This window comes from Micromonospora ferruginea (genome assembly GCF_013694245.2).
In the GTDB taxonomy this organism is placed as follows: Bacteria; Actinomycetota; Actinomycetes; order Mycobacteriales; family Micromonosporaceae; genus Micromonospora; species Micromonospora robiginosa.
In genome coordinates this window covers 4,466,050-4,581,392 of the sequence record NZ_CP059322.2, presented here as the reverse complement: position 1 = coordinate 4,581,392, position 115,343 = coordinate 4,466,050, and the positions used below count along the sequence as shown (strand labels likewise).

The window sequence follows — 115,343 nt, the reverse complement described above, 5'->3', positions numbered from 1 at the left end:
CGGCCACCGGTCGCGGCGGCCGGGGGAGGGCGGCGAGCTGGCCGGGGTACGCGTCTTCGCGCCCGGGGACCGGCTGCGCCGCATCGACTGGCGGGTGTCGCTGCGGGCCCGTCAACTGCACGTCGCGGCCACCCTCTCCGACCGGGACGCCGAGGTCGTGGTGCTGCTGGACGTGCTGGCCGAGGCGGGCCGCTCCGGCGGCGTACGCGGGCCGGCGTCGGTGCTCGACACCACGGTCCGGGCCGCCGCCGCGATCGCCGAGCACTACCTGCACCGGGGCGACCGGGTGGCGCTGCTGGAGTACGGCCCGTCGGCCCGACGGTTGCGCCCGGCGACCGGCCGCCGGCAGTACGTCACCGTGCTGGAGTGGCTGCTGGACGTGCACGCCGACTCCTCCCCGCACGAGCCGTACGACCAGGTGTTCGGTCCGCAGGTGCTCTCCTCGGACGCGCTGGTGGTGGTGCTCACCCCGCTGCTCGACGAGCGGTCGGCGCAGATGCTGGCCCGGCTGGCCCGCGGCGGGCGGTTCGTGGTCGCGGTGGACACGCTGCCGGCCGAGCTGCCGGTGCCGAAGGACCGGGGCTGGGCCGAGGTGGCGTACCGGCTGTGGCGGCTGGACCGGGACACGATGATCGGCCAGCTCCGGGAGCACGGGGTGCCGGTGGTGCGCTGGGCCGGCGCGGGCAGCCTGGACGAGGTGCTGCGGGACGTGTCGAGGCTGGCGACCGCCCCGAGGGTGGGAGCCCGATGAACGCGATCGTCGAACGGGTCCGTGCGGTGCGCTATCGGGCCGCGCGGGTGAGCGCGCTGCCGCTGCTGGTGCGCGGCGGCATCTTCCTGGTCGTGCTGGCCGGCTTCCTGCTCGCGTACCCGGTGCAGATGCTCGCCCCGCGGTCGCTGCTGGCCCTGGCGGTGGCCGCGGTGCTGCCGGCGGTCGGGCCGCGCCGGCTCTGGCCGACCTTCGCCGCGCTGGTGACGGTCGGCGGCTGGCTGCTGGCCACGCTCGGCTACGACCGGCCGCCGGCGCTGTGGCGGCTGCTCGCCGTGGCGACGCTGCTCTACCTGGGGCACACGCTCTGCGCGCTGGCCGCGCTGCTGCCCTACGACGGGCTGATCGACCCGGACCTGGTGCTGCGGTGGCTGGCGCGGGCCGGCGGGGTGGTGCTGGCCAGCGCCGTGCTCGGCGTCGTGCTGGCCTGGCTCGGCGGGATCGGCGACGTCGGCGCCTCGCAGGCGGCGACCGTGGCCGGGCTGCTGGTCGCGGTGGGCCTGAGCGCGCTGCTGGGGTGGCTCCTGCGTCGCAGATGACGGGACGCGGCGGGGCGTTGCGCAGGTCACACCGGTTGTGCTCCGTCACAGAAGGGGGTCTCGCGCGGTATTACCGGAGCCGCCCGGGGAAAGATGGATGGCGTGAATCCGAAGCGGATCCTTGTCGTGGGTGCCGGGCACGTTGGCCTGTACGCCGCTCTGCGCCTGTCCAAGAAGCTGAGCTCCCGTGAGGCCGAGGTCGTCGTCGTCGACCCGCAGCCGCACATGACGTACCAGCCGTTCCTCCCGGAGGCTTCGGCCGGCAACATCTCCCCGCGGCACGCTGTGGTGCCGCTGCGGCGGGAGTTGCGCAAGTGCACGGTGGTGGCCGGCACGGTCACCCGGATCGACCACGAGCGGAAGACCGCCGTGGTGCAGCCGATCAGCGGCCCGGCCCGGGAGATCCCGTACGACCACGTGGTGGTCGCCCCCGGCTCGGTGTCCCGCACCCTGCCGATTCCCGGCCTGCACGAGAACGGCATCGGGTTCAAGACCATCGGCGAGGCGATCTTCCTGCGCAACCACGTGCTGGACCGGCTCGACGTGGCGGCCGCCACGACCGACCCGGAGGTCCGTAGCCGGGCGCTGACGTTCACCTTCGTCGGTGGTGGCTACGCCGGCATCGAGGCGCTCGCCGAGATGGAGGACATGGCCCGCGACGCGCTGCGCTACTACCCCGAGCTGAAGCCGGAGGAGATGCGCTGGGTGCTGGTCGAGGCGACCCAGCGGGTGCTGCCCGAGGTCGACCGGGACATGGGCGCCTACACCGTCCAGCAGTTGCTGAAGCGGAACATGGACATCCGGCTGGACACCCGCCTGGAGTCCTGCGTCGACGGGGTGGTCAAGCTCTCCGACGGCGACAGCTTCCCGTCCGACACCATCGTCTGGACCGCCGGCGTGAAGCCGTCGCCGATGCTTGACGCCACCGACTTCCCGCGCGACGAGCGGCGTCGGGTGACCTGCCGGCCCACGCTGCAGATCGTGGACGGCGACCGGGTGATCGAGGGCGCCTGGAGCGCCGGCGACTGCGCGGCCGTGCCGGACCTCACTAAGGAGCCGGGCAACTTCTGCTCGCCGAGCGCCCAGCACGCGGTGCGGCAGGCGGCCCGGATGGCCGACAACATCGCCAACGTGGTCCGCGGGCGCGAGCCGGTCGACTACAAGCACAAGCACGTCGGCAGCGTGGCCAGCCTCGGCCTGCACAAGGGCGTGGCGCAGGTCTACGGCGTCAAGATGACCGGCTGGCCGGCGTGGTTCATGCACCGGACGTACCACATGTCGCGGATCCCCTCGTTCAACCGCAAGGTCCGGGTGGTGGTCGACTGGTCGCTGGCGTTCTTCCTCAAGCGTGAGGTGGTCGCCCTGGGCCAGTTGCACGACCCGCGCGAGGAGTTCTCCGAGGCGTCCGCCCCGCCGGTCGGCGCGGCGCGCGTCTGAGTCGTCGCGAAAGGGCCCGTCCCGTCCGGGACGGGCCCTTCGCCGTGTCCGCGGTCAGAAGCGCCAGGTCCACGCGTCGGCGGTCCGGGTGCCCGGACCGAAGAGCGCCTCCAGGGTCTGCCGCAGCGCCGGCGCGTGCGGGGCGTCGTCGGTCAGCGCGACGCAGGACGCGCCCCAGGCGTCGACGTCGCGGACGGCCTGGCGGCGCTGCCGGTCGCCGACCGCCGGCGTCACACCCCGCCGGGCCACGTCGGCGAGCAGGGCCGAGGTGGGGCGCTGCCAGGTGCCCATGGTGGCCGAGCCGTCGCGCCCGTACGGGCCGATGAAGAAGCCCTCCGGCATGCCGAATCCGACGCCGGCGGCGGTGGCCCAGCGCATCGGTCCGGGCTGCTGCGGGGTGGCCGTGGGCACCGGCACCAGCACCCCGCCCGGGTGGACGCACTGCCGCCAGTGCCCGCCGGTGACGAACTCGGGCAGCGGCGGCCGGTCGACGGTGGGCAGCGGCGTGGGGAAGACGCTGAGCAGCGCCGCGCCGACCGCGAACGGCACCAGCTTCCGGGCCGGGCCCGGCTCGTGCAGCGCCCGGTGCACGGCGAGCGTGAGCACGGTGCCGACCAGCGGCAGCACCGCCAGGGCGAAGCGGGTGGGCAGCGCGCCGTCCACCACCGGCAGCCCCTCCAGCAGCGCGTACGGGCCGGGCACGCCGGTGCGCTCCCCACCGGCCACGACCTCCGGGCCGAGTGCGAGCGCGGCCATGACGAGCGCCCCGGCCACGGTGGCGAGCACCAGCGGTCGCCGCCCCGACCAGACCGCGCACCCGGCCGCCACCAGCAGCAGCGGCCAGCCCAGGAACGTGGTGAACTCGGCCGGGCCGGTGGTCAGCCGGACCGCGTCCGGGCGGCCGAGCACCGTCAGCGCGGAGAGCCGGGTCCAGCCGGCCAGGTCGGCGGAGAAGTAGGTCGCCGGGAACATCCCGTCCGCGACGCCCTGCGGGCCGGCGAACTGCACCCAGAGCGGGTACGCCAGCACCAGCAGCGCCAGCCCGGCGGCGCAGAGCACCCCGCCGGCGAAACCGGGCAGGGCCCGTCGCGCCAGGTCCCGGTCGGCCAGCCCGTACGCGACGGCCATCACGGCCAGGGTGAGCGCGGTGAGGAACAGCACCTCCTCGCCGACGAAGACGCCGACGATGACGGTGAGCGCCAGCGCGACCGCCGACGAGGCCATCCGGCGGCGGTCCGGGCCGTCCGTCCGGCCGGCCGGGTCGGCGGCGCGCAGCAGTCGCACCACCAGCCAGACCAGGACCGGGACCAGCCACTGCGCGGTCATGTGCAGGTGACCGTTGCTCTGCGAGACCATGCCCGGCCCGAAGCCGCAGAGCGCCGCGCCGAGCCCGGCGGCGAGCCGGTGGGCGCGCAGCGCCCGGGTGAACAGCAGGTACCAGGCGACCGCGGTGCCGGCCAGGTTACCGGCGACCAGCAGCGCGAACGTGACCGGTGCGCCGAACGCCCACGTGACCGGGGCGAGCAGCACGCCGAGCGCGAGGACCGAGGTGTTGGCCATCAGGTTGACGCCGTCGGGCGCGTTGAGCCGGTCGGTGACCAGGGTGATCTCGCCGTGCAGGGCCCGCGCGTCGAGGGCCAGGAACCACTCGTAGAGGGTCTGGTCGGCGGGGTTGAGGGCGAGCATCCGGGTGCCCGGCGCCGGCCACAGGCCCTGGGTGAGCCAGCCGGCGAACGCCACGAACAGCAGCCCGACCAGCAGGTCGGCCCGGTGCCGGCGGGCGGCGGCCCGCAGCCGGGCCGCCCGCCCGGTGGCGACCGCCGGCGCGGTGCGGACCTCCTCGTCACGGTCGGGCCCGGAGGCCGCGCGGGCGGCGCTGGTCACGGCCCCGACCCTATCGACCGCACCCGCCGGGGTACGCCGACGCGCGGCGCAGCCGCTACGGTGAGATCTGCACCCGCGCGTGTCGGCGCGCCGGTGTCACCCGCCCGGGTGGTGGAACGGCAGACACGGCCGCCTTAAAAGCGGCTGCCGCAAGGCGTGCGGGTTCGACCCCCGCCCCGGGCACGGACCAACTCTCAGCTTTCCCACAGCTTGGCGCGACGCGCCGTGTCACGGTCCCGTCTACCCTTTAAGGCGCACGTCTACGTGCGATCGACCTCTGAGGGAGGCCTGAGAAGTGAAGACCTCGAACCCGGTGCTCGCCCGGCTCGGCCAGGCGGCCGAGCGTGAGCGGGCGGCCGGGTACGCCCAGCCCGGGCCGTACGGTCAGCCCGGATACCCCCAGCAGTACCCGCCGCAGCAGCCCTACCCGGGTGGCTACGGCCAGCCGGTGGCGCCGCCCGCGGTGACCCCGATGACCCTCGACGACGTGGTCGTCAAGACGGTCCTCATGCTCGCCATCCTCGGCGCCTCGGCCGCCGCGGCCTGGGTGCTCGTGCCGGACGCCCTGGTCGGCGTCGCCTGGATCGGCGCCGCGGTGGTCGGCCTGGTGCTCGGCCTGATCATCTCGTTCTCCCGGATGGCCAACCCGGCGCTCGTGGTGACGTACTCGATCGTCGAGGGCGTCTTCGTCGGCATGGTCAGCAAGGCGTTCAACTCGCTCTACGACGGCATCGTGCTCCAGGCGGTGGCGGCCACCTTCGGCGTCTTCTTCCTGATGGCCATGATCTACAAGGCGCGGATCATCCGGGCCACCCCGAAGTTCGCCCGGATCATGGTGGCGATCATCGCCGGCCTGTTCGGTGTGATGCTGGTCAACCTGGTGCTGTCGCTGTTCGGTGTGAACACGCACCTGCGTGACGGCAGCCCGCTGGCGATCGGCTTCAGCCTGGTCTGCATCGTGGTGGCGTCGCTGAGCTTCGTGCTCAACTTCGCCGACATCGAGGAGGGGGTCCGGATGGGCCTCCCGCAGCGCTACTCCTGGACCGCCGCGTTCGGCATCGTGGTCGGCCTGGTCTGGCTCTACATCGAGATCCTGCGGCTGCTCAGCTACTTCCAGGGCGACGACTGACCCGCCCGCTGCGCTCATCACCCTCGTAGACTCGGCGGTGATGAGCGCAGCGGAACTGGACCGGGCGGTGACCCTGCTGGTCCGACAGGTCGGGCACTGGCAGCAGCCGCGCTGGTCGGCAACGGCCGAGGGCGGCAACGTGTCCCGGGCCGACCTGGTGCACAAGCTGGTGCAGGAGATCGCCAACCTGGCCGCCGACGCGGCCGGTGAGCCGCGCCGGGAGGTGCCCCGGCTGCCCAGCGACCTGGCCCTGCCCGACCAGCTCCGGGTCGTCGCCGCCGACCTGACCCTGGCCGCCCCGCCGGAGCCGGTGCTGGCCGGAGCCGTCGACGCGGTGACCCGCACCCGCGCCGCCCTCTAGCTCTGGTGGATCACCGGCCGCGAACGGGTGGGACAGCACGCTTGAGGGTGGGCGGTCGGCCGCGCTGCCCCAGGATGGGACCGCACGCTTGTCGATGGGCGGCCGGTTGCGCCGCCCCGACATACCTGCACGGGTGCCTGTCGAGCTGATATCGGCAACGACTCACCCCGCCGGGCGTCGTGGGGCGCGGGCGCACGGCCGTGCGCCCACGGCGGTCACGATGTGAGTCGTTTCTGCCATCAGCTCGACAGGCGGGGAGAAACACACCGTCGGGGCGAGGCGGAGGCCGTCGCAGACGCCCGGCAGCCGGTCAGCGGCTCAGCCAGCGGCGTACCGCGCGTCGCCGGGTCCGGTCCCGGGCCCGCAGCACCGCCGGCCGGTCGTGCCCGGCCGCCTCGGCCTGGCGGGCGTGCAACAGACCGTAGGTGAACGTGTTCTCGCCCTCGGCGTACGCCCGCAGCGCGTGGCGGCGCAGCACCTCCCGGGTCACCACCGAGTCCTGGTGCGTGCCGAGCAGGTCCTGCAACGCCTTGAACCGCTTCACCAGCCGGGCGGCCGGCCGGCCCACGGCGGCCTTCCGGACCTCGACCGCGTACCGGGCGGCCTTGTACTTCTTGCGCGCCTCGTGCAGGGCGTCGTCGCCGGCCGGCCCGTCGACGGCGAGCGCCGCGTCCAGCCGGGAGTCGGCCCGGCGCACCGCGCGTCGGATCCGGCGGTCCACCCAGCGGCGGTCGACCTCGCGCGTCGGGCCGTCGAGCAGCCGGTCCAGGCGGGTCAGCAGGTCGGGGTGACGATCGTCGTCCAGGGCCGCCCGCAGCGCGACGGTCGACTCGGCCAGATCGGCGGCGAACCGCTCGCCGAGCCGGGCGGCGACCGGGCCGAGCACCAGCTCGTCCGGCAGGCCGTGCACCGCCCTGTCGAGCCGGACGGCCATCACCTGGATGTCGCGCACCCGGCCCAGTTCCCCGCCGAGCCGTCGCAGCTCGGCGCGGACCGCCTCGCTCTCGCGCCGGTCCCACAGGCCACGGAACGTGCGCAGGGTCGCCCGCAGCCGGCGGGATGCGACGCGCATGTCGTGGACCGCGTCCTCGTCCCCCTGGTACGCCGCCGCGTGGTTGCCGACAATCGCGTCCCGCTGCTTCCGGGCGTACCCGACGACAGGCCCGGCCGTGCCGGTGGGCGGGCGGTCGTCGAACCCGGCCAGGCGCGCGGCGACCGCGCGGTGGGACTTGCTGACCGGCACCTCGCGGGCGCCGGCGGCGGCCAGCCGGGCGGCCACCGCGTCGAGCAGCTCCTCGTCGCCGTCGACCAGCTCGACCTCGACCTCGTGCCAGGTCCGGGTGGTGCCGTCGACCAGGTCCTCGGAGCGGACGTCGTCCTCGGCCACCTCGGCCAGCACCCGGCCGTCCGCGTCCAACAGCCGCCGCTCCCGGCGGTGGTTGACGATCCGGGTCGCCGGCGCCACCGGCCGGCCCCGGGACGCGCCGCGGATCAACGCGGCCAGCTCGGGCGGCGGGCCGGCGTCGGCGGCCCCGGCCGGGAACCGGTGCTCGACCCGGGCGCCGCCGACCGCGCCCACCTTCAGGTGCCAGCCCGCGTCGTGCCCGCCGGTACGCCGCCGCAGCGCGTGCCCGCTGCGCAGCAGGCGCAGGTCCCCGGTGTCCCAGTAGACGGCGTCCAGATCCGAGGCGGTGGCGTCGGACACCGTCACGACGCCACCGCACCCGGTCAGGTCGGGCAGCCGGAAACCCTCGTCGCCGGCGTACTTGCGCTCGCGCTCCACGACGGTGGCCATGCGGCCTCCCGTACCCGGCCCGCGCGCGGGTGAACCGGGCTCAGCCCAGTCGTTCGAGCACCATGGCCATGCCCTGGCCGCCGCCGACGCACATGGTCTCCAGACCGATGGTCTTGTCGTGCCACTCCAACGCGTTGAGCAGCGTGCCGGTGATCCGGGCGCCGGTCATGCCGAACGGGTGGCCGACCGCGATCGCGCCGCCCGCCACGTTCAGCTTCTCCTCCGGGATGCCGAGCTGCCGGTACGACGGGATCACCTGGGCGGCGAACGCCTCGTTGATCTCCACCAGGTCGACGTCGTCGATGGTCATGCCGGCCCGCTTCAGCGCCTGCCTCGACGCCTCGACCGGGCCGAGGCCCATGATCTCCGGGGAGAGCGCGGTGACGCCGGTGGAGACGATCCGGGCCAGCGGGGTCAGCCCCAGCTCGGCCGCCCGCTCGGCGCTCATGATCACCACGGCGGCCGCGCCGTCGTTCAGCGGGCAGCAGTTGCCGGCGGTGATCCGGCCGTCCGGGCGGAATACCGGCTTGAGACCGGACACCGCCTCCAGAGTCACCCCCGGACGCGGGCCGTCGTCCGCGCCGACCACCGTGCCGTCCGGCGTGGTGACCGGGGTGATCTCGCGGGCCCAGAAGCCGTCCGCGATCGCCTTCTCGGCGAGGTTCTGGCTGCGGACGCCGAACGCGTCCATGTCCTCGCGGGTGACGTCGTACACCTGGGCCAGGTTCTCCGCGGTCTGCCCCATGGCGAGGTAGACGTCCGGCAGCGCGCCGGCCTCCCGCGGATCGGTCCACACCTCGGCGCCGCCCTGCGCGCGGGCCTTCGACCGCTCGTGCGCCTCGGCGAAGCGCGGGTTCTCCCAGCCGCCGCCGACCAGCGCCTTCGCCTCCGCCGGCAGGGTGTCCGAGTTGCCCCGGGCGTACCGGGAGACCATCTCCACGCCGGCGGAGACGAACACGTCGCCCTCGCCGGCCCGGATCGCGTGCATCGCCATCCGGGTGGTCTGCAGCGAGGACGCGCAGTAGCGGGTCAGCGTGGCCCCGGGCAGCCCGTCCAGGCCCATCAGCGTGGCGACCACCCGGGCCATGTTGAAGCCCTGCTCACCGCCGGGCAGCCCGCACCCGAGGTAGAGGTCGTCGATGGTGGTCGGATCGAGCGCCGGGACCTTGTCGAGCGCGGCCTGGACGATGGTGGCGGCGAGGTCGTCCGGGCGGACCTCGCGCAGGGAACCCTTGAACGCCCGGCCGATGGGGGACCGGGCGGTGGCGACGATGACGGCGTCGCGGGGCGACTCAATCGGCATGAACCAACGTTAACCCGCGGGTAACTTGCCGTGGAAGCCGCGCACCGGGCGGGAAATGTCACCCCGCCGGCGGCCGCCGGTGATGCCGGAACGCGACCGCGGCGGCCGCCTCGACCGCCGGGAGCAGGGCGTGCGCCCAGACCCGGTAGCCGTCCGCGGACGGGTGGAAGCCGTCGTGGCAGAGCGTGCCGGCGTCGGCCCGGAACACCGGGCCGGTCTCGGTGCCCAGGTCGACCACCGTGCCCCCGGCGTCGAGCACGGCCACCGTCTGGGCCCGCGCCATCCGCCGCCCGGACCAGCCGAGCACCTGGCGCAGCGGGGCGGCGACCGCGCGTACCGCGCCGAGGTCGGGGCAGGTGCCCACGACCACCTCGACGTGGGCCTCGCGCAGCCGGCGCACCGCCGAGCCGAGGTAGGCCGCCGCGTCGGCCGGGCGGCTCAGCGCGGTGGCGTCGTTCGCCCCGATCAGCACCACCGCCACGTCGGGCCGCTCGCCGAGCAGCGCCCGGGCCACCTGGGTGGCCAGGTCGGTGGCGCGGGACCCGGAGACGCCGACGCTGGACAGGTGCACCCGCCGGCCGGTCGGACCCTCGGCGAGCAGGTGGGCGAGCTGGCCGCCGATGGTCTCCTCGAAGCGGTCGACGCCCACCCCGAGCGCCGACGAGTCGCCGAGCAGCACCAGCCGCAGCGGCGGCGCGGCGGCCCGGCCCACCGTGGCCCGCAGCACGAGCCCCAGCTCGGGTTGCGCGTACTCCCGGCTGCGGGCGGCGATGGCCTGGCCGGCGAGGACCGCCGCGCCCCCCACGGTGCCGGCCAGCAGCGACAGGGCCGCGGCCCGGCCCCACCGGGCCGCCTCACTCGATCCGCTCATGCCGCCACTCCGCTTCGCTCCGTGCCGCCATGAGGCACCATCGCGCTGAGCCTGCCGATTCGCTCGCTGCACTCGCTCATGCCGTTCCCTCCAGCGTGGCCGAGTCGGCGGCGGTGCCGGTCGGGGGCACCGCGCCGACGCCGAAGAAGGCCCGCCGGCGCAGCTGGGCCCACCGCCCGCCGGGCCCGCGGTCGCGACCCCGGAGCTGGGCGCCGCTCACCTCCGTGCCGGCGTGCCGGGCCGCCTCGTGGGCGGCCTCCGGGAGCGACCGTACGCCTTCCAGGCCGACGAGCGAAGGCCTGCGCTCGGGCACCGCCCCCAGCGCGGAGAGCACGGTGGGCAGCAGCGCCGCCGCGGCCATGGCGTAGCCCTCCGCGGACGGGTGGAAGCGGTCCCAGGCGAACATCCGGCCCGGCTCGGCGGCGAACCGCGGCCCCAGCAGGTCGCCCAGGGAGACCGTCCGGCCGCCCGCCTCCACCACGGCCACCGTCTGGGCGGCGGCGAGCTGGCGGCTCCAGCGTCGGGCCAGCCACCGCAGCGGCGGCTGGATCGGCCGGATCGTGCCCAGGTCGGGGCAGGTGCCGACGATCACCTCGCAGCCGGCGGCGCGCAGGGTGCGGACCGCGTCGACCAGATAGCGCACGGCCACCGCCGGCGGGGTGCGGTTGGTGACGTCGTTGCCGCCGACCAGCACCACGGCGACGTCCGGCGCGACCTCCAACGCGGACTCGACCTGCGGCTTCAGGCCGGCGGACAGGGCGCCCACCACGGCGAACCGGTGCAGCCGGACCGGCCGGTGCAGGCGGCGGGACAACCCGGTGGCCAGCAGCGAGCCGGGCGTCTCGCGTCGCCGGTGCACGCCGTAGCCGGCGGCGGAGGAGTCACCCAGCACGACCATGGTCAGCGGCCGGCCGGGGAAGCGCGCGCCGTAGACGCCGTCGCAGCGGGGCGGTGGCGCCTCGGCCATCGGGATGGTGCGGCGGGCCTGCCGGGCCTGGCCGAGCAGCACCCCTCCGGTGGCGGCCGTGGCCGCCACCGTGGCGCCCGTGCCGATCGCCGCGAGGCGGGCGATCCGCCGGGCGTGCTGCCAGCGGACCGGCGCGACGGAACGAGCGTCCCCCATGAGCCGACAGTATCGCGCCGGCACGACCGTCGCTGTCCTTGATCGGGTGGCTGGCGGATGGCCGTTCTGGGTACCTGTGGGGTGGGCTTGCCCCGGGGGCGCACCCTGGTCGGCGGAGAAGGGCGGAATCATGGGGAAGACGTTGAAGCGCAGCGCCGCGTTCGCCGCGCTGGCCCGGGCACTGGCGGCCGGGGCGCGCGGCGGGCCGTCGCTCGGCGCCCGGTTGGCGGCGCTGCCCCGGATGATCCGGGCCACCAGCCGCGGAGAGTACGACGGCGGGCTGCGGCTGGCGCTGATGGCCGGCGCGGCAGCGTACGTCGTCTCCCCGATCGACCTGTTGCCGGAGATCCCGCTGGCGATCTTCGGGCTGGCCGACGACGCGGTGATGGTCACCTGGCTGGCCGGCAGCGTGCTCGCCGAGACCGAACGGTTCCTGGAGTGGGAGGCGCGTCGCAGCTCCGTCATCCCGGGGCATGTGGCGCCCTGACGACACGTACGCTGGGCGGCGACACCGGCTGACCGGCCGCCGCGGAAGCCGGCGGCGCGACGAAGGGCACAACGAGGTGCAGTACTACGACAACGTCGTCGAGCTGATCGGCAACACCCCGCTGGTCCGCCTGCGCAACGTCACCGAGGGCATCCAGGCGACCGTGCTGGCGAAGGTGGAATACGTCAACCCGGGCGGCTCGGTCAAGGACCGGATCGCGCTGCGCATGGTGGAGGACGCCGAGAAGGCGGGCATCCTTGGTCCGGGCGGCACGATCGTGGAGCCCACCAGCGGCAACACCGGCGTCGGGCTGGCCCTGGTGGCCCAGCTCAAGGGCTACCGCTGCGTCTTCGTCTGCCCCGACAAGGTCAGCCAGGACAAGCAGGACGTGCTGCGGGCGTACGGCGCCGAGGTGGTGGTCTGCCCGACCGCCGTGGCGCCGGAGGACCCGCGCTCCTACTACAACGTCTCCGACCGGCTGGCCCGGGAGATCCCCGGCGCGTGGAAGCCCGACCAGTACAGCAACCCGGCCAACCCGCGCTCGCACTACGAGACCACCGGCCCGGAGCTGTGGCGACAGACCGAGGGGAAGATCACCCACTTCGTCACCGGTGTCGGCACCGGCGGCACCATCTCCGGCATCGGCCGCTACCTCAAGGAGGCGTCCGAGGGGCGGGTCAAGGTCGTCGGGGCGGACCCGGAGGGCTCGGTCTACTCCGGCGGCACCGGCCGGCCCTACCTGGTCGAGGGCGTCGGTGAGGACTTCTGGCCGACGACGTACGACCGCTCGGTCGCCGACGAGATCGTCGAGGTGTCCGACAAGCAGTCCTTCGAGATGACCCGCCGGCTGGCCCGCGAGGAGGGGCTGCTGGTCGGCGGCTCCTGCGGCATGGCCGTGGTGGGCGCGCTGGAGGTGGCCCGCAAGGCCGGCCCGGACGACGTGATCGTGGTGCTGCTGCCGGACGGCGGCCGGGGCTACCTGTCGAAGATCTTCAACGACAAGTGGATGGCCCGCTACGGCTTCCTGGACGACTCGGGCACCGAGCCGACCGTGGCCGACGCGCTCGCCGGCAAGCCGGGCGGCCTGCCCGAGCTGGTGCACGTCCACCCGACCGAGACGGTCCGCGACGCCATCGACTACATGCGCGAATACGGCGTCTCGCAGCTCCCGGTGCTCAAGGCCGAGCCGCCGGTGGTGACCGGCGAGGTGGCCGGTTCGATCGCCGAGCGGGACCTGCTCGACGCGCTCTTCACCGGCCAGGCGCACCTGCACGACACGATCGAGCGGCACATGGGCGAGCCGCTGCCGATGATCGGTGGCGGGCAGCCGGTCAGCGAGGCGGTCGGGCTGCTGGAGAAGGCCGACGCGGCGCTGGTGCTGGTCGACGGCAAGCCGAAGGGCGTGCTGACCCGCCAGGACCTGCTCGCCCACCTCGGCGCCCACTGAGATGTAAGGCGGGGCCCCTTCTTAACGCCTGGCGTATAGGAAGGGGCCCCTTTTAACACCCCTCACCGGGTGCCCAGCTCGGTGGGGACCGCCACCACGTCGACGTACGCCCCCTTGCGCAGCAGGGTGACCGGCAGCCGGACGCCGATGGCCGGTCCGAGCATGAGCCGTTGCAGGCTCTGCCCGTCCTGCACCGGTCGCCCGCCCGCCGAGACGATCACGTCGCCGAGGTAGATACCGGCCACCCCGGCCGGGCTGCCCGGCACCACCTCGACCACCCGCAGCCCGCGCCGCTGGCCGGTCCGCGCGGTCACCTCCGGCGGCAGCGGCACCGGCGCGCCGGCCACCCCCAGCCAGGCCCGACGCACCCGCCCCTGCGCGGTCAGGTCGGCGACGATCTGCCGGGTGGTCCGGTTGACCGGCACGGCCAGCCCCAGCCCGTACCCGGCGACCGCGGTGTTCACGCCCACGACGCGGCCGGCGGAGTCGGCGAGCGCCCCGCCCGAGTTGCCCGGGTTGAGCGCGGCGTCGGTCTGGATGACGTCCTCGATCAGCCGGACCAGCCGCCCGTCGCGGGCGGGCAGCGACCGGCCCAGCCCGGAGACCACGCCGGCGGTGACCGACCCGGCGAGCCCCATCGGGTTGCCGACCGCGACCACCAGTTGCCCGATCCGCAGCCGGTCGGCGTCGCCCAGCTCGACCGGCGGCACGCCGGCCTCCTCGGCGCGCAGCACGGCCAGGTCCGACAGCGGGTCCGCACCGACCACCCGGAACCGGGTCTCGGTGCCGTCGCCGAAGGCGGCCACGCCGCCGCTCGCGCCCTGCACGACGTGTGCACTGGTCAGCAGCAACCCGTCCGGGTCGATCACCACCGCCGACCCGGCGCCCGCGCCGCGCGGCGTCCGCACCGCCAGGGCCGCGACCGCGGGCAGCACCTTCGCCGCCACGCCGGTCACCACCCGGGAGTACGCGTCGAGCGCGGCGTCGTCGGCCCGCCCGGTGTCCTCGGTGTCCATGTCGCCCGCAACGCGGAACCGGCGGACGGTCATGCCCGCATCCGCTGAGAGCGAACGGCGGAGGTGTTAAGCGGGGGCCCCTCCTCTACCGAATGCGTTAAAAGGGGGCCCCTCCTTACACGCCACGCGTGTAGCGGAGCTGGTGGACGCGGACGGTGCCGATGCGGTCGGTGCGGCGCAGCCCGGTCGCCTGCCAGCCGCCGCGCTCGTAGAAGCGCCGCCCGGCGGCGTTGTCCCGCAGCACCCACAGCGCCGCCCGGGTCCAGCCCCGGTCCCGCATCGCGGCCAGCGCGTCCACCATCAACGCCCGGCCGGTGCCCCGACCCCGCTCGTCCGGCTCCAGGTGGATGGCGTTGAGCAGGCCGGTCGCCGGGTCGCCCTCGTCGTCCGGCCCGAGATAGCTGAAGCCGACCAGCCGCCCGTCCCGCTCGGCCACCGTCATCCGGTGGTCGGCGGCCTCCCAGGTCAGCCGCTCCACCCAGTAGCGGCCCATCGCCTCTTCGTTGGGGTCGGCCAGCGCCTCCGGCGGCAGGAACGACGAGTACGCCGCCACCCGGGAACGCTGGTGCAGGGCGCCGACCGCCATCAGGTCGGACTCGGTCGCGGGGCGTAGGGAGACGGTCACTCCGGCGACGGTACCCGCCGGGGCGGCACCGGCACCGTCTGGAGATCCTCGGCGATCACCAGTTCGCCGGTGAAGTGTTCCCGGGCCTCGTCGTGGAACCGGCGCGGGTCGGCGTACCGCTGGGAGAAGTGGGTGAGCACGAGCGTGCGTACCCCCGACTCGGCCGCCACCCGCGCGGCCTGGCCGGCGGTGAGGTGGCCGACCTCGGCGGCGAGCGCGGCCTCCGACGCCAGGAACGTCGACTCGATGACGAGCAGGTCGGCGTGGTCGGCCAGCGCGTACACGCCGTCGCAGAGCCCGGTGTCCATCACGAAGGCGAACCGCTGCCCCGGTCGGACGACGCTCACCTCGTCGGAGTCGACGCGGCGCCCGTCGAGGTCCAGGTGGCCCTCGCGGAGCAGCCGCCCCACCGCCGGACCGGCGATGCCGTACGCGGACAGCCGCTCCGGGAGCAGCCGGCGGCCGTCCGGCTCGACGAGCCGGTAGCCGTACGTCTCGACGGGGTGCCGCAGCCGGCGGGCCTCCAGCGTGCCGACGCCAAGCGTGATCCGCTGCCCGTCGGCGTCGATCGGCTTGACGGTCAGCTCGGCGGTCTCGTAGAAGCTGGAGGCGTGGCGCAGCCGGGCGAAGTATTCGGCGCCGCCGGCGGGGAAGTGCACGGCCACCGGGTGCGGCACCCGGTCCAGGGAGAGCCGCTGGATCATGCCGGGCAGCCCGAGGCAGTGGTCGCCGTGGAAGTGGGTGACGCAGATCCGGGTCAGGTCGGTGGCGGTCACGCCGGTGTGCAGCATCTGGCGCTGGCTGCCCTCGCCCGGGTCGAAGAGGATCACCTCGTCGTCCCAGCGCAGCAGGTAGCCGTTGTGGTTGCGCGCCCGGGTCGGGGCCTGGCTGGCCGTACCGAGCACGACGAGCTCCCGCATCGACACGGTGTCCTCGCTCCCGGAAAAGGGTCGACCCCCGGGGCTTCCGCGCTCGCGCGCGGGCCGGCTGGACTGGGCCGGCACCCCGGGGGTCGGGTGGCTGTCGTGGTTTCGCCGCACCGCTGCCACACGGTCTCGACGATCATGCTGTGCCCGCCTCGCGGCGGACGAGTTTTCACTGTCGAGGACAGCGGCTAGCGGACAGCCACCTCACGAGTCCGATTGCTATACAAGTCTGGACCACCTCCTTTCCCGTGTACCGCCACGCTATCCACTTCCCGGCGGCATCGGCAACGGATTTCGATCACAGACGTTCAGTCCAGCCCGATCGGGCCCTCGCGCGGGCCGTCCTCGTGGGCCGGCTGCACCGCCAGCGACGGGAAGTCGGCCAGGTCGCCCTCCGGCTCGGCGTCCCACTCGGGGAAGACCAGCGGGCTCTGCAGATAGAGGCAGAGCAGTTGGGTGAGCTGGTGCAGGCCGTCCAGGTGGGTGCGCTCGTGGCCGTGGGTGGCGTCCACGCCGAAGCCGAGCAGCGCCACCCGGGCGTGCGCCCCGGCCTCGACCGCCGACGCCGCGTCCGAGCGGTAGTAGTCGAACACGTCCCGGACCAGGTCGACGCCGTGTTCCTTGGCGATCGCGGCCAGGTTGCGGGTCAGGTGGTAGTCGAACGGGCCGACGCCGTCGCCCATGGCCAGCGTGGCCGCGTTCTCCCGGGACTGCTGGCCGGGCGCGACCACCGCCGCGTCCACCGAGACGATCTCCGCCACGTCCGGGTCGAGCCCGTGGCTGGCGCCGTGGCCGATCTCCTCGGTGACGGTGACCAGCAGGTGCGCGGTGACCGCCGGGGTGACGCCGGCGTCGACCATGGCCTTGAACGCGGTCAGCACGGCGGCCACGCCGGCCTTGTCGTCCAGGTGCCGGGACTTCACGTACCCGCTGGGGGTGATCGACGGGTTGGGCAGCAGCGCGACGAAGTCGCCGGCGTCGATGCCGAGTGCCCGCAGGCCGGCCTCGTCGGTCACCGGCTCGTCGACCCGGACCTCGACCAGCTCCCAGCCGACGCCCTGGAGGTCGACCGCCTCGTTGTAGCGGTGCCCGCTCGCCTTCAGCGGCAGCACCTGGCCGGTGACCACCCGGTCCAGGTCGTCGGTGAAGATCCGCACGTGGGCGCCCTCGGCGAAGCGGGCGCTGTGCGTGCCGATCGGGTTGATCTCCAGCCGGCCGTTCTCCTTGAGCCGCTTCACCATGCCGCCGATGGTGTCGGTGTGCACCACGACCGCGCGGTCCGCGCCGGTGGCCCGGGGCCCGGGCAGGCTGGCGCTCAGCGCCCCGCGCCGGGTCAGCGTGGAGCTGATCCCGAGCGCGGAGAGCCGTTCGCCCACGTACTGCTGGATGTGGTCGGTACGCCCGGACGGGCTGGGGATCTCCAGCAGTTCCACCAGCACCTGGCGCAGGTATTCGAGGTCGAGCTTGAGCGGTTCGGGTTTCCGTGCGGTCATGCCCCAGAGCCTGCCGCACCGGCCGGCGACCAGAGTCGCTGCGGTGCCCGCGTGCCCGGGAAGAGCAGGTCGACGAACCGTTCGGCGGTCGGCTGCGGCTCGTGGTTGGCCAGGCCCGGCCGTTCGTTCGCCTCGATGAACACGTGCTCCGGCGCGTCCGGGGCGGGCACCAGCAGGTCCAGCCCGGTGACCGGGATGTCCAGCGCCCGGCTGGCCGTCACGCACGCCTCGGCGATCGCCGGGTGCAGCTCGGCGGTCACGTCGTGGATGGTGCCGCCGGTGTGCAGGTTGGCCGTCCGCCGGACCGCCAGCACCTGCCCCTCCGGCAGCACGTCGTGCATCTGGTAGCCGGCCTCGGCCACCACCTCGCGGGTCATGTCGTCGACCGGGATCCGGGACTCGCCGCCGGTGGCGGCGGCCCGGCGGCGGCTCTGCCGGTCGATCAGCTCGGTGACGTCGTGCACCCCGTCACCGGTGATCTGCGCCGGCCGGCGCACCGCGGCGGCCACCACCTCGTGGTCGATCACCACCACCCGCAGGTCCTCGCCGGCGCGCAGCTCCTCGATCAGCACGTCCGGGCAGAACCGCCGGGCCAGCTCGACGGCGGCGGTCAGCGCCTCCGGCGTCCGCACCCCGACGGTGATGCCGTTGCCCTGCTCGCCCCGCGCCGGCTTGACCACCACCGGGCCCACGTCGGCCAGGAACGCCAGGTCGTCGGGCTCGCCGGTGGCGGTGCGCCCGCGCGGCACGGACAGCCCGGCCTCGGTGAGGATGCGCCGGGTGACCCGCTTGTCGTCGCAGCGGCTCATCGCCACCGCCGAGGTCAGCTCGGACAGCGACTCGCGGGTGTGGATGGTCCGGCCGCCGCTGGTCAGCTTCAGCTCACCCCAGTGCGGGTCGGTCACCTCCACCCGGATGCCGCGCCGCATCGCCTCGTCCGCGACGATCTTGGCGTACGGGTTCAGCTCGTCGTACCCCTCCGGCATGGCCGGCAGGAACAGCCGCTCGTTGATCGGGTTCTTCCGCTTCACGCAGAGCGTGCCGGTGCGGTGGAAGCCGAGCCGCTCGTAGAGCCGGATCGCGCCCGAGTTCTCCGCCAGCACGGACAGGTCCACGTACGCCCGGCCGCGCGCGTCGAGCTGGTCGGCGAGCGCGGTGAGCAGCGCCTGACCGGTGCCGGGCGGCGCGGTGTTGAAGTCCACCGTCAGGCACCAGAGGCTGGCGCCGCTCTCCGGGTCGTCGAAGACCGCGACGTGGTCCACGCCGGTGATGGTGCCGACCACCTCGCCGGCCGCGTCCTCGGCGACCAGGTGCAGGAACCGGTCGGTGGCGGCGTTGTCCACCAGCACGTCGACCGGGGCGGTGACCATGCCGTTGCGGGCGTAGATCCGGTTCACCGCGTCCGCGTCGTCGGCGTCGCGCAGCGCCCGGATGCTCAGCCCGGGGATCTCGCCGCCCTCGGTGGCGGCCGGCCGGCGCTCGCCCAGCGGCAGCCGGTAGGTCAGCGACGGGTCGATGAACAGCTCGTCGGGCAGCCGGGAGACCAGCACGTGCGGGTCACGCAGGTAGATGCAGATGTCCCGGGCGCCGTTCGCCTCGGAGCGCAGCACGTCGGCCACGTGCACCTGGTCGGTGAAGGTCTGGCCGAAGACCAGCCGGCCCCAGCCGCAGTCCAGCACCACGCCGGAGGCGTCGGTGGCCACGGCGGTGGACGGCAGCGCCGGCTCCGGCGTACCGGGGGCGACCGGGTCACCGCCCGGGCCGACGCGTTCCCGGCGCCGGCCCAGCACCCGTTCCCGGTCGGTACGCGCCGTGCCGGTGGCGAGGGTGTCCGTCATGGTCAGTCGATTCCGTGGCTCTGGAGCCACATTTCCAGGAGTCCCAGTTGCCACAGCTTGTTTCCGTTCAACGGGGTCAGTTCGGCGTTCGGGTCGGCGAGCAGCGCGTCGACGTAGTCGGCGCGGAACAGGTCACGGCGGCGCGCCTCCGGGGCGCTGAGCGCGTCGCGTACCCGGTCGAGGAGCTTGCCCTCCAGGTGGGTGAGGCCCGGCACCGGGAAGTAGCCCTTCGGCCGGTCGATGACCTCGTGCGGCAGCACCCGCCGGCCGATCTCCTTGAGCACGCCCTTGCCGCCCTGGGCCAGCTTCAGCTCCGGCGGGCAGCTCGCGGCCAGCTCGACGAACTCGTGGTCGAGGAACGGCACCCGGGCCTCCAGCCCGTGTGCCATGGTCATGTTGTCGACCCGCTTCACCGGGTCGTCGGTCAGCATGACCTGGGTGTCGATCCGCAGGCCGGCGTCGACCGCGGTCTGCGCGCCGGCCCGGCCCAGGTGCGCGGCCACGAACTCGCGCGCCGGGTCGCCGTCGGCCAGCCAGTCGGGGTTGAGCACCCGGGCCAGTCCGGCCGCGTCGCGGTCGAAGAACGCCTTCGCGTACGTCTCCAGCGCCTGCTCCCGGTCCACCCCGGCCAGCGGCGGGTACCAGTGGTAGCCGCCCAGGATCTCGTCCGCGCCCTGACCCGACTGGACCACCTTCACGTGCCGGGCGACCTCCTGGCTGAGCAGCCAGAACGCCACGCAGTCGTGGCTGACCATGGGTTCGCTCATGGCCGCGACGGCGGCCTCCAGCGGCGGCAGCAGGTCGCCGGTGGGCACCCGGATCTGGTGGTGGTCGGTGCCGAACGTCTTCGCCACCAGGTCGGAGTAGACGAACTCGTCGCCCTCCCGGCCGCCCACCGCGTCGAAGCCGATGGAGAACGTGGCCAGGCCGGAACGGGCCTGCCCCTCGCCGGCCAGCAGCGCGACCACCAGGCTGGAGTCGAGGCCGCCGGAGAGCAGCACACCCACCGGCACGTCGGCCACCATCCGGCGGCGCACCGCGGTGGTCAGCGAGTCGAGCAGCGCGTCCTGCCAGTCCCGCTCGGACCAGCCGGCCCGCTCGTCGGCCCGGCCGAACGCCGGGTCCCAGTAGACCCGGTCGCGGGTGGTGCCGTCCGCCTCGTACACCCGGACCGTGGCCGGCGGCAGCTTGGTGACGCCGGCGAGGATGGTCCGCGGCGGCGGCACGATGCTGTGGAAGCTCAGGTAGTGGGCGAGCGCCACCCGGTCGATGGTGGTGTCCACGCCGCCGCCGGCCAGCAGCGCCGGCAGGGTCGAGGCGAAGCGCACCACGCCGGGGGTCTCGGCGAGGTAGAGCGGCTTGATGCCGAGGCGGTCCCGGGCCAGCACCAGCCGGCCGGTGTCCCGCTCGCTGATCGCCACCGCGAACATGCCGATCAGGTGGTCGACGAAGTCGAGCCCCCACTCGGCGTACGCCTTGACCACGACCTCGCTGTCCCCGGCGGAGAAGAAGCGGTGGCCCTTGGCCTGGAGCTCGGCGCGCAGTTCCCGGTAGTTGTAGATGCAGCCGTTGAAGACTCCGGTGAGGCCCGCGGCGGCATCGACGATCGGTTGGCCGCTGGCGGCGGACAAGTCGATGATTTTGAGGCGTCGGTGTCCCAACGCGGTCGGGCCCTGCGACCAGATGCCGCTGTCGTCGGGCCCTCGGTCACTCATCGTGGCCGCCATCCGCTCCACGGCCGAGACGTCGGCGCGTGAACCGTCACGGCGGAACTCTCCCGCAAGTCCGCACATACGAGCCAATGCTGCCAGAGCTTGTTGCAGTTCGCCTGTTGAGACGATGACGAACGTGTGACACCTTGCTACAGTGCGCCGTCACCCAGGGTGGTCGTCCGTCACGCCTTCGGTTCCTGCCCGCCCGGTGGCCGATGTCGGAAATGTGCCGGGCCCGCGGTGTGACGAACACCGCAGGCCCGGACGCTGTCGGCCTAGCTTCCGGTACGGGCGACGCCGACCGGGCAGCTCAGCCCGTTGGGGCCGTGGTTGCAGTAGCCGTTCGGGTTCTTCGTCGGGGCGAGGTACTGCTGGTGGTAGTCCTCGGCAAAGAAATAGTCGCCGAGCGGGGCGATCTCCGTGGTGATCTCACCCTTGCCGGCGCGCGCCACGATCGGCGCGAACGCGTCCCGCGAGGCCACCGCCGCCGCACGCTGCTCGTCGGTGGTGGTGTAGATCGCCGAGCGGTACTGGGTGCCCACGTCGTTGCCCTGGCGCATGCCCTGGGTCGGGTCGTGGTTCTCCCAGAAGACCTTGAGCAGGTCCTCGTAGGCGATCTTCGACGGGTCGTAGACCACCTGGACCACCTCGGCGTGCCCGGTCATGCCGGAGCACACCTCCTCGTACGTCGGGTTGGTGGTGTAGCCGCCCGCGTAACCGGCGGACGTGGTGAGCACGCCGGGGAGGGTCCAGAACAGGCGCTCGGCGCCCCAGAAACAGCCCATGCCGAAGACGGCGACCTGCGCGCCCTCGGGGAAGGGGCCCTTCAGCGCCGACGGCAGCACCTCGTGCCGGTCGGCGACCGGCATGGCGAGCGGGCGGCCCGGCAGGGCCTGGTCAGGAGAGATCATCTCGGCCTTCATGCGGCGGAGGAACACGGTGGGACTCCTCTCGTGGCTTTCCCAGCCTGTGCAACAGCGCCGGTCCCCGGTTCCTTACCCGCCCGTCCCGACCTCAGGCCAGCGCGGCGGAGATCCGCTCGGCGAAGCCTTTCGCCTCGTCGTCGTCGGCGTAGCGGGTGCGCGGCCAGAAGAAGCCGCGCAGCCCGTCGCCCTTGGTGCGGGGCACCACGTGGGTGTGCAGGTGCGGGACGGACTGGGACACGGTGTTGTTCATCGCCACGAACGTCCCACCGGACCCCAGACCGGACTGCACCGCCACCGCGATCCGCCGCACCAGCCGGAAGTAGCCCGGCAGCGTTTCGGCGGGCAGGTCGGCGATCGTCACCAGGTGCGTGCGCGGCACCACCAGCACGTGGCCTTTGAACACCGGCCGGGTGTCGAGGAACGCCACCCCGTCCGGCTCGTCGGTCACGGTGAAGGCCGGCACCTCGCCGGCCACGATCCCGCAGAACACGCACCCGCTCATCAACGCAGCCTAGGCCCGAACTGGCCGACCCACCCGTCCCACCCTGCCCGCCTGAACTCCTTTGATCATGAAGTTGGCGGCATCTTTGATCTCTACGAATACCGCCAACTTCATGATCAAAGCTTGTCCAGAGGGGTGGAGATCCGGTCGATCGCGCCGAGCAGGCGGGACGGCAGTGCTTCGGTCGAACTCGCCGGCCCGGTATGGTCGACCGGACCGACGCGCCCGGGTTGGCGGCACCGCGACGGACCGGCCGACTAACGTCTCGGGCATGAGCCACGGCTTCGAGACACTCGCCATCCACGCCGGCCAGGACCCCGAGGCCCGCACCGGCGCGGTGATCCCACCGATCTACCAGACCAGCACCTACGCCCAGGACGCCGTCGGCGCGCCCCGCGAGGGCTACGAGTACAGCCGTTCCGGCAACCCCACCCGGGACGCGTTGCAGGAGTGCCTGGCCGCGCTGGAGGGCGGTCCGGTGGCGCTCGCCTTCGCCAGCGGCCTGGCCGCCGAGGACACGCTGCTGCGGACCGTCTGCAAGCCGGGCGACCACGTGGTGATCCCGGACGACGCGTACGGCGGCACCTACCGGCTGTTCGCGAAGGTGGCCGAGCGCTGGGGCCTCGACTACACCCCGGCGAAGGTCTCCGACCCGGACGCGGTGCGCGCCGCGATCCGGCCCGGCGCCACCCGGATCGTCTGGGTGGAGACGCCGACCAATCCGCTGCTCGGCATCGCCGACATCGCCGCGCTGGCCGCCGTGGCGCACGACGCCGGCGCCCTGCTGGTGGTCGACAACACGTTCGCCTCGCCGTACCTCCAGCAACCGATCGCGTTCGGCGCGGACGTGGTGGTGCACTCCACCACCAAGTACGTCGGCGGACACTCCGACGTGGTCGGTGGCGCGCTGGTCGCCGCGGACCGCACGCTCGGCGAGGAGCTGCGCTACCACCAGAACGCGATGGGCGCGATCAACGGCCCGTTCGACGCCTGGCTCACCCTGCGCGGCATCAAGACCCTCGGGGTACGGATGGACCGGCACTGCGACAACGCCGAGCGGATCGCCGCCTTCCTGGACGGCAACGCGAAGGTCGCCCAGGTCATCTACCCGGGCCTGTCCTCGCACCCGGGGCACGAGGTGGCCGCCAAGCAGATGCGCCGGTTCGGCGGCATGATCTCGTTCCGGGCGGCCGGCGGCGAGGAGCACGCGGTCGAGATCTGCAACCGGGCCCGGCTGTTCGTGCTCGCCGAGTCGCTCGGCGGCGTCGAGTCCCTGATCGAGCACCCGGGACGGATGACACACGCGAGCGCTGCCGGCTCGCCGCTTGAAGTTCCCGGTGATCTCGTGCGACTGTCTGTCGGCATCGAGACGGTCGACGACCTGCTCGCCGATCTGGAGCAGGCACTGGGCTGACCGCTGGACGACGGAGGGTGGCAGTGCCGGACATCTTGCCGACGACCTGGGTCGGCGCGACCGCGAAACAGATCGCCCGCGCGGTGCGCCGTGGCGACGTCTCCGCCACCCAGGTGGTGGCCGACCACCTCGACCACGTGTCCCGGGTCGACGCCGAGCTGGCCGCGTTCCGCACGGTACGCGGCGGCGAGGCGATCACCGAGGCGGAGAAGGTCGACGAGCAGGAGGAGTTGGCCGACCTGCCGCTGGCCGGGGTGCCGGTGGCGGTCAAGGAGAACACGCCCGTCGCCGGGCTGCCCACCTGGAACGGGTCCGCCGCGATGCGTACCCCGGTGGCCGAGGCCGACCACGAGGTGGTCCGCCGGTTGCGCGGCGCGGGCGCGGTGATCCTCGGCGTGACCCGGATGCCGGAGCTGGGCCTGTGGGCCCTCACCGACGACGACACCGGGGTGACCCGCAACCCCTGGGATCCGGCGCGTACCCCCGGTGGCTCCTCCGGCGGCGCGGCCGCCGCGGTGGCCGCCGGGATGGTGCCGATGGCCCACGGCAACGACGGCCTCGGCTCGATCCGCATCCCGGCGGCCTGCTGCGGCCTGGTCGGGCTCAAGCCCGGCCGGGGCGTGGTGCCCTGCCAGCTCGGCGCGGACGACTGGTTCGGGCTCACCGAGCACGGCGTGCTGACCGGCACGGTGGCCGACGCGGTGGTCGGCTTCTCGGTGCTGGCCGGTCGCCGGCCGGACAAGCTGGTCCCGCCGCCCCGGCTGCGGGTGGGCGTGTCGCTGCGCTCCCCGGTGAAGGGCGTCTCCCCGGACGCGCCGAACCGGGACGCGGTCACCGCCGCCGGTCGGCTGCTCGCCGCCGCCGGGCACGACACCGTGCCCACCGACCCGGTCTACCCGACCCGGCTCGGCCTGCAGGGCATCGCCACCTGGTTCGCGGCCGCCGCCGCCGACGTGCGCGCCGCCGGGGTGGCGCCGCGCCAGCTCCAGCGGCGCAGCCGCCGGCACGTCGCGCTCGGCGAGTGGGCGCAGCGCCGGGGGTACGTCCGGGAGGCCGACCGGGCCGCCTGGCGCGAGCGGTCGGTGCACTTCTTCGACGACCACTCGGTCGACCTGCTGCTCACCCCGGCGCTGGCCGGGCCGCCGCCGGAGGCCGCCGGCTGGTCGGGCCGGTCCTGGCTGGCGAACATGCGGACGAACATCCGGTACGCCCCGTACGCCGCGCCGTGGAACATCGCCGGCCTGCCGTCGATCGTGGTGCCGGTGGGTCGCCGCCCGGACGGGTTGCCGGTCGGCGTGCAGTTCGTCGGCCCGCCCGGCTCCGAGCTGCTGCTGCTCGGGGTGGCCGGCCAGTTCGAGATGCAGGCGCCGTGGACCCGGCACGCGCCCGGCTATCCCCGGGTCGGCACGGGGTCACCCGCCGCCACCTGACCGTCGGTGACGTCGCCGCAGCTTCCGCCGGGGGTGGGTGGCACGATCGGGGCATGACGGAGATGGTCGGTCTCGCCGACGTACAGGCCGCGCGGGAACTGCTCGCCGGCGTCACCCGCACCACCCCGCTGGAGCCCTCCCGGCCGCTCAGCGCCGCGCTCGGCGGCCCGGTCTGGCTCAAGTGCGAGAACGTGCAGCGCGCCGGGTCGTACAAGGTGCGCGGCGCGTACGTGCGGATCTCCCGGCTCTCCGCCGAGGAGCGGGCGCGCGGCGTGGTCGCGGCGAGCGCCGGCAACCACGCCCAGGGGGTGGCGCTCGCCGCCGGCCTGGTCGGCGCGCAGGCCACCGTCTTCATGCCGGTGAACGCGCCGCTGCCGAAGGTCGCCGCCACCAAGGGGTACGGCGCCCGGATCGAGCTGGTCGGCAACACGGTGGACGAGTCGCTGGTCGCGGCGCAGACCTTCGCGGAGCGTACCGGCGCGGTGTTCATCCACCCGTTCGACCACCCGGACGTCATCGCCGGACAGGGCACGGTGGCGCTGGAGATCCTCGAACAGTGCCCGGACGTGCGCACCATCGTGACCGGGGTCGGTGGTGGCGGGCTCGTCTCGGGGATGGCGGTGGCGGCCAAGGCGCTGCGTCCCGACGTACGCGTGATCGGGGTGCAGGCGGCGAGCGCCGCGGCCTTCCCGCCCTCGCTGCGGGCCGGCGAACCGGTCCGGCTGCCGTCCTTCGCGACGATCGCCGACGGCATCGCCGTGGGCCGGCCCGGCGAGCTGACCTTCACCCACGTCCGCAAGCTGGTCGACGACGTCGTCACGGTCTCCGAGGAGGACATCTCCCGGGCGTTGCTGATGCTGTTGGAGCGCGGCAAGCAGGTGGTGGAGCCGGCCGGCGCGGTGGGCGTGGCGGCGTTGATGGCCGGCGCGGTGGAGGTGACCACGCCGACGGTGGCGGTGCTCTCCGGCGGCAACATCGACCCGCTGCTGATGCTCCGGGTGATCGAGCACGGCCTGGCGGCGGCCGGGCGTTTCCTGCGCGTCACGGTGCGCTGCACCGACCGGCCCGGCCAGCTCGCCTCGCTGCTCAGCGAGATCGCCGAGCACCGGGCGAACGTGGTGGACGTGGTGCACCAGCGGGCCAATCCGCACCTGCGCCTCGGCGAGGTGGAGGTGGCGCTGTCCGTGGAGACCCGCGGGGTGGAGCACTCGGACACGCTTATCAGCGCGTTGCGCGCGAGCGGCTACCAGGTGGTCTTCGCGGGCGAGGGGTGAGCCCGTCCGGAATGCCGAACGCCCCGGCCGGATGATCCGGTCGGGGCGTTCCGGGATGTGCGGCTCGGGGCCGAGGAGCCTGTCAGCCTCGGTCGGGTCGGACCCGAGCCGTCCGGCGCGGGTCCGGAGGGGTCAGCCCGAGTAGGGCTCGAACGACACCACGGTCACCTTGATGTCGGCGCCGCTCGGGGCGGTGTAGGTGCAGGTCTGGCCCGCCTTGCCGCCGAGGATGGCCCGGCCGAGCGCGGACTCGGGGCTGTAGACGGTGAGGTCGGTGGTGGAGGCGATCTCGCGGGAGCCGAGCAGGAACGTCTCGGTGTCGTCGGCGTCGTCGTCGAAGTAGATCGTCACGACCATGCCGGGCGACACCGCGTCGGCATCCGGCGCCTCACCGACCTTGGCGGTGCGCAGCAGCTCCTTGAGGTAGAGGATGCGCCCCTCGGCCTTGCCCTGCTCCTCGCGGGCGGCGTGGTAGCCACCGTTCTCCCGCAGGTCGCCCTCCTCGCGCCGGGCGTTGATCTCGGCGGCGATGACCGGCCGGTTGGCGATCATCTCGTCGAGCTCGGCCTGGAGCCGGTCGTAAGCGTCCTGGGACAGCCAGGTGGCGGGCGCCTCGTTTCCGTTGGTGGACACAGGCGATCTCCTCGATTGGTGCGGGCTGGCTGACAGGTGAACTACCAAGCTACCAGTGTCGTACCCGTCGGAGTGTGGTCGATCACCCCGGGTGCCGGTGGTGGGACCTGGGGTGCGTGTCCGGAAGCTCCCCGGACGTCCGGCTCAGCCGGTCGGTCGGCAGCGCAACACCTCGCCGATGAACGGCCGCGCGCTGGTCGGCACCTCCCGGGTGGTCCGGACGTGGCGCTGGCCGGGTGCGGCGGTCACGGTGGCCTCGACGTGGCCCACCTCGGCGCCGTCGTGCGAGCGGGCCCGCAGCAGGCAGACGGCGGAGCCGCCCGGCGGGACGGTGACCCGGAAGTCGACCACCACCCGGGAGTCGGTGATCCCGGTGTAGCTGATCATCTCGCCCTGGTACTCGGGGTCGCCGTACTGGCTGTAGAGCTTCGCGGCGCCCAGCCCGAGGAGGACCAGCACGACCGCCACCACCAGGGCGAGCAGGAGCGGCCGGCGCCGCCCCGGCTCCCGGCGGCGGCCGTATCGGCCGGGCGGGAAGACCGGCGGGCCCGGTGTGACTGTGGTGTGCGTCTCGCTCACCGGCGGGTATCTCCTGGCGTTGTTGTCGTCGGCATCGGCAAGAATGGCAGGGTCCATCTTCCCAGCCCGGCGCTGAGCCAAGGATGGCAGGTCGGCCGCGACCGGCCAGGGTGGTTCCGACCACTCCGGCGACCGCCCGACCGGCCAGCACGGGGGCTTTCGCGGGCGCGGGGGGAGATTCCGGCAGGTCAGCCGGTCGGTCCGGGTGGGCCGGTCGACGGGCACAGACGAGGAGCGCCGAAGGTGGCAGAGCAACTGCGTCTCATGGCGGTGCACGCCCATCCCGACGACGAGTCGAGCAAGGGCGCCGCCACCATGGCGAAATACGTCGCCGAGGGGGTCGACGTCCTGGTCGTCACCTGCACCGGCGGTGAGCGGGGCAGCGTGTTGAACCCCAAGATGGACCGGCCGGACGTGTGGGCCAACATCGGCGACATCCGCCGGGCCGAGATGGACGCCGCGCGCGCCATCCTCGGCGTCGAGCAGGCCTGGCTCGGCTTCGTCGACTCCGGGCTGCCCGAGGGCGACCCGCTGCCGCCGCTGCCGGCGGGCTGCTTCGCGTTGCAGGAGGTGGAGGTCGCCGCCGCGCCGCTGGTGCGGCTGATGCGCCAGTTCCGCCCGCACGTCGTCACGACGTACGACGAGGAGGGCGGCTACCCGCACCCGGACCACATCATGACCCACCAGGTCACCGTGGCGGCGTTCGAGGCGGCCGGCGACCCGGAGCGTCACCCGGAGCTGGGCGAGCCGTGGCAGCCGCTGAAGCTCTACTACGACGTGGGCTTCTCCCGCGCCAAGATCATGAGCCTGCACGAGGCGATGCTCGCCGCCGGCCACGAGTCGCCGTACGGCGAGTGGATGAAGCGCTGGGAGGACCGCCCCGACAAGGGTGAGCGGATCACCACCCGGGTCGACTGCGCCGCCTACTTCCCGGTCCGCGACGACGCGCTGCGCGCCCACGCCACCCAGATCGACCCGGACGGATTCTGGTTCCAGGTGCCGATGGACCTGCAACGGCGCGCCTGGCCGACGGAGGACTTCCAACTCGCCCGCTCGCTGGTGGACAGCCCGCTGCCCGAGTCCGACCTCTTCGCAGGGGTGCGGGAGACGTGCCGTGCCCGCTGACGTCCGCGGGAGCTACCCTGGTCGTCAGCCGCACATCGGAGGAACACCATGCTGACCACCGCCCAGGTGCTCGCGGAGAACAACTTCGGTGACACCCGCACGGGTGGTCTGGCCGGGCCGATGGGCCTCTTCCTCATCATCGCGCTGGCCACCGTCACCGTCCTGCTCATCCGCAACATGAACGCCCGGCTGCGCCGCCTGCCGGACCGCTTCCCGCACCCGGGCGAGCCGGGCCGGGTCGACGCGGCAGTCGTCGATCCGACAGACGGGTCCGTCGAGCAGGATTCACCGACGAATGCTCCCAACGGCTCCCAGCAGCGCCGCAACGGCTGAACACCGCGTGAATCACGCCCGAGCCGGTCGTTCACCCCTGTTGCGGTCACCGGCTTTGGCTTAGCCTTCCGCCGGGGGGACCGTCAGGCCCCGGACCCTGCGCGGAAGGGGGACGCCGATGTCGAGGGCAGCAGCGGGCCCCGACCGTGCCCCGAATCCACGTCCCGCCGGGGCGGGGCCGTGACCACCGAACCGGCCGACCGTCCTCCGGACCGGCTCGGCCTGCGCGGCACGCCGGTGAGCGTCGTGCTGCTGACCGCCGCGGTCGCGGTCACCGCGTTGCTGGCCGCCGTGCTCGGTCTCGGGGTCCCCGCGCAACTGCCGGCGGACGACCCGCTGCCCGGTCCCGCCCGCTTCGCCCTCGCCGCGGTCGCCTTCGCCGTGGCCCAGCTCGCCCGGCTGCGCTTCCGCACCGCGGCCGGCATGGTCAGCATCACCTGGGGCGAGGCCGCGCTGGTGGTCTGCCTCTGGCTGGTGCCCGCCGGCTGGCTCCCGGCCGCGGCGCTGCTCGGCGCCGGCACCGCCTGGACCACGATGTCGCTGGTGTCCGACCGGCGCCCGGTGCTGGAACTGGTCCGCATCGCCGGCTCGCTCACCGCCGCCACCGCGCTGGCCGGTGCGGTCGCCAGCGCGCTCGGCCGGCCGCTGCTGGCCGCGCCCACCCCGGAGCTGGCGCTCGCGCTGGGCGCCGGCGCGGTCACCTACCTGGTCACCACCGGCTGGCTCGGCGCCGCCACGATCGCCCTGCGGCACGGCATCCCGATCGGGCCGCCGCTGCTCGCCGCGCTCCGCGGCAAGCTGCTGATGTTCGTCGGCAACGTGGCGGTCGGCCTGGCCGTGGTCGCGCTGCTGGAGCTGGACCCGCGCTGGCTGCTGCTCCTGCCGCCGCCGCTGTGGCTGCTCCAGCAGACCTACCGGCACCGGCTGCGGGCCGACGCGGAGCGGCGCACATGGCGGGCCTTCGCCGAGGCCACCGCCGCGCTCAACCAGCTCGACGAACGCGGGGTGGCGACCGCCGCGGTGACCGGCGCGCTCACCCTCTTCGGGGCCGAGCTGGTCGAGGTGGACGTGGCGCGCGCGGACGGTCGCCGGCGCCGCTACCGGGTCGACCTCGGCGGCCAGGTGCGGGATCACGAGGTGGAGGCGGCGGCGCCCGCCGAGTCGGGCGAGCACGACCTGGTCCGGCGACTCGCCGTGGGCGCCGTCGAGGTGGGTCGGCTGCGGGTGCGGTTCGCCCGGTCCGCCCCGCCCGGCCACGCCGAACGCGACGGCGTGGCCGCCTTCGGCGACGCGCTGGCCGCCGCCCTGCACGACGCCGCGACCCACCGCGAGCTGCGGCTGGTCACCGCCCGATCGTCGTACGAGGCGGTGCACGACCAGCTCACCGGGCTGCTCAACCGGGCGGCCCTGCTGGCCCGCGGTGACCAGGCGCTGCGGCAGCGCCCGCACGACCACCCGGTGGCCCTGCTGCTGCTGGACGTGAACCAGTTCAAGGAGGTCAACGACACCCTGGGGCACGCGGCCGGCGACCAACTGCTGCGGTTGACCGCGCACCGGCTGGCCGTGCTGACCCGGCCCGGTGACCTGCTCGGCCGGCTCGGTGGGGACGAGTTCGCGCTGCTGCTCACCTCGGTTCCGGTGGTCGAGGACCGGACCGCCCCGCTGGCGTACGCGCTGCGCCAGGCCCGGGAGGTCGCCGAGCGGCTCGCCGCCCCGACCGAGGTGGCCGGGGTGCGGATGTCCGTCGAGGTGGCGGTCGGCGTGGTGGTGGCCGACGCGGGCACCGCCGACCTGACCGAGCTGCTGCGCCGGGCCGACATCGCGATGTACCAGGCGAAGGAGGGCGGCGGCAGCGTCGCCGCGTACGACAGCTCGCGCGATGCCGCGAGCACCGACCACCTGGCGTTGCTCGCGGAGCTGCGGGAGGCGCTGGCCGCCGACGACCAGCTCGTGCTGGCGTTGCAGCCGGCGGTGGACCTGGCCACCGGCGCGCCGACCGGGGTGGAGGCGCTGATCCGCTGGCGGCACCCGCGCCGGGGCTGGCTGGGCCCGTCCGACTTCATCCGCCCGGTGGAGAACAGCGAGCAGCTCGGCAGCTTCACCCGCTACGTGCTGGACAAGGCGCTGGAGGTGGCCGCCGGGTGGGCGCGGGAAGGGCTGGACGTGCCCATCTCGGTGAACCTGTCGGCGCGCAGCCTGCTCGACCCGCGGTTGCCCGCCGAGATCGAGGAGGCGCTGCGCCGGCACCAGGTGCCGCCGCACCGGCTGGTCCTGGAGATCACCGAGACGGTGGTGATGAGCGAGCTGGAGGTGATCGACGAGGTGCTGGCCACGCTGCGGGCAATGGGCGTGCAGCTCGCCGTGGACGACTTCGGCACCGGCTTCTCCTCGTTGACGTTTCTCACCCGGATCGCGGTGGACGAGCTGAAGGTGGACCGCTCCTTCGTGATCCGGATGGTCGACTCGCCGGAGGCGGCGGCGATCGTGCGGACCACCGTCGGGCTCGCCCACGAGCTGGGGCTGCGGGTGGTGGCCGAGGGGGTGGAGACGGCCGAGCAGCGCACCGCGCTGGCGGAGCTGGGCTGCACCGCCGCCCAGGGCTACCACTTCTTCAAGCCGATGCCGGCGGACAAGATCGGCGCGGTGCTCGGGTCGCTGCGCGACACCGCCCGCGACAACGTCTTCCCGCTGCGCGCCGACGGCGCCTCCTGAGCCGGCCCGTGGGGGTTAACAAAAAATGCGTAGCACAATACGCTTGCTGAACCGGACACGAGGGCGGTAAGTTCATTCTGCCTGGGGCGAGGATGGCGGCGACGCCGAGCGACTGAGTGTCGGCGAAGCGCGCCGAGACAAAGCCGTGCCCCGGGCGGCATGCAAAGCAGAGGCGGACCCGGGGCTTACCGGCTAAATGTATCACGCCGCCGCGCCCGCGCAACCCTTCTCGGATGGAGTCACCCGTGATGTCTGCCGACCTGCCGGACTGGACCAGGCGCGCGTTCTCGGCACCCCGGATGCGGCCATATCTGGAGGCTGCGGGGAACGACGGCCGGGAAGCGGTGGCGCTCTACTGGTGGAACGTCGAGATTTCGGCGGCCTTCTACGGCCCGCTGCACTGTCTTGAGATCGTGCTGCGCAACGCGCTGCACGGGCAACTCGCGGCCCGCTACGGCAGGTCAGACTGGTGGGCCGCAGCGCCACTGACGGAGCATGGGGTCCGCCTCGTGGAAGAGGCTGCGGACAAGTGCCGACGCCGGCTCGGTCGCCGCGGGCGATCGGGCCCGACGGCGGACGACGTGGTGGCGGAACTGAGCTTCGGCTTCTGGGTGTCGCTGCTGAGCAACCGGACGGGGTCGCAGTACGACCGGCTGCTCTGGGTGCCAACTCTGCACCAAGCGTTCCGCCCCCGATCCGGCTCCCGGGCTGTCCTGCACGAATCCCTCGAGACCATGCGCCTGCTGCGGAACCGGATCATGCACCATGAGCCGATTCACCACCGCGACCTCGCTGCCGACCACCGAAGGCTCTACCAGTTGCTGAACGCGATCGACGGAGTGGTCGCTAAGGAGATTCGGGTCATGGACCGGGTTCCGTTCGTCCTGGCGCGGCGCGACGCAGTTCGGTCGCGCCAAGCGCAACCCTGGTTCTGAGGCGCGCATGACCACCTCTCCGGTAGACCTGTTGTCGCGAGCCGAGATCGCACGGCTCGCGGGCGTGGAGCGGCCGGCCGTGACGAACTGGCAGCGACGACACAACGACTTCCCGAAACCCCTGGTAACCGCCGAGGGAGAGTTCTTCCGTCGGGAGGAGGTCATCGCGTGGCTGGCGGGAAGGCGTATTCCCGGTAAGGGGCGCCGACCGGACGAGGCGCCTGGAACGACCTACGCTGCTCGACTGGCCTCGATGACCGGTAAGGGCGTGTCGGAACGGGTTGTGGCTGACGAGCCTGCCTGGCATGGATCGGCGGAGGATGTCGTCTGGCGCCTTCACGACCTGTCCCGGGCGTCCCCGCGGGACGGTGGATTTTGGCATGTCCTGCTGGCGCTGATATTCGTGCGGCGCAATCGGCCGGAGCTGTGGCCGGATGTCCTCGAAATGCCCGACGTGTCAGCGAGGCTCTCGCGGTCCTTCGAGGCTGCAGGATTGCCCGAGGCAGCCAGAGCGGTACAGCACTTCGCTGACATCGTGACGGACGCCCACCACACGCTACGGGGAATGGCCGGCCTCGCGGAACTGGCCGGCGTGACCTCGCCGGGTCCGGGCGCATCTCCCGACGGTGTCGTCACACTGTTCGACTACGCCTTTGATCGATTGGCGGAGGAGGTTCGTCACGCGTTCGTCACGCCACGATCCCTCGCCCGACTGATCGCCGAGATGGTTGGACCCCTGACCGGGGACGAGTGGTGCTTCGATCCTTTCTGTCGAGGCGGAGAGCTGCTGGTGGAACTCCTGAGATCGGCAGGCAAGCCGCCCACACTGCCCAGTCGGATCGACGGCGCCCACCCCTCGTCGCTGATGGTGGAACTGGCCCGGATGAACATCTCGATGCACGTCTCGGACAGGACGGTCCTCGGGGAGGTACGGCAGGGAGAAGTGACGCTGAGGAAAGCCGTCGATGTCGTCGTGGCGAATCCGCCTTTCGGGGTTCTACCCCGTGACAGCGCTGTCCCAGGAGGCCCCGCGCCGATTCGCCGGAAGGAGACGGTTCTCCTCCAGTCGGCGATCTCGTCACTCGCCGAGGGAGGACGGGGAGCCCTGGTCCTGCCGAATGTGGTCGCCTTCGGAAAGGGCGTGTCCGACCGTGCGACGCGGCGGGCGTTGGTCGAGGCGGGGGCGATCACGGCCGTGGTCGCGCTGCCGCCCGGTCTCTTCGCCGAGACCGCCATCGGGGTGACCCTCTGGCTCGTCCAAAAGCCGGCCGGCAAGCCGGTCGATGTGCTCTTCGTCGATGCGCGTTCGGTCGGTGAGGTGAACTCTCGGGGTCGACGGACCCTTCGGCCCGGGGAGATTCGGACACTCGTCGGGGAGGTTCACCGATGGCGGTCGGATGTCCGGATCGGCCGTACCTTCGCTCCTTCCGAGGGACTGAGCGCGGCGGTGTCTCCTTCGACGATCGCCGCCCGCGACTACTCGCTTCTACCGTCCGCCTACATCGAGGCTGAGTCGTCCCCGCCGGAGGCGGTCCACGGCGGCGAACTGAGCTCCTTGCGAGACGATCTGACCCGGCTGGTTGAGCGGGCGAACGTCGTGGACGTGCGCGTGCACGAGTTACTGAGGGGACTGGAAGACGTATGAGTCTGCTCGGAGCCGTGCCGGCGGGGTGGACCGTGTCACCGATGAGCGAGGTGGCTGATATCCGCTCCGGCCCGTCGGGCGCCGTGGTCGGCGCGGAGGACCGCAGGGCGGACGGACATCCCCTGATCACACCGAGAGCTCTTGCGGATGGCCGGGTTCATGTCGATGGCGTAGCTCGGGTGCGGCGCGAGGTCGCCGCGCGCCTCACGCGCTACCTGGTGTCGCTCGGCGATGTGCTGATCACTCGCACCGGAACAGTGGGTCGGGTTGCCTGGGTGTCCGAGGAATGCGAGGGGTGGCTGTTCTCGACGGGACTGCTCCGGCTGCGCACGCGGCAGATGAACTCCCGCTACCTGGCGTACTATCTCGCCCTACCCGAGGTCCAGGGGTGGTTTGAGCACAACCGGCAGGGCACCGCTGTCCCGGTCCTCAACCGGACCGTCCTCGGGAAACTGCCCGTCTCAGTGCCCCCGATGGAGCGCCAGGACATGATCGTGCGACACCTCGACCTATTGGACGAGCAGGTCGAGGTGCACAGGCGAATCAGCCAGGTCGCGGCTCGTACGCGCAACACCCTGGCTCGGTCCCTGATTCGGGGAGCTGAGCCGGGCTGATAAACGGCTCAGCCGCGCGGCAGCACGTCGTCGAGGACGGTCGGCAGGGTGGCCCAGTCGGCCGAGGCGATGCTGGCGTGCGCGCGGGCCAGTTCGGCGACCCGGGCCGCCGCCGCGCCGGCGTCGCCGCCGGGGACCGCGGGCGGGACGTTCTGCGCGTCGGTCATCACCAGCAGGTAGTGGTTGGCGTCGTACCAGGCGGTGTCGATGCCGCCACCCACGTACGCCGAGGCGTCGCCGTCGAAGAGCACGAACCACTGCCGCAGGGCGGTGTCCGCGTACCGGGAGCGGGGGTCGCCGGCCTGGGCCCGGTGCACGGCCGGGAACGCGCGGGCGGTGCCCAGGGTGCCGGCCGCCGCCAGGCCGGCCAGGTGACGGGCGTACTCCACGTCGGTCCAGAGCGTGTCGGTCGGGTTGCCCTCCTCGACGGTGCCGGGGATCAGCTCCACGAGCACCTTGCCGGCGAGCTGCGCCCGGGTCGGCCAGGCGTCCGCGCGGGCCGCGGCGTCCAGGTCGGGGTGGCCGCCGAGCAGGTCGGCCGGGCGGAACACCCGGTCGCCGAGGCGCGCGGCGAGCACCGCGTCGAGCTGGGCCGGGCCCTGCCCGGTGCGGCTGCTGAAGCCGGTCTTGAGTTCCAGCTTGAGCACCACCGGACCGGCGTCGGGGTGCGCGCCCAGCCAGAGCCGGATGTCGTCCAGGCAGTGCTCCAGGTTCTTGTTGCGGGTGCCGGTGTAGAGCTGCGCCGCGCTGGTGGCGGCCACGCAGTTGTTGTCGTTGCCGAGCGGGTTGCTGTGGCTGACCCGCCACTGGCGGGTGAGCACGTCCGGCCAGACGTCCAGTTCGATCAGGGCGGGCCGGGTGTCGAGCGCCTGGGCGAGGTAGGTGTAGGTGCCGCGCTCGTAGGTGTTGTGGATGCCGACGCCGGTGGTGGCGGACCATCGGGTCTCCGGGGGCACCGCGGCGGACGCGGCGCCCGGGTTGAGCGCGGCGCCGGCGAGGGCGGCGAGGGCGAGCAGGGCGGGGACTCTGCGCATGGACCGTCTCCTTCGGACGTGCCGGCGGTGGGCGCGCCGGCCATGCGTCGATTCAAATAAACGAAGATGAATTGCGGAAGGATGGTCCGGGTCGGGTCGTCAAGCTGCCGACATCGTGCCGGTACGGGGCAGCGGGTGTGATCGATCGGCCCTACTCTTCGGGCAGTGCGGGGCGACGGTGCCCCGCGGACGTCCACACGGGGAGGACGACGATGACGAGACGTTCCTGGCGGCGGATCCTGTTCGCCGCGACCATGGCGCTGACCGCCGGCGCAGCCGGCCTGGTCGGCTCCGCGCCGGCGCAGGCCCGTCCGGTGCAGACCTGGTCGTTCAGCGTGGTCGGTGAGCCGGGTGACCCGATCACCGCCGGCAACTCCTACTCCTACAGCTCGGCCACGACGACTCCGGGCGACGAGACGAGCGCGTCGGGCTGGAACGCGCAGCAGTTCCAGATGATCTCGTCGAACTACCCCGACGGCACCTGGTACCTCGGGCTCACGGCCCCGGCCGCGCTGAAGGCGGGCGACGCCTACCAGAACGTCGGGCAGCCGGACTACGAGAACCACCAGGCGGGCATCAGTCTCTACAACGACGGCTGGAACCGGTCCTGCGCGCGGAGCACCGGGTCGTTCACCGTCCTCGACGCCGCCTGGGGCCCCTTCGACTACGTCGAGCGGTTCGACGCCACCTTCGAGATCCGCTGCGAGGGCGCCACCGGCGGGCTGCGCGGTGAGGTCCACATCTCGAACCCGCCGCCGGTGCCGGCGCAGGAGGTCACCCTGACCGTCGACCCGGCGGCCACGGTGAACAGCAAGGGCGTCGCCACCATCCGCGGCACGGTCACCTGCACCCGGGCGGAGACGATCGACGTGGGTGGCGACCTGACCCAGCAGCAGAGGAAGGCGGGCCTCGTGCGGGGCCGCTACGACATCCAGGTCGCGTGCGTCCCGGGCCAGGCGGTGCCCTGGTCGGCCACCACCTACCCGGCCGACGTCAGGTTCGAGCGCGGCACGGCGCAGGCGGTCACCGAGGTGCCGGTCCGCGACTTCGAATACTCGAACGAATACACCGTGCGGGACACCTCGACGCTCACGCTGACCCGGTGATCCGTCGGCCGGACCGGGGCTGCCGTCCCGGTCCGGCCGACCCACTCCCGCCGCGTCGGCCCGAGACGCTCGCTATGGTCGGACGGTGAACCGACTCGCGCAGGCCACGTCGCCCTACCTGCTCCAGCACGCCGACAACCCGGTCGACTGGTGGCCCTGGTGCGAGGAGGCGTTCGCCGAGGCGAAACGGCGCGACGTGCCGGTGCTCATCTCGGTCGGCTACGCCGCCTGCCACTGGTGCCACGTGATGGCCCACGAGTCGTTCGAGAACGAGGCCGTGGCCCGGCTGATGAACGACGACTTCGTCTGCGTCAAGGTCGACCGCGAGGAACGCCCCGACGTCGACGCCGTCTACATGACCGCCACCCAGGCGATGACCGGCCAGGGCGGCTGGCCGATGACGGTCTTCGCCACCCCGGACGGCACCCCGTTCTTCTGCGGCACCTACTTCCCGCGCGCCAACTTCATCCGCCTGCTCGGCTCCGTCGCCGCCGCCTGGCGCGACCAGCGCGACGCGGTGCTGCGCCAGGGCGCCGCCGTGGTCGAGGCGATCGGCGGGGCCCAGGCCGTCGGCGGCGTGACCGCCCCGCTCACCGCCGAGCTGCTCGACGCCGCCGCCGCCCAGCTCGCGCAGGAGTACGACGAGACGAACGGCGGTTTCGGCGGCGCGCCGAAGTTCCCGCCGCACATGAACCTGCTCTTCCTGCTGCGGCACCACCGCCGCACCGGCTCGGCGCGCAGCCTGGAGATCGTCCGGCACACCGCCGAGGCGATGGCCCGCGGCGGCCTGAACGACCAGCTCGCCGGCGGCTTCGCCCGCTATTCGGTGGACGGCCACTGGACCGTGCCGCACTTCGAGAAGATGCTCTACGACAACGCGCTGCTGCTGCGGGTCTACACCCAGCTCTGGCGGGCCACCGGCGACCGGCTGGCCCGGCGGGTCGCCCGCGACACCGCGCGTTTCCTCGCCGACGAGCTGCACCGGGCCGGCGAGGGCTTCGCCTCGGCGCTGGACGCCGACACCGAGGGCGTCGAGGGACTCACCTACGTGTGGACGCCCGCCCAGCTCGTCGAGGTGCTGGGGGAGTCCGACGGCCGCTTCGCCGCCGACCTGTTCACCGTCACCGAGCAGGGCACCTTCGAGGAGGGCGCCAGCGTGTTGCGGCTGGCCCGGGACGTCGACGACGCCGACCCGGCGGTCCGGGCCCGCTGGCGTGACGTGGTGGGCCGGCTGCTCGCCGCCCGGGACACCCGCCCCCAGCCGGCCCGCGACGACAAGGTGGTGGCCGCCTGGAACGGGCTGGCGATCACCGCGATCGCGGAGTTCCAGCAGGTCGCCGCGCTCTACGCGGACCCGGCCGACGAGGACGCGAACCTGATGGAGGGCGTGGTCATCGTCGCCGACGGGGCGATGCGCGACGCCGCCGAGCACCTGGCCGCCGTGCACCTGGTGGACGGCCGGCTGCGCCGGGTCTCCCGGGACAGGGTGGTCGGCGAGCCGGCCGGGGTGCTGGAGGACTACGGCTGCGTCGCCGAGGCGTTCTGCGCGCTGCACCAGCTCACCGGCGAGGGACGCTGGCTGAGCCTGGCCGGCGAGCTGCTCGACGTGGCGCTGGCCCGGTTCGCGGCGCCGGACGGCGGCTTCTACGACACCGCGGACGACGCCGAGCGCCTGGTCACCCGGCCCGCCGACCCGACCGACAACGCCACCCCGTCCGGCCGCTCGGCGATCGTCGCGGGGCTCGTCGCGTACGCGGCGCTGACCGGGGAGACGCGCTACCGGGAGGCGGCCGAGCGGGCGCTGTCGACCGTCGCGCCGATCGTCGACCGGCACGCCCGGTTCACCGGCTACGCCGCCACGGTCGGCGAGGCGCTGCTGTCCGGCCCGTACGAGATCGCGGTGGTGACCGACGACCCGGCCGGTGACCCGCTGGTGGCCGCCGCGCACCGGCACGCCCCGCCCGGCGCGGTGGTGGTCGCCGGCGCCCCGGACCAGCCCGGCGTGCCGCTGCTCGCCGACCGGCCGCTGGTCGACGGGCGGCCCACCGCGTACGTCTGCCGGGGGTTCGTCTGCCAGCGGCCGGTGACCTCGGTCGACGAGCTGGTCGCCCAGCTCGGCTGAGCGGCCGGCGGCGCCGGTGGGACGGGCCGCCCTCGCGGTCCGGCCGGTCGCCGGCCCGGCTAGGCTGGCGGCGCTATGGACTCCCGTACCGGACTCCCCGTCGTGGGCATGGTGGGCGGCGGCCAGCTGGCCCGGATGACCCACCAGGCCGCCATCGCCCTCGGCCAGTCGCTGCGCGTGCTGGCGCTCGCCCCGGACGACGGCGCGGCGCTGGTCGCCGCCGACGTCCAGTACGGCGACCACACCGACCTGACCGCGCTGCGCACCTTCGCGAAGGGCTGCGACGTGGTCACCTTCGATCACGAGCACGTGCCGAACGCGCACGTCCGGGCCTTGACCGACGAGGGCGTGAAGCTGTTCCCGCCGGCCGAGGCGCTGGTGCACGCGCAGGACAAGCGGGTGATGCGGGAGCGGCTCGGCGAGCTGGGCGCGCCGAACCCGGCCTGGCGTCCGGTGGAGTCGCCGGCCGACCTGCTCGCGTTCGGCGCGGAGGTCGGCTGGCCGGTGGTGCTCAAGGCCGCCCGGGGCGGCTACGACGGCCGGGGCGTCTGGATGGTGGACGACGCCGACCAGGCCGCCGAGCTGGCCGCCGCGCTGCTGGACGGCGGCACGCCGCTGCTGGTGGAGGAGCGGGTGGCGCTGCGCCGGGAGCTGGCCGTGCAGGTGGCCCGGTCGCCGTTCGGGCAGGTCGCCGCGTACCCGGTGGTGGAGACGGTGCAGTCCGACGGCATCTGCGTCGAGGTGCTGGCGCCCGCGCCCGACCTGCCCGAGGAGCAGGCGCTCGCCGCGCAGCAGCTCGCCATCGACCTGGCCACCGCGCTCGGCGTGGTCGGCCTGCTCGCGGTGGAGCTGTTCGACACGCCCGCCGGGCTGGTCGTCAACGAGCTGGCGATGCGCCCGCACAACTCGGGGCACTGGACCATCGAGGGTGCCCGGACGTCGCAGTTCGAGCAGCACCTGCGGGCGGTGCTCGACTACCCGATGGGGGACACCTCGCTCACCGCGCCGGTCGCGGTGATGGCGAACGTGCTCGGTGGCGAGCCGGGCGGGATCTCGATCGACGAGCGGCTGCACCACCTGTTCGCCGCCGAGCCCGGCGCCAAGGTCCACCTCTACGGCAAGCAGGTGCGGCCAGGCCGCAAGATCGGGCACGTCACGGTGCTCGGCACCGACCTGACCGACGTACGGGCTCGGGCCGCGCGCGCCGCCCGCTGGCTCCAGGAGGGACGCGCATGAGCGAGGGCCGTGAGGGCATGCCCAGCCGGCACGGCATGAGCGAACGCACCGAGCGGAGCGAGGGCCGTGAGGGCATGCCCAGCCGGCACGGCATGAGCACCGTCGGGCTGATCATGGGCAGCGACTCGGACTGGCCGACCATGCGGGCCGCCGCCGACGCGCTCGACGAGTTCGGCGTGCCGCACGAGGTCGGCGTGGTCTCGGCGCACCGCACCCCGCTCAAGATGATCGAGTACGGCCGGGAGGCCGCCGGCCGGGGCATCCGAGTGATCATCGCGGGCGCGGGCGGGGCGGCCCACCTGCCCGGCATGGTCGCGTCGGTCACCCCGCTGCCGGTGATCGGGGTGCCGGTGCCGCTCAAGTACCTGGACGGGATGGACTCGCTGCTGTCCATCGTGCAGATGCCGGCCGGGGTGCCGGTCGCCACCGTGTCGATCGGCAACGCCCGCAACGCCGGGCTGCTCGCCGTCCGCATCCTCGGTGCCGCCGACCCGGCGTTGCGGGACCGGATGGCCGCCTACCAGGCGAGCCTGGAGGATCTGGTCGCCGAGAAGGAAGCCGCGCTCCGCGCCTCGTTGCGCTGACGCTCACCCTCCGTGTTCGGGACGTCGGATTGCGGAGAGTAATCACCGCTGCGGCATCGGGTCGTGGCCCGTCATTGCCTTTGCTCTGCAGCCACCGGCGCATCACGGCCTTGGGCTGGTCTTTGGTACCGATGCGTGAATCCTGCCCGGCCCATCGCGGTCACTTTCGGTTACCGATGCGCCCATGGCTGCAGAGCAAAGGCGGCGGAGCGGTCGCGGGCCACATCGACCGAACACTACGGACAGCGACCGATCGACGTGCCGGCCTGGCGGCGGGATGGCACGCCGCCAGGGCGCCGGCGCCTCAGCGCATCCCGCGCAGCGCCGTCTGCAGGCGTTCCTGGGCGCGGCGGCGGCGCTCGTTGCTCGCGCCGAGCACCAGCAGGACGAGGCCGACCGGGATCAGCACCAGCCACGGGCCGAGGCTGAACAGCGCGTGGACCGCGGCGATCGCGGTGACCGTCGCGCCGACGATCACCGGCGCCTGCTGCCGGCTGGTCGAGCCGAAGATCAGCACCGCCACGGCACCGAGCAGCAGCAACACCTGCCGCAGCATGCTGGAGTCGGTCGCCACCACGATCGCCAGCGACGGCAGGAACGCGGTCACCAGCGCCGGCCCGTACGCCACCCAGCTCGACATGTCCGGCCGGTGGCGCAGTTGCAGCACCCCGACCAGCAGGGCCAGCGCCGCGAACGGCAGCGTGTACGCCTCGGGCAGCGCCACGTCGGACACCCGCATCAGGATCCACCACGCGCTGATCTCGCAGGCCACCACCGCCCAGAACAGCAGGTTCCGCTCCATCGGACGCCGCCCCGGACGGCTGGCCGCGATGCCGAGCACCGCGCCCCAGGCGGCCAGCAGCGCGGCGATGTGCCGGGGCGAGTCGTACGCCAGGGCCAGCGCGATCAGCGCCGCGCCGTAACCGCTCCACTCGACGGTGGCCGCCTCCCGGTACGCCTCGGGCCGACGCAGCCGGGGCAGGGTGGCGGCGAAGACCTGCAACGCGGCGCCGACCGCGAGCACCCCGAACGCCGACCAGACCGCGGCGAGCCCGGCCACCAGGCCGAGCGTGAGCACGAAGAGCTGGGCCATCACCGAGGCGAACAGCCAGCCCAGGATGCGGGCCCGCTGGGTGGTGCCGAAGAACGCCGCGACCAGGCCCACGGCGACCGCGCTGCCCAGCGTGATCAGGGTCAGCTCCCGGGTGGCCAGCGCGCCGGCCAGCCCCGCCCCGCCGGCGGCCAACCCGATGACGAAGACCAGCACCCGGGCCACCCGGATCGAGCGGCCCGGCTCGGCCAGCGCCGGCGGCGGGGTCAGCGCCAGCCCCAGCATCGAGATGGTGAACACGACCAGCCCCGCCTGCGCGGTGATCGGCCAGCCCTGACCCAGTGCCACCGGCGTGATCAGCAGCGTGAGCGCCGCACCGGGCAGGACCACCGGCACCGCCCGGGACCGGCGGCCGCCGCTGAACCCGGTCGCGGCCAGCGCCGCGGTCGCGGTCAACAGCAGCGCGGTGAGCACGTGCGTGGGGTCCACCGCGTCCGGCGGCGGGGTGAGCAGCTCCGGCGGCGGCCCCTGCCACACCCGTCCCAGCACCACGAACGTCGAGAACAACGCCACCACCAGCGGCGGCGCCAGGGTGACCAGCGCCAGCGCGGTGGGCAGCGCCGCCGCGGCCAGCGCCCCGGCGGCCGGGCTGACCCGCCACCGCAGCTCGGTGGCGTCGTCCCGGCGCAGCGCCCCGTTCAACAGCACCGACCAGCGGCGCACCGGCCGGGCCGAGTCGGCCGGCGGGACGGTGGCCGCCCGGATCAGCTCGGCGAGCACGCCGAGCAGCGCCGCGGCGGCGGCGAACACGCCGGCGGGCAGGTGGACGACGAGGGCGGCGGCGGCGGTGACGGTGGCCGCGCCGACGACGGCCACGCTGGCGTACGGAAGGTACTGCGGCACCTGCCGGCGGACCGCCGCGATCACCGCCAGGCCGATGCTGGCGGCGGCCAGCGCGGCCGTGAGCACCACCTGCGCCGGACGGCCGAACTCGACGGACAGGGCGGCCACCGCGCCAGGCAGGGCGAGCAGGGCCGCCCCGGCGGCCGCGCCGCCCACCTGCACCAGGTGCGGCGGCATGCCCTCGGCGCGTACGTCGTCCACCAGGGCCGGCGCGAACGACCGGGCCAGGGCCGCCACGGTCACGCCGATCAGGGCGATGCTGCCCAGCGCCAACGCCGTGGTCCAGGGCCGGACCAGGCCGGCGCCGGCGGCGTGCAGCGCCACCACCCCGGCCACGGTGGCCCGGGACAGCGCGGCCCGCGGGTCCGCCGCGGCCACCGCCGCCATCCCGTAGACCGTGGCCACCATCGCGCCGACCAGCACCGGCGACCACCAGGGCAGGTCGAACGCGGCCGGCGCGCCCACGGTGGCGAGCACCGCGGCCACGCCCGAGACGTCGTACTTCCACGGTGGCGGCAGCAGCACGGCGGCGGTCATCCCCAGCAGCGCCAGCGCCACCGGCGCCTGCCAGGTCGCCCCGCCGGTGGGCGCGGCCGGCCACCCGCTCAGGTCACCCGCCCAGATCGGCCCGGGGGTGGCCAGCACGCCCACGCCGCCGCGCAGCACGCTCCAGGCGGCGATGAGACCGATCAGCGTGCCGCCGGCCGCGATGCCGAGGATCGGCCCGCGTCGCCACTCCTCCGGCAGCGCCCGGGCCGCCACCGCCACCACCAGCACCAACGCGGCCGCCACCGCGAGCTGCCCGCCGGGCGCGAGCACCGCGGCGATCCGCGCCAGCGTGGCGACCAGCGCCACCGTGGTGGCGGCGAGGGCCAGGTCCGACCCGTCCAGCGACATGTCGGCCCGGCGTCCGGCGTCGATCCGTGGGGCCAGCGCCAACAGCGCGGCGCTGATCAGCAGCAGGCCACCCACCCAGGCGTCCGCCGAGGTGGCGCCGGGCGCGCCGAAGCCGGCGGCGGCGACGGTCACCGCGCCGAGCACCGTGCCGAGCGCGTGCGGCATGCTGAGCTGCCGCTGCGCCACCTGCACCAGGGCGGCGTAGGCGAGCGTCACGCAGACGGCGAGGAAGCTCGCGGCCAGGATCGGGACGGTGATCTCGCGCAGGTTGGCGGGGGTGGGCGACGGTGGCGTCGGCACGGTGGCGGCGACGAACGCGGCCACCGCGCCGGGCAGGGCGAACGCCGCGCCGCCGGCGGCCCAGGCGCAGACCGGATCCGTCGCGGCGGCGGCGATGCGGACCCGGGGCGCGAGCGAGACCAGCGCCCCGGCCAGGAAGAGCAGGGTCAGCGCGGCGGCGGTGAGCGCGGGGCGGGCGAGCGCCGCCCCGGCCCCGGTCAACCCCAGCACGGCGGCGGTCACCGCGTGCACCACGGCGGCGCGTTCGGTGCCGGCGGTGAGCCCGAGCACCCCGACGGCGACCGCGGTCAGCAGCATCGGCCAGCAGGCCGCCGCCCAGCCCAGGCCGAGCGAGGCCGGCACGGCGAGCGCGGTGAGCGCCGCGCCGACCACCGCGAACTCGCGTCGGATCTCGACCGGCAGCGCGACCACGGCGGCGACGGTGAGCAGCAGCGCGGCGGCGGCGAGCTGCCAGCCGGTCGGGCCGACCGCCCGGGCCAGCTCGGCGTGCCATCCGCTCAGGTCGGCGGACCAGGCCGGCAGCGCCGCCCGGACCGGGGCCAGCCCGGCCCGCAGCGCGCCGCCGGCGACCACCAGGCCGCTGACCGTGAGCGCCACCGCGGAGGCGAGCTGTGGACCCCGGCGGGCCGCCTCCGGCATGGCCCGCACGGCGAGCCCGGTGAGCGCGATGACCGCGGCGATCAGCAGCAGGGACCGGCCGGGCAGCGCCACCGAGGCGACCCGGCCGAGCGCGCCGATCACCGCCAGGGTGACGATGCCGGCGCCCACGTCGGGCAGCGGCGGCCGGCGCAGCACCAGCGTGCCGGCCAGCGCGGTGAGCGCGGCCAGCAGCAGCACCGTGCCGGCGGCCGCGGCGCCCGGCACGGTGGCGGACCGCAGCAGGGCGGTGACCGCGTACGCGAGGGCCACCGCGACCGCCGCGCCGTGCAGCAACCAGGTCAGCTCCCGCAGCCACGGCACCGGTCGGGTCGCCGCGACGGTGTCCGGACCGGCCGGCGGCTCGCCGCCGAGCACCTCGGCGGACTCCTCCGGCGCGGACTCGGGCCGGTCGTCGTCGGCGCGCTGCCGGGGCGGAACCGGAGCCCTCGGCGGGGCGGTGGGCAGGTCCGACCGGACCGGCCGCTCCCGCACCACCGCGGACCGGGCCAGCGCCAGGTCCAGCACCGCCACCACGGTGAGCACCAGGGCCCAGCCGGCCGGCCCGGTGATCCGCTCGTACGCCAGCAGCGGCAGCACCGGCTGGGCGGCCAGCACGGTGGCGAAGCGGGGGGCGCGCAGCCCGGTGCCGTACGCGTAGCCGACCGCGACCACGGTGGTGACCAGGAAGATCGATCCGGCGAACGCGGCGCCCGAGGTGCCGCCGCCGATCCGGTCGACGGCCCAGACCGCGTACCCGGCCAGCGGCACCAGCAGCAACCCGACCGCGGCGATGGTCTCGGCGGTCGAGGTGAGGCCGCGGCGGGCCAGCACCGGCGGGGCGAGCAGCATCAGCACGGTGGCGACCAGCAGCACGCCGAGCCGGGCCAGCGCGTCCATCGAGCTGGTGGCGACGGCGGCGAAGACCACCGCCGCGACGCCGAGCAGCAGCGCGCCCAGCCCGAGGGGGATGTTCTGCACCTCGCGCGAGGACGCCTCCGGCGGGTGCTCCGGGTCGTCCACGTCGAGCCACTGGGGGCGGCCGCGCGGCGGCGACGGGGGCAGGTCGTCCGGGGCGGGCGGCGGGGTGCCCTGCCGCGGCACCCGGGGCGGGGCGCCGGTGGCGGCGGTGGGCGGGCGGCGTCCCGGCCGGCGGCGCAGCACCTTGCGCGGCCGGGTGGCCTGCTTGATCCGCTCCTCACCGGCGTGCGCCAGGATGTCGCGCTGGAAGAGGGCGGCCTGCATCTTGGCGGCGATCTGCCGCTGCTCGCGGGCGATCTCGGCGTCACGGGCCTTCATCTCGGCGATCGAGCGCTCGATGTCGGCCAGGTGCTCGGCCCACTGTGGCTGCTCGGCGCCGCAGTGCGGGCAGACGGCGGCGGGCTTGATCTCCCGCCCGCAGGCGGCGCACCTGAAGCTCTCCACGACAGTCTCCCGTCCGCCCGTGCCCGTCGCACTGTGGACCTCTGGAGAGCATGCCCTGAGCGGGCCGGGATTTCGACAGTTGCCGCCGCGTTCCGGACAACAAAAAGGTCCGGCCGGCCGGGGAAGCGATCCCCGGCCGGCCGGACCGGCGTCGATCGGTCAGGGGCGGCCCAGGCCGCGGTACTCCCAGCCGGCCTGCGTCCACAGTGTCGAGTCCAGGCAGTTGCGCCCGTCGACGACCTTGCGCCCGTTGACCAGCTCGCCCAGGGCGACCGGGTCGGCGTTGCGGAACTCGGCCCACTCGGTGAGCACGCAGACCAGGTCGGCGCCCTGGACCGCGTCGGTCATGGAGTCCTCGTAGGCCAGGCCGGGCACCGCGCGGCGCGCGTTCTCGATGCCCTGCGGGTCGAAGACGTGCACGTCGGCGCCGGCCTTGCCGAGCAGTGCGGCCACCGCCAGGGCGGGCGCGTCGCGTACGTCATCGGTGTTGGGCTTGAACGTGGCGCCCAGCACCGCGACCCGGGTGCCGGAGAGGTCCGGCCCGGCCGGGCCGGAGCGGCGGCCGAGCAGCTCGGCGGCGAGCTGCACCACCCGGGTACGCCGGCGGTTGTTGATCAGGTCGACCTCGTGCAGGAACCGCAGCGCCTCGCCGGCGCCCAGCTCCTGCGCGCGGGCCTGGAACGCGCGGATGTCCTTGGGCAGGCAGGCGCCGCCGAAGCCGAGCCCGGCCTGCAGGAAGCGGTTGCCGATCCGGGGGTCGTAGCCGATCGAGCGGGCGAGCTGGGTGACGTCGCCGCCGGCGGCCTCGCAGACCTCGGCCATCGCGTTGATGAAGGAGATCTTGGTGGCCAGGAACGCGTTCGCGGCGACCTTGACCAGCTCGGCGGTGGCGAAGTCGGTGACCACCAGGGGCACCTCGCGGTCCTCGGTGGCGGCCAGGTCGAAGACGCCCTTGTGGGCGGCGAAGAGCATGCCGTTGGCCCACTCGCTCTTGACCCCGACCACGATCCGGTTGGGGCGCAGCACGTCGTCGACGGCGAAGCCCTCCTGGAGGAACTCGGGGCTCCACGCCACCTCGACGCCGAGGTCGTCCGGGGTGTGCTTGCCGACGAGCTGCTCGACCCACTCCGCGGTGCCCACCGGCACGGTGGACTTGCCGACGATCAGCGCCTTGCGGGTCAGGTGCTGGGCCAGGCTGGTCACCGACGCCTCGACGTACGACAGGTCGGCGCCCATCCCGTCGGCCCGCTGCGGGGTCCCGACGCAGATGAAGTGCACGTCGCCGAAGTCGGCGGTCTCCTGGATGTCGGTGCTGAACCGCAGCCGGCCGGCGGCGAGGTTGCGCCGCAGCAGCTCGTCGAGGCCGGGTTCGTGGATCGGGACCTCGCCGGCGTTCAGCTTGGCGATCTTGTCCGCGTCGACGTCGAAACCGAGCACCTCGTAGCCCAGTTCCGCGTAGCAGATGGCGTACGTCGCGCCGAGGTAGCCGGTGCCGAGGAAGGTCACCCGGGGCCGGGCCGCGCCCGACGGCGGGGTGACCGCGGCGATCGCGGGCATCGGCTGGGAGTTCGGGTACGGGATCGTCACGCCTGTCTTCTCCGCTCGCGCTGGCGGCGCATCCTCGCGTCGCATTCTGCTGGGGCGCCTAGGCCGGGCACCGAGGGACTGTCTGGTGTGAGGGTAGTGGGTCGGGTGGGCGACGCTCGGGCGCGAGCCTACCCGCCGGTAGGGTTCGGTCCGAGCCTGGTGGCTATTCTTCAGTCTGCGGCAGTCGGCGGCCCCCGGGCGGCACAGACTGCGCATGATAGCGGTGAAAGGGGAGGGCCGACATGGCCGCAGAGCAGTCGTTCGACGTCTACCGGTTGCCGGAGGAGCACGAGGCGATCCGGGAGGCGGTCCGTGAGGTCTGTGCGGCCAAGGTGGCTCCGCACGCCACTGAGGCGGACGAGACAGGTGAGTTCCCGAAGGCGTCCTACGACGCGCTGCGGGCCGCCGACTTCCACGCCCCGCACGTCCCGGTGGAGTACGGCGGCGCCGGCGCGGACGCGCTCGCCACGGCCATCGTGATCGAGGAGGTGGCCCGCGCCTGCGCCTCGTCCTCGCTCATCCCGGCGGTGAACAAGCTGGGCACCATGCCGTTGCTGCTGGCCGGCTCCGAGGAGCTGAAGCGGACGTACCTGACGCCGGTCGCCTCGGGCGACGCGATGTTCTCCTACTGCCTCTCCGAGCCGGAGGCGGGCAGCGACGCGGCGTCGATGACCACCAAGGCGGTCCGGGACGGCGACCACTGGGTGCTCAACGGCGTCAAGCGGTGGATCACCAACGCCGGCGTCTCCGAGTTCTACACCGTCTTCGCGGTGACCGACCCCACAGCCCGGTCGCGGGGCATCTCGGCGTTCGTGGTGGAGAAGTCCGACCCGGGGGTGAGCTTCGGCGCGCCGGAGAAGAAGCTCGGCATCAAGGGCTCCCCGACCCGGGAGGTCTACCTCGACAACGTCCGGATCCCGGCCGACCGCATGATCGGCGCGGAGGGCACCGGCTTCGCCACCGCCATGAAGACGCTTGACCACACCCGGGTCACCATCGCCGCCCAGGCGATCGGCATCGCCCAGGGCGCGCTGGACTACGCCAAGGGTTACGTCCAGGAGCGCAAGCAGTTCGGCAAGGCGGTCGCCGAGTTCCAGGGCATCCAGTTCATGCTCGCCGACATGGGCATGAAGCTGGAGGCGGCGCGGCAGCTCACGTACGCCGCCGCCGGCAAGTCCGAGCGGGGTGACGCGGACCTGACCTACTTCGGCGCGGCCGCGAAGTGCTTCGCCTCGGACGCCGCCATGGAGATCACCACCGACGCGGTCCAGCTCCTCGGCGGGTACGGCTACACCCGCGACTACCCGGTCGAGCGGATGATGCGGGACGCCAAGATCACCCAGATCTACGAGGGCACCAACCAGGTGCAGCGCATCGTCATGGCCCGCCAGTTGCTCAAGGGCTGACCGGCGCCGACGCGTTCGGGCGGGCGGGCCGGGGTCGACCCGGCCCGCCCGCGCTGGTCAACGCCCTTCGTCGCCCGGCCGGTTGGCGCCGCGCGGGGGCGCGGACCACGGCGACTCGCCGCCGGTGCGGCGGGGCAGGGGTTCGGTGGGATTCTCCGGGTAGGCCAGCGTGAGCGGGGCCGTGTCCGGGTCCTTCGGCGGGCCGGGCGGGGGCCAGTCGGTGAGCGCCGGCTTGTGCTCCACCGGGGTGACGGCCGGGGTCAGCTCCGCCCCGTCCGTCCGCGGCTCGGGTCGACGCCGCCACCGCCCCGCGCTGAACACGGCCATCAGCAGCAACATGCCGATGAGGAACAGCGTGCCGTTGTCCAGCGGCTGGCGCAGCGGCAGCGGGTCACCGAGCAGCTTCAGGTCGCCGGGGACCCGGTCCCGCACGGTGAACGGCGCGACGAACAGCCCGATGTAGGGGACCACCAGCAGCAGTCCCGCGACGAGCGGGCCGAGCGGCGAGAAGCGCAGCGTGCCGAGCAGGCCGAGCAGGACGCCGGCGACGCCCAAATAGACGGCCGGCTCGATCAGGTTGGGGGTGCTGTACGTACCGATCTCCACCCAGCGGTTGACGGTCCGCCCAGATCCGTCCTGACCGAGGGTGACGAGCACCCAGGTGACGGGCGCCACCACCAACCCGGCGAGGAAGCTCCAGAGATGTCGCATCCGCGCACCGTACCGTTTCCGGCATGACAGATCATCCCGCGGTCCCGCCGGGTAAGCCGACCTCGTACTCCCGCGTCACGCTGAGTCGCATCATGACCGCCGTCGATGTCAATCTGTACGGGACCGTACACGGTGGGGTACTGATGAAGTTCGTCGACGACGTGGCGGGCGCGGCGGCGGCCCGGCACAGCGGCGGCACCGCGGTCACCGCCTCCATCGACGAGATCGTCTTCTCCGAGCCGGTCCGGGTGGGGGACCTGGTGCACGCGCACGCCCAGGTCAACTGGACCGGCAGCACCTCCATGGAGATCGGGGTGCGGGTGGTCGCCGAGCGCTGGGACTCGGCCGAGGACGAGCCGGTGCGGGTCGCCACCGCGTACCTGGTCTTCGTGGGGGTGGACGTCGGCGGCGCGCCCCGCGCGGTGCGCCCGGTGCTGCCGGAGACGCCCGAGGACGAGCGCCGCTTCCGGGAGGCGGAGATCCGGCGCGCCCACCGCCTCGCCCGCCGCCGCGCCATCCAGGCCCACCGCGCCGCCTGAGGTGTTAAGCGGGGGCCCCTCTTATGCAGAATGCGTTAAGCGGGGCCCCCTCCTTACACCTACATGGGGAGGGTGCTCGGGGTGTGGGATGGGCACGCCCCGTGGGCGGGGTCGGGTGCGGAGAATGGCGGCACGAGGTAGGGCAAGATGGCGCCACGGCCCATGCACAGAGTCGTGCCGGGCCCCAGGGAGGGTGGAACTGTGGGTGACGTGCTCTGGACGCCGCCGGCCGACGTGCGTGAACGGTCCCGGATCGGTGACTACCTGCGCTGGCTGGCCGAGCACCGCGGGCTGGAGTTCGCCGACTACGACGCGCTCTGGCAGTGGTCGGTGACCGACCTGGACGCCTTCTGGCGCTCGATCTGGGACTACTTCCAGGTGGTGGCGCACACCCCGCCGACCGCCACGCTCGCCGACCGGACCATGCCCGGCGCCCGCTGGTTCCCGGACGCGACCCTCAACTACGCGGAGAACGTGTTGCGCGCGCCGGGGCTCGGCGACGACGACCCGGCGGTGGTCGCGCACGGGCAGACCCGCGCGCCGGAGACGCTCACCGTGGCGGAGCTGCGGGACCGGGTCCGCCGGGTGGCCGCCGGCCTGCGCCGGCTCGGCGTGGGCGAGGGCGACCGGGTGGCGGCGTACGCGCCGAACATCCCGGAGACGTACGTGCTGCTGCTCGCCGCCGCGAGCCTGGGCGCGATCTTCTCCTCCTGCGCGCCCGAGTTCGGCACCCGCAGCGTCACCGACCGCTGGCAGCAGATCGAGCCGTCGGTGCTGGTCGCGGTGGACGGCTACCGCTACGGCGACAAGCCGGTCGACAGGCGCGCCGAGGTGGCCGCGATCCGGGCCGCGCTGCCGTCGCTGCGGCACACCGTCGCGATTCCGTACCTCGATCCGGACGGCCCGGCCCCCGACGGCGCGCTCTCCTGGGCGGAGCTGGCGGCGGAGACCGACGAGCCGCTGTCCTTCACCGCGGTGCCGTTCGACCACCCGCTCTACGTGCTCTACTCCTCCGGCACCACCGGCCTGCCGAAGCCGATCGTGCACGGCCACGGCGGCATCCTGCTGGAGCACCTGAAGATGCTGGCGCTGCACCACGACCTGGGCCCGGCGGACCGGTTCCTGTGGTTCACCACCACCGGCTGGATGATGTGGAACTTCCTGGTCTCCGGGCCGGCGGTGGGCGCGGCGATCGTGCTGTTCGACGGCAACCCGGGCCACCCGGAACTGGGCGCGTTGTGGCGGCTGGCGGCGGAGACCGGCACCACCTACTTCGGCACCTCGGCCCCGTTCCTGCTGGCCTGCCGCAAGGCCGGGCTGGTGCCGCGGGACGTCGCGGACCTGTCCGCGCTGCGCGGCCTCGGCTCGACCGGCGCGCCGCTGCCGGCCGAGGGCTTCACCTGGGTGTACGAGAACGTCGGCGACCGCCTCCAGCTCCAGTCGCTCTCCGGCGGCACGGACGTGTGCACCGGCTTCGTCGGCGGGGTGCCGCTGCTGCCGGTGTACGCCGGGGAGATCGCCTGCCGGGCGCTCGGCGCGAAGGTGGAGGCCCGTTCCGCCGACGGCTCCCCGGTGATCGGCCAGCTCGGCGAGCTGGTGATCACCGAGCCGATGCCGAGCATGCCGGTCGGGTTCTGGAACGACCCGGACGGCGTCCGCTACCGGGAGGCGTACTTCGAGGTCTATCCCGGGGTGTGGCGGCACGGCGACTGGATCACCGTGAACGAGCGCGGCGGGTGTGTCATCACCGGCCGGTCCGACGCCACGCTCAACCGGGGCGGCGTGCGCCTCGGCACGGCCGAGTTCTACTCCGTGGTGGAGGGGCTCGACGAGGTGGTCGACTCGGTGGTGGTGCACCTGGAGGACGACGAGGGCGGCGCCGGCGAGCTGCTGCTGTTCGTGGTGCTCGCCGACGGCCTGGAGCTGGACGACGACATGCGGAAGAAGATCTGCCGCGAGCTGCGTACCGCCCTGTCGCCGCGGCACGTGCCGGACGAGATCCACCAGGTCCGCGCCGTGCCGCGCACGCTGAGCGCGAAGAAGCTGGAGGTCCCGGTCAAGAAGATCCTGACCGGCACCCCGGTCGACCGCGCGGCGGCCAAGGGCGCCCTGGCCAACCCCGAGTCCCTGACAGCCTTCGCCACCCTGGCCCAAACCCGCCACCCCTCCTGACCCCACTCCACCCACCCTCCCCGTCCCCGCCCTCACCCCCTCTCCTCGCCGATCTTGCAGTTTCTGCCCCGACGAAAGGGGTGAATGCCCTGAATCCCGGGCCGAAAGTGCAAGATCGCGGGGAGGGAGGGAGGGCGGGGGTCAGGGAGGGTGTGGGTGGTGTTTTCGGATTGGGTGCGGGAGGGAGGCGAGCCGGGTCGGGGTGGGCGCAGGCGACCACGGAGGCGCCGGCGGTCAGCGGGGTCAGCAGCCAGTCGACCGGGTCCGGGTGGGCGGTCACGTCGACCAGGAGGCGGTCACCCGGGCGGAGACCCAGCTCCGCGGCGCGGGCCTCCGCGCGGGTCAGCAGCGCCGCGTCCGCCTCGCCGGCCCCGGGGTACGGGGTGAATTGGTCGCCGTGCCCGCGTACCGCGCCGACGAAGTCGACGCATCCGGGCGGCACCTGCCGCATCGGCAGCGCGAACGGGTGCAGCGCCAGCGCGTAGCGCTCGCCGGCCGGCCACCGGCCCGCCTCCTCGACCCGGTCGGCGGCGGTGAACAGCACCTCCACCGGGCCGGGGGCGTCGACCACGGTGAGTTTCGCCGACCAGCAGCCGAGCAGCACCGCGGCGGTCTGCCAGTGCGGCGGCAGCAGCACGCCGACCGGATCGCCGGGCGCGCAGCCGGCCTCGTCCACGAGCAGGTTGGCGGTCTTGGCCACCCAGTTCGCCAGCGTCGCGCCGGAGAGTTCGGTGCGTTCGCCGGTGGCGTCGTCGTACCAGGTCAGCAGCGGTCGGGTGGGGTCGGTCGCGATCGCGTCGGCGAACACCCGGGCAATGTTGTCGGCCATCGGCGCGAACGATACGCGCCCCGGGCGCGTACTCGATGACAACGACAAGTCGGCGTACCGTCGGGTCGCAGTCAGCGTCGGACACCCCGCCCGGCGTAGGCTTGCCGACAGTGTTCTTCCCCACAACCGCGCCACCTGAGGAGTCGCCCCGTGACCGCCGGTCGCCCGCCCCGCGTTCTCATCGACGCCACGAGTGTCCCCGCCGATCGCGGCGGCGTCGGTAGATACGTCGACGGCCTGCTCGGAGCGCTCGGCCGGGTCTGCGGCGACGGCGTCGACCTGGCCGTGGTGAGCCTCCGCACCGACCTGGAGCGCTACACCCGGATGCTGCCCGGCGCCGAGATCATCCCCGCGCCGGCGGCGGTGGCGCACCGACCGGCGCGCCTGGCCTGGGAGCAGACCGGCCTGCCGCTGCTGGCCCAGCAGGTCGGCGCGGAGGTGCTGCACTCGCCGTTCTACACCTGCCCGCTGCGGGCCGGGTGCCCGGTCACGGTCACCGTGCACGACGCGACGTTCTTCACCGAGCCGGAGCACTACGACAAGTCGCGCCGGACGTTCTTCCGCAGCGCCATCAAGACCTCGCTGCGCCGGGCCGCCCGGGTGATCGTGCCGAGCAAGGCCACCCGCGACGAGCTGATCCGCCTGCTGGACGCCGACCCGACCCGGATCGACGTGGCCTACCACGGCGTCGACCAGGCCGCGTTCCACGCGCCGGGCGACGAGGAGAAGGCCCGGGTCCGGGCCCGCCTGGGGCTGGGCGACAACAGCTACATCGCGTTCCTGGGCGCCAAGGAGCCGCGCAAGAACGTCCCCAACCTGATCCGCGGCTGGGCCCGGGCGGTGGCCGACCGAACCGACCCGCCGGTGCTGGTGGTGGCCGGCGGCCAGGGGCACGACGACGACATCGACCGTGCGGTGGCCGAGGTCCCGTCGCACCTGCGGCTGCTGCGCCCCGGCTACCTGCGCTACGCCGACCTGCCCGGCTTCCTCGGTGGCGCGCTCGTCGCCGCCTACCCGTCCTACGGCGAGGGGTTCGGGCTGCCGATCCTGGAGGCGATGGCGTGCGCGGCCCCGGTGCTCACCACGCCGCGGCTCTCCCTGCCCGAGGTGGGCGGCGACGCGGTGGCGTACACCAGCGAGGACCCGGACCAGATCGCCACCGACCTGGCCGCCCTGCTCGACGACGAGCAGCGGCGACTCTCCCTGGCCAAGGCCGGTTTCGACCGGGCCAAGGAGTTCACCTGGGAGTCCAGCGCCGAGGTGCACATCGCCGCCTGGCGGCGGGCACGTTCCTGAGCGCCCGCCACGGCGCGCCGCCGACGCGCCGTGGCGGCTCGCCCGCTTCGGGCATGATGTGCTGATGTTCTACGCCGTCATCCCGGCGGGCGGCAGCGGCACGAGGTTGTGGCCGCTGTCCCGCGCTGGCCATCCGAAGTTCCTCCACCCGCTGACCGGCACCCCCGCCTCGCTGCTGCAGGCCACGGTCGACCGGTTGGCGCCGCTGACCACACCGGAGCGCACGCTCGTGGTCACCGGGGCCGCGCACGCCGCGGCGGTGGCCCGGCAACTGGCTGGCCTGCCGGAGGAGAACGTCCTGGTGGAGCCCTCACCGCGGGACTCCTGCGCGGCCATCGCGCTGGCCGCCGCGGTGATCGCCGAGCGCGCCCCGAACGCGGTGATGGGCTCGTTCGCGGCCGACCACCTGATCGGCGACCCGGACCGCCTGGCCGAGGTGGTGCGGCAGGCGATCGTCGGCGCCGAGCAGGGGCTGCTGATGACGGTGGGCATCACCCCGACCCGGGCCGAGACCGGCTACGGCTACCTGGAGACCGGCGACCCGGTGGCCGACGGGCCGCTGCGTCCGGTGCGCGAGTTCAAGGAGAAGCCGGCGGCCGAGGTGGCCGAGAGCTACCTCCGTTCCGGTCGGCACCTCTGGAACGCCAGCATGTTCGTCTGGCGGGTGGACGTGTTCCTGGCCGAGCTGGCCCGCCAGCAGCCGGCGCTGCACGCCGGGATCACCGCCATCGCGGCGGCCTGGGGCACCCCGAAGCAGGACGAGGTGCTCGGCGCGGTGTGGCCGACGCTGCCGAAGATCTCGGTCGACTACGCGGTGATGGAGGGCGCGGCGACCGCAGGCCGGGTGGCGACCGTGCCGGGCGACTTCGGCTGGAACGACGTCGGCGACTTCCACACCCTCGGCGAGGTGCTCCCGGCCGACGCCGCCGGCAACGTGGTGCTCGGCGGCGAGGCCAAGCCGGGCGTGCTGCTGCACGACACCATCGGCACCGTGGTGGTGCCGCACTCCGGCCGGCTCGTCGCCACGGTCGGCGTGCGCGACCTGATCGTGGTGGACACCCCGGACGCGGTGCTGGTCTGCCCCCGCGACCGGGCGCAGGACGTGAAGAAGATCGTCGACCAGCTCAAGGAGCGGGGCGAGGAGGGCCTGGTCTGAGCCGGGTGCTCACCCGGCGGCGCGGCGGGCCAGCGCGGACAGCGCCGGCGCGACCAACTGGGCGGTGGCGTGGGCGAGCGGTTCCGGCAGGCGGTCCGACGGGAACCAACCAAGCGCCTCGGACTCGTCGCTGACCTGCTCGGTCGCGCCGGCCGGGGCGAACACCGCGTACCGGACGTCGTAGTGCCGCGAGCCGCCCTGGCAGGCGACCTCGTGGATGTCGACGTCGATCGGCGTCGGGTCCAGGGTCAGTCCGGTGATCCCGGACTCCTCGGTGGCCTCGCGCAGCGCGGCGGCGGCGAGGCTCCGGTCGCCGGGCTCGCAGTGGCCGCCGAGCTGCACCCACCTGCCGATCTTGCGGTGCAGGCAGAGCAGCACCCGGCCGCCGTCCGGGTCGAGGACCAGCGCGCTGGCGGTGACGTGTCCGGGCCGGTGCGCGCGGCTCATCGCGACCGGCCCGGCGGCCAGCAGCGACAGGGTGCGGTCGCGGCTCGCGGCCGCGGCGGGGCTGGTCGCCGTCCAGCGGCTCAGCGTCGCGACGGCGTCGGCGTGCAGGTCGGCGTACGTGGTGGGGGAGGTGTCGGGCACCCGGACACTGTACGAGCGTCGCCTTCGTACCCTGGCCCGGTGACCCTGCGACTCGTCGAGTTCCTGGTGGCCGGCAACGAGGCCAGCGACCTGCTGCCGGTGCGCTCCGCCGCGCTGCTGCGCGCGTACGGCGCCCGGCGGGGCTTCTGGACGGTGCTGGACGAGGGGCCGGTGGAGCGGTGCCTGGCGCTGCTGCTGGAACGCGACGACGGCGAGTGGGTGGCGCACCACGTACCGGCCGACGCGGGCCGGGAGAACGGCCGCACCGAGGACGGTGAGGCGCTCGCCCACCACGACGGCTGGGTCTACGTCTTCGGCTCGCACTTCGGCTCGAAGGGTGGGCCGCTGCGGCCTCGCCGGGCGTTCGTGGCCCGGTTCTCCGAGGACGACGCGGTGACCGGGCCGCTCGCCGTGCGGGTGGTCCGCAACCGGTTCCGGCTGCACCGGGCGGTCAACGACGCGCTGGTGGCCGCCGCGCTGCCGCTGCTGCCGCCGGGCGAGACGGTGCGGCGACGGTTCATCGTGGAGACCCGGGCGCGGGGCGCGGCCCGGGCCAAGGGTTGGGTGACCCGCCTCGCCGAGGACGACCTGCCGCTCAACGTCGAGGCGGCGGCGTTCACCCCGACCGGCACGGTGCTGCTGGGCTTGCGTTTCCCGGTGACCGCCGCGGGTGAGCCGATCTACGTCGAGCTGGCCGGGGTGCCGGCGATGTTCGACGGCGACAGCCCGGCGACCTGGCCGCGGGCGCTCGGGGCGTACGCGCTGGGTGGGGTGACGCCGACCGGCGCGCTGGCCGGTTTCCGCGCGATCACGCCGGCCGGCGACGGCGGCTACGCGGCGGTGATCGGCTCGATCGACGCGCTGGGCAAGGGTTCGGTGCTGCTCGACGACCACCCGCACGGCGGCGACGTGACGTCGCGGCACGTGCGGTTCCACCACGGCGGCGGCGATTCCCGGGTGGGCGCCGACCTGGTGGCGGAGCTGGCGCCGTTCCACCACGTGGAAGGGCTGGCCGAGACGGCCGGGGGCTGGTGCTATGTCACCGACGAGGACCACCGGGTGGCGCTCTGGCTCGGATGAGCGGCGGCCGGACAGCACCCCTGCGGAACGAATCCGCAGACCCTCGTGGTGCTGTCCGGCCACGCCCGTCAGCCGGCGACCGGGTCGACACTGCGCCCCGGCGTCGGCGGGCAATCCAGAGTCTGCCGAACGCGACTTCCGGCGTCGAGGTCTTTCACGTCACGCTTAAAGATGGAGATTAGTGCCGGCGGGTAGAGTGCCAGGGGTGGCCGGCACCTCCGGCGTCCACCCGGGAGCGCTCCATGTTGAAGATCATTTTCTCGCGCGAGGACATTCTGCGGACCCGGGTCGCCCCGGCCGCCGATCCGCTCTGGGAACTGGTCCTCAGCCTGCACCTGCTCCAGGGCCGCAGCCGTGACCCGCTGTCGAACACCTGGCGTCGCGGCGTCGCCCGGGGCCTGCGGACCGACCCCGGCGCCGAACGCTACCGGCTGCTGCTCGCGCTCAACCCGCCGCGCGGCTACTTCCCCGACTTCCTCACCCCGTCCGCCAGCCGGGACGGGTTCGAGGCCGGGCTGGAAGCGGTCCGGGAGACCCCGCGCGGCATGCTGCGCCGCGACCTGACCGTCCTCGCCGCGGAGACCCCGCTGCCACCGGCGGCGACGACGCTCGCCGAGGGTGAACCCGAGGTGCTGCGTGACCTCACCGACACCATGGCGCGCTACAACTCGCTGGCGGTCACACCGTACTGGGCCCGGGTCCAGGCCGCCGTCGAGGCGGACCGGGCCCGTCGCGCCCGGGCCATGCTCGACGGTGGCGCCGAAGGGCTGCTCGCCAGCCTGAAGCCGGCGATGCGCTGGGCCGACGGGGTGCTCGAGGTGCTCGACTACCCGGACACCCGGGAACTGCACCTGGACGGCCGCGGCCTGCTGCTCGTGCCGTCGTTCTTCTGCTCCCGCACCCCGGTGGCGCTGCTCGACCCGAGCCTGCCCCCGGTGCTGGTCTACCCGGTCGACCGGCTCGGCGGTCTCACCCCCGAATCCGGTGGCGGGGAGATCGACGCCGCCCAACGGGAGGCGCTGGCCGCGCTGCTCGGCCGCACCCGCGCGGCCGTGCTCCAGGTCGCCGACGAGGGCTGCACCACCGGCGAGATGGCCCGGCGGCTGCACATCTCCGCCGCCGCGGCCAGCCAGCACACCACCGTGCTGCGCAACGCCGGGCTGCTGGTCAGCCACCGCGACCGCAACACCGTGCTGCACACGCTCACGCCGCTGGGGCGCGCGGTCCTCGACGCCTGACCCGGCCCGGTGACCGGTCAGATCGCCAGCGTGGCGCTCGCGGTGGTGCCGGCCGGCGGTGGCAGCAGCGTCGACTCGATGCCCTCGGCGGCCAGCGCGGTCCGCAGTCGTTGCAGGTCCGCGCCGAACCGGACCAGGTCCGCCCGGTCCACCGGGGTCGGCGCCGCGCCGAGCACCAGACCGGTCGCCGCGGCCGGCCACCCGGGCACGGTGGCGGCCAGTCCGGCGCGTACCTCCTCGTCGGTGACGTGGGTGAAGACGGTGCCCGGCGCGACCACCCCGGCGACCGTGGCGATCGCCCCGGCCACCGTCGCCGGTTCGGCCGGCGCGGGGCCGACGCCGTCGGCGACGGTGGCCGCCGCCCGCAGGCCGGCGGCGCGTGCCTCCGCCGTGCCCAGCGAGAAGAGGTCCAGCGAGGCGTCCCGCACCAGCGCCCGGGCGCCCTCGTCGTCGTCCCGGGGCGCGTCGAGATAACCGCGGACGACCGCGACCGGCACCTGGTCGCACTTGCCCTTGATCAGCTCACCGGCGCCGGCCAGCTCGTCGACCACGGCCATCTGGGTCAGGTGCAGCTCGTTGCCGTACGGGTCGACCTCGCCCCGGTGGTCCCGGATCGCCGGCATGCCGGCCACCCCGAGCGCCACGTCGGTGAGCCCGTTGCGCCACGGCCGGCCCATGGTGTCGCTGACGATGACCGCGACGTCCAGGCCGTACCGGTCGCGCAGCGCGGCCCGCAGCGCGCGGGCGGACGCGTCCGGGTCCACCGGCAGCAGCACCAACCGGGTCTTGTCCACGTTGGACGCGTCGATGCCGGCGGAGGCCATCACGAAACCGTGGTGGGTCTGCACGATCCGGGTCGCGCCCCGGGTGGCGACCACCCGGGCGGTCTCGCCGGCCAGCACCCGGTCCCGCTCGGCGAGGCGTTCCGGGCCGTCCGCCGGCACGTCGACCAGCCGGCCCTCCGCCTTCGACACGATCTTGCTGGTGACCACCAGCACGTCGCCGTCGCGCAGCCACCCCGCCGCGCCCGCGATCAGCGCCGCCAGGTCGTCGCCCTCGGTCACGTGGCCGATGCCCGGCACCGGCAGGATCTCCAGCCTCACGTCAACTCCAGCGCGGCGCGCACCATCGCGGCGGTCGCCGCGTCGTCGGTCATCCGCAGCGGCGCCGAGGCGACCGTCACGTCCGGGACCGTGGTCCCGGCGTCCTCCGGGGCGACCAGCCAGCCGTCGAGCAGCCCACCGGCCGCGCGGCCGCCGTAGAGGCGGCCCACCCCGGCCGCGCTGCACTCCACGCCGAGCACGGCCAGGCACCGGTCGGCCATGCCGCGTACCGGCGCGCCGCCGATGATCGGCGACACCCCGACGACCGGGGCCGGGCCGTCGGCCACCGCGTCGCGCAGGCCGGGCACGGCCAGCACCGGGGCGATGCTCACCACCGGGTTGCTCGGCGCGATCAGCACCACGTCCGCGGCGGCGATCGCCTCGACCACGCCGGGGGCGGGCTTCGCCGCGTCCGCGCCGACGAAGACGAACTGGTGCGTCGGTACGTCCGCCCGGTGGCGCACCCACCACTCCTGGAAGTGGATCGCCCGCCGCCCCTGGTCGTCCTCGACGACCGCGTGCGTCTCCAGGCGCTCGTCGGTCGCCGGCAGCAGGCGTACGCCGGGCTGCCAGCGGCTGGCCAGCGCCTCGGTGACCTGCGACAGCGGGTAGCCGGCGTTGAGCATCGTGGTGCGCACCAGATGGGTGGCGAGGTCCTTGTCGCCGAGACCGAACCAGCTCGGCTCCGCCCCGTACGCGGCCAGCTCGTCCTTCACCGTCCAGGTCTCGCCGACCCGGCCCCAGCCACGCTCCGGGTCGGCCCCGCCGCCGAGCGTGTAGAGCACGCTGTCCAGGTCGGGACAGACCTTCAGGCCGTGCAGCAGGAGATCGTCGCCGACGTTGACCACGGCGGTCACCTCGGCGCCCACCTCGCGGGCGTACGCCCGGACGCCGAGCAGGAAGCGGGCGCCCCCGATGCCGCCGGTCAGTACCACGATGCGCATGCCGTCCATCCTCGCGCACGGGCCGCCGTCGATCGCCCGGTGGCCGGAGAGACTAGGCTCACTTCGCCAACTGTCCGCTTTCGTCCCCTGGGGGAGTCCGTGACCAGCCCCGCCGAGCCCGCGTCCGGTGACGCCGCGCAGGCCAGCCAACTGACCAAACCGCTACGCGAACTGGCCGCGCTCGTCCTGCTCGGCGCGAACGCCGTCCTGCTCTTCGCCGCCCTGGTACGCCTGCTGGTGCCGACCGACGACTACAGCACGTTCAGCGGCCGCGCCGGGAGCGCCTTCTTCGCCTTCGTCGGGCTGGAGGCGACCGTCCTGCCGCTGCTGGCCGTCCTGCTCGCCACCCACATCCGCCCGGTGCTGCCGAAGGCGAAACTGATCACCCAGGTCGCGGTGCTCGAGTACCTGGTCTCCGCGATCTTCGGCGCGCTGACGTTCCTGGCCTGGCTGGTCGGCCGGCTCGCCGACGGCGAGGTGCTGGACGCCTTCCTCGGCCTGCTCACCCGGGTGGCCTGGCTGGCGATCTTCGCGGTCGCCGCGTACGTGGTGATCAAGATCTGGCGCACGCTCTACTACGTGCCGAAGCCCAAGCCGCAGCCCGGCGTCTACGGCCAGGCCCAGCCCGGCTGGCCGCAGCAGCCCGGTCAGCCCGGCGGCTACCCGGCTCCGGGCGGCTACCCGCCGGCCGGCGTGCCCCCGCAGACCGGCCCGGGCTACCCGCACGCGGGCGCGCCGGCGCAGCCCGGCTGGCCGCAGGCCGGCCCGTACGGCCAGCCGCAGTCGGCGCCGCCGTTCAACACCGCGCCGCCGCACGCCCCGCAGTCGGCCCCGCCGTTCGGCCCGCCGCAGCCCGGCGCGCAGTTCGGCGCCCCGCAGTCCGGCGGCGCGCCGTTCGACGCCCCGCCGTCCAGCGCCCCGCCGTTCAGCGGCTCCCAGCCGGGTGCGCCCCAGTTCGGCGCGCAGCCCGGCGCTCCCCAGTTCGGCTCGCAGGCCGGCACCTCCCAGTTCGGCGCTTCCCCGTCCGACGCTCCGCAGTCCGGCGCCCCGCAGTTCGGCGCCCCGCCGCCCGCGCCGCCGTTCGGCCAGCCGCCGTCGGCCGACCCGACCCAGGCGATCCCGCGCCAGTCCGCCGACCCGGGCCGGCCGGCGTCCCCGGCCGACGACGAGCGCACCCAGCGCTTCGACCGCGAGGACCCGAACCAGCCCCGGTGACCCCACCGGTCGCAGGTGTTAAGCGGGGCCCCCTCCTCTACCGAAGGCGTTAAGAGGGGGCCCCTCCTTACCCCCCGGAGGGGTGCATAGGCTGGGCCGATGGTTGATGCGAGTGTGCGGCGGGCGTTGGGCCGCGCCGCCACCGGCCGGGCGCTGAACGCGGACGAGGCGGCGGAGCTGCTCACCGCGCGCGGCGAGGCCCTCGACGAGTTGCTGCGGGTCGCCAGCGACATCCGCGACGCCGGGTTGCGGGAGGCCGGCCGCCCCGGCGTGGTGACGTACTCCAAGAAGGTCTTCGTGCCGCTCACCCGGCTCTGCCGGGACCGCTGCCACTACTGCACGTTCGCCACCGTGCCGCACCGGCTGCCCGCCGCCTACCTGGAACGCGACGAGGTGCTGGCGATCGCCCGCGAGGGCGCCGCGCAGGGCTGCAAGGAGGCGCTGTTCACGCTCGGCGACCGCCCCGAGGAGCGGTGGCCGGCCGCCCGTCGGTGGCTGGACGAGCGGGGCTACGACTCCACGCTCGACTACCTGCGCGCCTGCGCGGTGGCGGTGCTGGAGGAGACCGGCCTGCTGCCCCACCTCAACCCGGGCGTGCTCACCTGGTCGGAGTTGCAACGGCTCAAGCCGGTCGCGCCGAGCATGGGCATGATGCTGGAGACCACCGCGACCCGGCTCTGGTCGGAGCCGGGCGGCCCGCACTTCGGCTCACCGGACAAGGAGCCCGCGGTCCGGCTTCGGGTGCTCGACGACGCCGGCCGGGTCGGCGTGCCGTTCACCACCGGCATCCTGATCGGCATCGGCGAGACCGGCGCCGAACGGGTCGACGCGCTGTTCGCGATCCGCCGCACCATGCGGGAGTACGGCCACCTCCAAGAGGTGATCGTGCAGAACTTCCGCGCCAAGCCGGACACCGCGATGCGCGGCATGCCCGACGCGGAGCTGCACGACCTGGCCGCCACCGTGGCGGTGGCCCGGGTGCTGCTCGGCCCGCGGGCCCGCATCCAGGCGCCGCCGAACCTGATCGCCGGCGAGTACGACCTGCTGCTGCGCGCCGGCATCGACGACTGGGGCGGCGTCTCCCCGGTCACCCCGGACCACGTCAACCCGGAGCGGCCCTGGCCGCAGCTCGACGAGCTGGCCGCGCGTACCGCCGCCGCCGGGTTCACGCTGCGCGAGCGGTTGACCGTCTACCCCGAGTACGTGCGGGCCGGCGCCCCGTGGCTGGATCCGCGCCTGCTGCCGCACGTCACCGCGCTCGCCGACCCGGCCACCGGGCTGGCGGTCGAGGAGGCCCGTCCGGTGGGGCGGCCCTGGCAGGAGCCGGAGGAGGTCCACGGCGGCCGCACCGACCTGCACGCCACGATCGACGTGACCGGGCGGACGGAGGACCGGCGGGGCGACTTCGACAGCGTCTACGGCGACTGGTCCGAGGTGGCCGACAAGGTCAAGCGTCCGGTCGGCGTACCCGGGACCGGCGGCGCGGACGGCGACCTGCGCGCGGGGCTGAGCCTGGCGGCGCAGGACCCGGGCGCGTTGCTGGCGCCGGCGCACGAGGCGCAGGCGCTGGCGTTGTTCGGCGCGGACGGGCCGGCGCTGGACGAGCTGTGCCGGATCGCCGACGACGCGCGCCGCGACGCGGTCGGCGACGACGTGACCTACGTGGTCAACCGGAACATCAACTTCACCAACGTCTGCTACGTGGGCTGCCGGTTCTGCGCGTTCGCCCAGCGGGAGAGCGACGCGGACGCGTTCCGACTGTCGCTGTCGCAGGTGGCCGACCGGGCCGAGGAGGCGTGGGCGGCGGGCGCCAGCGAGGTCTGCCTCCAGGGCGGCATCGACCCGAAGATGCCGGTGACCGGGTACGCCGACATCGTCCGCGCGATCAAGGCGCGGGTGCCGGGGATGCACGTGCACGCGTTCTCCCCGATGGAGATCGTCACCGCGGCGGCGAAGGCCGGCGTGCCGGTGCGCGAGTGGCTGGGCATGCTGCGCGAGGCGGGCCTGGACACCATCCCGGGCACCGCCGCCGAGATCCTCGACGACGACGTGCGCTGGGTGCTCACCAAGGGCAAACTTCCGGCCGCCGCCTGGGTCGACGTGGTCAGCACGGCCCACGAGCTGGGCATCCGGTCCAGCTCCACGATGATGTACGGCCACGTCGACCATCCCGGCCAGTGGTTGGCCCACTTCCGGGTGCTGGCCGGGGTGCAGGACCGTACCGGCGGCTTCACCGAGTTCGTGGCGTTGCCGTTCGTGCACACCAACGCGCCGATCTACCTGGCCGGCATCGCCCGGCCGGGGCCGACCTGGCGGGAGAACCGGGTGGTGCACGCGATGGCCCGGTTGCTGCTGCACGGCCGGATCGACAACATCCAGTGCTCCTGGGTGAAGCTCGGCGACACCGGCACGGTGGAGATGCTGCGCGGCGGCTGCAACGATCTCGGCGGCACGCTGATGGAGGAGACCATCTCCCGGATGGCCGGCTCGGGCAACGGCTCGGCCCGCACCGAGGAGCAGTTGCGGGCCATCGCGACCGCGGCCGGGCGACCGTTCCGCAAGCGGACGACCGCGTACGGTCACGCCGGCGCCTGACGTCGAACCTTTTTCCGCGCCGCGCCGTACCTGTGGATGCCGGCGGCGGTTGCGGCGAGGACCGCCGCCGGTGACCCCAGCCCGGGGACCCGGCGGCGTCCGGGTGCCCGCCCCCCGCGGCGCTGCGGCGCCGGTTGCGGAAAGGTTGCCGATGAGCACTGACGAGACCACCGACGCGCCGAGGCGGCGGGCCTGGCCGCGGTTGACCCGCCGGCAGACGTTGACCGCCGCGGCGAGCGCCACCCTCGGCGCGGCCGCGCTGGCCGTGCCGGGCCTGTCCGCCGCGCAGAACGCCCCGTCCGCGAGCCGGCGCGACGAGCCGATCGTGGTGCACCTCCGCGACGCCGCCACCGGCACGATGGACGTCTTCGTCGGCACGACCCGGGTCGAGGTGCGCGACCGCGGCCTGGCCGACCGCCTGGTGCGCGCCGCCCGCCGCTGAGCCCCGCCCCCTTCCGGCGCGGGCCCCGACGCCGGCCCGACTCACGTCCCCCCGACGAAGGTGTGGTTCCGCCATGTCCTCTCACCGCGAGGCCCCGGAGATCGCCAAGGATCCGGTCGCCGACAGCTCCGACCTGTACGCGTTCGTCAGCCCGACCCGGCCGGACACGGTCACGTTGATCGCCAACTACGTGCCGGTGCAGCTTCCGTCCGGCGGCCCCAACTTCTTCGAGTTCGGCGACGACGTCCGGTACGAGATCCACGTCGACAACGACGGCGACGGTTACCCGGACGTCACCTATCGGTTCGAATTCACCACCGAGATCACGAACCAGAACAGCTTTCTCTACAACACCGGGGCGATCGAGTCGCTGGACAGCAAGAACTGGAACCGGCGCCAGTTCTACCGGCTGACCCGGGTGGCGGACGGCCGCGAGCACGTGCTGGCCACGAAGCTGCCCTGCCCGCCGTGCAACGTGGGTCCGCTGTCCACGCCGAACTACCAGAACCTGGTGAAGCAGGCGACGTTCAAGCTGTCGACCGGTGAGAAGGTGTTCGCCGGCCAGCGCGCCGACGGCTTCTTCGTGGACCTGGGCGCGGTGTTCGACCTGGGCACGCTGCGGCCGTTCCAGCAGTTGCACGTGGCCGGCAAGAAGCTGTTCAAGACCGAGGGCGAGCCGGTCAACGCGCTGGACCGGTTGAACGTGCACAGCATCGCGATCCAGGTGCCGCTGGCCAAGGTGCGCCGTAAGTCCAGCCGGTACGGCTACGCCGACCGCGCGTCGACCATCGGCGTCTGGACCAGCGCGTCCCGCCAGCAGGTCCGGGTGCTCGGCGACCGGGTGTCGAAGGACGTCACCACCGGCCCGTTCACGCAGGTGTCGCGGCTCGGCAACCCGTTGTTCAACGAGGTGATCGTGCCGATGTCCAAGAAGGACCTGTGGAACACGCTGCCGCCGTCGGAGGACAAGCGGTTCGCCGGGTTCGTCGAGCGGCCCGAACTGGCCGCGTTGCTGCCGGTGCTCTACCCGGGTGTGTTCCCGAGCCTGGAGGCGTTGAACAAGGCGAAGAAGCCGCGCGCGGACCTGGTGGCGATCCTGCTCACCGGCGTGCCGGCCGGGCTGATCGACGGCTTCGCGAACACCACCGGCGACACGCAGGCCGACATGCTGCGGCTGAACACGGCGATCCGGCCCAGCGCCAAACCGGACCGGTTCGGCGTGCTCGGCGGCGACCTGGCCGGCTTCCCGAACGGCCGGCGGGTCGGCGACGACGTGGTGACCATCGCGCTGCGGGCGATCGCCGGGCTCACCGTGCCGCTGGTGGACAAGACGTTCAAGCCGGACGCCGCGGCGGCGGCCGTCACGCCGGGGCTGGACGCGGGTGACGTGACCGCGCCGTTCCTCGCCGACTTCCCGTTCCTCGGCACCCCGTACGACGGGTTCAACAACCCGCCGGCGAAGAAGTCCTGACGGGAGCGCGCCATGCATCGACACCAGCATCACGATCTCGGCCCGTCGTACCGGGGCACGGTCATGCTCGACCTAGGCGGCGACACCGGTGCGCTGATCATCCACACCGGTCGGGAGCTGCACGGACGGGAGATCGAGATCAGCCGCGCGGATCGGGACGGGCCACGTACCCACTCGGCGGTACGCGAGCGGCACGTCCTGGACGGCGTCTTCCACAGTGCCGTCTACCCGGATCTGGAGGCGGGTGTGTATACCGTCTGGTGGGACGATGACACGCCGGCCGGCGCGATCTCCGTCACCGGCGGGTCGATCGCCGAATTCGTCTGGCCGACCAGCTCACCGTCGCGAAACGACTGACCGGCGACTCCGCCGACCTGCGCGCCCCGTCCACATGGTGGACGGGGCGCGATCGGCGTTGATCGCCTTGGCAGGCGGTACCCAGCCGGGCACGTTACCCTTTGCCCCACCATTTGTGATCTTGGACGACGGCCGGCGGGGGCGCCCGGCCGGCCCACCCGGTGTCGCGCCACGGCAGAAAACTTGGGGCAACTCGCCGGGGAGGGCGTTACTCGTCCGGGGTCTGAATCGATAGGGCAGGTTGCGAGGCTAGGGGCGGCCACGGCGGTTGTCCCGGACGTGTCGGGAGGGCGACTCCATTATCAAGTTTGGCTTGACGGCGCACGCATTACACGCGTGTAATTTGAATGGGGTTGTTCGCACGGAAGCGCACCAATTGGGCCCGTACGAACAGGCACGCCTTTCGCGTGGGGGGTTGCAGCGGCGAATGACGCCGGTGCGCGACAAGGAGGCAATCGATGGACGGCCAGCTCGAGGTGGCCGACCTGCTCGGGAACGCGCCGGAGTGGCAGGAGCGGGCGCTCTGCTCGCAGACCGACCCGGAGGCGTTCTTTCCCGAGAAGGGCGGCTCGACCCGCGAGGCGAAGCGCATCTGCTCGCGGTGTGAAGTGAAGACGGAATGTCTGGAGTACGCGCTCGGCCACGATGAGCGGTTCGGCATCTGGGGCGGCCTCTCCGAACGGGAGCGGCGCAAGCTCAAGCGGCGGGTCGCCGCCTGAGGAGCGTACGGGCCGGGCGGTGGGGGCCGCCCGGGTCCGTAGGTCGGGCGCGACGTGCGGCGCTCAGGCCAGTTCGTCGGGGTCGACCCCGAGCAGGTTCGCCACCTGCTCGATGATCACGTCGTGCACGAGATCCGCCAGGTCCTCCCGGTCCATCGCGCGGAACTCCAGCGGCCGCCGGTAGAGCACGATGCGCGGCGGCACCTCCTGGCGGCCCGGGCGACCGGGCAGGAGGCGGGCGAGCGGCACCTCGCCGTCCTCCAGCACGTCGGAGTCGTAGACGTTCAGGTCCGGCGGGACGTCCTCGACCGCGAACTCCACCCCGGCCAGCTCCTTGGCGAACCGGCGTTCCAGCGTCTCCACGGTGTCGAGCACCAGGTCGTCGAAGACCTCGGCCTTGGTCCGGGCCAGCGGCACGGTGGCCGGCACCAGCCGCCCGCGCAGCCCCCGACCGTGCCGGTCGCGGTGGGTGCGCCGGCCGGAGCCGGGGCGGCGGTTCTGCGGGCTCGTCATGACGGACAGGGTAGCCCGGTGGCCCGGCCCGGCCGCCGTGGCGCGGCACCCCGGCGCGCCGGTGCGCCGATCGGGCGAATTGTGATCACCATGACGGGCGTGTCGTAACGCGAAGCGGTGCGCCGGACCCGGTAATGGGGATACCCTGCCGCACGTGAGGTCACCACGGCGCTGCTCCCGTAACGGCTGCCCCCGGCAAGCGGTCGCCACATTGACCTATGTCTACAACGAGTCGACAGCGGTGGTCGGCCCGCTCGCGGCGTTCGCCGAACCGCACACGTACGACCTGTGTGAGCAGCACGCGCGCAGCCTGACCGCCCCGCGCGGCTGGGACGTGGTGCGGCACGAGGGCGAGTTCGAGCCGCCGCCGCCCACCACCGACGACCTGGTCGCGCTGGCCGAGGCGGTCCGCGAGGCCGCCCGCCCGGCCCCGCCGCGCCCGCCCGAGGACCCCCAGTCCCGCCCCCAGGCCCAGCCCCCGCACCAGCAGGGCCGCCGGGGCCACCTCCGGGTGATCCCCCCCAACCACTGACCGGCGGTCAGTGGCCCAGGAAACGGGTGAAGAGGGCCGCTCGGCGGGACGGGCGGTCGGTGCGGTGCTCGGCGGCGTCGGCGGAGGACATCACCTTCAGGCCGGCGTTGATCGCCAGCCAGCGCAGCGGCTCCGGCTCCCAGCGCGGGGAGCGGTGCCCGACCCAGGGCAGCGCGGTCAGGTCGCTCTCCACGCCCCGGATCAGGTCGGCGAGCGTACGTCCGGCGAGGTTGCTGGTGCCGACCCCGTCGCCGACGTACCCGCCGGCCCAGGCCAGCCCGGTGGCCCGGTCCAGCCCCACCGAGGCGGCCCAGTCCCGGGCCACGCCGAGCGGACCGCCCCAGGTGTGCGTGACCGGCGGCTCCGGCCCGAGCACCGGGAACAGCTCGCCGAGCGCCCGGCGCAACGCCGCGAACACCCGGGGCTCCCGGTCGAAGCCGGGGCGCACCCGGGAGCCGTAGTGGTAGGGCGCGCCCCGGCCGCCGAACGCGAGCCGGTCGTCGGCGGTGCGCTGGCCGTAGACGATGACGTGCCGGTGGTCGGCGAACGTCTCCCGCCCGGCCAGCCCGATCCGGGCCCAGGTCTCCGCGGGCAGCGGTGGGGTGGCCACCATCAGCGAGTAGACCGGCGCCACCGCTCGCCGGTGCCCGGGTAGCGCCGGCGTGAAGCCCTCGGTCGCCCGGACCACCACCGGCGCCCGGACCACGCCCGCCGGGGTCACCGCCGCGCCCGGCCGCAGCGCGGTCACCGCGGTGCGTTCGAAGACGTGTACGCCCCGGCGTTCCACCGCCCGGGCCAGGCCGCGGACCAGCTTCGCCGGGTGCACGGCCGCGCAGTGCGGGGTGTACGTGCCGCCGCGTACCCCGTCGGCGGCGCACCGGGCGGTGGCCTCGGCGGCGTCGAGCAGCACCAGGTCGTCGTCGGTCAGCCCGTAGGCGCGGGCCTCAGCCACCGCGGCCCGGGCCCGGTCGAGTTGCGCCCGCGAGCGGGCGAGCAGCACCGTGCCGCCGGCCCGCCAGTCGCAGTCGACGCCCTCCGCCGCGATCACCCGGCCGACCTCGCCGACGGTGGCGTGCATGGCCCGCTGCATGGCGAGCGCCCGGTCCCGCCCGTGCCGGCGGGCCAGCGCCGGCAGCGAGGTGGGGAACAGCGCCGAGCACCAGCCGCCGTTGCGGCCGGAGGCGCCGTACCCGGCGATCTCCCGCTCCAGCACCACGATCCGCAACGTCGGATCGGCCTCGGCCAGGTAGTAGGCCGTCCACAGCCCGGTGTACCCGGCGCCCACGATCGCCACGTCGGCGTCCGTGTCGCCGGGCAACCCGGCCCGTGGGGTCAGCGGCTCGTCCAGGTCGGACAGCCAGTAGGACAGGTCCCGGTAGCGCACGGTCTACAGCCGCGACCACGCCTCGGTGAGCACGACCCGCAGGATCTGCTCGATCTCGTCGAACTGCTGCTGCTCGGCGATCAGCGGCGGGGCGAGCTGCACCACCGGGTCGCCCCGGTCGTCGGCCCGGCAGTAGAGCCCGGCGGCGAACAGCGCGGTGGAGAGGAAGCCGCGCAGCAACCGCTCGGACTCCGCCTCGTCGAACGTCTCCCGGGTCGCCTTGTCCTTGACCAGCTCGATGCCGTAGAAGTAGCCGTCGCCCCGCACGTCGCCGACGATCGGCAGGTCGGTCAGCTTCTCCAGGGTGGACCGGAACGCGTCCTCGTTGGCCCGGACGTGCCCGACCAGGTCCTCCCGCGCGAACACCTCCAGGTTGGCCAGCGCCACCGCGCAGGAGACCGGGTGCCCGCCGAACGTCACGCCGTGGGCGAACATGCCGGTCTCGGTGAGGAACGGCTCCATCAGGCGCTCGCTGGCGATCATCGCGCCGAGCGGGGCGTAGCCGGAGGTGATGCCCTTGGCGGTGGTGATGATGTCCGGCTGGTAGCCGTAGCGGGTGGCGCCGAAGTATTCGCCGAGCCGGCCCCAGGAGCAGATCACCTCGTCGCTGACCAGCAGCACGTCGTACGCGTCGCAGATCTCGCGGACCCGCGCGAAGTAGCCGGGCGGGGGCGGGAAGCAGCCGCCGGAGTTCTGCACCGGCTCCAGGAACACCGCCGCGACCGTGTCCGGCCCCTCCCGCTCGATCGCCCGGCCGATCTCCTCGGCGGCCCACCGGCCGAACGCCTCCGGGTCGTCGCCGTGCTCCGGGGCCCGGTAGAAGTTGGTGTTCGGCACCTTGATGCCGCCGGGCACCAGCGGCTCGAAGTCGCTCTTGATGCCGGGCAGCCCGGTGATCGACAGCGCCCCCATCGAGGTGCCGTGGTAGGCGATGTAGCGGCTGACCACCTTGTACTTGTTGGGCTGGCCGGTGCGCTTGAAGTAGGCCCGGGCCAGCTTCCACGCCGCCTCGACGGCCTCCGAGCCGCCGGTGGTGAAGAAGACCCGGTTCAGGTCGCCCGGGGTGAGAGCGGCGATCCGCTCGGCCAGCTCCACGGCGGTCGGGTGGGCGTAGGACCAGAGCGGGAAGTACGCCAGCTCGCCGGCCTGCTTCGCGGCGGCCTCGGCCAGCTCGGTCCGGCCGTGGCCGGCGTTCACCACGAAGAGCCCGGCGAGCCCGTCGAGGTAGCGGCGGCCCTGCGCGTCCCAGATGTACGCGCCCTCGCCGCGCACGATGGTCGGGACCTCGCCGGCGGAGTAGCTGGCCATCCGGGTGAAGTGCATCCAGAGGTGGTCGGTGGCGTTGGCCATGTCAGCCCCATCGGGTCGCGGGCCGGTCCGGGGTGACACCGGCCGCTCTGCCCACGGTTATCCCACAGTCGTTGCTGATAACGCAAGTATCTTCGGTCGAAGGCAACGGATTCAGCGATCGGCGTTTACATAAACGACGGATTTCGCGGCTCCTGCGGTAGGTCCGGCCAGGCGGGTAGGTAGGGGCGGGACTCCTTTCGAGCTGAGTCGTTGGTGATATCGCGCACTCGGCTCGGCCCCGCCCGGGCCCCGCCCCGGTCCCGGCTCGGCCCCGACCCCGCCCGGGCCCCGCCCCGGTCCCGCCCGGGCCCCGCCCCGGTCCCGCCCAGGCCCCGCCCCGGTCCCGCCCGGGCCCCGCCCCGGACCAACGTCGTGATCGTCGGCCGCGCCGAGTGGCAGGCCCCACCTCGGCCCGCTGCTCCGCATCCTGCTGCTCGCTCCTGCTACCCGGCCCGGCGTCGGAGCCCGACCGCCGCCGGGCCGCCGCGTGGATCGCAATTCCCGCCACCTCGCGTTCCCAGGCCCTGAGTCGTATGCGATATCAGCTCGAAAGGCGCTCCCCGGGAGGACTTCGACCTCGGCTGGTGAGGACACCTCCGGGGCCTTTCCGGGGAATCGGGCGCCCATCTTCGATGTCGGCAAGAGGTTCGGGCGCGACACGCCGGGTGAGTGCGGACATCGATACGGAGCGTCGCTACGGTGCCGCCCATGGGTGACCGGACGGGAGGCGCGGATGGCGAACGAGGTGCTGCGGGTGGCGATGGCGGAGAAGGGCGAGACCTCCGAGTCGCTCGCCGCGAAGGTCCGGGTCGACCCGAAGACGGCGGCGCGCTGGCTGGCGGCCGGCCGCATCCCGCATCCGCAGACCCGGGTCGCGGTCGCCGAGGTGTTGGGCCGCGCGGTCGCCGAGTTGTGGCCGGAGCCGTTCCGCCGCCGCGACCTGCCGTGGTTCCGCCCGTGGGTCGAGCTGGAGCAGGACGCCACCAGCTTTCGGTGGTACGAGCCGCTGCTCGTGCCGGGCCTGCTCCAGACCGAGGGGTACGCCCACGCCGTGTTGAGCACGGGCGCGTTGTTCGCGCCCGCCGTGGTGGACGAGATCGTGGCGGGCCGGATCGCGCGTCAGCGCGTCCTCGACCGGGACGACCCGCCGCAACTCGTCGCGGTGATCGACGAGGTGGTGCTGCGCCGGCCGGTCGGCGACCGGTCGGTGATGGTCGGGCAGCTCGGGCATCTCGCGGCGGTCGCCGGGCGGGAGCACGTCCAGGTCCGGGTGATCCCGGCCGACGGTCCGTGGCACACCGGGCTGGCCGGCCCGTTCGTGCTGGGCCGGCTGCCCGACGGGACGGAATTGGCGTATCTCGACAATCAGCTCCGCGGTCAGGTCGTGACCGATCCGGTCGACGTCGCTAGCCTGGGCCGAAGGTGGGAGAGCGTGACCGGCGAGGCGCTTACCCAGCGGCGCTCGATCGAGCTGATCAGGGGAGTGGCGGAGACATGGACATGACCGGCGCCCGCTGGCGTACCGCGACCCGCAGCAGCAACAACGGCGGCGCCTGTGTCGAGGTGGCCGACAACCTGCCCGGCCGGGTGCTGGTCCGCGACAGCAAGGACCGCGCCGGCGGCACGCTCAGCTTCACCCCGACCGCCTGGCGGGCCTTCGTCGGCCAGGCTCAGGCGGTGCCCCAGCTGTAGGTCTGCTTGCGCAGCTTCAGGTAGACGAACGCCTCGGTGGAGAGCACCCCGGGCACCCCGCGCAGCTTCTGCAGGATCTCCAGCAGGTGCGCGTCGTTGCGGCAGACCACCTCGGCCAGCAGGTCGAACGAGCCGGCGGTGATCACCACGTAGTCGATCTCCTCGAACTCGGCCAGCCGGTCGGCCACCGGTTCCAGGTCGCCGTCGGTGCGCAGCCCGATCATGGCCTGGCGGGGGAAGCCGAGCTGGAGCGGATCGGTCACCGCGACGATCTGCATCACCCCGGCGTCGAGCAGGCGCTGCACCCGCTGGCGGACCGCCGCCTCGGACAGGCCGACCGCCTTGCCGATGCTCGCGTACGGGCGCCGGCCGTCCTCCTGGAGCTGCTCGATGATCTGCTTGGCCACGTCGTCGAGCAGAGCGTGATTGGCGCCTTCACGCACGGTCACCCGGCGGTTGCCGTTGCCGTTCTCCAGTTGCCGGTTGGCCATCGCCGCTCCCCATGTCCGATTCTCTGTGCCGAGCGTAGTGCCCGGGCGCAGTCTGGCGTATTTCGTGGCTCATCGCTATTCCCGCAACGGAATCCCTTGTGAGGGAGGGTTTCTCATGTCAGGATCAGTGCCCCATCGCCACCGACCCTCCCGCCGGCGAGCCACCCCCGTCCTGCCGCCGACGATGCCCCCAAGGAGTCGTCACATGCGTAGTCCCCTCCGGACACTCACTCGGCGTGGTCTGCTCTCCGGGACCCTCGGCTCGGCCGCGCTGCTCGCCACCGCGGGCACGCTCGCCGGCTGCGGCACCAAGGGCGCCCAGCAGACCGAGGCCGGGTGCAAGAGCGAGGACCTGTCCGCCACCGAGAAGAAGCTCGCGTTCTCGAACTGGCCGCAGTACATGGACACCGACGAGAAGGACGCGGCCAAGCGCCCCACCCTGGACGCGTTCGTCGCCGCCTCCGGCATCCAGGTGACCTACACCGAGGACGTCAACGACAACAACGAGTTCTTCGGCAAGGTGCAGAACCAGCTCGCCGGCTGCCAGAGCACCGGCCGCGACATCATGGTGCTGACCGATTGGATGGCCGCCCGGATGATCCGGCTCGGCTGGGTCCAGAAGCTGGACAAGGCGAAGATTCCCAACGTCGAGGCCAACCTGCTGCCGTCGCTGCGTGGCCGCTCCTTCGACAAGGACACCCAGCTCGCCGTCCCCTGGCAGTCCGGCCTCGCCGGGCTGGCCTACAACGCCAAGGTGACCAAGGAGATCCGCACCGTCGACGAGCTGCTCACCCGCCCCGACCTCAAGGGCAAGGTGACCGCGCTGTCGGAGATGCGCGACACCATGGGCCTGCTGATCCAGGCCGGCGGCCACGACCCGGCGAACTTCACCCCGGCCCAGTTCGACGACGCGTTGAACAAGCTCAAGAAGGCGGTGGACAGCAAGCAGATCCGCCGCTTCACCGGCAACGACTACGCCCCCGACCTGGCCAAGGGCGACATCGCCGCGTGCATCGGCTGGTCCGGCGACGTGATCCAGCTCGGCTTCGAGGACGAGAAGATCAAGTTCGTGGTGCCCGAGTCGGGCGTCATGCTCTGGTCGGACAACATGCTCGTGCCGAACAAGGCCACCCACCGGGCCAACGCCGAGGCGCTGATGAACCACTACTACGACCCGGCGGTGGCCGCGAAGCTCGCCGCGTTCGTCAACTACATCTGCCCCGTGCAGGGCGCGCAGGCCGAGATGGAGAAGATCGACCCGGACCTGGCGAAGAACCCGCTGATCTTCCCGGACGACGCGATCCTGGCGAAGTCGAAGGTCTTCATGGCGCTGGACGAGCAGCGCGAGAAGGAGTACGAGGCCAAGTTCCAGCAGGTCATCGGGGCGTGAGGCAGATGGCGCAGGAAGCACCGGCCGGCGATCTGCGACTGGTCGACGTCACCAAGCGGTTCGGCGTCTTCACCGCCGTGGACGACCTCAGCCTCACCGTCGCCCAGGGCACGTTCTTCGCGCTGCTCGGCGCGTCCGGCTGCGGCAAGACCACCACGCTGCGGATGATCGCCGGGCTGGAGGAACCGACGAGCGGTCGGGTCCTGCTCGGCGACCGGGACATCACCGGGCTGCGGCCGTACAAGCGGCCGGTCAACACCGTGTTCCAGAGCTACGCGCTCTTTCCGCACCTCGACATCCACGAGAACGTGGCCTTCGGGCTGCGCCGCCGAGGCATCCGCAAGGTGGGCGAGCAGGTCGAGCGGATGCTCGCGCTGGTCCAGCTCGAAGGGTACGGCCGGCGCCGGCCGGCCCAGCTCTCCGGCGGCCAGCAGCAGCGCGTGGCGCTCGCCCGGGCGCTCATCAACCACCCGCAGATGCTGCTGCTCGACGAGCCGCTCGGCGCGCTCGACCTGAAGCTGCGCCGGCAGATGCAGATCGAGCTGAAGCGGATCCAGGCTGAGGTCGGCATCACCTTCCTGCACGTCACGCACGACCAGGAAGAGGCGATGTGGATGGCGGACACGGTCGCGGTGATGAACGCCGGGCGGATCGAACAGCTCGGCGCGCCCGCCGACATCTACGAGTACCCGGCCAGCCCGTTCGTGGCGAACTTCCTCGGCCAGTCCAACCTCGTCGAGGCCGAGGTGGTCGGCCGGGACGCGGACGACCTGCTGGTCACCGGCCACGGCAACCGGTTCGCCGCGCCGCTCGGGCGGGCCCGCTCCCGGCAGGGACCGGTCTGGCTCGGCGTACGGCCGGAGAAGCTGCACCTGGTCGCCGCGCGCGCCGACGTGCCGGACGGCCGCAACGCGATCAGCGGCGTGCTCACCGACATCTGCTACGCCGGCGTGAGCACCGAGTTCCTGCTCCGCACCGCCTGGGGGCAGGAGATGTCGGTGTTCACCGCCAACAGCGAACCGGACGCCCGGCTGGTGCCCGGCGCCGAGGTCACCGCCCACTGGCACCCCCGGCACTCCTTCGTGCTGGCCCGTGACGACTCCGCCCGCGACGCAGCCGACGGCAGCGCCACCCGGCCCGGTGCCACCGGCGGCGGCCGAGCGGACGGCGGCCCGGCGGACGGTGGTGTCGGCGCGCCGCAGCGTCTGGAAACCGCGACATGACGGCGCTGGCCCACCTCGGCGGGGCGTCGCCCACCACGCCTGCCGCGCCCGCGTCCGACCGGAGGCGGCGACACCGCCTCCTGCCGTACCTGCTGCTGCTGCCGGGCGCGGCCTGGCTGCTGGTCTTCTTCGCGCTGCCGCTGCTGCAACTCGCCGCGGCGAGCCTCTACGACCCGGCCGGCTCGCTCTCCACCGGGTACGCGATGACCTGGGCGGTCGGCAACTACCCCGACGCGTTGCAGGCGTACTGGCCGCAGTTCGTCAGGTCCTTCCTCTACTCGGCGATCGCGCTCGTGCTCGCGTTGCTGATGGGCTACCCGCTGGCGTACGCGATCGCGCAGAAGGCCGGCCGCTGGAAGAACCTGCTGCTGGTGGCCGTGGTCGCGCCGATGTTCACCAGCTTCCTGGTGCGCACGCTGGCCTGGAAGACGATCCTGTCGGACAACGGCGCGCTGGTCGGGCTGCTGCGCGACGTGCACCTGCTCGGCCCGGACGGCCGGCTGCTGGCCACCCCGGTCGCCGTGGTGCTCGGCCTGACGTACAACTTCCTGCCGTTCCTGGTGCTGCCGCTGTACGCGAGCCTGGAGCGGCTCGACCCCCGGCTGCTGGAGGCGGCGAGCGACCTCTACGCGAGCCCGCTGCGCGCGTTCGGCCGGGTCACCCTGCCGCTGTCGATGCCCGGCCTGATCGCCGGCACGCTGCTCTTCTTCATCCCGGCCACCGGCGACTACATCAACGCCGAGCTGCTCGGCACCCCGAGCGAATACATGATCGGCAACGTCATCGACTCGGCGTTCCTGGTCCGCCTCGACTACCCGCAGGGCGCGGCGCTGTCGTTCCTGCTGATGGCCGCGATCCTGGCGATCGTCTTCGTCTACCTGCGCCGGGCCGGCACGGAGGAGGTGCTCTGATGAGACTCAGGCGCTGGCTCGCCGACCGGTGGGTGATGGGCGTGGCCCTGCTCGTCCTCGGCTACCTGACGCTGCCGATCCTGGTGGTCGCCGGGCTCTCCTTCAACCGGCCGACCAGCCGGCTCTCCTACGACTTCAACGAGTTCACGCTGGACAACTGGGCCCGGCCCTGCGCCACCGCCGACATGTGCGACGCGGTGGTGCGCAGCATGGAGATCGGCCTGATCGCCACCGTGGTCTCCACCGTGCTCGGCACGCTGATGGCGTTCGCGCTGGTCCGGCACGGCTTCCGTGGCCGGTCCGGGATCAACGGCCTGATCTTCCTGCCGATGGCCACCCCGGAACTGGTGATGGGCACCTCGCTGCTCGCCCTCTTCGTCGCCGCCGGCGTGCCGCAGGGCTTCTGGACGATCGTCATCGCGCACGTGATGTTCTGCGTGTCGTTCGTGGTGGTCACCGTCAAGGCCCGGCTCGCCGGCATGGACCGGCGGCTGGAGGAGGCCGCGATGGACCTCTACGCCAGCGAGTGGCAGACGTTCCGCCGGATCACGCTGCCGCTGGTGCTGCCCGGCATCGTCGCCGCCGCGCTGCTCGCCTTCTCGCTCAGCTTCGACGACTTCATCATCACCAACTTCAACGCCGGCACCACCGTCACGTTCCCGATGTACGTCTGGGGCGCCGCCCAGCGGGGCATCCCGCCGCAGGTCAACGTCATCGGCACGGCCATGTTCGTGATCGCGCTGCTGCTGGTCGGGGTCAGCTCGCTGCGCGGCCGGCGCACCCGACGGGCCGCCCTCGCGGTGATCGCCACCCCGGCGGGGAAGCCATGACCCTCCCGCATACCGGCCGGGCGCTGGCCGACGCCGCGCCCGTCCCGTACTGGCTGGACCGTCCGGAGCGCCCCGACCCACTGCCGCCGCTGACCGGCGCCCACACCGCCGACCTGCTCGTGGTCGGCGGCGGGTACGCCGGGCTGTGGACCGCGCTGCTGGCCAAGGAGGCCGACCCGGACCGCGACGTGCTCTTGGTCGACGCCGGCACCTGCGGCTGGGCGGCGTCCGGGCGCAACGGCGGGTTCTGCGCCGCCTCGCTCACCCACGGGCTGGCCAACGGCGTCGACCGGTTCCCCGGCGAGGTCGGCGAGCTGGAACGGCTCGGCCGGGAGAACCTGGACGCCATCGCCGCCACCGTCGCGCGGCACGGCATCGACTGCGACTTCACCCGCACCGGGGAACTGGCGGTGGCCGTCGAGCCGTACCAGCTCGACGGGCTCGCCGCCGACGCGGAGCTGAGCCGCCGGTACGGCCGCGACGTGCGCCTGCTCGACCGCGACGAGGTACGCGCCGAGGTGGCCTCGCCGACGTACCTCGGTGGGCTCTGGGACGTCGACCGGACGGCGCTGCTCGACCCCGCGAAGCTCGCCTGGGGACTGCGCCGGGCCGCGCTCGGCCTCGGCGTGCGGATCCACGAGCACACCCGGGTCACCGGGCTGGCCGCCGACGGCGCCGCGCTGCGCGCGACCACGGCCGGCGGCGCGGACGCCGTGCCCGGCTCGGTGCGGGCCGCCCGGGTGGCGCTGGCCACCAACGCGTTCCCGCCGCTGCTGCGCCGGCTGCGGGCCTGGACCGTGCCGGTCTACGACTACGCGCTGACGACCGAGCCGCTGACCGCCGCGCAGCGGGACGCGATCGGCTGGCGCAACGGGCAGGGGCTGGCGGACACCGGCAACCAGTTCCACTACTACCGGCTCACCGCCGACGGGCGGATCCTGTTCGGCGGCTACGACGCGGTCTACCACTACGGCAACCGGGTGGCCCCGGCGCTGGAGCAGCGGGAGGCCACGTTCCGCACCCTGGCCGCGCACTTCTTCACCACGTTCCCGCAACTGGAGGGGTTGCGGTTCAGCCACCGCTGGGGCGGGGTGATCGACACCTGCACCCGGTTCTGCGCGTTCTTCGACACCGCCCACTCCGGCCGGCTGGCGTACGCGGCCGGCTACACCGGGCTCGGCGTCGGGGCGACCCGGTTCGCCGCGCGCGTGACGCTCGACCTGCTCGCCGGCGCGGACACCCCGCTGACCCGGCTCGACCTGGTGCGCCGCAAGCCACTGCCGTTCCCGCCGGAGCCGTTCCGGGCCGCCGGCATCAACCTCACCCGCTGGTCGCTCGCCCGCGCCGACGCGCGGGGCGGGCGGCGCAACCTCTGGCTCCGTACTCTCGACCGCTCTGGACTGGGGTTCGACTCCTGATGCGTATCCTGCTCGTCGGCGCCGGTGGCGTCGGCTCCGCCGCCGTATCCATCGCCGCCCGCCGTACCTTCTTCGAGACCATGGTGGTCGCCGACCACGACCCGGCGCGCGCCGCCCGGGCGGTCGCCGGCCACGGCGACCGGTTCGTCGCCGCCACCGTCGACGCCTCGGACGCCGACGCGGTCGCCGCGCTGTGCCGGGAGCACCGGATCACCCACGTGCTCAACGCGGTCGACCCGCGCTTCGTCATGCCGATCTTCGACGGGGCGATCGCCGCCGGGGCCGACTACCTCGACATGGCAATGTCGCTGTCCCGGCCGCACCCCGACCGCCCGTACGCCGAGCCCGGCGTCAAGCTCGGCGACGAGCAGTTCGCGGTCGCCGAACGGTGGGCCGACGCGGGCCGGCTCGCGCTCTGCGGCATCGGCGTCGAACCGGGCCTCTCCGACGTGTTCGCCCGCTACGCCGCCGACGAGCTGTTCGCCGAGATCGACGAGATCGGGGTACGCGACGGCGCGAACCTCACCGTCGCCGGCCACGAGTTCGCGCCCTCGTTCTCCATCTGGACCACCATCGAGGAGTGCCTCAACCCGCCGGTGATCTGGGAGGCCGACCGTGGCTGGTTCACCACCGAACCGTTCAGCGAACCGGAGGTCTTCGACTTCCCGGCCGGTATCGGGCCGGTCGAGTGCGTCAACGTGGAGCACGAGGAGGTGCTGCTCATCCCGCGCTGGGTCAAGGCGCGGCGGGTCACCTTCAAGTACGGCCTCGGCGCGGAGTTCATCGAGGTGCTGCGCACCCTGCACAAGTTGGGCCTGGACTCGACGGACCCGGTGCGGGTGCGCGGCGTCGACGTGTCGCCGCGTGACCTGGTGGCCGCCGCGCTGCCCGACCCGGCCACGCTCGGCGACCGGATGAGCGGCAAGACCTGCGCCGGCACGTGGGTCACCGGCACCGGGCCGGACGGCCGGCCCCGCCGCGTCTACCTCCACCACGTGGTCGACAACGAGTGGTCGATGGCCGAGTACGGCCACCAGGCGGTGGTCTGGCAGACCGCGGTCAACCCGGTCGTCGCGCTGGAGCTGCTGGCCGGTGGCGCCTGGTCCGGCACCGGCGTGCTCGGGCCCGAGGCGTTCCCGCCGAAGCCCTTCCTCGACCTGCTCACCGGCTACGGTTCTCCGTGGGGGATGGAGGAACGATGACCCGGTACGGCCCGATGTACGGTCCCGACGTCACGTTCCTCGGCGTGCCGCCGTGCACCGTCGAGGAACCGGTCACCTACGCCGACGCCGACGTGGTGGTCATCGGCGCGCCGTTCGACGGCGGCACCTCGCACCGGCCGGGCACCCGGTTCGGGCCGTCCGCCATCCGGCAGGCGTGCTACCTGCCGCACGACGGCTCCCGCCCGTCCCTGGCGTTGCGCGTGGACGCGCTGAAGGACCTGTGCGTCTACGACGCCGGGGACGTGGAGATGTTCGGCGGCGACATCGAACGCTCGCTGGCCGCGCTGGAGACCGCCGTGCACGCGGTCACCGCCGCCGGGGCCATCCCGGTGGTGCTCGGCGGCGACCACTCCATCGCGCTGCCGGACGCCACCGGGGTGGCCCGGCACCACGGGCTCGGCCGGGTGTCGCTGGTGCACTTCGACGCGCACGCCGACACCGGTGACGTCGAGTTCGGCTCGCTGCACGGGCACGGCCAGCCGATGCGCCGGCTCATCGAGTCCGGCGCGGTCCGCGGCGACCGCTTCCTCCAGATCGGCCTGCGCGGCTACTGGCCCGGCCCGGACACGCTGGCCTGGATGGCGGAGCAGCGGATGCGCTCGTACGAGATGACCGAGATCGTGGCGCGCGGCCTGGACACCTGCCTCACCGAGGCGTTCGGCATCGCCACCGATGAGTGCGAGGGCGTCTTCCTCTCCGTCGACGTGGACGTGGTCGACCCCGGCATGGCCCCCGGCACCGGCACCCCCGAGCCCGGCGGGTTCACCTCCCGCGAGCTGCTCGACGCGGTCCGCCGGGTCTGCTACGAGCTGCCGGTGGTGGGCCTGGACGTGGTCGAGGTCGCCCCGCCGTACGACCACGCCGACATCACCGCCTACCTCGGCAACCGCGTCGTCCTGGAGGCCCTGTCCGCAATAGCCCGCCGCCGCCGAGACGCAAAAACCGGACCCCCCTGGAACCCCACCCAGCCCCTCCTCGACGCCCGCTGACCCCCGCCCTCCCTCCCTCCCTCCCCTCTCCTCGTCGATCTTGCAGTTTGTGCCCCGGCATTCCGGTCTTTTCGGGACGTAACGAGGGCACTAACTGCAAGATCGCGTGGGGGTGGGAGAGGGCTAGCACACGAGGGGTTGGGGTGGGGGTTGTGCACAAGGGAGGGTTGTCCACAAGTGGGGAGTGGTGGGGGCGAGGGGGAGTGCTCGGGGCGGGATGGTGGGCGCATGCCTACCGAGTTGTGGCGCACCCGGGAGTTGGTGCGGGCGCTCACCGTGAAGCGGGTACGGACGCAGGTCGAGCGGGAGGAGTTGATCCGGGTCCGGCGTGGGGTCTACGCGCCGACGCCGTACGACGACGAGGACGAACTGCGGGCACTCCTGCGGTGCCTTCCCGCCGGCGCCATGCTGGCGATGCAGACCGCCGCGCGGCGCCACGGGTTCGGCGTGCTCCGGGAGACCGCGGTGCACGTGCAGTTGCCGCCGGAGGTCGCCAAGCCGCGGCTACCCGGTCTCGTCGTCCACCACTCCGTGCTGCCCGTCCGGCCGGTGACCGTCGGCGGCCTGCCCTGCGTACCCGCCGCCCAGTGCGCGGTCGACCTGGCCCGACGCGCCCGGCGGATGGATGCCCTCCCGGTGCTCGACGCCGCGCTCCGCTCCGAGGCCGTGACGGTCGACGACCTCCTGGCGGAACTGCCCCTGCACCGGGCGCTGCGTGGCGTGCGGCAGGCGCGTGACCTCGTGCCGCGAGCGGACGGCCGCTCCGAGTGCCGGCAGGAGAGTCAGCTGAGGTTGTTGCTGCTGGACGGCGGACTACCCGTTCCGGAGCCGCAGATGTGGATTTACGACCGGTACGGCCTTCCGCGCTTCCGCATCGACCTCGGTTACCGCGAGCGGCGGGTCGGGGTGGAGTATGACGGGCTGTCCCACCTCGACCGGGACCGCCTGCGCCACGACCGGGACCGGATCAACTGGTTGGACGCGAATGGGTGGCGGATGCGCTACTTCACCGACCGCGACCTCTACCGCCGCCCCACCCACATCCTCACCACCCTCCGCACCGCCCTAACCCGCTAACCCCACCCCGTCCCCGCCCCGTCCCGTCCCCGTCCCCGTCCCCGCCCCACCCCGCTCCGCGATCTTGCACTTTCTGCCCCGACAAAGGGGCTCATCGGACTTATCGCGGGCACAAACTGCAAGATCGCGGGGAGGGGAGGGGGCAGGGAGGGGCAGGGAAGGGTAGGGAGAGGTCAGGGGTGGGGGCAGGCGGGGCGCAGGCGGAGGTGCTCGGTGGTTTCGGTGAGGGAGTTGGGCTCCACCACCAGGCGGGCCGTGGTGGTGGCGGGGCCGGGGCGGAAGGTGCCGGCGTCGGCGGGGATCGTGGCGGTCCAGGTGCCGGCGGTGCGCTCGTCGGTGCACGCGCCGATCACCCCGAACCCGAAGCCGGTGACCGAGGCGCGCCGCACCCGCTGGCCGAGGTGCACCTCGATGTAGGCCAGGCCACGCTCGTCGCCGCACGCGAACCGGCCGTGGACGGTGGCGGTGCGGGCGCGGACGTCGGCGACGCCGAACCAGTCGACCGAGATCGCCGGGGCCGAGATCGCCGGGGCCGAGGTCGCCGGGATTGCGGCTGCCGGGGCGGCGGCGGTCGGGGCGGCGACGGCGGCGCCGGGCGCGAGCCCGAGCGTGGCGACGGTGGCGGCCGTGGCGAGGCCGGCGGCGAGCAGGGGCTGTCGGACCGGGTGCATGCGCGGCTCCTGTCGGGCGGTGGTGGGATGACGCTCCGAAGTGGACGGCGTCAGCATCCCACCCCCGCGACCGCTCCGAGCTGCAAGATCTTGGACAGGTCAGTCGGCGAGCCGGGAACGGATGAGGAAACGGACACCCTCCGGGGCCTCCAGCGAGAAGCCGCTGCCCCGGCCCGGCACCACGTCGACGGTGAGCCGGGTGTGCTTCCACAGGTCCCACTGGGCCTTCGCCATCCAGAACTCCACCGGCTCGGGCACGCCGTCCACCGCCAGCGCGGCGAGCAGCACGTCCGAGCCGCCGGTGCGGAACTCGCCGGCCGGGTAGCACATCGGGGCGCTGCCGTCGCAGCAGCCGCCGGACTGGTGGAACATCAGCGGGCCGTGCTGCCCCCGCAGCGACCGGATCAAGCCGGCCGCCGCGGGGGTCAGGGTCACCGGGTCACCCATCAGAAGAAGCCCAGCTTCTGCGGGGAGTAGCTGACCAGCAGGTTCTTGGTCTGCTGGTAGTGCTCCAGCATCATCTTGTGGTTCTCCCGGCCGATGCCGGACTGCTTGTAACCGCCGAACGCGGCGTGCGCCGGATAGGCGTGGTAGCAGTTCGTCCAGACCCGCCCGGCCTGGATCGCCCGCCCGGCCCGGTACGCGGTGGTCATGTCCCGGGTCCACACGCCGGCGCCGAGCCCGTAGAGCGTGTCGTTGGCGATCTTCACGGCGTCGTCCAGGTCGGCGAAGGACGTCACCGACACCACCGGCCCGAAGATCTCCTCCTGGAAGATCCGCATCGAGTTGTCGCCCTCGAAGATGGTCGGCTCGACGTAGTAGCCGCCGGACAACTCACCACCGAGGTCCGCCCGTGCGCCACCGGTCAGGACCTTCGCGCCCTCCTGCCGCCCGATGTCCAGGTAGGACAGGATCTTCTCCAACTGGTCGTTGGACGCCTGCGCGCCGATCATCGTGTCGGTGTCCAGCGGGTGCCCCTGGCGCACCTGACCGGTCCGGTCCACGGCGGCGGCCAGGAAGTCCGCGTAGTGGCCCTGCTGGATCAGCGCCCGGGACGGGCAGGTGCACACCTCGCCCTGGTTGAGCGCGAACATGGTGAAGCCTTCCAGCGCCTTGTCCAGGAAGTCGTCGGCGGCGGCGCTGACGTCGTCGAAGAACAGGTTCGGGCTCTTGCCGCCCAGCTCCAGCGTGACCGGTTTGATGTTCTCGCTGGCGTACTGCATGATCAGCCGCCCGGTGGTGGTCTCGCCGGTGAACGCCACCTTCGCCACCCGCGGCGAGGACGCCAGCGGTTTGCCGGCCTCCACGCCGAAGCCGTTGACCACGTTCACCACGCCCGGCGGCAGCAGGTCGCCGATCAGCGAGAGCAGGTAGTGGATCGAGGCGGGCGTCTGCTCGGCCGGCTTCAGCACCACCGCGTTGCCGGCGGCGAGCGCCGGGGCGAGCTTCCAGACCGCCATCAGGATCGGGAAGTTCCACGGGATGATCTGCCCGACCACGCCCAGCGGCTCGTGGAAGTGGTAGGCCACGGTGTCGTCGTCGATCTCGCCGAGCGAGCCCTCCTGCGCCCGGATCGCCCCGGCGAAGTAGCGGAAGTGGTCGATCGCCAGCGGGATGTCGGCGGCCAGCGTCTCGCGTACCGGCTTGCCGTTCTCCCAGGTCTCGGCAATCGCCAGGGACTCCAGGTTCTCCTCCATCCGGTCCGCGATCCGGTTGAGGACGCGGGCCCGCTCGGCGACCGAGGTGCGACCCCACGCGTCGGCCGCGCCGTGCGCCGCGTCGAGCGCCTTCTCCACGTCCTCGGCGGTGCCGCGGGCCACCTCGCAGAAGGTCTGCCCGGTCACCGGGGTCGGGTTCTCGAAATACCTGCCACCGTGCGGCGTCACGTACTCGCCGCCGATGAAGTGGTCGTAGCGGGACTGCCAGTGGGTGGGGGCGTCGTAGCGCGTCATGGGTACCTCCGCCGTCCGTGAGGGGATGGCGGGAGACGCTAGTTTCCGCGACGTTGCAGCAACGTTGCGCGCGGCAGCGCGTACTCCTCGGCGAGCTGGCGGGCCCGGGCGACGGCGAGCGGCCGGCGGGGCGCGCCCGGCGGCAACGCCCGGGCCAGCGCCTGCCAGGCGGTCAGGTCGTCGGCGCCGGCGGGCGTCGCGGTCCAGGCCGCGAGCAGCCCCGGGTCCGCGCCGGCCAGCACCGCCGCGCGGACCTGGCCGTCGACCAGGCGGCGCAGTCGCGCCACTCCCGGCGCGTCGGAGGCGGGCAGCAGAGGCCCCGGGTACGCGCGCAGCGCCGCCGCCGGATCGCCGCGCTCCAGCAGCTCGGTGACGTCGAGGAAGTCGGCGCGCACCGGCCCGCGCAGCCGGTAGGGGCGGGAGTCGAGCAGCTCCTCGCCGAGCGCCCGCCGCAGCCGGGACATCTCGGCGCGCAGCGTGACCGGGTGCAGCCGGTCGTCGCCGTAGAGGTCGAGCCCGAGCTGTTCCCCGGTGCGCCCCTCCGGATGGTGCAGGAGCAGCACCAACAGTTCGCTGTGCCGCCGGCCCAGCCGGACGCGCCGGCCGCCGAGGCGCAGCTCCGCCTCGTCCCGGCCCAGCGCGGCCACGTGCGGCCCGGTCGGCGCGGCGGGCGCGGCGGCGGCCAGGAACGTCTCGGCGGCCCGGGCGGTGGCCCGGACCAGGGCGAGACTCTGCGGGCTGGCCAGGTGGTCGCCGCCGGTGATGTCGACGGCGCCGAGCAGCAGGCCGGTGACCGGGTCGTGGATCGGCGCGGCGGCGCAGGTCCAGCGCTGCACCGGCCGGACGAAGTGCTCGGTGGCGAAGATCTGCACGCTGTGGTCGACGGCGAGCGCGGTGCCCGGCGCGTTGGTGCCGGCGTGCGCCTCGTCCCAGCGGGCGCCGGGCACGAAGTTCATCCGCTCGGCGTGCCGGAGCACACCCGGGTGGCCCTCCACCCAGAGCAGTCGCCCGCCGGCGTCGCAGACCGCCATCAGGTGCGCGCCGTCCTGCGCGATGCCGCCGAGCAGGTCGCGGAAGAGTGGCAGCACCCGGGCCAGCGGATGCGCGGCACGGTAGCTGTCCAGCGCGTCGTCGGTGAGGTCGACCGGCGCGGTGGCCTCCGGGTCGAGCCGCGCGGAGCGTTCCCAGGACCGGCGGACCACGTCGCGTACCCGGCCGGTGGCGGTGCCGGCGTTGAGGAACGCCTCGTGGGCGGCGCCGACCTGCGCGATCCGCTCCGCCGGATCCGCGCCGAACTCCAAAGCGAGCCACGGGTCAGCCACAACCGACCTCCTCACCCCATGGTAGGGGGTAAGGCGGGGGCCCCGCTTAACGCCTTTGGTAGAGGCGGGGGCCCCGCTTAACACCGGCTGCGGTGAACGGCCGGGGCCTGCCGTCCGTATCAGGCGTCGAAGGACACCGACGACGGGAGTGAACGTGAGGGTGCAGCGTAAGCACGTGCTGGCGGCGACCGTGGCGGTGGCCGCCGCGGCGGTGGTCTCGGTGGGCACCGGGATGGGTTTCGCCGAGACCGCGCCGGCCGGGAAATCGGTCTGCGCCGGGTCGGTGACCTTCTCGGCCGAGGGCGGGGCGCCGGCGGCGACCAGCGACCGGTTCCCGGCCGGGACCAGGCTGCGGGTGACCAACCTGGACAACAACAGGGCGACAACGGTCACCGTGGTCGGGCCGTCGGGCAGTTGCGTGCTGCTCAACGCCGCCGCCATGGACCTGGTCCGGGAGCCGGGCAGGAACGTCATCCGCCGCAACGTGGTGGAACGCCTCGACGGCGCCGCCCCGGCACCCGGCGGGGCGCAGCCGGTCGAGACCCGGCCGGGCAACGCCCAGCCGATCGGCGGCAGCGTCTGCACCGGGTCGATCACGTTCTCCGCCGAGGGCGGGGTGCCGGCCGCCACCAGCGGCCAGTTCCCGGTCGGCACCCGGCTGCGGGTGACCAACCTGGACAACAACAGGGCGACCACGGTGACCGTGGTCGGGCCGTCGGGCAGTTGCGTGCTGCTCAACGTCGCGGCCATGGACGCCATCCGCGAACCGGGCAAGAACGTGGTACGCCGCAACGTGGTGCAACTGCTGCGCTGATCAGGGGTGGAACACCACGGGCGAAACCTGGGGGGATCCACGCCCGTGGTGTTCCACGATCAGGGGCCGACCAGGGGTCAGCCGAAGGCGGCGTCGAGGATGTCCAGGCCCCGGCCCAGCTCGCCGTCGGAGATCACCAGCGGGGGCAGGAAACGCAGCACGTTGCCGTAGGTGCCGCAGGTCAACGTGAGCAGCCCGGCCGCGTGGCAGGCCGCCGACAGCGCCGCCGTGGCCACCGGATCGGGAACGATCCCGCCCGGCCGCACGATCTCCACGGCGAGCATCGCGCCCCGGCCGCGTACCTCGGCGATCCGCGGGTCGCGGGCGGCGATCGCGCGTAGCCGCTCGCCCATCACCGCGCCGATCCGCCGCGCGGCGGCCGGCAGGTCCAGCTCGTGCATGGTGGCCATCGCCGCGAGCGCGGCGGCGCAGGCGACCGGGTTGCCGCCGTACGTGCCGCCGAGGCCGCCGACGTGCACCGCGTCCATCAGCTCGGCGCGCCCGGTCACCGCCGCCAGCGGCAGCCCGCCGGCCATCCCCTTGGCCAGCGTGACCAGGTCCGGCTCGACCCCCTCGTGCTGGCAGGCGAACCAGTCACCGGTGCGGCAGAAACCGGTCTGGATCTCGTCGGCGACGAACACCGCCCCGGCCGCCGTCGCCCACTCGCGCAACGCCGGCAGGAACCCCTCGGCGGGTACGACGAAGCCGCCCTCACCCTGGATCGGCTCGATCAGCAGCGCGGCCACGTTCTCCGCGCCCACCTGCTTCTCGATCATCTCGATCGACCGGGCCGCGGCCGTCGCCCCGTCCAGCCCGCCGTCGCGCAGCGGGTACGACATCGGCACCCGGTAGACCTCCCCGGCGAACGGCCCGAACCGGTGCTTGTACGGCATGTTCTTCGCGGTCAACGCCATGGTCAGGTTGGTCCGGCCGTGGTAGGCGTGGTCGAACACCACCACGGCGGGTCGGCCGGTGGCGTGCCGAGCGATCTTGATCGCGTTCTCCACCGCCTCGGCGCCGGAGTTGAACAGCGCCGACCGCTTCTCGAAACCACCCGGCGTCAGCACGTTGAGCTGCTCGCACACCGCCACGTACGACTCGTACGGCGCGACCATGAAGCAGGTGTGGGTGAACCGCTCGACCTGGGCGCGGACCGCCTCGACCACCTTCGGGGCGGAGTTGCCCACGTTGGTGACCGCGATGCCGGCCGCGAAGTCGATCCACTCCCGGCCGTCCACGTCGGTGAGCGTGCCACCGCTCGCCCGGTCGACGTACGCGTCGACGACGCTGCCCACCCCGCGGGCCACCGCCGACCCGCGGCGCTTGCGCAGCTCCTCGCTGGAAGACATCGGGTCTGAGCCTCCTTTCGTTCGCGACTGCGGGGCTCGCAAAACCGGCTCACTCCTCGCGCTCACCAGGCCTCGATGTTGTGCATGACGTGCTTGACCCGGGTGTAGTCCTCCAGGCTGTAGACCGACAGGTCCTTGCCGTGGCCGGAGTGCTTGAAGCCGCCGTGCGGCATCTCCGAGACGAACGGGATGTGCGTGTTCACCCAGACGCAGCCGAAGTCGAGCCGGCGGGTCATCCGCATGGCCCGCCCGTGGTCCCGGGTCCAGACCGAGGCGGAGAGGCCGTACTCGACGCCGTTGGCCCAGCGCACCGCCTCGTCCTCGTCGGAGAACCGCTGCACGGTGATCACCGGCCCGAACACCTCGTCCTGGATGATCTCGTCGGCCTGCCGGACGCCGGAGACCACGGTCGGGGCGTAGAAGAAGCCGCGCTCGCCGACCCGGGACCCGCCCGTCGTCACGTCCGCGTGATCGGGCAGGCGGTCCACGAAACCGCTGACCCGGGCCAACTGGTTGGCGTTGTTCAGCGGGCCGTAGAGCACGTCCGCGTCGTCCGGACCGCCGGTGCGGGTGTTGCGGGCCTGCTCGGTCAGCGCGGCGACGAAGTCGTCGTGGATACCCGGGCCGGTCAGCACCCGGGTGGCCGCGGTGCAGTCCTGGCCGGCGTTGAAGTAGCCGCCCACCGCGATCGCCTCGGCCGCCGCCGCGACGTCCGCGTCGTCGAAGATCACCACCGGGGCCTTGCCGCCCAACTCCAGGTGGGTCCGCTTCAGGTCCGGCGCCGCCGCGGCCGCGACCTCCATGCCCGCCCGGGTCGAGCCGGTGATCGACACGAGCTGTGGCGTCGGGTGGGAGACGAGGGTACGACCGGTGTCCCGGTCGCCGCAGACCACGTTGAACACGCCCGGCGGCAGGTGCTCGGCGGCGATCTCGGCCAGCAGCAGCGTCGACACCGGCGTGGTGTCCGACGGCTTCAGCACCACCGCGTTGCCGGCGGCGAGGGCCGGGGCGATCTTCCAGACCGCCATCATCAGCGGATAGTTCCAGGGCGTCACCTGGGCGCACACGCCGATCGGCTCCCGCCGCACGTAGGACGTGTGGCCGGCCAGGTACTCACCCGCCGAGCGACCCTCCAGCAGGCGCGCCGCCCCGGCGAAGAACCGCAGCTCGTCCACGGCCGGCGGCAGCTCCTCCTCGGTGGTGAGCTGCCGGGGCTTGCCGGTGTTGCGCACCTCGGCGTCGACCAGATCCGCGGCCCGCGCCTCCACCGCGTCGGCGAACTTCAGCAGCGCCCGCTGCCGGTCCGCCGGGGTGGCGTCCCGCCAGCCCTCGAACGCGGCGGCGGCGGCCGTCATCGCCGCGTCGACGTCCGCCGGCCCGGACACCGGCGCCTGGGCGAAGACCTCGCCGGTGCACGGGTCGACCAGGTCGGCGTAGCCGCCGTCCACCGGGTCGACGTACTCGCCGTTGACGAAGTTGCGCAGCTTGTGCTGGTCGCTCATCTCAAGTCTCCGAGAGGGTGGCCGGGAGGAAGGTCAGCGGAGGTTCTCGCAATCTGACTGCCATCTTGGCTACTGAATTCGAGGCAGACAAGGGTTTGGGCAACTGTTTCCGCGTGGGCGTCTCTGGTCTACGCTGCCGGACGTGGAGCCGAGAGTCTTCTATGTCGCCGGCCGCCCCGCCCACGGCGAGGGGGAACTGACCGTCACCCACCCGTACGACGGGCAGGCGGTGGGGCGTACCACGCTCGCCACGGCCGACCAGGTCGAAGCCGCCGTCGCGGGCGCCGCCCGGGTGGCCGCGACGGCCGCGGCGCTGCCCGCGCACGCCCGCGCGGCGGCCCTGGACCACGTCACCCGACGGCTCGCCGAACGGGCCGACGAGATCGCGGCGCTGATCACCGCCGAGAACGGCAAGCCGGTCAAGTGGGCGAAGGCCGAGGTCGGACGCGCCGTCTCGGTGTTCCGCTGGGCCGCCGAGGAGGCCCGGCGCTTCTCCGGCGACCTGCAACGCCTCGACACCGACCCGGCCGCCACCGGGCGGATCGCCCTGGTCCGGCGCGTGCCGCGCGGGCCGGTGCTCGGCATCACCCCGTTCAACTTCCCGCTCAACCTGGTCGCCCACAAGGTCGCCCCGGCGCTCGCCGTCGGCGCGCCGATCGTCGTCAAACCGGCCCCGGCCACCCCGCTCACCGCGCTGCTGCTCGGCGAGATCCTCGCCGAGACCGACCTGCCCGAAGGCATGTTCTCGGTGCTGCCGCTGCCCAACGAGCGCGCCGCCGAACTGGTCGCCGACCCGCGGCTGCCGGTGGTCTCGTTCACCGGCTCCGGGCCGGTCGGCGCCGCCATCCGCCGCACCGCCCACGACAAGCACGTCACGCTGGAGTTGGGCGGCAACGCGGCGGCGGTGATCTGCGCCGACTGGTCGTCGGACGACGATCTGACGTTCGCCGCGCAGCGCATCGCCACGTTCTCCAACTACCAGGCCGGGCAGTCGTGCATCGCGGTGCAGCGCGTCCACGTGCACGAACGCCTCTACGCCGACTTCCTGCCCCGGCTCGTCGCCGCCGTCGAGGCACTGCGCACCGGCGACCCCCGCGACGAGTCGACAGACGTCGGCCCGCTGGTCTCCGTCGCGGCCGCGCAGCGCGTCGAGATGTGGGTGGGCGAGGCGGTCGACGCCGGGGCCACCGTCGAGGTGGGCGGCCGGCGCGACGGCGCCACCTATCCGCCGACCGTGCTCAGCGGCGTGCCCGCCGACGCCCGGGTGAGCGCCGAGGAGGTGTTCGGGCCGGTGCTGGTGGTCGCCCCGGTCGCGGACGACCGGGCCGCGTTCGCCGCGGTCAACGACTCCGCGTACGGGCTCCAGGCCGGCGTCTTCACCCACCGGCTCGACGTGGCGTTCACCGCCGCCCGCACGCTGGAGGTCGGCGGCGTGATCGTCGGCGACGTGCCGTCGTACCGGGCCGACCAGATGCCGTACGGCGGGGTGAAGGGCTCCGGTGTCGGGCGGGAGGGGCTGCGCAGCGCCATGGAGGACTACACCGAGCAGCGGGTCACCGTGCTCACCGGGATCGACCTGTAGGGGCGGTCACCAGGTGCCGTCGTCGCGGACCCGGGCGGGGGCGCGACCGAGCAGCAGGGTGGTGAGGGCGGCGTCGACGTCCGCGCCGAGGAACCACTCGCCGGCCTGGTCGAGGGCGAAGACACGGCCGTGCTCGTCCACCGCGAGGATGCTCTCCTGACGCTCGCTGCCCAGCGGGAAGAGGCGGACGCCCAGGACCGCGCCGAAGTCGGCGAGGGTGTCGGCGGTGTGCGCGACCTTCCGGGGACGCACCTCGAACCGGGAGATCCACACTGCTTCGCCGGGGCCCTGGCGGGCACTCACCAGCCCGGGATAGGCGGTGAGTGTGGTCAGCGCGGCCGGGAAGGATGCATGGCCGTGCTGTGCCCCGCTGATCTCGGTGACCTTCCGGACCGAGGTGGCGGCCGACACCTCGTCCCCGAAGTGCGGCCGCCAGCCGGCGACCACGAGCGCGCTGGCGACCTCTGCGGGAAACCGGTCGGGGTCGGGCGGCGTCTGAGGGTCCGGGTGCCACTCCTCGGCAAAGGCCAGCTCCGGCCAGGGGAGCACCTCGAAGTGCACGAGGAACCTGATGCACGACTCGCAGCGGAGGTCGGTCGGCCCGGCGGCCGGATCGCCGGGCTCACGGATGCGGAAGAACTCGATGCGGCTGGTGCCCAGAAGCTCGCGTGCCTCCTCGACGGTCAGGGGTGCGAGCCCGTCGGCGGCCCGGCGGTGGTCGTGCTCGTGCGGCGCGTCCGAGACGACGATCATCTCGGCGTGCCGCTCGCCGCCCCGCACCAGGTGGCCGGTGGGCAGCTCGTCCAGGTAGGAGCGGACGAGCGGATGGTGGCGCAGCTCGACGTCACCCTTGGCGCCCTGCGCCACGTGCAGCCGGCCGTCGAGGGTGAGATGGGCGGCGGCGCCGGGTGTGGGCAGCCGGGTCAGCTCGCGGAGCAGCTGCCCGGCCGGTTCGACGGTGCGGGGGGCACGCGGTTCGGCCGGGCGGCGTTGCCGGTACATCCGCTCGACCGCGTCGGCCGGGACCCGGGGCCAGGTGGACACCTCGCCGGTCTCCTTGTCGATGACCGTGGTCGGCAGGTCGCCGGGCAGCGCACGAGCCTCGGTGGCCACCGTGGACACGATGAGGTAGCCCAGGTCGAACTCCTCGACCACCGGCGTGCAGGGGAAACCGAGGCGGTCGGAGTCCCGCCGGGCCCACACGGAGGCGATCTGCTCGGCCTGCTGTCGCTCGATCACCACCTGAAATTACCGGACCCCACGGATTTCGTGGCACCCGGTATGGTCGGCCCTACCCACGGTGACGGAAGGGGGGCGGCGGTGGCCGAGAGTGCGGACCGGGATGCGAACCGTGCACTGCGCGCGCGATTCGACGAGGTGTACGGCCAGTACCAGCGCCTGCGGTCCGGGCTGGACGAACTTCAGACCAGGCTGGCCGAGTTGCGGGTGACCGAGCGTTCCGACGACGGCCAGGTCACCGCCGTGGTGGGGGCGCGGGGTGAGCTGATCAGCGTCGAGGTGAGCCCGGCCGTGTTCCACGACCGTGACGCCCGGGCGTTGAGCCGGAAGATCACCGAAACCGTGCTGCGGGCCAACGCCGCCGCGGGTGCTGCCACCCGTGAGCTGGTCTCCGGCTATCTGCCGCCCGGCTCGCCGTCGGTGGAGTTCCTGCGTACCCACGATTTCGGCGCGTTGCTGGGCCGGGCCGACGCCGTCGCGTCGCGCGGCGAGTGACCGGTGGCCGGGGGAGAGATCTGGCTGGACGCGGAGCGGGCCCGGCGCGGCGGCGCCGACCTGGCCGCGACCGGCCGAGCCGTGACCGGGTCGCGGCGCGAGACCGGTGATCCGATCGCCGCCGCCGGCGCGCGACGACCGTGGGGGCGCGACGACATCGGCGCGGCGTTCGACAAGCACTACCAGGGCTACGCCGAGACGCTGCTACGGGCGTGGGAACTGCTCGGCCGCTCGCTCGACGGGATCGGCGCCGACGTGGTCCGCTCGGTCGCCGCGACCGTCGAGACGGACCTGGGCAACGCCCGTGACCTCGGGCAGATCCCGCACCAACGGCACAACCCGCACCGGCCCTGGCGCTGACCACCGGAGGATCCGCGCGTGAGCATGCTGCCCAGCCCGATCCCGCACCCGCTCGACTACTGCCCCTGGGACGTGCCCGGCTGGATCTACGAGGCGCTCGACTGGGTGGTCGGCGTGGAATGGCCCGAGGGCAACGAGCGCGCCGTCTGGGACCTGGCCGACCAGTGGTACGGCGTTGCCGGCGTGCTGGCCGGTCCACGCGACGACGCTGTCACCGCCGCCGGCGAGGTGAAGAGCGGCTACGGCGGTGTCGGCCTGGTGGCCCACGCGTTCGACACGGCGTGGGACAGGGTGGCCGGCGGCGAGGACGCGCCGCTGCACGTGCTGGCGGCGGCCACGGACGAGTTGGGCCGGCTGGTCGACTCCTGCGGTTGCGACATCGAGGGCGCGAAACTGGAGGCCTGGATCGAGCTGGGGATCCTGGTCGTGGAGCTGCTGTCCCTGGCGGTGGTCACCGCGCTCACCCTGGGCACGGCGTCACCGGCGGCCGGGGCGGCGATCGCCGCCACCCGGGTCGCGGTGCAGCAGATCTTCAAGCGGTTGGTGGCCCAACTGGCCCGCAAGGCGATCCGGGAAGGTCTCAAGGAGGCGGGTGAGCGGGCCGCCAAGGAGGTCGTCAAGAGCGGCGCCCGGGGGTTGGCCCGCAAGGCGGTGCTCGGCGGCCTGGTCGAGGCCGGGCAGGAGGCCGGCACCAACCTGGCCACCCAGGCGTACCAGAACTCCACCGGCCGCCGCGACGGCCTCGATCTGACCGACGTGGGCGCATCCGGGCTGGGCGGCTTCGCCGGCGGGGCGGCCGCGCCCCTCGCCGGTCTCGGCCGGCACGCGAGCGGGCGGTTCGCCCGCGTCGGGGAGCACTTCGGGCGGGAGATGGCCGGCGAGAGCCTCGCGGAGACCGCGGCGGGGCTGGCGACCGGCCAGGGCCCGTCACTGGAGGATCTGGCCCGTGCCGCGGTGTCCGGTGTGGGTGGTTCCGCCACCGGGCAGGCCGATACGGCGCTCCACCACCGGTTGGACGGGAAACTCGGTGGCCTGCCGGCCGCGCCGATCGGCTTGGACGTGCCGCCCGGCACCGATCCGGTCACGCTCGTCCCGGCGCAGCGATCACCCGAGTCCCCCGCATCCGTCCAGGCCGGTACGTCGGTGGTCGGTGAGACCCGGGCGGACCTCGCCGCCGCCCCCTCGACGACCACCCCGGTGACCGACGCCCAGGCCGCGACGCACCACCCGTCCCCGGTCGTCCTGGCGCAACCGGGGTCGGAGACGATCGACTCAGCGCCATCCACTTCGCAGGGCGCAGGCTCGGCATCGGTGACGACCGGTATGACGTCCACCGCGGTCACCAGCAACCCCATCCTGTCCTCGGTGACCGTCGAGGCGCCTGCCACCTCCCCGGCCGGCCCGTCCGACCTGAGAGGTGGCGCAGCCGTCATGCCCACCCCAGAAGCAGGAGTTCAACATCAGCCGGCCCCGACGCAGCCGGCCACGGCCCCGGCGGCTTTGAGCACCTCGGTTCCGGGCGCTCCGCACTCGGCGCTAACCCCGTCACCGGAGCGAGGCCTGCCGGGTGTCGACACCGTGCGATCAGCTCCGCCGACCGCCTCCCCGGCTCATCCGCCATCGGCGTCGGGGCCGGCGATGCCCGGCTCGGATGCGCGTCCCGCACCGAATCCCCGCTTCCCGCTGCTCGAGACGCTGGCCCCCGCGACCTCGCCGGGCCCGCCACCCCATGTCGTCCATCCGCAGAACCCGCTCACGCCGGACCACGAGGCGCTTCGGGAGCGGGCCGAACGCCTGGCCGCCGAGCGGGAGGCCTTCGACCGACGTCGTTACGACGGCTACCTGCGGTCTCAGCGGGACTGGTTCGAGGACCGCCGGCGACAGACCAGGGTGGACTGGCTCCACGAACGCGCCGACTAACACGAGGAGCGGGCGAGCGACTGGGCAGCCCAGGCCACGGAGTTGCGCCGCGCCGGACGGACGCTGGCGGCTGAACGGTGGCACCGGGAAGCGCACGAGGCCGGCCTGGAGGCGTCCGAGCTGCGTGACGAGGCGCGACAGGTGCTTGCCGGGAGGGTCGTGCCGGATCGGGTGATGGTCGAGGACGACCTCGACTTCTACCGGATCAACGACGACGTGGCCGACCTGGCGCTCGGCGCGGTGGAGACCACCGACGAGTCCGCGCTCAGCGGTTACGGCCACCCGCCGCCGGTCGACCGGTCGCGGCCCTACGGCCGCCGAGGCGGTCTCCGGCCACCGCTCGCGCTGCATCAGACCGACCTGGAACGGCAGATGCCCCGCAACCCGGACGGCAGCGTGGTTCGGACCGCCGATCCCCGGCGCGGCGGGTGGTTCCGGGTGGCCAATGACGGCGGGCCGGCCGCCGACGCCACCCGGGGCATCAACTGCCTCGACTGCACCCTGTCGTTCTTCGAGACCTGGATGCACGGCCGGCCCCGCGTCGCCGCGCCGCGTACCTTCGACGGCTACCTGGCGGGCGACGTCAGCCGGCCGGTCGGCGGTGAGGTGGACGGCCCGCTTCGGGTCGAGGAGACGACCGGCGGCCGGTTCCAGGACCTGTGCGGGCCGGATCGGTCCGGGTCCGGCGGTGCGGACCGGCGGAGGGCGGTCGAGCGCGGATACCGCGACCTGCACGCGCAACTCGCGTCGGGCGGGCACGGCAGCTACGCCTTCCTCATCACCAGCTTCGAGGGCGGCGGCTCGCACGCCTGGGTGGCGCTGAACCAGAACGGCACCGTCCTCTACCTCGATCCGCAGAGCGGCACGGTGGCGGACCAACCGCTCTACCGCCACAGCGGCTCCCCGTTCGTCGGCAACGTGGTGGACGTGGACGCCCTGGTCCTCGGCTCGGACGGCCGCCCGATGCCGCTCGCCGGCCGGCCACCCGGCAACTTCAACGTCCTGCCCGAGCCACGGCACCGAGCGGCGCCGCCCCGACTCCCGGACCCGCCGCCCGAGTACGTGGGAAGCGCGCCGGACTTCAACCGCGTCCACCTGCTCGGCGAGTCGACCACGTTCCACCGCCCGCCGAGCGCGTCGCTCCCGGGCAGCGCACCGTCGGCAGAGCCGGAGCCGGATCAGGTACGCGAGGCGCACCGTGACGCGCACGCGGCCCGGATCGCCGCCGGGCTCTACGTGCGGGACGCACTGGCCAGGAGCGACAGCCTGGGCGACGCCTTCGCCGCCGGAGTGACGCCTGTCGAGCTGGCGCAGCACGCCGACGGCCCGATGCTGCGACGGCTCGTGCCGGGGCTGGACGAGAGCGCGGCCGGTGACCTGAACCGGCTGTTCGCCGACCCCCGCGTCCAGCGGATGCTCGACCAGAGCTGGGAGGCGCCGCCCCGGCGTGAGGAGTTGCTGGCCGAGACGCTGGTGCGGCAGCTCGCGGAACGACCCGACCTGGTCCGGATGATCCTGGCGACACCGGAACTCGCCAACTCCCTGACGGCGAGGCCGGTGACCCTGCACCACCTGGCCAGCCACCAGCAGGCCATCGACGTATTGGACGACGTGCTTCGGGAGATTCGGGAGCGGGGCGGGACGGCCGTCGCCTCGACTCCCACACCTGCCGTCGAGCCCACTCCGCTCACCCGAGAACAGACCGGAGTGAGCCTACGATTCGAGGGCGAACGGCCGGTGGCCCGCCAGCCGGGCTTTGACAAAGCCCGAGCCGGCGACCTCGGGTACCGGAAGGCGTACCTCGATCAGATGTACCGGGATGCGGTGGTGGCGCAGCGTGAACTCGATTCGCTTGGTCGTGAACTGGCTGATCTCTCATCCGACCGAGCGGAGTACAAGCCCCGACCCGGGCCCAAGGACCGTGACCGAGCCGAGGACAAGATCGCGCGAAATGGTGGGCAAGCCGACCGCTTGCGAGATCTCGCCGCCGGCAGAGTCTCGTACCAGACGTTGGATGATCTCTACGCGGGGTTGGCGAGCCTGAGCAGCAATCCACGGCTTCAGGTGGCGAGATTCGAGGACCGGTTCCGCAACCCTCAGGACAGTGGATATCGAGACATCCAGTTGCTGGTGCGCACCTCCACCGGCCATGTCGGTGAGTTTCGGTTGCAGTTGGCCGCACTGGATCAGGTCGCTAAATGGGAGCACGCCCTGTACGAGGTGTGGCGCGACCTGGAGGCGGTACCGCGGAGTGAGGGCCGTAGCGTCTCCGTCGCGGAATCAGCGATCCGGAAGGGAATCGCCCGGCGCCAACGCGAACACTTCTGGGCCGCACTTCAATCGACCTTGAGCGGTGGACAGCGATGACAGGAGCGGCGGACGGGCTCGGCCTGGCCGGCTACTACGACTATTACGACACACCGGTGAAGATCGTGCCCACCCCGGAAGGGGGCCTGACCGCATGGCGACTGGATCGCGGAACGGGCGGTTGGCGGCCGGCCAATGACATCATCGACGAGATCGTGTTCGCCATGGGAGGCGAGATCTTCGTCCGGTCGGCCGACCGATTCGTGCAGCGCGTCGAGGAAGAGCGAGGGCTGAGCCTCACGGGTGACGGGCCGGTGTTCGCGCTCTACGAGACCGTGCGGGCGATCGAGGAGCAGGCCATCGCCGAGCGGCGCGCGTACACGCCGGAGGAGGCGGCGCTCGTCACGGGCATCCGGCGGCGGACCTTCGTGATGTTCGAGGAGCAGCTCCAGCGGGCCGGCGATCCCGGCGCCGACCCCTCCGTCGCGAGCGCCGCGACGGGCGGGGACGCCGAGCACTCGTGACGGTGCCCTACCGGCCGCCGGCCGACGTGGCGGAGGCCAGACGCGTACAGGAGGAGTTGCGGTCCCGGGTCGAGCTGGCCGGGCCAGGCCCGAGCGCGCCCACCGCGGTGGCCGGGCTGGACGTCGCGTACGCGGAGAGCGGTGACCGGCTCGCGGCGGCCGTCACCGTGCTCGACGCGGTCGGTCTCGACGTGGTGGACGAGGCGGTGCACGTGGGCCGGCCGGCTTTCCCGTACGTGCCGGGGCTGTTCGCGTTCCGGGAGATGCCGGCGCTGCTGGCGGCCCTGGACAAGCTGACCGTCCGGCCTGACCTGCTGGTCTGCGACGGGCACGGGGTGGCGCATCCGCGCCGGTTCGGGCTGGCCTGCCACTTGGGCGTGGTGACCGGGTTGCCGGCGATCGGCGTGGGCAAGACGCCGCTGGTCGGCTCGTGGGAGCAGCCGGGACCCCGGCGTGGGGACTGGGCCGAGTTGCGCGACGGCGACGAGGTGGTCGGGCGGGTGCTGCGGACCCGGGACGGGACCCGTCCGGTCTTCGTCAGTGTCGGGCATCGCATCGGGTTGGACGAGGCGGTGGAGCGGGTACTGGCTCTGACGCCCCGCTACCGGCTCCCGGAGACCACCCGGACGGCCGACCGGCTCTGCCGGCGGGCGCTCGTGGTGGGTGGTGACCCGGTCTGACCTCGGCCGCGTGTCGCGGCACACATGTCGAGCGTTCGATGAGCGGGGGTGCGGGTGGCCCGGTAGTAACCTGACCGGCGGATCTCGTCCGGGACGGAAATGGTGAGGTGGAGATGTCGGTGAGGCGGCACGCGGCGCGTTGGGCCACGGTCGGCGCGTTGCTGGGTGGCCTGGTGGCCGCCCCGGCGTCCCCGGCGTTGGCCGACGGTGACCGGGTCGGGCTGCGCTCGGCGTCCAGCTTCACCGCCGGCGGGTCGGCGGGCGCGGTGGCGATCGAGGTACGCAAGCGCACCGAGGGGTGCGTGCTGCTGCGTACCGTGCTCGGGTTCAGGCTGGACGGCCTGCGCGCGGACCAGGTCCGGGTGCAGGTGGCGACCGCCGGCCGCTGGGTGGCCGTGCCGGTGGCCGGCGGCGGTGGGGTGGTCTCCACCGGCCAGGTGGCGCCGGTCGAGCGGCCGCTCTGCAAGGGCAAGGGCGCCGTCGTGCGCTACCGGGTGACGTTCCTGGCCGGCGCGGTCGGTGGCCGGCTGGAGCTGGCCGGTGAGGCGAGCGCCGCGAACGGCCAACTGCTCGGTCGGGCCGGCCGGGCTGCCCGGCTGGTGGGCGCGGAGCGTACGCCGAGCCCGACCCCGACGCCCTCCCGCAAGCCCTCGCCGACGCCCACGCCCAGCGCGGTCGCGTCCACGGCGGTGGAGACGGCCGGCACGTCGCCGGTGGTCGCCGCCGTCGACCCGGCCGCCGGCGTCGCCGCCGACGACTCGTCCTCCGGAGGTTCCCTGATCATGTGGTTCGGCATCGCGCTGGTTCTCGTCGGCGCCGCACTCATCGTCCTGCTGCTGGTGCGCCGCAACCGCGCGGACCGGACGGACGGCGGCCCCGCCGCCGACCAGCCGCCGGTCCCGCTGCCGCGCAGCAGCACCACCTACCGCTCCCAGACCCCCGGGCCGGCCCCGACGGTGTACGGCGGCGCGACGACGCCCCGCCCGACCGGCAACGTGTACGGGGCGCCGCCGGCCGCGCCCGCCCCGCCGGCCGCGCCGGCCGAGGACGCCACCAGTGTGTTGCCCCGCATGCCGGACTGAGCGGGAACCCGCCGGGTCGCCGGGGTTACGGTGACCCTGAGTGGCGGCGGTGTGACCCGGCCGCCGGGCCGGTCGGCGGGTGCCGAACGGGACCGGTGCCGGGCCCGGTTCGCCGTTAAGATCGCGTGCGCCGGACGGCACCGCCGACCGGTGAGACCGCATACGTGGAAGGAGCCGCGCCGTGGCCCTGGACCCGCAGTTGCTCGAGATCCTCGCCTGCCCGGACACGCACCACGCCCCGCTCGACTACGACCCGCAGGCGCAGACGCTGACCTGCACAGAGTGCGGTCGGTTCTTCGAGGTGCGCGACGACGTCCCGGTGCTGCTCCTCGACGAGGCGCGCGGTGGCCCCGTGGCCGACGACACGCGGGGCGGGTCGTCGCGGTGATGGACGGTACGGCCGGGGTCAGCGGCCACCGGCACGCGGACGAGGCCCTGCTGGACGATCCGGCGCTGCTGGGTGAGCGGGATCCGGGCGGCATGCTGCGGTTCACCGCCTCCGCCGGCGCGCAGGTGCGCGAGTCGGCGGCGTTGGCCGCGGAGGCGAACCTGGGTGTGCTCGCCGACGACGGGCGCCCCCGGGCGGTGGTCATCGCCGGCATCGGCACCGCCGGGCGTACCGGGGACGTGCTGGCCACGGTCGCCGGGCCGCGCTGCCCGGTGCCGGTCATCCCGCACCGCAGCGCCGGCGTGCCCGGTTGGGTGGGCGCGGCGGACGTGGTCATCGCGGTGAGCGCGTCCGGGCGCAGCCCCGAGGCGTTGGGCGCGGCCGAGGCGGCGCACCGGCGCGGGGCGCGGCTGGTCGCGGTCGGCGCGCCCGACTCGCAGCTCCAGTCGGTGGCCGAGCGGGCCCGGGCGCCGTTCATCCCGGTGCCCCGGCGCGCCCCGGCCCGGGCCAGCCTGTGGGCGCTCACCGTGCCGGTCCTGCTGGCCGCCCGTACGCTCGGCCTCGTGAAGGTCAACGAGGCGGATCTGGCGGAGACCGCGGCCCGGCTGGACGCCGACGCCGACCGGTGCCGGCCGACCGCCGAGTCGTTCGTCAACCCGGCGAAGTCGCTGGCGTTGGGCCTGTCCGGGTCGGTCCCGATCGTCTGGGGTTCGTCGCCGCTGGCCACCGTGGCCGCCCGCCGGTTCGGTGACACGCTGTCCGCGAACTCCCGCTACCCGGTGGTGAGCGGCGCGCTGGGCGAGGCCGGTCGGGGCCGGGTGGGCCTGCTCGACGGCGTCTTCGGCGGGCTGGCCGAGGGTGAGCGGGACATCTTCGCCGACCCGGGCGACAGTGACGACGACGACGGCGGCGTGCGGCTGCGGCTGGTGCTGCTGCGCGACGGCGGGCTCAACGCCGACGACGACACCGACGAGCCGCTGGCGGTGGAGGAGCGCCGCGCGGACGCGGTGCAGACGCTCGCCGAGCGGCGTGGGGTGCGCTGCGACGTGGTGACCGCCGAGGGCGGCTCCGCGCTGGAGCGGCTCGCGTCGCTGGTGGCGGTGCCGGACTTCGCCTCGATCTACCTCGCCCTGGCACACGGGCTGGACCCGATGGCGGTTCCGGCCATCACCGAAATGAAGGAGCTGGCAAACCAGTGAGCACGTGCGGCATCGAGCGAGGCGGGGAATGAGCGCAAACGGGGGCACCAAGGCGATCGTCGCCGCCCTGGCGGCGAACCTCGGCATCGCCGTCACCAAGTTCATCGCGTTCCTGCTGACCGGCTCGTCGTCGATGCTGGCGGAGTCGATCCACTCGGTGGCCGACTCCGGCAACCAGGGTCTGCTGCTGATCGGCGGCCGGCGGGCCAAGCGGGAGGCCACGCCGCAGCACCCGTTCGGCTACGGCCGGGAGCGCTACATCTACGCGTTCATCGTGGCGATCGTGCTGTTCAGCCTCGGTGGCCTGTTCGCGCTCTACGAGGCCTACCACAAGGCGGCCGACCCGCACCCGATCGAGAGTTGGCAGTGGGTGCCGGTGGTGGTGCTGCTGGCGGCGATCGTGATGGAGGGCTTCTCGTTCCGCACCGCGATCAAGGAGTCGAACCTGATCCGCGGCAAGCAGACCTGGGTCCGGTTCATCCGCCGGGCGAAGGCGCCGGAGCTGCCGGTGGTGCTGCTGGAGGACTTCGGCGCGCTCGTCGGTCTGGTCTTCGCGCTGTTCGGGGTGGGCATGACGCTGGCCACCGGCAACGGCATGTGGGACGCGGCCGGCACCGCGATGATCGGTGTGCTGCTGGTGGTCATCGCGATCACGCTGGCGATCGAGACGAAGAGCCTGCTGCTCGGCGAGGGCGCCGAGCGGGCCGAGCTGGCCAAGATCGAGCAGGCCGTCACCGGCGGCCCGGAGGTCGAGCGGATCATCCACATGAAGACGCTCTACCTCGGCCCGGAGGAGCTGCTGGTGGCCGCGAAGATCGCGGTGCCGGCCTGCGAGAGCGCGGAGGAGTTGGCCCGGGGCATCAACGCGGTCGAGGCGCGGATCCGCCGCGAGGTGCCGATCGCCCGGGTCATCTATCTGGAGCCGGACATCTGGAGCGCGGCGGCGGAGCGGGCGGGCACCGGCCAGGCCGCCGACACCGCCGTGCCGGATGCCGTGGAGGACGACGCCGCCGACCCGGGCGCGCCGGAGGCCGCGAGGGCCGACGAGGTGGCCGGACGACCCGGGAGCTGACCGATGGAGTTGTTGCAGGGCCCGATCCGGGACTACGCCTGGGGTTCGCGGACCGCGATCGCCGAGTTGCAGGGCCGGCCGGTGCCGAGCGACGGGCCGGAGGCGGAGCTGTGGCTGGGCGCCCACCCGGGCGCCCCGGCCACGGTCGACCGGGACGGCCGGCCGGTGAGCCTCACCGAGCTGCTGGTGGCCGAGCCGGGGCACTGGCTGGGCGAGCGGCTGGTCGACCGGTTCGGCACCCGGCTGCCGTTCCTGTTGAAGGTGCTGGCCGCGGACGCGCCGCTGAGCTTGCAGGCGCATCCGGACGCCGAGCAGGCCCGGGCCGGGCACGCGGCCGACGACGGGCGGGTCAACTACGTCGACCCGTACCACAAGCCGGAGCTGCTGGTGGCGCTGAGCGAGTTCGAGGCGCTCTGCGGCTTCCGTGATCCGGCCGAGTCGGCGGCGGTGATCGCCGGTTTCGGCGTACCCGCGCTGGAGCCGGTGGTGGCGGCGTTGCGCACCGGGCCGACGGGCCTGCGGGAGGCCGTTCGCGCGCTGTTGAGCTGGCCGGAGGCGGAGCGCGCGGGGCTGGTGGCGGCCGTGCTGGCGGCGGCGACCGCCGGGCCGGCGTCGCCGGACGCCGCGCTGGTCCGCACGCTCGCGGCGGGCTATCCGGCCGATCCGGGTGTGGTGGTGGCGTTGCTGCTGCACCAGGTCCGGCTGGCGCCGGGGGACGGGATCTGGATGCCGGCGGGCAACCTGCACGCCTACCTGCGCGGCACCGCGGTGGAGATCATGGCGGCCAGCGACAACGTGTTGCGCGGCGGGCTGACCCCGAAGCGCGTCGACGTGGACGAACTGCTGCGGGTGCTGCGGTTCGAGGTGCTGGCCGACCCGGTCCTGCGGGCGGAGCCGGTGTCGCCCGGGGTGCTGACCTGGCCGGTGCCGGTGGAGGACTTCGCGTTGCACCGGGTGGCGGTGAGCGCCGGGGCGCCTGCGGTGCGGTTGACGCTGCCCGGTCCGCGGGTGGTGCTCTGCCGGGCCGGCAAGCTGTCCGTGGACGACGGGGTCGGCGTGGTGACGTTGGGCGCGGGTCAGTCCGCGGTCGGCACGGCGACCGGCGGCCCGCTGGTGCTCGCCGGCGACGGTGAGGCCTTCGTGGCCTCGTGCGGCCTGCGCTGAGCCGCCGATTTCCCGGAAACGACCCGACATGCGGTCGCGGACGGTAACTTCATGGGTACGCAGCGTTGTCGCGACGAAGGTCCGATCAACGCGCGGGGAACCAAACCGGGGGGATGCACGGGGCGGCCGGGCCGTGGACGGAAAGTCCGTTCACGACCGACCGCCCCGTGCGCTGTCCAGCGATCCTCGACCAACCGGCACCGGGTGAGCGGGCCCACGCGCGTAAGGTGGAAGGCTGCGCAGCACTTCCTTCGACAGGAGCTTCCATGACCAGCACCCTTCCGGCGGCCACCAGCGGTCCGTCGTCCGGCGCCCGGCCGAGCACCCTCGCCGAGGGCGACTACAAGGTGGCGGATCTGTCGCTCGCCGAGTTCGGCCGCAAGGAGATCCGGCTCGCGGAGCACGAGATGCCGGGCCTGATGGCGATCCGGCGCGAGTTCGCCGACGCCCAGCCGCTCGCCGGCGCCCGCATCACCGGCTCGCTGCACATGACCGTCCAGACGGCCGTCCTGATCGAGACCCTGGTCGCGCTCGGCGCGCAGGTCCGCTGGGCGTCCTGCAACATCTTCTCCACCCAGGACCACGCCGCCGCGGCGATCGTGGTCGGCGCGGAGGGCACCCCGGAGGCGCCGGCCGGTGTCCCGGTCTACGCCTGGAAGGGCGAGTCGCTGCCGGAATACTGGTGGTGCACCGAGCAGGTGCTCGCCTGGCCGGACGGGCAGGGCCCGAACATGATCCTCGACGACGGCGGCGACGCCACCCTGCTGGTGCACAAGGGCGCCGAGTTCGAGAAGGCCGGCGTGGTGCCGCCGGTGGAGTCCGCCGACTCCGAGGAGTACGCCGTCATCCTCGAGCTGCTGCACCGCTCGCTCGGCGAGGACAACCAGCGCTGGACCCGGATCGCCGCCGGCATCAAGGGCGTCACCGAGGAGACCACCACCGGTGTGCACCGGCTCTACGAGATGCACCGGGCCGGCACGCTGCTGTTCCCGGCGATCAACGTCAACGACTCGGTGACCAAGAGCAAGTTCGACAACAAGTACGGCTGCCGGCACTCGCTCATCGACGGCATCAACCGGGCCACCGACGTGCTGATCGGCGGCAAGATGGCCGTGGTCATGGGCTACGGCGACGTGGGCAAGGGCTGCGCCGAGTCGCTGCGCGGCCAGGGCGCCCGGGTCGTGGTGACCGAGGTCGACCCGATCTGCGCCCTCCAGGCGGCGATGGACGGCTACCAGGTCGCCACGCTGGACGACGTGGTGGAGCAGGCCGACATCTTCATCACCGCGACCGGCTGCTTCGACGTGATCACCAACGAGCACATGGCCCGGATGAAGCACCAGGCCATCGTGGGCAACATCGGGCACTTCGACAACGAGATCGACATGGCTGGCCTGGCCAAGCGCAGCGACGTCACGCGGGAGAACATCAAGCCGCAGGTCGACGTGTGGCGCTTCGCCGACGGCCACGCCATCATCGTGCTCTCCGAGGGCCGCCTGCTGAACCTGGGCAACGCCACCGGGCACCCGAGCTTCGTGATGTCGAACTCGTTCGCCAACCAGACGATCGCCCAGATCGAGCTGTTCACCAAGACCGACGAGTACCCGACCGGCGTCTACGTGCTGCCCAAGCACCTGGACGAGAAGGTCGCCCGCCTGCACCTGGACGCGCTCGGCGCCAAGCTGACCACGCTGACCAAGGAGCAGGCCTCCTACCTGGGCGTCTCCCAGGAGGGCCCGTTCAAGTCGGAGCACTACCGCTACTGAGTTCCACACCCGGAGGGGACCGGGGTCGGCCGCCGCGCGGCCGTCCCGGTCCCTTTCGTCGTACGCGGGCTGTCGGGCATCGGTCGACCAGGGTGACGTTGCCGTGAACAACTTGACGCGGCGCCCGGAACAGGAGCAAGGTATGGCTGCCCTAAGTTAACTGAGGCATGCCTGACCTACCACGGAGTGATGGATGTTCGCCACGTACCTGATCGGCCTGCGGGAGGGCCTGGAAGCGACCCTGGTGGTCAGCATCCTGGTCGCCTTCCTGGTGAAGTCGCAGCGGCGTGACCGGCTGCCCCAGGTCTGGGCCGGTGTCGGCCTGGCCGTGGTGCTCTCCGTCGTCTTCGGTTCGCTGATCCAGTACACCTCGACCTCGCTGCTGCGCACCTCCGAGTCGCGCGAGTTCTTCGAGGCGGTGACGTCGGTCGCCGCCGTCGTCTTCGTGACCTGGATGATCTTCTGGATGCGCAAGGCGGCCCGGTCGATCGCGGGCGAGCTGCGCGGCAAGCTCACCGAGGCGCTCGCCGTCGGATCCCTGGCGGTCGCCGGCATGGCCTTCCTCGCGGTGGTCCGGGAGGGTCTGGAGACCGCGCTGATCTTCTACGCCGCCGCGGAGAGCGTGGCCGGCGGCACCGGGGCGGGCTCGCTGCTCGCCCTGATCGGCGGCATCGTCACCGCCGTGGTGATCGGCTTCGGGCTCTACCGCAGCGCCCTGAAGATCAACCTGAGCCGCTTCTTCACCTGGACCGGCGCGCTGCTGATCCTGGTCGCCGCCGGCATCCTCAAGTACGGCGTGCACGACTTCCAGGAGGCCGGCGTGCTGCCCGGCCTGAACAACCAGGCCTTCGACATCTCCGCCACGCTCGACCCCAACGCCTGGTACGGCGCGCTGCTCGCCGGGATGTTCAACATCACCGCCGCGCCGACCGTGCTGGAGCTGATCGCCTGGGTCGCCTACGCGGTGCCGGTGCTCGTGCTGTTCCTGCGCAAGCCCGCCCAGCCGGCGAAGCCCGCCACGCCCGCCACGCCGGCCGAGTCGGTCCGGCCGGCCGCCGAGAGCACCGCCCCGGCCGAGAGCACCGCGCCGGCCGAACGGCCGCAGCCGGCCGCCGCCGCCCCGTCCCCGCGCGCCTGACCCGCCCCGTTCCCGAGGAGAACCCGCACCGATGCGTACCACTCGATTCGTCGCGCCCGCCGCCGCCGGGTTGCTCGCCGTCGCCGGACTGGCCGGTTGCGGCGGTGACGGCGACGCCGACGCCACGGCGGGCGGCCCGATCGCCGTCAAGGCCACCGACAGCGCCTGCGAGGTCGGCAGCACCGCGATCGACGCCGGTCAGGTGACCTTCAAGGTGACCAACAGCGGCTCCAAGGTCAACGAGTTCTACGTCTACGCCGCGGGCGACCGGGTGATGGGCGAGGTGGAGAACATCGCCCCCGGGCTGAGCCGCGAACTGCGGGTCGAGCTGCCCGCCGGGACGTACGAGACCGCGTGCAAGCCCGGGATGAGCGGCCGGGGCATCCGGGGGGCGCTGAAGGTCAGCGGCACCGCCGCAAGCGTCGCGCCGGACGCCGCGCTGACCGAGGCCACCGCCAGCTACCAGCGCTACGTGCGCAGCCAGACCGCCGCGCTGCTGACGAAGACCGAGGAATTCGTCGCCGCGGTCAAGGCCAACGACGTGGCGAAGGCCAAGGCGCTCTACCCGGTGGCCCGCACCTACTGGGAGCGGATCGAGCCGGTCGCGGAGAGCTTCGGCGACCTCGACCCGAAGATCGACGGCCGCGAGGAGGTGGTCGAGGAGGGCATGGAGTTCACCGGCTTCCACCGGATCGAGAAGGACCTCTGGACCACCGGCGACGTCAGCAAGGACGGCCCGATCGCCGACCGGCTCCTGGTCGACGTCAAGGCGATCGTGGCCAAGGCCGACGCCGAGAAGCTCACTCCGCTCCAGCTCGCCAACGGCGCCAAGGCGCTGCTCGACGAGGTCGCCAGCGGCAAGATCACCGGCGAGGAGGAGCGGTACTCGCACACCGACCTCTGGGACTTCAACGCCAACCTGGAGGGCTCGAAGGCCGCCGTCGCCGCGCTGCGCCCGGCGCTGGAGCAGCGCGCGCCCGACCTGGTCAAGCAGCTCGACAGCGAGTTCGCCAACGTCGAGGTCGCGCTCGGCAAGCACCGGGCCGGCGACGGTTGGAAGCTGCACACCCAGCTCAGCAAGACCGACCTGAAGGAGCTGTCGGACAGCATCAACGCGCTGGCCGAGCCGGTCAGCAAGATCGCGGCGGCCGTCGCGCGATGAGCACCCCGGCCGGCGGTGACGCGACCAGCGAGCCGAACGACTCCCAGACCGGCCGGCGGGTCTCCCGGCGGCGGGCGATGACCCTGGCCGGCGTCGGCGCGGCCGGCGTGGCCGGGGTGGCGGCCGGCGCGGGCGCGCTGCTCGCCGGCGGCGACCAGGCGTCGGCCACCGGGACGGCCGCCGGGGCGGTGCCGTTCCTCGGCGAGCACCAGGCCGGCGTCACCACCCCGGCCCAGGACCGGCTGCACTTCGTCGCGTTCGACGTGGTCACCAAGGACCGGGACCGGCTGGTCGCGATGCTCCAGGAGTGGACCGCCGCCGCGGCCCGGATGACCGCCGGCAAGGACGCCGGGCTGATCGGCGCCGTCGGCGGCATGCCGGAGGCGCCGCCGGACGACACCGGCGAGGCGCTCGGGCTGCCCCCGTCGCAGTTGACCGTCACGGTGGGCTTCGGCCCGTCGCTGTTCCGCGACGCCCGGGGCCGGGACCGCTTCGGCATCGCCGGCCGCCGGCCCGCCGCGCTGGCCGAGCTGCCGCACTTCGCCGGCGACGCGCTCAAGCCGGAGCTGTCCGGCGGCGACATCTGCGTCCAGGCCTGCGCCAACGACCCGCAGGTGGCGGTGCACGCCATCCGCAACCTGGCCCGGATCGGCATGGGCGTGGTCAGCGTCCGCTGGTCGCAGCTCGGCTTCGGGCGTACCTCGTCGACCTCGCGCGACCAGGCCACGCCGCGCAACCTGTTCGGCTTCAAGGACGGCACCGCCAACCTCAAGGCCGAGGACGCCGGCCTGCTCCGGGAGCAGCTCTGGGTGCAGCCGGGCGACGGCCCGGACTGGATGACCGGCGGCTCCTACCTGGTCACCCGCAAGATCCGGATGCTGATCGAGACCTGGGACCGCAGTCCGCTCGCCGAGCAGGAGATGATCACCGGCCGGACCAAGGGCAGCGGCGCCCCGCTCGGCCGGCGCGACGAGTTCGACGAGCCGGACTTCGCCGCGAAGGGCGACGACGGCCAGCCGGTCATCGCCGAGAACGCACACGTGCGGCTCGCCCACCCGGACCAGAACGACGGCGCCCGGCTGCTGCGCCGCGGCTACAACTTCGTGGACGGCTCGGACGGGCTGGGCCGGCTCGACGCCGGGCTGTTCTTCATCGCCTACCAGCGGGACCCGCGCAAGCAGTTCGTGCCGATCCAGACCCGGCTGGCCCGCAACGACGCGATGAACGAATACCTGCGGCACGTCTCCAGCGGCCTGTTCGCCTGCCCGCCCGGCGTGCGCGACGCGGCCGACTGGTGGGGGCGCGCGCTGTTCTCCTGAGCCGCCACGCTCAGCGGCGTACCGGGTCGGGGTCGGCGGGCTCCGGCGCGGCCCGCCGCAGCGGCGCCGGGACCGGCGGCGTCGACGCCAGCTCCGGCCAGAGCCGGTCGGTGACCACGCGGGCGCGCCCCGACCGGTACGCGGCCCGGCGCCCCCGCTCGGCCAGCACGGCGGTCAGGTAGGCCCACTCCGGCGCGCGCCACGGCGGCGGCGGCGAGGTCACCGCGGCCACCTCGGCCCACAGCTCCCGGCCCAGCCCGATCGCCTCCGGCGCGGCGAGCTGCGGCAGCCGGTCCACGTACCGCCGGACGGCCAGGGCCAGCCCGTCGTCCACCCGGGTCAGGTCGAGCGTGGCCGCCCAGGCGAGCAGCGGCGGCACCGCCGGCGGCAGCGGCCGCCACACCCCGGCGCCCCGGGTGTGCACCACGAGCGTGCCGGCCACCAGGTCGCCCAGCCGCCGGCCGCGCCTGTCGGTGAGCATCACCGTCACGGTCGCCGCCCAGCTCAGCAGCGGCAGCACCAGGCCGGGCCACTCCACCGCGACGCCGACCAGCGCCCGGGTGAGCGACTGCCCGACGCCGACCGGCCCGCCGTCGGCCCGCACCACCCGCAGCCCCACCGCCAGCTTGCCCACCGTCCGGCCACCGACGAACCGTTCCATCACCACCGGGTAGCCGACGAACACCAGCACCAGCAGGACCACCTGGAGGCCACCGGCCAGGGCGGCGTCCATCACGTCCGGCGGCAGCGCGAGCACCAGCAACGACAGCGCCGCGCCCAGCACCAGCGCGAGACCGACCTGCACGACCAGGTCGACCAGCAGGGCGAGCACCCGGGAGCCCAGCCGGGCGGCCCGGACGTCCAGCTCCACCGCCTCGCCGCTGACCAGACCGGCGTCGGCCCATCCGGAGGGCGGGGGAGGTTGCGCGCGCACCCCGACAGTGAACACCATGGACGCCGGACGGGGGAGGCACGAGTGGATCTCGACGCGTACGCGGCGGAGCACGGCGCGCAGTGGCGTCGGCTGGAGCAGTTGACCGGCCGGCGTCGCCTGGACCCGGCCGAGATCGACGAGCTGGTCACGCTCTACCAGCGGACCGCCACGCACCTCTCCACACTGCGCAGCCGGGCCCCCGAGCCGGCGCTGGTCGGGCGTCTCTCCCACCTGGTCCTCGCCGCCCGGGCCCGGATCACCGGCCGTCCCCGGCCGTCCTGGGCGTCGGCGCGCCGGTTCCTGCTGGCCGACCTGCCGGCCGCGCTCTACCGGGCCTGGCCGTGGTGGTGCGGCGTCGCCACCGCGTTCAGCGCGCTGACCGCGTTCCTGATCTGGTTCGTCGCCGGCCACCCGGACAGCGCCGCCGCCTTCATCGGCGCCGAGTCGGCCCGGCAGCTCGTCGACTCCGGCTTCGCCGGTTACTACACCGAGTTCGCCGCGCCGACCTTCGCCTTCCACCTGTGGACGCACAACGCCTGGCTGGCCGCCCAGTGCCTGGCCGCCGGCGTGCTGGTGCTGCCGGTGTTCTGGCTGCTGTGGCAGAACGCGCTGAACCTCGGCGTGGTGGGCGGGGTGATGATCTCCTACGACCGGGCCGACGTCTTCTTCGGCCTGATCACGCCGCACGGCCTGCTGGAGCTGACCGGCATCCACATCGCCGCCGGGGTCGGGCTGCGCACCGCCTGGGCGTGGATCGCCCCGCCCGCGCACCTCGGCCGCGGCCGGGCGGTCGCCGAGGCCGGGCGGGCGGCCATCGTGGTCGCGGCCGGGCTGGTCGGGCTGTTCGCGGTGTCCGCCCTGCTGGAGGCGTTCGTCACCCCGGCGCCGGTGCCGACGGCCGTGCGGGTGGCGGTCGGCGCCGCGGTCTGGGCGGCGTCCCTGGCCTACGCGCTGGTGCTCGGCGGGCGCGCGGTCAGAGCTGACCGAGCGACTTGAGCCGCAGGTAGGTGTCGGCGACGGCGGGCGCCAACCGGTCGGCGGGCACGTCCACCACGGTCACCCCGTGCCGGGACAGGGCGGCGCGCACCCGGTCCCGCTCGGCCAGCGCACGCCACGCCGAGGCGGCCGCGTACGGGTCGTCGGGGCCGGTCGGCGTGGCCGTGGCGAGCCCGGTCAACACCGGATCGTGGGTGGCCGCCAGCACCACCCGGTGCCGGGCCGCCAGCCGCGGCAGGACCGGCAGCAGCCCCTCCCGGACCGCGCCCGCGTCCAGCGCGGTGAAGAACACCACCAGGCTGCGTCGTCGCTCGCGGCGCAGCATCTCGGCGGCGACCAGTTCGAAGTCCGTCTCGGTGAGCGCCGGCTGGAGCGGCGCCGTCGCCTCGACCACGCGGGTGAGCAGCGCCGGGCGGCCGCTGCCGGTCACCCGGGCCCGCACGGCGCTGTCCACGGCCAGCAGGTCGACCCGGTCGCCGGCCCGGGCGGCCAACGCGGTGAGCAGCAACGCCGCGTCGATCGCGGTGTCCAGCCGAGGCTCGTCGCCGAACCGGACCGCCGAGGTGCGGCCGGTGTCCAACACGCAGACGAGCCGCCGGTCCCGCTCCGGGCGCCAGGTGCGGACCAGTACGTCGCCGCGGCGGGCGCTGGCCCGCCAGTCGATCGACCGGACGTCGTCGCCGACGGCGTACTCGCGCAGCGTGTCGAACTCGGTGCCGTGGCCGCGCCCGCGCGTCACCTGGACGCCGTCGATGAGCCGCAGCCGGGCCAGCTTCTCCGGCAGGTGCCGGCGGGAGTCGAACCGGGGCAGCACCCGCAACGTCCACGGTGGCGTGGCGGGGCGTTCGGCGCGCTGCCGGAAACCCAGCCGCATCGGCCCGAGCGAGCGTACGGTCAGCGCCACCGCCGGCCGGTCGCCGCGCCGGGTCGGGGTGAGGCGGACCGGCAGGGTGGCCGCGCCGCCGGGCGGGACGGTGAGCACCTCGGACGCGGACCGTTCGGGCCGCGCCCCGGCCGACGGCACCCACGCGTCCCGCACCTGGGCGCGCAGCGGGCGGTCGGTGGGGTTCGCCAGGCGCAGGGTGACGGTGGCGGTGCCGCCGAGCCGGACCGTCCGGTCGCCGTCGCGGCTCACGGCGAGCGCGTGCGGCGGGGCCGCGAGCGCCCGGTCGAGCGCCACCAGCAGCAGCACGCCCACGGTGAGCACGGCGACGCCGAGGAACGGCGCCGGCCAGGCCGGCAGCGTCGCGGCGCCGGCCGCGAGCAGCAGGCCCGCCCGCCAGGTCATCGCGGCGTCGGCACGGTGGCCAGCACCGAGTCCAGCACGGCGTCCGCCGTGACGCCCTCCAGCTCCACCTCCGGCCGGGGCCGCAGCCGGTGCCGCAGCGTGGGACGGGCGACCGCCTTCACGTCGTCCGGCGTGACGTGGTCGCGGCCGGCCAGCCAGGACCACGCCTTCGCGGTGGCGAGCAGCGCGGTGGCGCCCCGGGGCGAGGCGCCCAGCTCCAGGGCGGGCGCGGACCGGGTGGCCCGGCAGAGGTCCACGATGTAGCCGAGCACCGGTTCGGCCACGTGCACCGCGTGCGCCTCGGCGCGGGCGGCGGCCAGGTCGGCGGCGCCGGCCACCGCGCGTACGCCGGCGGCACGCAGGTCGCGGGGGTCGAAGCCGGCGTGGTGCGCGCGGAGCACGCCCAGCTCCTCGTCACGGCCCGGCAGCGGCACGGTCAGCTTGAGCAGGAAGCGGTCGAGCTGCGCCTCGGGCAGCGGGTAGGTCCCCTCGTACTCGACCGGGTTTTGAGTGGCGGCGACGATGAACGGCTCGGGCAGCGGGCGGCGCTCGCCCTCGACGGACACCTGCCGCTCCTCCATCACCTCCAGCAGCGCCGACTGGGTCTTCGGCGGAGTCCGGTTGATCTCGTCGGCGAGGAGCAGGTTGGTGAAGACCGGACCCTCGCGGAACGTGAACGCGGCGGTGCGCGGGTCGAAGATCAGCGAGCCGGTGACGTCGCCGGGCATCAGGTCGGGGGTGAACTGCACCCGCTTGGAGTCGAGGTCGAGCGCGGTGGCCAGGGTGCGCACCAGCAGCGTCTTGGCCACGCCCGGCACGCCCTCCAGCAGCACGTGCCCGCGGCAGAGCAGCGCGATCACCAGGCCGGTGACCACGGCGTCCTGCCCGACGACGGCCTTGCCCACCTCGGTGCGCAGGCGGTGCAGGGCGGCGCGGGCGTCCGACCCGGCGGTGGGCGACGCGGCGGCGATGACGGGTCCGGTCACCGGGGTTCTCCTTCGGTCGGATGCGGGGCCAGGGTACGGGTCAGCGTGTCCAGCTCACGGGCCAGCTCCAGCAGCTCCCGGTCGTTCTCCGGGACGGGGCCGTGCAGCAGCTCGGCCACCCGCTCCGGGTCGCCGCCGGACGCGGCGGCGACCCGGGCCGCCACCTCGTCGTCGGGCGTGTCGGCGGGCAGGTTGAGCCGGGGCAGGAGGCGGCCCAGCGCCGCGTCCCGCAGCGATCCGGCGACGGTGTCCCGGGCGCCGGCCCGGCGGTAGAGCCGGGCCCGGCCGCGTACGGTCTCGGCGGACCGGACGGTCACCGGCAGCGGCTCCGTCACCGGCGGACCGAGCCGGCGGGCCCGCCACAGGACCACCAGCAGCCCGGCCAGCGCGAGCTGCGCCAGGATCGCCCAGAACCAGGTCGGGAACGCGTCCCACAGCGGGTTGTCGGGGCGCGGCGGCGGGTTCGCCCGGTCGGGGCGTTCCCGGGGGGTTCCGCTGGGCGCGGGCGCGCCGTCGACCTCGCGGGTGGGCGACGGGCTGGCGCTGGTCGGCGCGGGCTCGGGCGCGGGCAGGTCCAGCCACACCACCGGGCGACCGCCGCCGCCGAGCAGGCCGGTGGCGAGGTCCCGGTTGCCCCACTCGTCGATCCGGTCGTTGCGGAACGGGTCGCCGGCGCCCACCACCACGATCTCGGCGTCGCCGGGGATCCGCAGCAGGGCGCCGCCGTAGCAGCGGTCGACGGGCTCCGGCCCGGCGTACCGCTGGTGGTCGACGGCGGCGGTGCCGGCGCGGACCGCCTCGGGCAGACGACACGGCGTGCCGTCGGCGTCCGGCGGCACAGCCCTCGCGGCCCAGCGGCGGGCGGCCGGTTCGACGGGTGTGCCCAGCTCCACCAGCGCGCGGCGGGACGGCTCGACGAGCACCAGCCGGCTGCCGGGCGGCAACGCGGCCAGGGCGGTCAGGGTGGCCGGGCGGACCAGCTCGGGTGCGGGCACGAACAGCGTGCTCGGCCCCGCGCCGGCGGCACGCAGCGCGGCGGCGGTGTCGGTCGCCCGGCGCAGTGGCACGCCCCGCGCCGCCAGTTCCTCGGCGAGCCGGCTGCCGCCGTCGTCGTCGGTGGCGACGGGGGAGAGGAAGCCACGTTCGCCCGGGTCGGGCTGGTCCACCTCGTGCAGGATCAGGGTGGTCACGATGAGCAGCACGCCCAGCGCGACCGGGACCACGATCCGGTGCCACCGGCGGCGTGCCGGCGTCGCGGTGGCGGTGCCGGTGGCGGTGGCGGTGGCGGTCACGACGGTGCCTCCTCGCCGGTCAGCTCACGCCGCAGGTCGGCGGCGAGGGCGCGCATCCGCCGGTCGTGGCCGGCGGTGGCGGGGCGTTGCGCGTACCAGAGGTCGGAGAAGATCGTGCCGGCGGCGTGCAGGGTGGGCCGCAGCGCCGGCCGGTTCCGGCCCGCCGCCTCGGTCACCTCGGTGACGGTCAGCCCGGCC

Annotated in this window: 100 protein-coding genes, 1 tRNA gene and 1 pseudogene (2 of these 102 only partly in view); 63 read left to right on the top strand and 39 right to left on the bottom strand. The window is 73.7% G+C overall.

Translation table 11 applies throughout. The annotated features are described in order from the left end of the window. The 3 genes from H1D33_RS19865 to H1D33_RS19855 all read left to right on the top strand — a co-directional run. A protein-coding gene (locus H1D33_RS19865) for a DUF58 domain-containing protein (RefSeq protein ID WP_181571718.1) crosses the window boundary here: on the top strand, positions 1-751 show its 3' portion. The gene continues 614 nt to the left of window position 1, outside the view; the window shows 751 of its 1,365 coding nt (coding positions 615-1,365); its start codon lies beyond the left edge, outside the window; its stop codon occupies positions 749-751. Next, positions 748-1,308, top strand: a complete 561-nt coding sequence (locus tag H1D33_RS19860; RefSeq protein WP_181571719.1) for a hypothetical protein — start codon at positions 748-750, stop codon at positions 1,306-1,308. The genes H1D33_RS19865 and H1D33_RS19860 overlap by 4 nt, the downstream gene beginning before the upstream one ends. A gap of 102 nt (positions 1,309-1,410) precedes the next feature. Then, positions 1,411-2,745 (top strand): NAD(P)/FAD-dependent oxidoreductase, encoded by a 1,335-nt coding sequence (locus tag H1D33_RS19855; protein WP_181571720.1) that lies wholly within the window; start codon positions 1,411-1,413, stop codon positions 2,743-2,745. A gap of 54 nt (positions 2,746-2,799) precedes the next feature. Here H1D33_RS19855 and H1D33_RS19850 read toward each other — a convergent pair whose 3' ends face one another. After that, on the bottom strand, positions 2,800-4,629 hold the full coding sequence (locus H1D33_RS19850; protein ID WP_181571721.1) for a hypothetical protein: 1,830 nt from the start codon (positions 4,627-4,629) through the stop codon (positions 2,800-2,802). A 102-nt stretch (positions 4,630-4,731) separates the two neighbouring features. On the opposite strand from H1D33_RS19850, the gene H1D33_RS19845 reads away from it, so the two are divergent. From H1D33_RS19845 to H1D33_RS19835, 3 genes are all read left to right on the top strand, one after another. Next, a tRNA-Leu gene (locus H1D33_RS19845) sits at positions 4,732-4,812 on the top strand. A 112-nt stretch (positions 4,813-4,924) separates the two neighbouring features. Further along, positions 4,925-5,758 carry a Bax inhibitor-1/YccA family protein gene (locus H1D33_RS19840; RefSeq protein ID WP_181571722.1) on the top strand — a complete coding sequence of 278 codons (834 nt, stop codon included), beginning with the start codon at positions 4,925-4,927 and terminating at the stop codon, positions 5,756-5,758. A 40-nt stretch (positions 5,759-5,798) separates the two neighbouring features. Further along, positions 5,799-6,119, top strand: coding sequence for a hypothetical protein (locus H1D33_RS19835; protein WP_181571723.1), 321 nt, complete (start codon positions 5,799-5,801; stop codon positions 6,117-6,119). 310 nt (positions 6,120-6,429) lie between these two features. Here H1D33_RS19835 and H1D33_RS19830 read toward each other — a convergent pair whose 3' ends face one another. The 4 genes from H1D33_RS19830 to H1D33_RS19815 form a co-directional block, all read right to left on the bottom strand. Then, positions 6,430-7,914, bottom strand: a complete 1,485-nt coding sequence (locus tag H1D33_RS19830) for a CYTH and CHAD domain-containing protein (RefSeq protein ID WP_181571724.1) — start codon at positions 7,912-7,914, stop codon at positions 6,430-6,432. A 40-nt stretch (positions 7,915-7,954) separates the two neighbouring features. Further along, positions 7,955-9,217, bottom strand: coding sequence for an acetyl-CoA C-acetyltransferase (locus H1D33_RS19825; RefSeq protein WP_181571725.1), 1,263 nt, complete (start codon positions 9,215-9,217; stop codon positions 7,955-7,957). 58 nt (positions 9,218-9,275) lie between these two features. Next, a complete protein-coding gene (locus tag H1D33_RS19820) occupies positions 9,276-10,088 on the bottom strand; it encodes an SGNH/GDSL hydrolase family protein (RefSeq protein WP_181571726.1) in 813 nt (270 codons plus the stop codon). Positions 10,089-10,164: 76 nt separating this feature from the next. Further along, a complete protein-coding gene (locus H1D33_RS19815; protein WP_181571727.1) occupies positions 10,165-11,211 on the bottom strand; it encodes an SGNH/GDSL hydrolase family protein in 1,047 nt (348 codons plus the stop codon). Between the two features lie 130 nt (positions 11,212-11,341). Here H1D33_RS19815 and H1D33_RS19810 point away from each other — a divergent pair, with 130 nt between their 5' ends. Both H1D33_RS19810 and H1D33_RS19805 read left to right on the top strand, forming a co-directional pair. Next, entirely contained in the window at positions 11,342-11,698 is a 357-nt protein-coding gene (locus tag H1D33_RS19810; protein ID WP_181571728.1) for a YkvA family protein, read from the top strand. Positions 11,699-11,774: 76 nt separating this feature from the next. Further along, positions 11,775-13,145, top strand: a complete 1,371-nt coding sequence (locus tag H1D33_RS19805; protein WP_181571729.1) for a cystathionine beta-synthase — start codon at positions 11,775-11,777, stop codon at positions 13,143-13,145. Between the two features lie 62 nt (positions 13,146-13,207). Here H1D33_RS19805 and H1D33_RS19800 read toward each other — a convergent pair whose 3' ends face one another. The 8 genes from H1D33_RS19800 to H1D33_RS19765 form a co-directional block, all read right to left on the bottom strand. Next, positions 13,208-14,194, bottom strand: a complete 987-nt coding sequence (locus H1D33_RS19800; RefSeq protein ID WP_246411990.1) for a S1C family serine protease — start codon at positions 14,192-14,194, stop codon at positions 13,208-13,210. 82 nt (positions 14,195-14,276) lie between these two features. After that, positions 14,277-14,786 carry a GNAT family N-acetyltransferase gene (locus tag H1D33_RS19795; protein WP_181571730.1) on the bottom strand — a complete coding sequence of 170 codons (510 nt, stop codon included), beginning with the start codon at positions 14,784-14,786 and terminating at the stop codon, positions 14,277-14,279. Beyond that, a complete protein-coding gene (locus tag H1D33_RS19790) occupies positions 14,783-15,712 on the bottom strand; it encodes a ribonuclease Z (protein WP_181571731.1) in 930 nt (309 codons plus the stop codon). Before H1D33_RS19790 ends, H1D33_RS19795 begins: the two co-directional genes overlap by 4 nt. Before the next feature lie 308 nt (positions 15,713-16,020). Then, entirely contained in the window at positions 16,021-17,205 is a 1,185-nt protein-coding gene (locus H1D33_RS19785) for an osmoprotectant NAGGN system M42 family peptidase (protein WP_181571732.1), read from the bottom strand. Continuing rightward, the gene (ngg, locus tag H1D33_RS19780; RefSeq protein WP_181571733.1) at positions 17,202-19,043 is read right to left on the bottom strand and encodes an N-acetylglutaminylglutamine synthetase; all 1,842 of its coding nucleotides are present in this window, start codon (positions 19,041-19,043) and stop codon (positions 17,202-17,204) included. Before ngg ends, H1D33_RS19785 begins: the two co-directional genes overlap by 4 nt. Before the next feature lie 2 nt (positions 19,044-19,045). Next, entirely contained in the window at positions 19,046-20,836 is a 1,791-nt protein-coding gene (locus H1D33_RS19775) for an N-acetylglutaminylglutamine amidotransferase (protein WP_181571734.1), read from the bottom strand. 194 nt (positions 20,837-21,030) lie between these two features. Continuing rightward, on the bottom strand, positions 21,031-21,693 hold the full coding sequence (gene msrA, locus H1D33_RS19770) for a peptide-methionine (S)-S-oxide reductase MsrA (protein ID WP_181571735.1): 663 nt from the start codon (positions 21,691-21,693) through the stop codon (positions 21,031-21,033). Between the two features lie 76 nt (positions 21,694-21,769). Then, positions 21,770-22,183 carry an HIT family protein gene (locus tag H1D33_RS19765; RefSeq protein WP_181571736.1) on the bottom strand — a complete coding sequence of 138 codons (414 nt, stop codon included), beginning with the start codon at positions 22,181-22,183 and terminating at the stop codon, positions 21,770-21,772. Positions 22,184-22,454: 271 nt separating this feature from the next. Here H1D33_RS19765 and H1D33_RS19760 point away from each other — a divergent pair, with 271 nt between their 5' ends. From H1D33_RS19760 to ilvA, 3 genes are read left to right on the top strand one after another with little or no spacing between them, the layout of a single operon-like run. After that, a complete protein-coding gene (locus tag H1D33_RS19760; protein WP_181571737.1) occupies positions 22,455-23,597 on the top strand; it encodes a cystathionine gamma-synthase in 1,143 nt (380 codons plus the stop codon). Positions 23,598-23,614: 17 nt separating this feature from the next. Next, positions 23,615-25,027: an amidase gene (locus H1D33_RS19755; protein WP_181571738.1), complete on the top strand. Its 1,413-nt coding sequence runs from the start codon at positions 23,615-23,617 to the stop codon at positions 25,025-25,027. 53 nt (positions 25,028-25,080) lie between these two features. Further along, positions 25,081-26,301, top strand: coding sequence for a threonine ammonia-lyase (gene ilvA / locus H1D33_RS19750; RefSeq protein WP_181571739.1), 1,221 nt, complete (start codon positions 25,081-25,083; stop codon positions 26,299-26,301). A gap of 132 nt (positions 26,302-26,433) precedes the next feature. On the opposite strand, the gene greA is transcribed toward ilvA, so the two are convergent. Next, positions 26,434-26,934 (bottom strand): transcription elongation factor GreA, encoded by a 501-nt coding sequence (gene greA / locus H1D33_RS19745; protein ID WP_181571740.1) that lies wholly within the window; start codon positions 26,932-26,934, stop codon positions 26,434-26,436. A 144-nt stretch (positions 26,935-27,078) separates the two neighbouring features. After that, a complete protein-coding gene (locus H1D33_RS19740) occupies positions 27,079-27,513 on the bottom strand; it encodes a DUF4307 domain-containing protein (protein ID WP_181571741.1) in 435 nt (144 codons plus the stop codon). Positions 27,514-27,756: 243 nt separating this feature from the next. Between H1D33_RS19740 and mca the strand changes: the two genes are divergently transcribed. From mca to H1D33_RS19710, 6 genes are all read left to right on the top strand, one after another. Beyond that, positions 27,757-28,638: a mycothiol conjugate amidase Mca gene (mca, locus tag H1D33_RS19735; RefSeq protein WP_181571742.1), complete on the top strand. Its 882-nt coding sequence runs from the start codon at positions 27,757-27,759 to the stop codon at positions 28,636-28,638. Between the two features lie 48 nt (positions 28,639-28,686). Next, complete coding sequence (locus H1D33_RS19730; protein WP_181571743.1) at positions 28,687-28,971, top strand: hypothetical protein; 285 nt, start codon at positions 28,687-28,689, stop codon at positions 28,969-28,971. A 222-nt stretch (positions 28,972-29,193) separates the two neighbouring features. Next, positions 29,194-31,683, top strand: coding sequence for a putative bifunctional diguanylate cyclase/phosphodiesterase (locus H1D33_RS19725; RefSeq protein WP_246412180.1), 2,490 nt, complete (start codon positions 29,194-29,196; stop codon positions 31,681-31,683). Between the two features lie 233 nt (positions 31,684-31,916). Continuing rightward, positions 31,917-32,618, top strand: a complete 702-nt coding sequence (locus H1D33_RS19720; RefSeq protein ID WP_220138748.1) for a hypothetical protein — start codon at positions 31,917-31,919, stop codon at positions 32,616-32,618. A gap of 7 nt (positions 32,619-32,625) precedes the next feature. After that, positions 32,626-34,263: an N-6 DNA methylase gene (locus H1D33_RS19715; protein ID WP_181571745.1), complete on the top strand. Its 1,638-nt coding sequence runs from the start codon at positions 32,626-32,628 to the stop codon at positions 34,261-34,263. After that, positions 34,260-34,877, top strand: a complete 618-nt coding sequence (locus H1D33_RS19710; protein ID WP_307755223.1) for a restriction endonuclease subunit S — start codon at positions 34,260-34,262, stop codon at positions 34,875-34,877. Before H1D33_RS19715 ends, H1D33_RS19710 begins: the two co-directional genes overlap by 4 nt. 8 nt (positions 34,878-34,885) lie before the next feature. Here the strand turns inward: H1D33_RS19710 and H1D33_RS19705 are convergent, their stop codons facing one another. Further along, positions 34,886-35,911: a phosphatidylinositol-specific phospholipase C domain-containing protein gene (locus tag H1D33_RS19705; RefSeq protein WP_181571747.1), complete on the bottom strand. Its 1,026-nt coding sequence runs from the start codon at positions 35,909-35,911 to the stop codon at positions 34,886-34,888. 212 nt (positions 35,912-36,123) lie between these two features. Between H1D33_RS19705 and H1D33_RS19700 the strand changes: the two genes are divergently transcribed. The 4 genes from H1D33_RS19700 (at position 36,124) to purE (ending at position 40,959) form a co-directional block, all read left to right on the top strand. Next, positions 36,124-37,017 carry a hypothetical protein gene (locus tag H1D33_RS19700; protein ID WP_181571748.1) on the top strand — a complete coding sequence of 298 codons (894 nt, stop codon included), beginning with the start codon at positions 36,124-36,126 and terminating at the stop codon, positions 37,015-37,017. A gap of 85 nt (positions 37,018-37,102) precedes the next feature. Continuing rightward, positions 37,103-39,139 carry a thioredoxin domain-containing protein gene (locus tag H1D33_RS19695; RefSeq protein ID WP_181571749.1) on the top strand — a complete coding sequence of 679 codons (2,037 nt, stop codon included), beginning with the start codon at positions 37,103-37,105 and terminating at the stop codon, positions 39,137-39,139. 75 nt (positions 39,140-39,214) lie between these two features. Further along, the gene (locus H1D33_RS19690) at positions 39,215-40,375 is read left to right on the top strand and encodes a 5-(carboxyamino)imidazole ribonucleotide synthase (protein ID WP_181571750.1); all 1,161 of its coding nucleotides are present in this window, start codon (positions 39,215-39,217) and stop codon (positions 40,373-40,375) included. A 92-nt stretch (positions 40,376-40,467) separates the two neighbouring features. Further along, positions 40,468-40,959 (top strand): 5-(carboxyamino)imidazole ribonucleotide mutase, encoded by a 492-nt coding sequence (purE, locus tag H1D33_RS19685; protein WP_181572666.1) that lies wholly within the window; start codon positions 40,468-40,470, stop codon positions 40,957-40,959. A gap of 304 nt (positions 40,960-41,263) precedes the next feature. On the opposite strand, the gene H1D33_RS19680 is transcribed toward purE, so the two are convergent. Next, positions 41,264-46,171 (bottom strand): SCO7613 C-terminal domain-containing membrane protein, encoded by a 4,908-nt coding sequence (locus tag H1D33_RS19680; RefSeq protein ID WP_307755222.1) that lies wholly within the window; start codon positions 46,169-46,171, stop codon positions 41,264-41,266. A 159-nt stretch (positions 46,172-46,330) separates the two neighbouring features. Beyond that, entirely contained in the window at positions 46,331-47,758 is a 1,428-nt protein-coding gene (locus tag H1D33_RS19675) for a UDP-glucose dehydrogenase family protein (protein ID WP_181571752.1), read from the bottom strand. Positions 47,759-48,000: 242 nt separating this feature from the next. Here H1D33_RS19675 and H1D33_RS19670 point away from each other — a divergent pair, with 242 nt between their 5' ends. Further along, complete coding sequence (locus H1D33_RS19670; protein WP_181571753.1) at positions 48,001-49,164, top strand: acyl-CoA dehydrogenase family protein; 1,164 nt, start codon at positions 48,001-48,003, stop codon at positions 49,162-49,164. Between the two features lie 57 nt (positions 49,165-49,221). On the opposite strand, the gene H1D33_RS19665 is transcribed toward H1D33_RS19670, so the two are convergent. Continuing rightward, entirely contained in the window at positions 49,222-49,875 is a 654-nt protein-coding gene (locus H1D33_RS19665; RefSeq protein ID WP_181571754.1) for a hypothetical protein, read from the bottom strand. 23 nt (positions 49,876-49,898) lie between these two features. Between H1D33_RS19665 and H1D33_RS19660 the strand changes: the two genes are divergently transcribed. Both H1D33_RS19660 and H1D33_RS19655 read left to right on the top strand, forming a co-directional pair. Continuing rightward, positions 49,899-50,414, top strand: coding sequence for an acyl-CoA thioesterase (locus H1D33_RS19660; protein WP_181571755.1), 516 nt, complete (start codon positions 49,899-49,901; stop codon positions 50,412-50,414). 201 nt (positions 50,415-50,615) lie between these two features. Next, positions 50,616-52,586, top strand: a complete 1,971-nt coding sequence (locus H1D33_RS19655; RefSeq protein ID WP_307755221.1) for an acetoacetate--CoA ligase — start codon at positions 50,616-50,618, stop codon at positions 52,584-52,586. 143 nt (positions 52,587-52,729) lie between these two features. Here the strand turns inward: H1D33_RS19655 and H1D33_RS19650 are convergent. Next, a pseudogene (locus tag H1D33_RS19650) lies at positions 52,730-53,415 on the bottom strand (TIGR03089 family protein); the annotation flags it as partial. 150 nt (positions 53,416-53,565) lie between these two features. Here H1D33_RS19650 and H1D33_RS19645 point away from each other — a divergent pair. Further along, positions 53,566-54,711 (top strand): glycosyltransferase family 4 protein, encoded by a 1,146-nt coding sequence (locus tag H1D33_RS19645; RefSeq protein ID WP_181571757.1) that lies wholly within the window; start codon positions 53,566-53,568, stop codon positions 54,709-54,711. Positions 54,712-54,775: 64 nt separating this feature from the next. Further along, the gene (locus H1D33_RS19640) at positions 54,776-55,867 is read left to right on the top strand and encodes a mannose-1-phosphate guanylyltransferase (protein WP_181571758.1); all 1,092 of its coding nucleotides are present in this window, start codon (positions 54,776-54,778) and stop codon (positions 55,865-55,867) included. 9 nt (positions 55,868-55,876) lie between these two features. Here H1D33_RS19640 and H1D33_RS19635 read toward each other — a convergent pair whose 3' ends face one another. After that, positions 55,877-56,455 (bottom strand): NUDIX hydrolase, encoded by a 579-nt coding sequence (locus H1D33_RS19635; RefSeq protein ID WP_181571759.1) that lies wholly within the window; start codon positions 56,453-56,455, stop codon positions 55,877-55,879. A gap of 39 nt (positions 56,456-56,494) precedes the next feature. Here H1D33_RS19635 and H1D33_RS19630 point away from each other — a divergent pair, with 39 nt between their 5' ends. Together H1D33_RS19630 and H1D33_RS19625 are read left to right on the top strand one after the other, a co-directional pair. Continuing rightward, on the top strand, positions 56,495-57,535 hold the full coding sequence (locus tag H1D33_RS19630; RefSeq protein ID WP_181571760.1) for a hypothetical protein: 1,041 nt from the start codon (positions 56,495-56,497) through the stop codon (positions 57,533-57,535). Between the two features lie 242 nt (positions 57,536-57,777). After that, positions 57,778-58,773, top strand: coding sequence for an ArsR/SmtB family transcription factor (locus tag H1D33_RS19625; RefSeq protein WP_181571761.1), 996 nt, complete (start codon positions 57,778-57,780; stop codon positions 58,771-58,773). Between the two features lie 17 nt (positions 58,774-58,790). Here H1D33_RS19625 and H1D33_RS19620 read toward each other — a convergent pair whose 3' ends face one another. Next, positions 58,791-59,876 (bottom strand): coenzyme F420-0:L-glutamate ligase, encoded by a 1,086-nt coding sequence (locus H1D33_RS19620; RefSeq protein WP_181571762.1) that lies wholly within the window; start codon positions 59,874-59,876, stop codon positions 58,791-58,793. Next, a complete protein-coding gene (gene cofD, locus H1D33_RS19615; protein WP_181571763.1) occupies positions 59,873-60,820 on the bottom strand; it encodes a 2-phospho-L-lactate transferase in 948 nt (315 codons plus the stop codon). The genes H1D33_RS19620 and cofD overlap by 4 nt, the downstream gene beginning before the upstream one ends. Before the next feature lie 99 nt (positions 60,821-60,919). On the opposite strand from cofD, the gene H1D33_RS19610 reads away from it, so the two are divergent. The 6 genes from H1D33_RS19610 (at position 60,920) to H1D33_RS19585 (ending at position 67,619) form a co-directional block, all read left to right on the top strand. Next, positions 60,920-62,035 (top strand): hypothetical protein, encoded by a 1,116-nt coding sequence (locus tag H1D33_RS19610; RefSeq protein ID WP_181571764.1) that lies wholly within the window; start codon positions 60,920-60,922, stop codon positions 62,033-62,035. Positions 62,036-62,134: 99 nt separating this feature from the next. After that, entirely contained in the window at positions 62,135-64,630 is a 2,496-nt protein-coding gene (locus H1D33_RS19605; protein ID WP_181571765.1) for a bifunctional FO biosynthesis protein CofGH, read from the top strand. A 151-nt stretch (positions 64,631-64,781) separates the two neighbouring features. Beyond that, positions 64,782-65,072, top strand: coding sequence for a hypothetical protein (locus H1D33_RS19600; protein WP_181571766.1), 291 nt, complete (start codon positions 64,782-64,784; stop codon positions 65,070-65,072). 73 nt (positions 65,073-65,145) lie between these two features. After that, complete coding sequence (locus H1D33_RS19595; protein WP_181571767.1) at positions 65,146-66,543, top strand: DUF4331 domain-containing protein; 1,398 nt, start codon at positions 65,146-65,148, stop codon at positions 66,541-66,543. Between the two features lie 12 nt (positions 66,544-66,555). Continuing rightward, positions 66,556-66,900 (top strand): phospholipase, encoded by a 345-nt coding sequence (locus H1D33_RS19590; RefSeq protein WP_181571768.1) that lies wholly within the window; start codon positions 66,556-66,558, stop codon positions 66,898-66,900. 458 nt (positions 66,901-67,358) lie between these two features. Beyond that, the gene (locus tag H1D33_RS19585) at positions 67,359-67,619 is read left to right on the top strand and encodes a WhiB family transcriptional regulator (protein WP_013284161.1); all 261 of its coding nucleotides are present in this window, start codon (positions 67,359-67,361) and stop codon (positions 67,617-67,619) included. Between the two features lie 63 nt (positions 67,620-67,682). Here the strand turns inward: H1D33_RS19585 and H1D33_RS19580 are convergent, their stop codons facing one another. Next, positions 67,683-68,132, bottom strand: coding sequence for a metallopeptidase family protein (locus tag H1D33_RS19580; protein WP_018787548.1), 450 nt, complete (start codon positions 68,130-68,132; stop codon positions 67,683-67,685). A 154-nt stretch (positions 68,133-68,286) separates the two neighbouring features. Between H1D33_RS19580 and H1D33_RS19575 the strand changes: the two genes are divergently transcribed. After that, entirely contained in the window at positions 68,287-68,664 is a 378-nt protein-coding gene (locus H1D33_RS19575) for a DUF3499 domain-containing protein (protein WP_307755220.1), read from the top strand. Positions 68,665-68,671: 7 nt separating this feature from the next. Here H1D33_RS19575 and H1D33_RS19570 read toward each other — a convergent pair whose 3' ends face one another. Together H1D33_RS19570 and H1D33_RS19565 are read right to left on the bottom strand one after the other, a co-directional pair. Then, a complete protein-coding gene (locus tag H1D33_RS19570; protein ID WP_181571769.1) occupies positions 68,672-70,048 on the bottom strand; it encodes an NAD(P)/FAD-dependent oxidoreductase in 1,377 nt (458 codons plus the stop codon). A 3-nt stretch (positions 70,049-70,051) separates the two neighbouring features. Further along, a complete protein-coding gene (locus H1D33_RS19565) occupies positions 70,052-71,398 on the bottom strand; it encodes an aspartate aminotransferase family protein (RefSeq protein ID WP_181571770.1) in 1,347 nt (448 codons plus the stop codon). Positions 71,399-72,131: 733 nt separating this feature from the next. Between H1D33_RS19565 and H1D33_RS19560 the strand changes: the two genes are divergently transcribed. Next, positions 72,132-72,902: a helix-turn-helix domain-containing protein gene (locus tag H1D33_RS19560; protein ID WP_181572667.1), complete on the top strand. Its 771-nt coding sequence runs from the start codon at positions 72,132-72,134 to the stop codon at positions 72,900-72,902. Further along, positions 72,893-73,090 carry a DUF397 domain-containing protein gene (locus H1D33_RS19555; RefSeq protein WP_181571771.1) on the top strand — a complete coding sequence of 66 codons (198 nt, stop codon included), beginning with the start codon at positions 72,893-72,895 and terminating at the stop codon, positions 73,088-73,090. Before H1D33_RS19560 ends, H1D33_RS19555 begins: the two co-directional genes overlap by 10 nt. Here the strand turns inward: H1D33_RS19555 and H1D33_RS19550 are convergent. Continuing rightward, the gene (locus H1D33_RS19550; RefSeq protein WP_181571772.1) at positions 73,069-73,581 is read right to left on the bottom strand and encodes an Lrp/AsnC family transcriptional regulator; all 513 of its coding nucleotides are present in this window, start codon (positions 73,579-73,581) and stop codon (positions 73,069-73,071) included. The genes H1D33_RS19555 and H1D33_RS19550 overlap by 22 nt on opposite strands. 205 nt (positions 73,582-73,786) lie before the next feature. On the opposite strand from H1D33_RS19550, the gene H1D33_RS19545 reads away from it, so the two are divergent. The 8 genes from H1D33_RS19545 (at position 73,787) to H1D33_RS19510 (ending at position 82,642) form a co-directional block, all read left to right on the top strand. Next, a complete protein-coding gene (locus H1D33_RS19545) occupies positions 73,787-74,971 on the top strand; it encodes a polyamine ABC transporter substrate-binding protein (protein WP_181571773.1) in 1,185 nt (394 codons plus the stop codon). Positions 74,972-74,976: 5 nt separating this feature from the next. Next, on the top strand, positions 74,977-76,194 hold the full coding sequence (locus H1D33_RS19540; RefSeq protein ID WP_181571774.1) for an ABC transporter ATP-binding protein: 1,218 nt from the start codon (positions 74,977-74,979) through the stop codon (positions 76,192-76,194). After that, on the top strand, positions 76,191-77,105 hold the full coding sequence (locus H1D33_RS19535; RefSeq protein WP_181571775.1) for an ABC transporter permease: 915 nt from the start codon (positions 76,191-76,193) through the stop codon (positions 77,103-77,105). Before H1D33_RS19540 ends, H1D33_RS19535 begins: the two co-directional genes overlap by 4 nt. Then, complete coding sequence (locus tag H1D33_RS19530; protein ID WP_181571776.1) at positions 77,105-77,935, top strand: ABC transporter permease; 831 nt, start codon at positions 77,105-77,107, stop codon at positions 77,933-77,935. Before H1D33_RS19535 ends, H1D33_RS19530 begins: the two co-directional genes overlap by 1 nt. Continuing rightward, positions 77,932-79,353, top strand: coding sequence for an NAD(P)/FAD-dependent oxidoreductase (locus H1D33_RS19525; protein ID WP_181571777.1), 1,422 nt, complete (start codon positions 77,932-77,934; stop codon positions 79,351-79,353). Before H1D33_RS19530 ends, H1D33_RS19525 begins: the two co-directional genes overlap by 4 nt. Beyond that, a complete protein-coding gene (locus tag H1D33_RS19520) occupies positions 79,353-80,555 on the top strand; it encodes a saccharopine dehydrogenase family protein (RefSeq protein ID WP_181571778.1) in 1,203 nt (400 codons plus the stop codon). The genes H1D33_RS19525 and H1D33_RS19520 overlap by 1 nt, the downstream gene beginning before the upstream one ends. Beyond that, entirely contained in the window at positions 80,552-81,565 is a 1,014-nt protein-coding gene (gene speB, locus H1D33_RS19515; protein ID WP_307755219.1) for an agmatinase, read from the top strand. The genes H1D33_RS19520 and speB overlap by 4 nt, the downstream gene beginning before the upstream one ends. A 228-nt stretch (positions 81,566-81,793) precedes the next feature. Continuing rightward, complete coding sequence (locus H1D33_RS19510) at positions 81,794-82,642, top strand: hypothetical protein (RefSeq protein WP_181571779.1); 849 nt, start codon at positions 81,794-81,796, stop codon at positions 82,640-82,642. 173 nt (positions 82,643-82,815) lie between these two features. On the opposite strand, the gene H1D33_RS19505 is transcribed toward H1D33_RS19510, so the two are convergent. The 4 genes from H1D33_RS19505 to H1D33_RS19490 form a co-directional block, all read right to left on the bottom strand. Then, positions 82,816-83,313 (bottom strand): hypothetical protein, encoded by a 498-nt coding sequence (locus H1D33_RS19505; RefSeq protein ID WP_181571780.1) that lies wholly within the window; start codon positions 83,311-83,313, stop codon positions 82,816-82,818. A gap of 99 nt (positions 83,314-83,412) precedes the next feature. Continuing rightward, entirely contained in the window at positions 83,413-83,760 is a 348-nt protein-coding gene (locus H1D33_RS19500) for a DUF779 domain-containing protein (protein WP_181571781.1), read from the bottom strand. Continuing rightward, complete coding sequence (gene adh, locus H1D33_RS19495; RefSeq protein ID WP_181571782.1) at positions 83,760-85,265, bottom strand: aldehyde dehydrogenase; 1,506 nt, start codon at positions 85,263-85,265, stop codon at positions 83,760-83,762. The genes H1D33_RS19500 and adh overlap by 1 nt, the downstream gene beginning before the upstream one ends. A 38-nt stretch (positions 85,266-85,303) precedes the next feature. Continuing rightward, positions 85,304-86,587 (bottom strand): helix-turn-helix domain-containing protein, encoded by a 1,284-nt coding sequence (locus H1D33_RS19490; RefSeq protein ID WP_181571783.1) that lies wholly within the window; start codon positions 86,585-86,587, stop codon positions 85,304-85,306. A 154-nt stretch (positions 86,588-86,741) separates the two neighbouring features. On the opposite strand from H1D33_RS19490, the gene H1D33_RS19485 reads away from it, so the two are divergent. Beyond that, positions 86,742-87,401 (top strand): RlpA-like double-psi beta-barrel domain-containing protein, encoded by a 660-nt coding sequence (locus H1D33_RS19485; RefSeq protein ID WP_181571784.1) that lies wholly within the window; start codon positions 86,742-86,744, stop codon positions 87,399-87,401. A 77-nt stretch (positions 87,402-87,478) separates the two neighbouring features. Here the strand turns inward: H1D33_RS19485 and gabT are convergent, their stop codons facing one another. Next, positions 87,479-88,792: a 4-aminobutyrate--2-oxoglutarate transaminase gene (gene gabT, locus H1D33_RS19480; RefSeq protein ID WP_307755218.1), complete on the bottom strand. Its 1,314-nt coding sequence runs from the start codon at positions 88,790-88,792 to the stop codon at positions 87,479-87,481. A gap of 20 nt (positions 88,793-88,812) precedes the next feature. Continuing rightward, entirely contained in the window at positions 88,813-90,252 is a 1,440-nt protein-coding gene (locus tag H1D33_RS19475; RefSeq protein ID WP_181571786.1) for a gamma-aminobutyraldehyde dehydrogenase, read from the bottom strand. A 142-nt stretch (positions 90,253-90,394) separates the two neighbouring features. Between H1D33_RS19475 and H1D33_RS19470 the strand changes: the two genes are divergently transcribed. Next, positions 90,395-91,834 carry an aldehyde dehydrogenase family protein gene (locus tag H1D33_RS19470; protein WP_181571787.1) on the top strand — a complete coding sequence of 480 codons (1,440 nt, stop codon included), beginning with the start codon at positions 90,395-90,397 and terminating at the stop codon, positions 91,832-91,834. Positions 91,835-91,840: 6 nt separating this feature from the next. Here the strand turns inward: H1D33_RS19470 and H1D33_RS19465 are convergent, their stop codons facing one another. Next, positions 91,841-93,076 (bottom strand): SUKH-3 domain-containing protein, encoded by a 1,236-nt coding sequence (locus H1D33_RS19465; protein ID WP_181571788.1) that lies wholly within the window; start codon positions 93,074-93,076, stop codon positions 91,841-91,843. Between the two features lie 78 nt (positions 93,077-93,154). On the opposite strand from H1D33_RS19465, the gene H1D33_RS19460 reads away from it, so the two are divergent. From H1D33_RS19460 to efeB, 15 genes are all read left to right on the top strand, one after another. Continuing rightward, positions 93,155-93,568 (top strand): YbaB/EbfC family nucleoid-associated protein, encoded by a 414-nt coding sequence (locus H1D33_RS19460; RefSeq protein ID WP_181571789.1) that lies wholly within the window; start codon positions 93,155-93,157, stop codon positions 93,566-93,568. A gap of 3 nt (positions 93,569-93,571) precedes the next feature. Then, on the top strand, positions 93,572-93,928 hold the full coding sequence (locus tag H1D33_RS19455; RefSeq protein ID WP_181571790.1) for a hypothetical protein: 357 nt from the start codon (positions 93,572-93,574) through the stop codon (positions 93,926-93,928). Positions 93,929-93,952: 24 nt separating this feature from the next. Further along, complete coding sequence (locus H1D33_RS19450) at positions 93,953-95,848, top strand: WXG100-like domain-containing protein (RefSeq protein WP_479686838.1); 1,896 nt, start codon at positions 93,953-93,955, stop codon at positions 95,846-95,848. Positions 95,849-96,007: 159 nt separating this feature from the next. After that, positions 96,008-98,215, top strand: coding sequence for a toxin glutamine deamidase domain-containing protein (locus tag H1D33_RS19445; RefSeq protein WP_246411999.1), 2,208 nt, complete (start codon positions 96,008-96,010; stop codon positions 98,213-98,215). Then, positions 98,212-98,679 carry a hypothetical protein gene (locus tag H1D33_RS19440; RefSeq protein ID WP_181571791.1) on the top strand — a complete coding sequence of 156 codons (468 nt, stop codon included), beginning with the start codon at positions 98,212-98,214 and terminating at the stop codon, positions 98,677-98,679. Before H1D33_RS19445 ends, H1D33_RS19440 begins: the two co-directional genes overlap by 4 nt. Continuing rightward, on the top strand, positions 98,676-99,359 hold the full coding sequence (nfi, locus tag H1D33_RS19435) for a deoxyribonuclease V (RefSeq protein WP_181571792.1): 684 nt from the start codon (positions 98,676-98,678) through the stop codon (positions 99,357-99,359). The genes H1D33_RS19440 and nfi overlap by 4 nt, the downstream gene beginning before the upstream one ends. Before the next feature lie 113 nt (positions 99,360-99,472). Further along, complete coding sequence (locus H1D33_RS19430) at positions 99,473-100,441, top strand: hypothetical protein (protein WP_181571793.1); 969 nt, start codon at positions 99,473-99,475, stop codon at positions 100,439-100,441. Between the two features lie 181 nt (positions 100,442-100,622). Next, complete coding sequence (locus H1D33_RS19425; RefSeq protein ID WP_181571794.1) at positions 100,623-100,829, top strand: Trm112 family protein; 207 nt, start codon at positions 100,623-100,625, stop codon at positions 100,827-100,829. Continuing rightward, complete coding sequence (locus tag H1D33_RS19420) at positions 100,826-102,028, top strand: SIS domain-containing protein (RefSeq protein ID WP_181571795.1); 1,203 nt, start codon at positions 100,826-100,828, stop codon at positions 102,026-102,028. Before H1D33_RS19425 ends, H1D33_RS19420 begins: the two co-directional genes overlap by 4 nt. Positions 102,029-102,056: 28 nt before the next feature. After that, complete coding sequence (locus H1D33_RS19415) at positions 102,057-103,100, top strand: cation diffusion facilitator family transporter (RefSeq protein WP_181571796.1); 1,044 nt, start codon at positions 102,057-102,059, stop codon at positions 103,098-103,100. Between the two features lie 3 nt (positions 103,101-103,103). Beyond that, positions 103,104-104,264: a mannose-6-phosphate isomerase, class I gene (manA, locus tag H1D33_RS19410; protein WP_181571797.1), complete on the top strand. Its 1,161-nt coding sequence runs from the start codon at positions 103,104-103,106 to the stop codon at positions 104,262-104,264. A gap of 266 nt (positions 104,265-104,530) precedes the next feature. Further along, entirely contained in the window at positions 104,531-106,030 is a 1,500-nt protein-coding gene (gene ahcY, locus H1D33_RS19405) for an adenosylhomocysteinase (RefSeq protein ID WP_181571798.1), read from the top strand. 193 nt (positions 106,031-106,223) lie between these two features. Continuing rightward, on the top strand, positions 106,224-107,168 hold the full coding sequence (gene efeU / locus H1D33_RS19400; RefSeq protein WP_181571799.1) for an iron uptake transporter permease EfeU: 945 nt from the start codon (positions 106,224-106,226) through the stop codon (positions 107,166-107,168). 31 nt (positions 107,169-107,199) lie between these two features. After that, positions 107,200-108,330 carry an iron uptake system protein EfeO gene (efeO, locus tag H1D33_RS19395; RefSeq protein WP_181571800.1) on the top strand — a complete coding sequence of 377 codons (1,131 nt, stop codon included), beginning with the start codon at positions 107,200-107,202 and terminating at the stop codon, positions 108,328-108,330. After that, positions 108,327-109,649: an iron uptake transporter deferrochelatase/peroxidase subunit gene (gene efeB / locus H1D33_RS19390; RefSeq protein WP_181571801.1), complete on the top strand. Its 1,323-nt coding sequence runs from the start codon at positions 108,327-108,329 to the stop codon at positions 109,647-109,649. Before efeO ends, efeB begins: the two co-directional genes overlap by 4 nt. Positions 109,650-109,659: 10 nt before the next feature. Here efeB and H1D33_RS19385 read toward each other — a convergent pair whose 3' ends face one another. After that, positions 109,660-110,583, bottom strand: a complete 924-nt coding sequence (locus tag H1D33_RS19385; RefSeq protein ID WP_246412001.1) for an RDD family protein — start codon at positions 110,581-110,583, stop codon at positions 109,660-109,662. A 42-nt stretch (positions 110,584-110,625) separates the two neighbouring features. Between H1D33_RS19385 and H1D33_RS19380 the strand changes: the two genes are divergently transcribed. Further along, positions 110,626-111,579 carry a stage II sporulation protein M gene (locus H1D33_RS19380; RefSeq protein WP_181571803.1) on the top strand — a complete coding sequence of 318 codons (954 nt, stop codon included), beginning with the start codon at positions 110,626-110,628 and terminating at the stop codon, positions 111,577-111,579. Here H1D33_RS19380 and H1D33_RS19375 read toward each other — a convergent pair. The 4 genes in view from H1D33_RS19375 to H1D33_RS19360 are tightly spaced (at most 11 nt apart) and all read right to left on the bottom strand, a layout consistent with a single transcriptional unit that may run on beyond the window. Further along, entirely contained in the window at positions 111,557-112,867 is a 1,311-nt protein-coding gene (locus tag H1D33_RS19375) for a DUF58 domain-containing protein (protein ID WP_181571804.1), read from the bottom strand. The genes H1D33_RS19380 and H1D33_RS19375 overlap by 23 nt on opposite strands. Beyond that, complete coding sequence (locus tag H1D33_RS19370) at positions 112,864-113,838, bottom strand: AAA family ATPase (RefSeq protein ID WP_479686837.1); 975 nt, start codon at positions 113,836-113,838, stop codon at positions 112,864-112,866. Before H1D33_RS19370 ends, H1D33_RS19375 begins: the two co-directional genes overlap by 4 nt. An 11-nt stretch (positions 113,839-113,849) precedes the next feature. Further along, the gene (locus H1D33_RS19365) at positions 113,850-115,145 is read right to left on the bottom strand and encodes a DUF4350 domain-containing protein (RefSeq protein WP_181571806.1); all 1,296 of its coding nucleotides are present in this window, start codon (positions 115,143-115,145) and stop codon (positions 113,850-113,852) included. After that, positions 115,142-115,343 carry the 3' portion of a DUF4129 domain-containing protein gene (locus tag H1D33_RS19360; protein ID WP_246412003.1) on the bottom strand. Its footprint extends 41 nt past the window's final position, so 202 of the gene's 243 nt are visible here — the last part of the coding sequence; its start codon lies off the right edge, out of view; the stop codon is at positions 115,142-115,144. Before H1D33_RS19360 ends, H1D33_RS19365 begins: the two co-directional genes overlap by 4 nt.

Coding starts and splice junctions, on each gene's coding strand:
- H1D33_RS19860 (WP_181571719.1), top strand. CDS start 748: ATGAACGCGATCGTCGAACGGGTCCGTGCGGTGCGCTATCGGGCCGCG.
- H1D33_RS19835 (WP_181571723.1), top strand. CDS start 5,799: ATGAGCGCAGCGGAACTGGACCGGGCGGTGACCCTGCTGGTCCGACAG.
- H1D33_RS19830 (WP_181571724.1), bottom strand. CDS start 7,914: ATGGCCACCGTCGTGGAGCGCGAGCGCAAGTACGCCGGCGACGAGGGT.
- H1D33_RS19825 (WP_181571725.1), bottom strand. CDS start 9,217: ATGCCGATTGAGTCGCCCCGCGACGCCGTCATCGTCGCCACCGCCCGG.
- H1D33_RS19820 (WP_181571726.1), bottom strand. CDS start 10,088: ATGAGCGGATCGAGTGAGGCGGCCCGGTGGGGCCGGGCCGCGGCCCTG.
- H1D33_RS19815 (WP_181571727.1), bottom strand. CDS start 11,211: ATGGGGGACGCTCGTTCCGTCGCGCCGGTCCGCTGGCAGCACGCCCGG.
- H1D33_RS19810 (WP_181571728.1), top strand. CDS start 11,342: ATGGGGAAGACGTTGAAGCGCAGCGCCGCGTTCGCCGCGCTGGCCCGG.
- H1D33_RS19800 (WP_246411990.1), bottom strand. CDS start 14,194: ATGACCGTCCGCCGGTTCCGCGTTGCGGGCGACATGGACACCGAGGAC.
- H1D33_RS19785 (WP_181571732.1), bottom strand. CDS start 17,205: ATGACCGCACGGAAACCCGAACCGCTCAAGCTCGACCTCGAATACCTG.
- ngg (WP_181571733.1), bottom strand. CDS start 19,043: ATGACGGACACCCTCGCCACCGGCACGGCGCGTACCGACCGGGAACGG.
- H1D33_RS19775 (WP_181571734.1), bottom strand. CDS start 20,836: ATGTGCGGACTTGCGGGAGAGTTCCGCCGTGACGGTTCACGCGCCGAC.
- H1D33_RS19765 (WP_181571736.1), bottom strand. CDS start 22,183: ATGAGCGGGTGCGTGTTCTGCGGGATCGTGGCCGGCGAGGTGCCGGCC.
- H1D33_RS19760 (WP_181571737.1), top strand. CDS start 22,455: ATGAGCCACGGCTTCGAGACACTCGCCATCCACGCCGGCCAGGACCCC.
- ilvA (WP_181571739.1), top strand. CDS start 25,081: ATGACGGAGATGGTCGGTCTCGCCGACGTACAGGCCGCGCGGGAACTG.
- H1D33_RS19730 (WP_181571743.1), top strand. CDS start 28,687: ATGCTGACCACCGCCCAGGTGCTCGCGGAGAACAACTTCGGTGACACC.
- H1D33_RS19720 (WP_220138748.1), top strand. CDS start 31,917: ATGGAGTCACCCGTGATGTCTGCCGACCTGCCGGACTGGACCAGGCGC.
- H1D33_RS19715 (WP_181571745.1), top strand. CDS start 32,626: ATGACCACCTCTCCGGTAGACCTGTTGTCGCGAGCCGAGATCGCACGG.
- H1D33_RS19710 (WP_307755223.1), top strand. CDS start 34,260: ATGAGTCTGCTCGGAGCCGTGCCGGCGGGGTGGACCGTGTCACCGATG.
- H1D33_RS19705 (WP_181571747.1), bottom strand. CDS start 35,911: ATGCGCAGAGTCCCCGCCCTGCTCGCCCTCGCCGCCCTCGCCGGCGCC.
- H1D33_RS19700 (WP_181571748.1), top strand. CDS start 36,124: ATGACGAGACGTTCCTGGCGGCGGATCCTGTTCGCCGCGACCATGGCG.
- H1D33_RS19690 (WP_181571750.1), top strand. CDS start 39,215: ATGGACTCCCGTACCGGACTCCCCGTCGTGGGCATGGTGGGCGGCGGC.
- purE (WP_181572666.1), top strand. CDS start 40,468: ATGAGCACCGTCGGGCTGATCATGGGCAGCGACTCGGACTGGCCGACC.
- H1D33_RS19670 (WP_181571753.1), top strand. CDS start 48,001: ATGGCCGCAGAGCAGTCGTTCGACGTCTACCGGTTGCCGGAGGAGCAC.
- H1D33_RS19665 (WP_181571754.1), bottom strand. CDS start 49,875: ATGCGACATCTCTGGAGCTTCCTCGCCGGGTTGGTGGTGGCGCCCGTC.
- H1D33_RS19660 (WP_181571755.1), top strand. CDS start 49,899: ATGACAGATCATCCCGCGGTCCCGCCGGGTAAGCCGACCTCGTACTCC.
- H1D33_RS19640 (WP_181571758.1), top strand. CDS start 54,776: ATGTTCTACGCCGTCATCCCGGCGGGCGGCAGCGGCACGAGGTTGTGG.
- H1D33_RS19625 (WP_181571761.1), top strand. CDS start 57,778: ATGTTGAAGATCATTTTCTCGCGCGAGGACATTCTGCGGACCCGGGTC.
- cofD (WP_181571763.1), bottom strand. CDS start 60,820: ATGCGCATCGTGGTACTGACCGGCGGCATCGGGGGCGCCCGCTTCCTG.
- H1D33_RS19605 (WP_181571765.1), top strand. CDS start 62,135: ATGGTTGATGCGAGTGTGCGGCGGGCGTTGGGCCGCGCCGCCACCGGC.
- H1D33_RS19600 (WP_181571766.1), top strand. CDS start 64,782: ATGAGCACTGACGAGACCACCGACGCGCCGAGGCGGCGGGCCTGGCCG.
- H1D33_RS19595 (WP_181571767.1), top strand. CDS start 65,146: ATGTCCTCTCACCGCGAGGCCCCGGAGATCGCCAAGGATCCGGTCGCC.
- H1D33_RS19590 (WP_181571768.1), top strand. CDS start 66,556: ATGCATCGACACCAGCATCACGATCTCGGCCCGTCGTACCGGGGCACG.
- H1D33_RS19585 (WP_013284161.1), top strand. CDS start 67,359: ATGGACGGCCAGCTCGAGGTGGCCGACCTGCTCGGGAACGCGCCGGAG.
- H1D33_RS19580 (WP_018787548.1), bottom strand. CDS start 68,132: ATGACGAGCCCGCAGAACCGCCGCCCCGGCTCCGGCCGGCGCACCCAC.
- H1D33_RS19565 (WP_181571770.1), bottom strand. CDS start 71,398: ATGGCCAACGCCACCGACCACCTCTGGATGCACTTCACCCGGATGGCC.
- H1D33_RS19560 (WP_181572667.1), top strand. CDS start 72,132: ATGGCGAACGAGGTGCTGCGGGTGGCGATGGCGGAGAAGGGCGAGACC.
- H1D33_RS19555 (WP_181571771.1), top strand. CDS start 72,893: ATGGACATGACCGGCGCCCGCTGGCGTACCGCGACCCGCAGCAGCAAC.
- H1D33_RS19550 (WP_181571772.1), bottom strand. CDS start 73,581: ATGGCCAACCGGCAACTGGAGAACGGCAACGGCAACCGCCGGGTGACC.
- H1D33_RS19545 (WP_181571773.1), top strand. CDS start 73,787: ATGCGTAGTCCCCTCCGGACACTCACTCGGCGTGGTCTGCTCTCCGGG.
- H1D33_RS19540 (WP_181571774.1), top strand. CDS start 74,977: ATGGCGCAGGAAGCACCGGCCGGCGATCTGCGACTGGTCGACGTCACC.
- H1D33_RS19535 (WP_181571775.1), top strand. CDS start 76,191: ATGACGGCGCTGGCCCACCTCGGCGGGGCGTCGCCCACCACGCCTGCC.
- H1D33_RS19530 (WP_181571776.1), top strand. CDS start 77,105: ATGAGACTCAGGCGCTGGCTCGCCGACCGGTGGGTGATGGGCGTGGCC.
- H1D33_RS19525 (WP_181571777.1), top strand. CDS start 77,932: ATGACCCTCCCGCATACCGGCCGGGCGCTGGCCGACGCCGCGCCCGTC.
- H1D33_RS19520 (WP_181571778.1), top strand. CDS start 79,353: ATGCGTATCCTGCTCGTCGGCGCCGGTGGCGTCGGCTCCGCCGCCGTA.
- speB (WP_307755219.1), top strand. CDS start 80,552: ATGACCCGGTACGGCCCGATGTACGGTCCCGACGTCACGTTCCTCGGC.
- H1D33_RS19510 (WP_181571779.1), top strand. CDS start 81,794: ATGCCTACCGAGTTGTGGCGCACCCGGGAGTTGGTGCGGGCGCTCACC.
- H1D33_RS19505 (WP_181571780.1), bottom strand. CDS start 83,313: ATGCACCCGGTCCGACAGCCCCTGCTCGCCGCCGGCCTCGCCACGGCC.
- H1D33_RS19500 (WP_181571781.1), bottom strand. CDS start 83,760: ATGGGTGACCCGGTGACCCTGACCCCCGCGGCGGCCGGCTTGATCCGG.
- adh (WP_181571782.1), bottom strand. CDS start 85,265: ATGACGCGCTACGACGCCCCCACCCACTGGCAGTCCCGCTACGACCAC.
- H1D33_RS19475 (WP_181571786.1), bottom strand. CDS start 90,252: ATGAGCGACCAGCACAAGCTGCGCAACTTCGTCAACGGCGAGTACGTC.
- H1D33_RS19450 (WP_479686838.1), top strand. CDS start 93,953: ATGCTGCCCAGCCCGATCCCGCACCCGCTCGACTACTGCCCCTGGGAC.
- H1D33_RS19440 (WP_181571791.1), top strand. CDS start 98,212: ATGACAGGAGCGGCGGACGGGCTCGGCCTGGCCGGCTACTACGACTAT.
- H1D33_RS19430 (WP_181571793.1), top strand. CDS start 99,473: ATGTCGGTGAGGCGGCACGCGGCGCGTTGGGCCACGGTCGGCGCGTTG.
- H1D33_RS19415 (WP_181571796.1), top strand. CDS start 102,057: ATGAGCGCAAACGGGGGCACCAAGGCGATCGTCGCCGCCCTGGCGGCG.
- manA (WP_181571797.1), top strand. CDS start 103,104: ATGGAGTTGTTGCAGGGCCCGATCCGGGACTACGCCTGGGGTTCGCGG.
- ahcY (WP_181571798.1), top strand. CDS start 104,531: ATGACCAGCACCCTTCCGGCGGCCACCAGCGGTCCGTCGTCCGGCGCC.
- efeU (WP_181571799.1), top strand. CDS start 106,224: ATGTTCGCCACGTACCTGATCGGCCTGCGGGAGGGCCTGGAAGCGACC.
- efeO (WP_181571800.1), top strand. CDS start 107,200: ATGCGTACCACTCGATTCGTCGCGCCCGCCGCCGCCGGGTTGCTCGCC.
- efeB (WP_181571801.1), top strand. CDS start 108,327: ATGAGCACCCCGGCCGGCGGTGACGCGACCAGCGAGCCGAACGACTCC.
- H1D33_RS19375 (WP_181571804.1), bottom strand. CDS start 112,867: ATGACCTGGCGGGCGGGCCTGCTGCTCGCGGCCGGCGCCGCGACGCTG.